Origin of the sequence: Saccharibacillus deserti (assembly GCF_013618475.1) — a bacterium.
In the GTDB taxonomy this organism is placed as follows: domain Bacteria; phylum Bacillota; class Bacilli; order Paenibacillales; family Paenibacillaceae; genus Saccharibacillus; species Saccharibacillus deserti.
In genome coordinates, this window is sequence record NZ_JABJVN010000002.1 from 863796 (window position 1) to 947961 (window position 84166).

Annotated in this window: 70 protein-coding genes; 58 read left to right on the forward strand and 12 right to left on the reverse strand. The window is 54.7% G+C overall.

The genetic code is table 11. The features are described 5' to 3' along the window. The first annotated feature begins 73 nt into the window (after positions 1–73). The 40 genes from pyrH (at position 74) to pduL (ending at position 47535) form a co-directional block, all read left to right on the forward strand. The gene (gene pyrH, locus HOP44_RS09960) at positions 74–802 is read left to right on the forward strand and encodes a UMP kinase (protein ID WP_172194472.1); all 729 of its coding nucleotides are present in this window, start codon (positions 74–76) and stop codon (positions 800–802) included. Between the two features lies 1 nt (position 803). After that, positions 804–1358 carry a ribosome recycling factor gene (gene frr / locus HOP44_RS09965; RefSeq protein WP_172252859.1) on the forward strand — a complete coding sequence of 185 codons (555 nt, stop codon included), beginning with the start codon at positions 804–806 and terminating at the stop codon, positions 1356–1358. 82 nt (positions 1359–1440) lie between these two features. After that, positions 1441–2217, forward strand: coding sequence for an undecaprenyl pyrophosphate synthase (gene uppS, locus HOP44_RS09970; RefSeq protein WP_172252861.1), 777 nt, complete (start codon positions 1441–1443; stop codon positions 2215–2217). Positions 2218–2303: 86 nt separating this feature from the next. After that, on the forward strand, positions 2304–3104 hold the full coding sequence (locus HOP44_RS09975; protein ID WP_172252863.1) for a phosphatidate cytidylyltransferase: 801 nt from the start codon (positions 2304–2306) through the stop codon (positions 3102–3104). A 48-nt stretch (positions 3105–3152) separates the two neighbouring features. Next, positions 3153–4292: a 1-deoxy-D-xylulose-5-phosphate reductoisomerase gene (locus HOP44_RS09980; protein ID WP_172252865.1), complete on the forward strand. Its 1140-nt coding sequence runs from the start codon at positions 3153–3155 to the stop codon at positions 4290–4292. Positions 4293–4399: 107 nt separating this feature from the next. Further along, positions 4400–5686, forward strand: coding sequence for an RIP metalloprotease RseP (rseP, locus tag HOP44_RS09985; protein WP_172252867.1), 1287 nt, complete (start codon positions 4400–4402; stop codon positions 5684–5686). 96 nt (positions 5687–5782) lie between these two features. Beyond that, on the forward strand, positions 5783–7240 hold the full coding sequence (proS, locus tag HOP44_RS09990; protein WP_172252869.1) for a proline--tRNA ligase: 1458 nt from the start codon (positions 5783–5785) through the stop codon (positions 7238–7240). A 159-nt stretch (positions 7241–7399) separates the two neighbouring features. Beyond that, positions 7400–11731 carry a PolC-type DNA polymerase III gene (locus tag HOP44_RS09995; RefSeq protein WP_172252871.1) on the forward strand — a complete coding sequence of 1444 codons (4332 nt, stop codon included), beginning with the start codon at positions 7400–7402 and terminating at the stop codon, positions 11729–11731. A gap of 207 nt (positions 11732–11938) precedes the next feature. Then, positions 11939–12400, forward strand: a complete 462-nt coding sequence (gene rimP / locus HOP44_RS10000) for a ribosome maturation factor RimP (protein ID WP_172194480.1) — start codon at positions 11939–11941, stop codon at positions 12398–12400. 35 nt (positions 12401–12435) lie between these two features. Further along, on the forward strand, positions 12436–13533 hold the full coding sequence (gene nusA, locus HOP44_RS10005; RefSeq protein ID WP_172252873.1) for a transcription termination factor NusA: 1098 nt from the start codon (positions 12436–12438) through the stop codon (positions 13531–13533). Positions 13534–13566: 33 nt separating this feature from the next. Continuing rightward, complete coding sequence (gene rnpM, locus HOP44_RS10010; protein ID WP_172194482.1) at positions 13567–13878, forward strand: RNase P modulator RnpM; 312 nt, start codon at positions 13567–13569, stop codon at positions 13876–13878. Next, the gene (locus HOP44_RS10015; RefSeq protein ID WP_172194483.1) at positions 13871–14194 is read left to right on the forward strand and encodes a L7Ae/L30e/S12e/Gadd45 family ribosomal protein; all 324 of its coding nucleotides are present in this window, start codon (positions 13871–13873) and stop codon (positions 14192–14194) included. The genes rnpM and HOP44_RS10015 overlap by 8 nt, the downstream gene beginning before the upstream one ends. Beyond that, entirely contained in the window at positions 14187–16736 is a 2550-nt protein-coding gene (gene infB / locus HOP44_RS10020) for a translation initiation factor IF-2 (RefSeq protein WP_172252875.1), read from the forward strand. Before HOP44_RS10015 ends, infB begins: the two co-directional genes overlap by 8 nt. Before the next feature lie 17 nt (positions 16737–16753). Further along, entirely contained in the window at positions 16754–17149 is a 396-nt protein-coding gene (gene rbfA / locus HOP44_RS10025; protein ID WP_172252877.1) for a 30S ribosome-binding factor RbfA, read from the forward strand. Further along, a complete protein-coding gene (locus tag HOP44_RS10030; protein WP_172252879.1) occupies positions 17136–18113 on the forward strand; it encodes a DHH family phosphoesterase in 978 nt (325 codons plus the stop codon). The genes rbfA and HOP44_RS10030 overlap by 14 nt, the downstream gene beginning before the upstream one ends. Then, complete coding sequence (gene truB / locus HOP44_RS10035; RefSeq protein WP_172252881.1) at positions 18110–19024, forward strand: tRNA pseudouridine(55) synthase TruB; 915 nt, start codon at positions 18110–18112, stop codon at positions 19022–19024. Before HOP44_RS10030 ends, truB begins: the two co-directional genes overlap by 4 nt. 72 nt (positions 19025–19096) lie before the next feature. Next, positions 19097–20038 (forward strand): bifunctional riboflavin kinase/FAD synthetase, encoded by a 942-nt coding sequence (locus HOP44_RS10040; protein WP_172252883.1) that lies wholly within the window; start codon positions 19097–19099, stop codon positions 20036–20038. Positions 20039–20203: 165 nt separating this feature from the next. Next, complete coding sequence (rpsO, locus tag HOP44_RS10045) at positions 20204–20473, forward strand: 30S ribosomal protein S15 (protein ID WP_141449440.1); 270 nt, start codon at positions 20204–20206, stop codon at positions 20471–20473. Between the two features lie 149 nt (positions 20474–20622). Beyond that, positions 20623–22725 carry a polyribonucleotide nucleotidyltransferase gene (gene pnp / locus HOP44_RS10050; RefSeq protein ID WP_172252885.1) on the forward strand — a complete coding sequence of 701 codons (2103 nt, stop codon included), beginning with the start codon at positions 20623–20625 and terminating at the stop codon, positions 22723–22725. A 210-nt stretch (positions 22726–22935) separates the two neighbouring features. Further along, the gene (locus HOP44_RS10055) at positions 22936–24201 is read left to right on the forward strand and encodes a M16 family metallopeptidase (RefSeq protein WP_172252887.1); all 1266 of its coding nucleotides are present in this window, start codon (positions 22936–22938) and stop codon (positions 24199–24201) included. Beyond that, entirely contained in the window at positions 24173–24625 is a 453-nt protein-coding gene (dut, locus tag HOP44_RS10060; protein ID WP_425501850.1) for a dUTP diphosphatase, read from the forward strand. The genes HOP44_RS10055 and dut overlap by 29 nt, the downstream gene beginning before the upstream one ends. Positions 24626–24802: 177 nt before the next feature. Next, on the forward strand, positions 24803–25846 hold the full coding sequence (locus HOP44_RS10065; RefSeq protein ID WP_172252891.1) for an aspartate-semialdehyde dehydrogenase: 1044 nt from the start codon (positions 24803–24805) through the stop codon (positions 25844–25846). 16 nt (positions 25847–25862) lie between these two features. Then, positions 25863–27083, forward strand: a complete 1221-nt coding sequence (gene dapG / locus HOP44_RS10070; RefSeq protein ID WP_172194493.1) for an aspartate kinase — start codon at positions 25863–25865, stop codon at positions 27081–27083. A 51-nt stretch (positions 27084–27134) separates the two neighbouring features. Further along, the gene (gene dapA / locus HOP44_RS10075; protein WP_172252893.1) at positions 27135–28019 is read left to right on the forward strand and encodes a 4-hydroxy-tetrahydrodipicolinate synthase; all 885 of its coding nucleotides are present in this window, start codon (positions 27135–27137) and stop codon (positions 28017–28019) included. 372 nt (positions 28020–28391) lie between these two features. Beyond that, positions 28392–30107, forward strand: coding sequence for a ribonuclease J (locus HOP44_RS10080; protein WP_425501624.1), 1716 nt, complete (start codon positions 28392–28394; stop codon positions 30105–30107). A 184-nt stretch (positions 30108–30291) separates the two neighbouring features. Then, positions 30292–32982: an FtsK/SpoIIIE family DNA translocase gene (locus HOP44_RS10085; RefSeq protein WP_172252895.1), complete on the forward strand. Its 2691-nt coding sequence runs from the start codon at positions 30292–30294 to the stop codon at positions 32980–32982. A gap of 218 nt (positions 32983–33200) precedes the next feature. After that, positions 33201–34487, forward strand: coding sequence for an EF-P 5-aminopentanol modification-associated protein YfmF (gene yfmF / locus HOP44_RS10090; protein ID WP_172252897.1), 1287 nt, complete (start codon positions 33201–33203; stop codon positions 34485–34487). A gap of 2 nt (positions 34488–34489) precedes the next feature. Further along, positions 34490–35770, forward strand: a complete 1281-nt coding sequence (gene yfmH / locus HOP44_RS10095; protein WP_172252899.1) for an EF-P 5-aminopentanol modification-associated protein YfmH — start codon at positions 34490–34492, stop codon at positions 35768–35770. After that, positions 35770–36546 carry an elongation factor P 5-aminopentanone reductase gene (gene ymfI, locus HOP44_RS10100; protein ID WP_172252901.1) on the forward strand — a complete coding sequence of 259 codons (777 nt, stop codon included), beginning with the start codon at positions 35770–35772 and terminating at the stop codon, positions 36544–36546. The genes yfmH and ymfI overlap by 1 nt, the downstream gene beginning before the upstream one ends. 155 nt (positions 36547–36701) lie before the next feature. Further along, complete coding sequence (locus HOP44_RS10105) at positions 36702–37469, forward strand: YmfK family protein (RefSeq protein ID WP_172194500.1); 768 nt, start codon at positions 36702–36704, stop codon at positions 37467–37469. 62 nt (positions 37470–37531) lie between these two features. Further along, entirely contained in the window at positions 37532–38638 is a 1107-nt protein-coding gene (locus HOP44_RS22635; protein WP_216667515.1) for a helix-turn-helix domain-containing protein, read from the forward strand. 40 nt (positions 38639–38678) lie between these two features. Beyond that, entirely contained in the window at positions 38679–39170 is a 492-nt protein-coding gene (locus HOP44_RS10115) for a YajQ family cyclic di-GMP-binding protein (RefSeq protein WP_172194502.1), read from the forward strand. 168 nt (positions 39171–39338) lie between these two features. Beyond that, positions 39339–39920, forward strand: coding sequence for a CDP-diacylglycerol--glycerol-3-phosphate 3-phosphatidyltransferase (gene pgsA, locus HOP44_RS10120; protein ID WP_172194503.1), 582 nt, complete (start codon positions 39339–39341; stop codon positions 39918–39920). A gap of 46 nt (positions 39921–39966) precedes the next feature. After that, entirely contained in the window at positions 39967–41232 is a 1266-nt protein-coding gene (locus tag HOP44_RS10125; protein WP_172252903.1) for a competence/damage-inducible protein A, read from the forward strand. 317 nt (positions 41233–41549) lie between these two features. After that, positions 41550–42611, forward strand: a complete 1062-nt coding sequence (recA, locus tag HOP44_RS10130) for a recombinase RecA (RefSeq protein ID WP_172252905.1) — start codon at positions 41550–41552, stop codon at positions 42609–42611. Between the two features lie 119 nt (positions 42612–42730). Then, entirely contained in the window at positions 42731–43528 is a 798-nt protein-coding gene (locus HOP44_RS10135) for a regulatory protein RecX (protein ID WP_172252907.1), read from the forward strand. A gap of 313 nt (positions 43529–43841) precedes the next feature. Beyond that, complete coding sequence (rny, locus tag HOP44_RS10140) at positions 43842–45386, forward strand: ribonuclease Y (RefSeq protein WP_172194507.1); 1545 nt, start codon at positions 43842–43844, stop codon at positions 45384–45386. Between the two features lie 121 nt (positions 45387–45507). Further along, entirely contained in the window at positions 45508–46305 is a 798-nt protein-coding gene (locus tag HOP44_RS10145; protein ID WP_172194508.1) for a TIGR00282 family metallophosphoesterase, read from the forward strand. A 176-nt stretch (positions 46306–46481) separates the two neighbouring features. Further along, complete coding sequence (locus HOP44_RS10150; protein WP_141449461.1) at positions 46482–46742, forward strand: stage V sporulation protein S; 261 nt, start codon at positions 46482–46484, stop codon at positions 46740–46742. 220 nt (positions 46743–46962) lie between these two features. Next, a complete protein-coding gene (pduL, locus tag HOP44_RS10155) occupies positions 46963–47535 on the forward strand; it encodes a phosphate propanoyltransferase (protein ID WP_172194509.1) in 573 nt (190 codons plus the stop codon). Between the two features lie 72 nt (positions 47536–47607). Here the strand turns inward: pduL and HOP44_RS10160 are convergent, their stop codons facing one another. After that, positions 47608–48678: a transglutaminase domain-containing protein gene (locus HOP44_RS10160; protein WP_172252909.1), complete on the reverse strand. Its 1071-nt coding sequence runs from the start codon at positions 48676–48678 to the stop codon at positions 47608–47610. 315 nt (positions 48679–48993) lie between these two features. Between HOP44_RS10160 and HOP44_RS10165 the strand changes: the two genes are divergently transcribed. The 10 genes from HOP44_RS10165 to HOP44_RS10210 all read left to right on the forward strand — a co-directional run bounded on the left by HOP44_RS10165 (position 48994) and on the right by HOP44_RS10210 (position 59961). Beyond that, a complete protein-coding gene (locus HOP44_RS10165) occupies positions 48994–49452 on the forward strand; it encodes a YlbF family regulator (protein ID WP_172252911.1) in 459 nt (152 codons plus the stop codon). 92 nt (positions 49453–49544) lie between these two features. Continuing rightward, complete coding sequence (locus HOP44_RS22765) at positions 49545–50603, forward strand: GNAT family N-acetyltransferase (protein WP_246369697.1); 1059 nt, start codon at positions 49545–49547, stop codon at positions 50601–50603. 79 nt (positions 50604–50682) lie between these two features. Then, on the forward strand, positions 50683–51474 hold the full coding sequence (locus HOP44_RS10175; protein WP_172252913.1) for an NUDIX hydrolase: 792 nt from the start codon (positions 50683–50685) through the stop codon (positions 51472–51474). A gap of 27 nt (positions 51475–51501) precedes the next feature. Continuing rightward, the gene (locus HOP44_RS10180) at positions 51502–52041 is read left to right on the forward strand and encodes a cysteine hydrolase family protein (protein ID WP_172252915.1); all 540 of its coding nucleotides are present in this window, start codon (positions 51502–51504) and stop codon (positions 52039–52041) included. Between the two features lie 119 nt (positions 52042–52160). After that, on the forward strand, positions 52161–53627 hold the full coding sequence (locus HOP44_RS10185) for a nicotinate phosphoribosyltransferase (RefSeq protein ID WP_172252917.1): 1467 nt from the start codon (positions 52161–52163) through the stop codon (positions 53625–53627). Positions 53628–53785: 158 nt separating this feature from the next. Further along, a complete protein-coding gene (locus HOP44_RS10190; protein WP_172252919.1) occupies positions 53786–54787 on the forward strand; it encodes a 2-oxoacid:acceptor oxidoreductase family protein in 1002 nt (333 codons plus the stop codon). 30 nt (positions 54788–54817) lie between these two features. After that, positions 54818–57124, forward strand: coding sequence for a thiamine pyrophosphate-dependent enzyme (locus HOP44_RS10195; RefSeq protein WP_172252921.1), 2307 nt, complete (start codon positions 54818–54820; stop codon positions 57122–57124). A gap of 185 nt (positions 57125–57309) precedes the next feature. Further along, positions 57310–58311 (forward strand): acrylyl-CoA reductase family protein, encoded by a 1002-nt coding sequence (locus tag HOP44_RS10200; RefSeq protein ID WP_172252923.1) that lies wholly within the window; start codon positions 57310–57312, stop codon positions 58309–58311. Between the two features lie 210 nt (positions 58312–58521). Then, on the forward strand, positions 58522–59511 hold the full coding sequence (locus HOP44_RS10205) for a CobW family GTP-binding protein (protein WP_172252925.1): 990 nt from the start codon (positions 58522–58524) through the stop codon (positions 59509–59511). A gap of 114 nt (positions 59512–59625) precedes the next feature. Further along, positions 59626–59961 carry a four-helix bundle copper-binding protein gene (locus HOP44_RS10210; protein WP_141450550.1) on the forward strand — a complete coding sequence of 112 codons (336 nt, stop codon included), beginning with the start codon at positions 59626–59628 and terminating at the stop codon, positions 59959–59961. Between the two features lie 145 nt (positions 59962–60106). On the opposite strand, the gene HOP44_RS10215 is transcribed toward HOP44_RS10210, so the two are convergent. From HOP44_RS10215 to HOP44_RS10225, 3 genes are all read right to left on the reverse strand, one after another. Next, the gene (locus HOP44_RS10215; RefSeq protein WP_172252927.1) at positions 60107–60937 is read right to left on the reverse strand and encodes a carbohydrate ABC transporter permease; all 831 of its coding nucleotides are present in this window, start codon (positions 60935–60937) and stop codon (positions 60107–60109) included. After that, the gene (locus HOP44_RS10220) at positions 60937–61884 is read right to left on the reverse strand and encodes a carbohydrate ABC transporter permease (protein WP_172252929.1); all 948 of its coding nucleotides are present in this window, start codon (positions 61882–61884) and stop codon (positions 60937–60939) included. The genes HOP44_RS10215 and HOP44_RS10220 overlap by 1 nt, the downstream gene beginning before the upstream one ends. A gap of 88 nt (positions 61885–61972) precedes the next feature. Next, entirely contained in the window at positions 61973–63304 is a 1332-nt protein-coding gene (locus tag HOP44_RS10225; protein WP_246369698.1) for an ABC transporter substrate-binding protein, read from the reverse strand. Positions 63305–63839: 535 nt separating this feature from the next. On the opposite strand from HOP44_RS10225, the gene argS reads away from it, so the two are divergent. From argS to HOP44_RS10240, 3 genes are all read left to right on the forward strand, one after another. Beyond that, complete coding sequence (gene argS, locus HOP44_RS10230; RefSeq protein ID WP_172252931.1) at positions 63840–65576, forward strand: arginine--tRNA ligase; 1737 nt, start codon at positions 63840–63842, stop codon at positions 65574–65576. A 126-nt stretch (positions 65577–65702) separates the two neighbouring features. Beyond that, entirely contained in the window at positions 65703–66632 is a 930-nt protein-coding gene (locus tag HOP44_RS10235) for a protease complex subunit PrcB family protein (protein ID WP_172252933.1), read from the forward strand. Between the two features lie 170 nt (positions 66633–66802). Continuing rightward, positions 66803–67084: a hypothetical protein gene (locus HOP44_RS10240; protein ID WP_172252935.1), complete on the forward strand. Its 282-nt coding sequence runs from the start codon at positions 66803–66805 to the stop codon at positions 67082–67084. 150 nt (positions 67085–67234) lie between these two features. Here the strand turns inward: HOP44_RS10240 and HOP44_RS10245 are convergent, their stop codons facing one another. The 3 genes from HOP44_RS10245 to HOP44_RS10255 form a co-directional block, all read right to left on the reverse strand. Continuing rightward, entirely contained in the window at positions 67235–69370 is a 2136-nt protein-coding gene (locus HOP44_RS10245; RefSeq protein ID WP_172252937.1) for an ABC transporter ATP-binding protein, read from the reverse strand. Further along, positions 69360–71132: an ABC transporter ATP-binding protein gene (locus tag HOP44_RS10250; RefSeq protein ID WP_172252939.1), complete on the reverse strand. Its 1773-nt coding sequence runs from the start codon at positions 71130–71132 to the stop codon at positions 69360–69362. The genes HOP44_RS10245 and HOP44_RS10250 overlap by 11 nt, the downstream gene beginning before the upstream one ends. Positions 71133–71295: 163 nt before the next feature. Next, entirely contained in the window at positions 71296–71433 is a 138-nt protein-coding gene (locus HOP44_RS10255; protein WP_172252941.1) for a hypothetical protein, read from the reverse strand. Positions 71434–71655: 222 nt separating this feature from the next. Between HOP44_RS10255 and HOP44_RS10260 the strand changes: the two genes are divergently transcribed. Then, entirely contained in the window at positions 71656–71949 is a 294-nt protein-coding gene (locus HOP44_RS10260; RefSeq protein ID WP_172252943.1) for a HesB/YadR/YfhF family protein, read from the forward strand. Between the two features lie 86 nt (positions 71950–72035). On the opposite strand, the gene HOP44_RS10265 is transcribed toward HOP44_RS10260, so the two are convergent. Continuing rightward, positions 72036–72542 (reverse strand): ADP-heptose synthase, encoded by a 507-nt coding sequence (locus HOP44_RS10265; protein ID WP_172252945.1) that lies wholly within the window; start codon positions 72540–72542, stop codon positions 72036–72038. A gap of 94 nt (positions 72543–72636) precedes the next feature. Next, positions 72637–73644 (reverse strand): YpdA family putative bacillithiol disulfide reductase, encoded by a 1008-nt coding sequence (locus tag HOP44_RS10270; protein ID WP_172252947.1) that lies wholly within the window; start codon positions 73642–73644, stop codon positions 72637–72639. A 542-nt stretch (positions 73645–74186) separates the two neighbouring features. Between HOP44_RS10270 and rsgA the strand changes: the two genes are divergently transcribed. Beyond that, entirely contained in the window at positions 74187–75332 is a 1146-nt protein-coding gene (rsgA, locus tag HOP44_RS10275; RefSeq protein WP_246369699.1) for a ribosome small subunit-dependent GTPase A, read from the forward strand. A gap of 28 nt (positions 75333–75360) precedes the next feature. Here the strand turns inward: rsgA and HOP44_RS10280 are convergent, their stop codons facing one another. Then, positions 75361–76617 (reverse strand): carbamoyl phosphate synthase small subunit, encoded by a 1257-nt coding sequence (locus HOP44_RS10280; RefSeq protein WP_172252949.1) that lies wholly within the window; start codon positions 76615–76617, stop codon positions 75361–75363. Between the two features lie 202 nt (positions 76618–76819). After that, positions 76820–77140 carry a hypothetical protein gene (locus tag HOP44_RS10285; RefSeq protein ID WP_172252951.1) on the reverse strand — a complete coding sequence of 107 codons (321 nt, stop codon included), beginning with the start codon at positions 77138–77140 and terminating at the stop codon, positions 76820–76822. Between the two features lie 202 nt (positions 77141–77342). Between HOP44_RS10285 and HOP44_RS10290 the strand changes: the two genes are divergently transcribed. From HOP44_RS10290 to odhB, 3 genes are all read left to right on the forward strand, one after another. Further along, positions 77343–78173 carry a PPK2 family polyphosphate kinase gene (locus HOP44_RS10290; protein ID WP_172252953.1) on the forward strand — a complete coding sequence of 277 codons (831 nt, stop codon included), beginning with the start codon at positions 77343–77345 and terminating at the stop codon, positions 78171–78173. 224 nt (positions 78174–78397) lie between these two features. Then, positions 78398–81277, forward strand: coding sequence for a 2-oxoglutarate dehydrogenase E1 component (locus HOP44_RS10295; protein WP_172252955.1), 2880 nt, complete (start codon positions 78398–78400; stop codon positions 81275–81277). Positions 81278–81281: 4 nt separating this feature from the next. Beyond that, positions 81282–82589: a 2-oxoglutarate dehydrogenase complex dihydrolipoyllysine-residue succinyltransferase gene (gene odhB, locus HOP44_RS10300; protein ID WP_172252956.1), complete on the forward strand. Its 1308-nt coding sequence runs from the start codon at positions 81282–81284 to the stop codon at positions 82587–82589. Positions 82590–82689: 100 nt separating this feature from the next. Here the strand turns inward: odhB and HOP44_RS10305 are convergent, their stop codons facing one another. Beyond that, positions 82690–83799 (reverse strand): AI-2E family transporter, encoded by a 1110-nt coding sequence (locus HOP44_RS10305; protein WP_172252957.1) that lies wholly within the window; start codon positions 83797–83799, stop codon positions 82690–82692. Positions 83800–84166 lie beyond the last annotated feature (367 nt).

Below are 84166 nucleotides of genomic sequence, written 5' to 3' on the forward strand. Positions count from 1 at the left end.
CACTTGGTGTTCCTTCTTTTTTAAGCAGGGTTCCCGCCCGTACGCAGGCAGTGGAAAAAAGCGGAGGGTATAATTGATGCAGCCTGCATTTAAGCGAGTGGTACTCAAAGTCAGCGGCGAGTCGCTTGCGGGACAGAACGGATACGGAATCGACGGATTGACGATTGCGGATATTGCCGAACAAATCAAAGAAGTCGTGGAACTTGGTGTCGAAGTTGCCGTCGTCTGCGGCGGCGGCAACATCTGGCGGGGAATCGCCGGCAGTGCGAGCGGGATTGACCGTTCGACCGCGGATTATATGGGGATGCTTGCCACCGTGATGAACTCGTTGGCGCTTCAAGATGCACTGGAATCGATCAATGTGCCGACTCGCGTGCAGACGTCGATCGCCATGCAGCAGATCGCTGAACCGTACATTCGCCGCAGAGCCATCCGCCACCTGGAAAAAGGCCGCGTCGTGATCTTTGCAGCAGGTACGGGCAACCCGTTCTTCTCGACCGATACGACCGCCGCGCTGCGCGCCGCGGAAATCGAAGCGGAAGTGATTTTGATGGCGAAGAACAAAGTGGACGGCGTCTATTCGGCCGATCCGTTCCTCGACAGCACCGCCGAGAAGTTCGAACAGCTGACCTATATGGAAGTGCTGAACCTTAACCTGGGCGTCATGGACTCTACCGCTTCTTCCTTGTGCATGGACAACAATATTCCGCTGATCGTATTTGCCATTACCGAAAAGGGTAATATCAAAAGAGTCGTTCTCGGTGAAAAAATCGGAACGATCGTCAAAGGGAGTGTAGATTAAAATGCCACAAAACGTGAAGAAAAATGCGGAAGAACGGATGGGCAAAGCGATTCAGGCGCTTCAACGTGACCTGAGTACGCTGCGCGCGGGACGTGCGGTACCCGCTCTGCTCGATCGGATTCAGGTCGAATATTATGGAGCTCCCACTCCGCTGAGCCAGCTGGCGAACATCAATACGCCGGATTCGCGCACTCTGATGATTCAGCCTTGGGACAAATCTTCGCTGGGCGAAATCGAACGCGCTATTCAAAAGTCCGACCTCGGTTTGACTCCGGGCAACGACGGTAACGCGATTCGCCTGAGCATTCCGCCTCTGACCGAAGAGCGCCGCGGCGAACTCGTCAAATTGACGAAAAAGTTCGGCGAAGAAGGCAAAGTGGCTGTCCGCAATATCCGCCGCGATGCCAACGACGATATCAAGAAGATGGAAAAAGGCGAAATCTCCGAAGATGAATCCCGTGGCCATCAAGAAGACATCCAGAAGCTTACGGATAAATATATCGCGGAAGTCGATAAAGTGATCGCTGCAAAAGAAAAAGAAATTATGGAAGTTTAAGACCCCGCGACCCCTCCGTTCCAGGTGGGGTTGTGTCTTTTTCAAGGACATGCGCGGGAGCTGAAGGCATGGGGGAGAAAACATGATAAATCGGTTTCGCTCGTGGATCGGTTCCAAAAAGCGCGAAGAAGTTTCGGGACCGGCCGAACCGTCGGCGGAGAACGTGCCGCAGCATATTGCCATCATCATGGACGGCAACGGCCGATGGGCCAAGAAGCTCGGCATGCCGCGGATCGTGGGCCACCAGAGCGGGATGAAGGCGGTCAAACGCGCCACGATCGCCGCGGATGAACTGGGTGTTCGCTATCTGACGCTGTATGCTTTTTCTACGGAAAATTGGAGCAGACCCAAAGAGGAAGTAGACTTTTTGATGCGGCTGCCGCAGGAATTTTTGGCGCTTGAACTTTCGGAATTGATCGAAAAGAATGTACAGGTACGCATGATGGGCAATATGGAAAATCTGCCCGAACATACACTGAAAGCGATGCGGGAAGCGATCCGGCTCACACAAAGCAACACGGGCCTGGTATTGAATTTCGCCCTCAATTACGGAGCAAGGCGTGAATTGGTTGAAGGAATCCGGGAGATTGCCCGTCAGGTCGAGACCGGTCGGATTCGTCCGGAAGATATCGATCAGGATATGATTTCGGTCCATCTTCAAAGCGTCGATATGCCCGACCCCGATCTGTTGATCCGCACGAGCGGCGAACTGCGCATCAGCAACTTTATGCTGTGGCAGATTGCCTATAGTGAACTCTGGTTCACGAACGCCTATTGGCCGGAATTCGGCAGAGAACATCTTAGAGAAGCAGTGGCCGAATACCAGCGTCGCACGCGCAGGTACGGCGGTTTAAAATAACCGCCTGGCACTTGAAGGCATCGAAAATCAAGTGAGCAGGTACGGCGGTTCGAAATAGCGGCGTCGCCCGGACGGAGGATGAAACGGTGAAACAGCGAATTATAACCGGCGTAGTAGCCGGCGTGTTGTTTTTGGGATTATGCGTGGTGGGGGGGATCTGGTACCCTGCGCTGATCATGCTGATGGCGCTTGTCGGTTATTACGAGTTTGCCAAAATGAGCACAGGGGCCCCGTTTCGCGCGGAAGCCTGGATCGGTTATGCGGGAGTGGCCTATTTAACTTTTCCTTGGCATATATGGAACCTTGAGTTTCCGATTCCTCCGATGCACGCGGCCTGGCTGCTTCTGCTTCTGCTGCTTACGGCGACGGTGCTCACCAAAAACGAAATCAATATCAAGCAGGCATCGCTGCTGTTTTTAGGTGCGGCTTATGTCGGCTTGGGTTTTTATTATATTGCCATCTCAAGGGAAACGCCGGACGGACAAGGATTGTTTTGGACGTTCCTGCTGCTGCTCAGCATTTGGGGAAGCGACGCGGGAGCGTACTTTACCGGGAAAGCTTTCGGCAAAAACAAGCTGTGGCCGGCAATCAGTCCGAACAAAACGATCGAAGGCGCCGTGGGCGGGATTTTGATTGCTGTGCTTATTGCGCTGGGCTTTTCGTTTGCCGCTCCGGAACTGGTCAATCCGCTTCAAGCCATGTTGATCGGATTTGCCGCTTCGGTAGTCGGGCAGATGGGGGATTTGATCCAGTCGGCCTACAAGCGGATCTACGGAATCAAGGATTCCGGCAGCATTCTTCCGGGACATGGCGGGATTCTAGACCGGTGCGACAGTTGGCTGGCCGTGTTTCCTTTTGTACATATCCTGTTTTTGCTTCCTTACTAGTGAGCCGGACAGAGATTGCGCAGCGATACGGAAAGGGGCACACCCATAATGACAAAAAAAATTGCGCTGCTCGGTTCGACCGGTTCGATCGGAACCCAGACCCTGCAGGTGGTTTCGGAGCATCCGGAACGATTTGAAGTCGAAGCTCTGGCGGCAGGCGGGAATATCGAGCTGCTGCTGGAACAGATTCATTTATTTAAGCCGTCCAAAGTATCGGTAGCTACCCGGGAAGCGGCGGAAAAGCTCAAAGGGCAGGTTCCGGGTGGAACATCCGTCTATTTCGGTGAAGAAGGGTTGATCGAGATTGCGGCCGGCACCGATGCGGACACCGTCGTGACGGCAGTGACCGGAAGCATGGGGCTTCCGGCGACGCTTGCCGCGATCGACGAAGGCAAGACGATCGCTTTGGCAAACAAGGAGACGCTTGTGACGGCCGGCCATCTGGTCATGCGCCGCGCCGCGGAAAAAGGCGTATCGATTCTTCCGGTGGACAGCGAACATTCGGCGATCTTTCAGTGCCTGAACGGCGAACCGCGCGATCGGCTTCTCGGGATCACGCTCACCGCTTCGGGAGGCTCGTTCCGGCATTTGAGCCGGGATGACTTGGCCAACGTTACGGTGGAAGATGCGCTCAAGCATCCCAACTGGTCGATGGGGGCCAAGATCACCATTGACTCGGCGACCATGGTCAACAAAGGACTGGAAGTCATCGAGGCCCATTGGTTGTTTGGTTTGTCCTACGATGAGATCGGCGTCCTGCTGCATCCCGAAAGTATTATTCATTCGTTTGTAGAGTTCGAGGATACAAGCATCATCGCTCAACTCGGCAATCCCGATATGCGGGTTCCGATCCAATATGCGCTGACTTATCCCGATCGTATTCCGCTCAAGACCAAACGGTTGTCGCTGGCCGAGATCGGAAAATTGAATTTCCGGGAAATGGATTTCGGGCGCTTCCCTTGTTTAAGGATGGCTTACGAATGTGGTAGAATGGGAGGAACCGCTCCGACCGTATTCAATGCCGCGAACGAAGTGGCGGTCGCACGCTTTTTGCGCGGGGAAATTTCGTTCCTGCAGATTGAAGACACGCTCGAGAAAGTCGTTCAACGGCACGAATCGGATCCGGATCCGGATCTTTCGATCATTCGCGAAGCCGATACATGGGCGCGGCGGATCGCTGCCGAATAATCGGCAATCCGGAGTCTGACAAACCGAATACGGCTTCTCTATTTTGCCGTCCGGAAGTAAAGCCTTAACGGATTCGGGCTACACGAACAGGGAGGATCAGACCAGACATGATGACACTTCAGATCGTTGTGCTTACCGTAATGATGTTTTTCATCGTCGTTACGGTGCACGAATGGGGACATTACTTTTTTGCCAAGCGCGCGGGAATTCTCGTCCGCGAGTTTGCGATCGGCTTCGGTCCCAAGCTGTTTTCTTATAAACGAGACGAAACGGTCTTCACCCTGCGTCTGCTGCCGCTCGGCGGCTATGCGAGGATGGCCGGAGACGATCCGGAACTCGATCCGATCCAGCCGGGGCAGACTATTGCCGTGCGGCTGTCGGACGAAGGACTCGTCAAAAAAATTTATCTTGACCGTCTCGATACCCGGCGGAATGTAGTGATCGGCGAGATCGAGTGGATGGACATCGAAGAGCGGATGCAAATCCGGTTGAATGTCGACGGGGAGACGCAGCATCTCGAAGTGGATCGCAAAGCGGACATCGTGACGCGCGGACAAGAGCTCCAGGTTGCGCCAAAAGATCGCCAATTCCGCAGCAAAAGCGTTGGTAAAAGAGCGCTGGCGATTTTTGCCGGACCGATGATGAACTTCGTTTTGGCCTTCGTCCTGTTCCTGATTTATGTTCAGGTCGCGGGAGTACCGGACGAAAATGCAACAGGTGTCAAAGTTTCGAGCGTGGTCGCGGGTACGCCTGCAGCTGCTGCGGGACTTCAAGAAGGCGATATTGTGCAGTCGATCGACGGACAGCCGGTTGACGGCGACTTGTCCAAAGTCACGACGCTGATCAACGCTTCGGGCGGTCAAGAAGTCCAAATGTCGGTTGAACGCGGCGGAGAAGCCGTACAGATTCCGGTTACCCCGAAAAAGGTGACGGCGGAAGACGGACGCGAAGTGCTTCAGGTCGGTATTGCGCTGGGGCAGCTCAAACGTACGGCTTCCTTTACGGAAACGTTCCAGTTTGCGGGCGAGTCTTTCCAGAAAGGCAGCACGGCCATTCTGGATGCGCTTCGCCGCCTGGTATTTGAACGTTTCGATATCAATCAGCTGGCCGGCCCTGTGGGTACGCTTCAGGCAACCGGACAGATCGCCAGCCAGGGGATCGACCAGATGATTCTGTGGACGGCTCTTGTCAGTATCAACCTTGGTATTTTCAATCTGCTGCCGATTCCGATGCTCGACGGCAGCCGCCTGATCTTCCTTGCGATCGAAGCGATACGCAGAAGACCGATCGATCCGAACAAAGAAGGCATCGTTCACTTCGTCGGCTTCGCGCTTATCTTCCTGCTGATGATCGCAGTGACCTACAACGACATTTTGCGCATTATCAACGGATAATTTTGTGAGACCCCAAATAAGTAAGCAAGGGTTAAGAACCGGCCCTGCCGCCCTGGAGCGGCAGAAGCGGTTCGCTTGATAAACGGAGGGAAACCCATGGCAAGCGACAAACAGGATAAGCAGTTCGTTACCGAAATCACACCGCAGAGCGAAGATTTTTCGCGCTGGTATATCGATGTCATCAAAAAAGCCGAACTGATGGATTATGCGCCGGTTCGCGGCTGTATCGTATTCCGTCCGGACGGTTATGCGATCTGGGAACATATTCAGCAGGAAATGGACCGTCGATTCAAAGAAACGGGCCATCGCAACGCCTACTTCCCTATGCTGATTCCCGAAAGCTTTTTCCAAAAAGAAAAAGAACATATCGAAGGATTCAACCCGGAGCTGCCGTTCGTTACGGAAGCCGGCGGCGATATTCTGGAAGAGCGTCTGGCGGTACGTCCGACTTCGGAAACGATGTTCGGTCATATGTACTCCAAGTGGATCAAGTCGTATCGCGACCTTCCGGTACTGATCAATCAATGGGCCAATGTCATGCGCTGGGAAAAGCGGACGATGCCGTTCCTTCGTACCAGCGAATTCCTGTGGCAGGAAGGCCATACGGCGCACGAAGGCGAGAAGGACGCACGCGAAGAAACGATGCGCATGCTTGAACTGTACCGCGACTTCGCCGAAGATTATTTGGCACTGCCGGTAATCATGGGCCAGAAGACGCCTTCCGAGAAATTCGCGGGCGCCGTGGACACGTTCTCGATCGAAGCGATGATGAAAGACGGCAAAGCGGTTCAAGCCGGAACCTCCCATTATATGGGAACTAACTTTGCCAAAGCTTTCGAGATTCAGTATCTGAACCGGGATAACGAACTTGAATTGGCGCATACCACTTCCTGGGGAACCAGTACCCGGCTGATCGGCTCGCTTATTATGGCGCACGGCGACGACCGCGGGCTTGTTCTTCCTCCAAAAGTGGCGCCGACACAGGTCATTCTGATTCCGATCGGGCCTCCAAAAATGCGCGACATGGTCATCGAGCGTGCGGACGCTTTGTTTGCGGAGCTTAAGGCTGCCGGTATCCGGGTGAGTATGGATGACCGCGCCGATGTGCGTCCGGGCTGGAAGTTTAACGAATACGAGATGCGCGGCGTACCGGTGCGGATCGAGATCGGACCGCGCGATATCGAAAACGGCGTCTGCCTGCTGGCTTCGCGCCTGGGCGGCGACAAACTGACGGTTCAGCTGGACAACGTGGTTGCCGAAGTTCAGCAGCTGCTGGAAGACATTCAAAAAGGAATGTTCCAGCGCGCGCTCGAGTTCCGCAGCGAACATTTCCATTCCGTGGACAACCTGGACGAAATGCGTACGCAGATGGAAGCGAAACGCGGATTCTTCCTCGCCGGCTGGTGCGGAAGCGAAGCCTGCGAAGAAACGGTGCGTGCCGAAACGGGCGCGACAAGCCGCAACATTCCGTTTGATCCCCAAGAACGCAAATCGGCCTGCGTGGCCTGCGGAGAAGCGGCCAAACACACGGTCGTATTCGCCAAAGCCTATTGATCCGAATTTTCGGCGGATCGGGCAAAGACGCATCAGACCGGGCCGGTACGGCCGGACAACCGGATGAAGACGGGCTCGGAATAAAGCTTCCGGCGGCGGGCAAAGTTTGAAGCCCTCCGCGGAAGCTCTTCGTTTTTAAGAAACAAAGGGGGACAGACGATGAGTGAGACGGCGGAGCGCAGACAGCGGCTCGAACTGCTGATGAGGCAGGCCGAGATGCCGGCCAGCGCGGCGGACCCTTATTTTAACGACGGCTATATCGACCGGGTAGAAATCAGCCGCTCGAACCGGGATTGGAAAATCGTAATTGCCAAAGACACTCTGGTACCCGCGCAGATCTATCGGACATTTTGTCTGCAGATTCAAGAGCGGCTCAAACATATCGCCAAGATCCGGTTCTTGTTCCAATACACGGGCGAGGATCGGCAGAGCGAAATTGTGGACGAATATTGGAAGCTGTTCATCGAATGGGCCCAGCGGGAGATTCCTTCGGTTAACGGCTGGATGGCGAGATCCCGTGCCGTGACGCAGGGGACGGTCACGACGGTTTCTTTTTCCGATGCCACATCGCTTGAACTTGGCCGCAAACGGAACATTGACCGCGCACTGACCGATTTTTACGCCAAATATTTCGGACTCCAGCTTCAGGTCAAGTTGACCGTAGGCGAAGAAGAAGGCGCCGCCGCGGCTGCCAAAGCCGAATTCGACGAGATGCGCCGGCGCGACGAACTGGCTGCAATCGAAAAGATGATGGCCGAGATCGATGCCGAAGTCAGTGCCGGAGAAGGCAGCGAAGACGACGAGAATATCAAGCTCCAGGTCGGATACGATATTCGCGACGAAGCGATTCCGCTGCAGAATCTTCAGGACGAAGAGAAGAAAGTGACCATCCAAGGCCTGATCTTTGGATTGGAGAGCAAGGAACTCCGCAACGGCAGCACTTTGTTCACCTACTATCTGACCGACTACAGCGATTCGCTGCAGATGAAGATGTTTGCCAAGAACAAAGAGGACCTCAAAGTAATGAGCCTGCTGGCCAACGGGAAATGGGTCAAAGCGCGCGGACGCGTAGAGCTGGACCGTTTCATGCAGATTCCGGAACTTGTCATGATCCCTTCGGATCTGATGGAAATCAAGACGCCGCCGATCCGAATGGACAAAGCGGACGAAAAACGGGTCGAATTCCATCTGCACACGAAGATGAGTACGATGGATGCCGTTTGTTCGATCGAAGAATATGTCAAGCGCGCGGCAAAATGGGGCCATAAAGCGATTGCGGTCACCGACCACGGCGGCGTGCAGTGTTACCCGGATGCGGCCAAGGCGGCTAAGAAAAACGGGATCAAAATGATCTACGGCGTCGAAGCCAATGTCGTGAACGATGCGGTGGCGGTTGTCTTGAATCCCCGCGAAGAAGAACTGAAGTCGGCAGAGTATGTCGTATTCGATATAGAAACCACCGGCCTGTCGATCACGCAGAACAAGATCATCGAAATTGCGGCGGTCAAAATGAAAGGCGGACAGGAGACGGGACGGTATTCCACTTTTGTCGATCCGCACGAGCGGATTCCTTACCATATCCAGCAGCTGACCAATATTACCGACGATATGGTGCGGGGCGCGCCCGAAATCGACAGCGTAATCCGCGAGTTCGTGGAGTTTGCCGGCGACGGCGTACTCGTTGCGCACAACGCGCGCTTCGATATGGGCTTTATCCAGGCAACGCTCAAAGGCTTCGGTCTGCCGGAGCTTCATAACCCGGTACTCGATACGCTGGAAATGGCACGTCTGCTGCACCCGTCGATGAAAAACCACCGTTTGAATACACTGGCAACCAAATATAAAGTGGCTCTTGAAAGCCATCACCGCGCTATTGACGATACGATTGCGCTCGGCGGCATTTTGAACGGACTGATCGACGAAGCCGTCAAAGAACGCAATTTGAAAAACCTGAGCCGGCTGAACGATTTTGTCGGCAAAGATTTATCCAACTCGCGCCCGTTCCACTGCGGGATCTACGCGTTGAACAATGTAGGCAAAAAAAATCTGTACAAGCTCATTTCCATGTCCCATACCGAGCATTTCAAACGGGTCCCCTGCATACCGAAGTCGAAGCTTGAGAAAATGCGCGAAGGCCTGCTGATCTTGTCGGGCTGCGAAAAAGGCGAGTTTTTCGAAGCGGTACTCAACAAAACGGTCGAAGAAGCGGAAGAGATCGCGCAGTTCTACGATATTTTGGAGATCCAGCCGCTGACCATGTACATGCATTTGGTGGACAAAGGACTTGTCGGAAGTGCCGAAGAACTGAAGATTGCGGTTGAAAAAGTGTGCAAGATCGGCAGCAAGCTGAACAAGCCGGTCGTGGCGACAGGCAATGCGCATTATCTCGATCCCCGGGATAAGCTGTACCGCGATATTACCATTCACGGCATCACGGGCTTCAGCCCGCTCAAAGACCAGAACAAACCCGACGCGCACCTGCGGACAACCGAAGAAATGCTGGAGGAATTCAAGTTCCTGGGCGCGGAGAAAGCGAAAGAAGTCGTGGTCACCAATACGTCCGAGCTGGCCGACCGGTTCGAAGAGCTCAAACTGTTCCCTTCCGAACTGTATACGCCCGTCATCGAAGGGGCCGATCAGGAAATTCGCGATACGTGCTATTCGACGGCCAGGGCCATGTACGGAGACGAACTGCCTGAAGTCATTGTCGCGCGGCTCGAAAAAGAGCTGGGCCCGATCATCAAGTTCGGTTTCTCCGCCAACTATCTAATCTCCGAGCGGCTTGTGAAAAAGTCGAACCAGGACGGTTATCTGGTTGGTTCGCGGGGTTCGGTCGGCTCGTCCGTCGTCGCAATGTTCCTCGGAATTTCCGAGGTCAATCCGCTGCCGCCGCACTACATCTGCCGCAATTCCGAATGCAAGCACAGCGAGTGGTTTTTGGACGGCAGCGTAAGAAGCGGATTCGATATGCCCAACAAGACCTGCCCGGACTGCGGTTCGACCATGCTGGGCGAAGGACACGATATTCCGTTCGAGACGTTCCTGGGCTTCAAAGGCGACAAGGTTCCCGATATCGACTTGAACTTTTCGGGTGAGTACCAGCCGCAGGCGCATAACTTTACCAAAGTCATGTTCGGTCCGGATAACGTATTCCGTGCAGGAACGATCGGTACGGTTGCGGAGAAGACCGCGTTCGGTTTTGCCAAAAAGTATGAAGAAGAGCACCAGAAACGCTGGCGTTCGGCGGAACTGAACCGGCTCGCCGCCGGCTGTACAGGAGTCAAACGAAGTACCGGCCAGCACCCGGGCGGTATCGTCGTTCTGCCGGATTACATGGAGATCGAAGACATTACGCCGGTTCAATTCCCGGCCGACGATGTAAATGCGGAATGGAAAACGACCCATTTCGATTATCACGCTTTTGACGAAAACCTGCTGAAGCTCGATATTCTCGGTCACGATGATCCGACTATGATGCGGATGCTGCAGGATCTCACCGGCGTCGATCCGACGAGCATTCCGATGAACGATCCCAAGGTCATGAGCATGTTCAATTCGACGGAAGCGCTTGGCGTCACGCCCGAGCAGATCCGCACGCCGGTCGCAACGTACGGGGTGCCGGAAATGGGAACGAAGTTCGTACGGCAGATGCTGATCGAAGCCAAGCCGTCGAGCTTCGCGGATTTGCTGCAGATCTCGGGACTGTCTCACGGAACGGGCGTATGGCTCGGCAACGCCGACCAGCTCATCAAGAACGGGACCTGCAACATCAAGACCGTTATCGGCTGCCGGGACGATATCATGCTGTTCCTGATCTACAAAGCGGGCATGGATGCGGGGCTTGCCTTCAAGATCACGGAGAGCGTACGTAAAGGCAAAGGGTTGTCCCAAGAATGGATCGACGAAATGAAGCGCTGCAAAGTGCCGAACTGGTACATCGATTCCTGTCTCAAAATCCAGTATATGTTCCCGAAAGCGCACGCGGCCGCCTATGTTATCTCGGCTGTTCGTACGGCCTATTTCAAGCTGTACCATCCGATCGAATATTACGCGACTTATTTCTCCGTCCGCGCCGCGGACTTCGATATCGAACTGTTCTGCCAGGGATACGAAGCGATCGGCCGCAAAATCGTCGAGATCGAGCAGAAAGGCTTCCAGGCGCTGCCGAAAGAAAAAGCGATGCTGCCGATTCTGGAAATGGCGCTCGAAATGACGGCCCGCGGTTTCACGTTCAAGACGATCGACCTGTACCACTCGGATGCCAACAAGTTTACCGTCGACGGAACGAGCCTCTTGTTCCCGTTCTCGGCGCTTGCGGGTCTCGGCGAAAATGCGGCCAAGAGCGTTGCGGCTGCGCGCGACCACGGCGAATTCCTGTCGATCGAAGACTTCCAGCAAAAATCGAAAGCTTCGAAAACGATCATCGAACTGCTCAACCAATTGGGCTGTTTCCGGGGACTTCCCGAGAGCAACCAGCTGTCGCTGTTCTGAAAAAGAGCGCAGCGGCGGCGTTTGTAAAGCCTCCGTACTTGTCACCATCAAGGGTTTATGGTATAATACGAGTAGGATTTTGGAGTTAGACACAGCGGGAGATAGATCTTTGTGTAGAGAGTGGGGCAACCCACTCTTTACTTTTGGGCTGATATCTTCTGCGCCGCCCTTGCGGACGGAACCTGACAACGCTTGGAGGGTGAATGCTTGAGCACACCGAAGATTAAAACAACCGTAGAAGAAATGATCGAACCGTATTTGATCGAACAAGGATTCGAATTGGTGGATGTGGAGTATGTCAAAGAAGGCGGAAGCTATTTCCTTCGGATCTACGTCGACAAAGAAGGCGGCATCGACATCGACGACTGCGGACTGATCAGCGAGTACATGAGCCAGAAACTGGACGAGAACGACCCGATCGACGAGGCGTACTTCCTGGAAGTATCGTCGCCTGGCGCCGAACGGCCGCTGAAAAAAGCGGAAGACGTGCTGAAATCGGTCGGCAAGGACGTTTTCGTAACGACTTACGAAGCGATCGGCGGATCCAAGGAATTCGAAGGCAAGCTGCTTTCGTTTGAGAACGGAGAACTTGTGATCGCCATCGGGAAGAAGCAGGCGACCGTGCCTTACGACAAGGTCGCCAGTGCCAGACTGGCTATTATTTTCTAAATATAGATAGTCCTGAAAGGGGGAGCGTTGGGGAAATGAGTACGGATTTCATAGAGGCTTTGAACGAGCTTGAGCGCGAGAAGGGAATCAGCAAGGAAATTCTTTTTGAAGCGATCGAAGCGGCGTTGATCTCCAGTTACAAGCGCAATTTCAATACGGCTCAGAATGTGCGTGTGGATATGAATCGCAATACTGGGGTAATCAAAGTATATGCGCGCAAATTGGTTGCAGAGGAAATTCTCGACGACAGAACCGAAATCTCGCTCGAAGGCGCACGGGAAATCAACCCGCACCTGCAGATCGACGATATCGCGGAAATCGAGGTTACGCCTCGCGATTTCGGCCGTATCGCCGCTCAAACGGCGAAACAGGTCGTGACGCAGCGTATACGGGAAGCCGAACGCGGTCTGATCTACAATGCGTTCGTCGACAAGACCGAAGATATCGTGACCGGTACGGTGCAGCGCATGGATGCCCGTAATCTCTACGTCGATCTCGGCAAGATCGAAGCGGCACTGCCGCTGACCGAATTGATGCCGGGAGAGAAGTTCGCGCATAACGAACGGATCAAAGGGTATATTACCAAAGTGGAGAACACCACCAAGGGACCACAAATCATTTTGTCGCGGACTCATCCGGGATTGTTGAAGCGTTTGTTCGAACTCGAAGTGCCCGAGATTTTCGACGGAGTCGTCGAAATCAAGTCGGTCGCCCGCGAAGCGGGATTCCGCTCCAAGATTGCGGTTTACTCACGCAATCCCGAAGTGGATCCGGTCGGCTCGTGCGTGGGTCCCAAGGGTGTCCGCGTACAGACGATCGTAAACGAGCTGCGCGGAGAGAAGATCGATATCGTCAACTATTCCGAGAGCGTGGAAGACTATGTGGCCAATGCCCTTAGTCCGTCCAAGGTTATCGAAGTCGAAGTGTTCGAAGCCGAGAAAATGGCCCGCGTGATCGTGCCGGACTATCAGTTGTCGCTTGCCATCGGAATCAAAGGCCAAAATGCACGCCTTGCGGCGAAGCTGACGGGCTGGAAAATCGATATCAAGAGTGAAACGCAGGCGGAGGAAGAGTTCGGCAGAGCGCGCACGTACGACAGCGAAGTTTCGCAGGACTCCGCGTCCTTCGACTGATAGCCGGATTCGGCGAAAGCGGGGGATTCAAACATGAAAACAAAAAAAGTGCCGCTGCGCAAATGCGTAGCGAGCCAGGAAATGCTGCCCAAAAAAGAACTGATCCGGGTCGTCCGTACACCGGAAGGCCGGATCGAAATCGATTTGACGGGCAAAAAATCCGGTAGAGGCGCTTATCTGCGTGCGGATGCGGACTGCTTCAAGCTTGCTCAGAAGAACAAGTCGCTCGACCGTGCGCTGAAACAGCAGGTTCCGGCCGAAATTTACGAAGAGCTCGCCCGGGATTTTATCCGGGTCGAACAACAATTCCGGGAGTTACAGGAGAAAGAAGCAGACGATGAATAATGAGCTTTCGGGACTGGGGCTGGCCATGCGCGCCGGAAAGATGGTTACCGGAGACGAATTGGTCCTTAGAGCCATCCGGTCGCGCGAAGCCAAGTTGATCGTTTTGGCCGGCGACGCCTCGTCCAACACCCAAAAGAAGTTTCGAGACAAGTGCGGAACGTATGGCGTTCCCCTGCTGATCGGTTTCGACCGAGAACGTCTCGGTGCAAGCATCGGCAAGCCGGAAAGACTCGTGTTTGCACTAACGGACCAGGGGTTCGCCGACATGATCCGCAGGAAACTGGGGACAACGTCGGAGGTGGAGTATATTGAGTAAACCAGAGAACAAAGTTCGGGTCTATGAATACGCCAAGTCGCTCGACATGAGCAGCAAAGAAATTATTACCATTTTGAAAAGACTCGAAATGCCGGTGAACAATCACATGAGTGTGATGGAACCGGAGGCGATCGGCAAAGTGGAACAATTTTTTCAAAAGATCAAGTCGAACGCCTCTAAACCGGCATCTCCAAGCAGTAAGCCGCAATCGAACGGTGATAGTCAAATAAAAAATTCACAAGAAAAGCAGGTAGGTATGAATAATAAACCTCAAACCCCAAACAGTAGTCAGTCGCAAAGTCAAGGCGGTAGCCGTCCTCAAGGCACCCGCAGTTCTTCACCCGTAAGCGGAGGACAAAGTCGTCCTCAGAGCGGCGGAACAAGCCGTCCGGCTTCCGGCGGTCAAGGCCAACGTCCGAGCGGCGGCCCAAGCAGTCAAGGCAGCCGCAGCGGCGGTCAAGGCACATCGCGTCCGGCCGGTACGGGAACAGGTCCTAGCACCGGTTCGCAAAACCGTCCTGCAGGCGCTTCTTCGCAAGGACGCAGCACCACTTCTTCGACCAGCAGCTACAGCGGCAATCGCAGCAGCGGCGGTGGTCAAGGCGGCCAAGGAGGCAACCGCAGCAGCGGCGGCCCGGGCGGACAGCGCAGCGGCGGTCAAGGCGGACGTCCAGGCGGACAGCGCCGTTCCGACGACAGCCGCGGCGGATTCCGCGGCGGTCAAGGCGGACGTGGAGGCAAAGGCGGACGCGGGGGCAATCGCAACCAGCCGCCAAGAGAAAAGATCGACAATACGCCGAAGAAAATCATTGTACGCGGTACAATGACCGTTGGCGAAACAGCCAAACTTCTGCATAAGGACGCTTCGGAAGTCATCAAGAAGCTGATCATGCTCGGAGTCATGGCAACGATCAACCAAGAACTCGATCTGGAAACGATCCAACTGCTCGCAGGCGATTTCGGCGTTGAAGTCGAGATCAAGATTCCGGTCGAAGACGATCGTTTCGAAACGCTTGAAGAAACCGACGAAGAGACGGATCTGCAAGAACGTCCTCCGGTCGTTACGATCATGGGTCACGTCGACCACGGTAAAACGACTCTGCTGGATGCGATCCGTTCGACGAACGTAACAGGCGGCGAAGCCGGCGGTATCACTCAACATATCGGCGCTTATCAAGTCGAAATTAACAGCAAAAAAATCACTTTCCTCGATACACCGGGTCACGAAGCTTTCACAGCGATGCGTGCCCGCGGTGCCCAGGTTACCGATATGACGATTATCGTTGTAGCAGCCGACGACGGCGTTATGCCTCAGACGGTCGAAGCGGTCAACCATGCGAAAGCGGCCAATCTGCCGATTATCGTAGCGGTCAACAAAATCGACAAGCCGGGTTCCGATCCGGACCGTGTCAAGCAGGAACTGACCGAATACGGTCTGGTGCCGGAAGAGTGGGGCGGCGACACGATCTTCGTCAACGTATCCGCGAAACAAAGAATGGGTCTTGAAGGCCTGCTCGAAATGATTCTGCTCGTGGCGGAAGTCAACGATTACAAAGCGAATCCGGACAAACGCGCCCGCGGTACGGTTATCGAGGCCGAGCTGGACAAAGGCCGCGGACCGGTTGCTCGTATCCTCGTTCAGCACGGTACGCTTAAAGTGGGCGACGCTTTCGTAGCGGGCAACTGCTTCGGCCGCGTACGGGCGATGGTGAACGACAAAGGACGCCGTCTGAAGGAAGCCGGCCCTTCGACTCCGGTCGAAATTACGGGCCTGACGGAAGTGCCGCAGGCGGGCGATCCGTTTATGGTCTTCGAAGACGAGCGCAAAGCGCGCAGCATCGCCGACAAGCGTTCGATTACGCAGCGCGAATCGGATATGGGCGCCAACACCCGCGTTACGCTTGACGATCTGTTCAAGCATATCAAGGACGGCGAGATCAAAGACCTTAACGTCATCATCAAAGGCGACGTGCAGGGTTCGGTCGAAGCTCTCAAGGGATCGCTTGCGAAGATCGAAGTCGAAGGCGTTCGCGTCAAGATTATCCACAGCGGCGCCGGTGCCATCAACGAATCGGATATTATCCTTGCGGCGGCTTCCAATGCCATCGTGATCGGTTTCAACGTTCGTCCGGACAACCAGGCAGCGCTGACGGCCGAGCAGGAGAAAGTCGACATTCGTCTGCACCGCGTCATCTACAACGTAATCGAAGAAATCGAACAAGCCATGAAAGGCATGCTCGATCCGATCTTCAAAGAAACGGTCATCGGCCAAGCCGAAGTCCGCAGCACGTTCAAGGTTACCAAAGTCGGCGTAATCGCGGGCTCCATGGTTATCCAGGGCAAAATTGCACGCAATGCGGAAGCTCGTCTGATCCGCGGCGGCATCGTGATCTACGAAGGCAAAATCGACTCCCTGAAGCGTTATAAAGACGATGCCAAAGAAGTGGCCCAAGGCTACGAGTGCGGGATTACGCTCGATTACAACGATATCAAAGAAGGCGACATCATCGAGGCATATGTGATGGAGGCCGTCGAGCGCTAAAAGGTGGGTGAAAACAAATGGCTAAGATCAGAGTAGGCCGTGTTGCGGAAGAAATCAAAAAGGAACTCAGCCAGCTTATCCAAAGCGAATTGAAAGATCCACGGATCGGATTTGTGACCGTCACCGATGTAGAGGTGACGGGCGATCTGTCCGAAGCAAACGTGTATCTGAGCATTCTGGGCGATGAAGAAGCGAAGCAGCAATCTTTGGCGGGAATCGCCAAAGCGACAGGTTTCCTTCGCAGCGAAATCGGAAAAAGAATCCGGCTGCGCCATACGCCAAGCTTGCTGTTCCATCTGGACGAGTCGATTGCCTACGGCAACAAGATCGAGACTCTTCTGGGACAAATCAAGACGAACGAACCGGGAAAAGCCAGTCCGGACAATAAAGGAGACGGCGATGCGGACGTATGAGCAGGAATTGATCGATGCGCGACGATTTATCGAAGAGCACGATGATTTCCTGGTCGTGGCGCACGTACAGCCCGACGGAGATGCAGTCAGTTCCACCCTTGCGGTGGGCTGGCTTCTCTCGCGTTTAGGCAAAACCTTCACGTTGATCAATGAAGGCCCTATTCCCCAACGCATGATGTACATGAACGGAGCGGACCGAATTCTCAATATGAGTGTGACGGAGCGTACCCGGACATACGGCAATGTGATCTGTGTGGACTGTGCGGACTTCAAACGGGTAGGTTTGGTCTCGGATTGGATGGAAGACGGAGCGAATATGCTCAATATCGATCATCATCCGACCAACGACGAATACGGAACCCAGACTCTGATCAAGGCTGATGCGGCTGCGACGGCAGAGATCTTGTACGATCTGCTGGTTTCGTTCGAATTGGAATGGGACCGGGATCTTGCGGAAATGCTTTATACCGGCATTCTTACCGACACGGGCGGGTTTCGCTATTCCAGCACTTCGCCCAAAGTCATGCGGATCGCTTCGCATCTTCTGGAACTCGGAGTCAACGGACCCGATTTGGCGGATTCGCTGTTGGAACAGTTGACCAAACCGCAGTTCGATGTATTGACGCAGGCTCTTGGTACACTGAAGATGTCGAATGACGGAAAAGTGGCCTGGGTGCATGTGACACCGGAACATATGATGCAAACCGGAGCCTCCAATGAAGATCTGGAAGGCATCGTAAACTATCCGCGCAATATTCAGGGCGTTGAAGTGGGCGTTCTGTTCAAAGTGATCCATGCCGATGCGGTCAAAGCCAGTATGCGTTCGGCAGGCAAAGTAGACGTTGCTGCCATCGCCGCCGAGTTTGGCGGAGGCGGCCACGTCCGCGCGGCCGGCTGCCGCCTAGAAGGTTCGCTCGAGGAAGTGACCCAACGGGTAATTGCCAGAATCGGACAATCGCTATGAACGATTTCGACGGTGTACTTCCGGTGCGCAAGCCGGCGGGAATGACTTCCCACGATGTCGTCTCCAAGTGCCGCAGACTGCTTCAGATGAAAAGAATCGGCCATACGGGGACGCTGGATCCTTCGGTGACCGGTGTGCTTCCGCTTTGTCTGGGCCGCGCTACGCGGATGGTGGAGTATTTGCAGGAGATGCCCAAAGAATACCGGGCAGTCCTCAAATTCGGAATTGCGACCGATACCGAGGATCTGACAGGCACGGTGATCGAAGAGATGCCGAAGACCGGCATTACCGAAATGCAGGTCCGAGAAGCGATCAACGATTTTATCGGTCCGATCATGCAGACCCCTCCGATGTACTCGGCGGTCAAAGTCGACGGTAAACGGCTGTACGAGTTGGCCCGGGAAGGCAAGACGGTTGAACGCAAAGCGCGCGAAGTCGTGATTCATGAGCTGGAAGTAACCGGTTTTGCCGCAGGCGACCAGCCCGAAGTTTCACTTCGCGTATTGTGTTCCAAAGGCACCTATATCCGTACGCTTTGCGTCGATCTCGGCGCCAAGCTGGGTGTGCCTTCGACAATGGCCAGATTGGAGCGTACGCAGTCTGCCGGTCTTTCCCTTGACCGCTGCCTGACTTTTGAAGAAATCGCGGAGCGGGTAGAAGCGGGCACGCTTCAGGAAATGCTGATTCGCGCCGATAAAGCGGCTTTGCATATGCCGGAGCATACCGTGGACGAACGTAAGATGATCAATGCGCTTCAAGGACAGAAACTTCCGGCTTGGGCAGTTCTGCCTTCGGCGGAAGGGCTTGATCGTGAATTCCGGCTGTATACGCCGGACGACCGCTTTATCGGGATTTACAGATGGGACGAAGAAGCCGGCAAAGTCGTTCCGGTCAAAGTCTTTCTTCCCTGAGCGCGCAGCGCTCGGGCGAAGAGGAACGATGATCCGGAACGGCGATCGGCGGAAAATGCAGGTGATCGAAAAGTGAAGACGGTAACGCTAACTTATCCTTTAACCGGGGGGGAAGAGTTTATCCCCGTCGGACGGCAGGTTATGGCGATCGGACAGTTTGACGGCCTTCATCTGGGACATGTCAGCGTCATCCGGCGTGCATTGGAATTGGGGCGCAGCCTCGGGCTTCCGGTCGCGGTGCTGACGTTCCACCCCCATCCGAAAGACGTCATGGGCAAAGGCGACTACGAAGGCTACCTGACTCCGCTGCCGGACAAAGAGCGGATTCTGGAGCAGCTGGGTGTCGATTATCTGTATGTGGGCGAGTTTACGCCGGAATTCTCCAAAGTAACTCCGTCCGATTTTGTCAATCGGGTACTCATGCCTCTTGAGGTAGAAACGGCAGTCGTCGGATTCGATTTCCGTTTCGGTTTTCAAGGTGCGGGCACTTCGGAGAAAATCGCTCCGCTCAGCGGCGGAAAGATTTCGGTCGAGACCGTCGCTCCTTTTCTGCTGGAGGGCGAGAAGGTCGGCAGTTCGGGTATTCGCGCCGCGCTCAAAGCAGGCGATGCCAAGAAAGCCGCTCATTGGCTGGGCCGTCCTTACCGGGTTCGAGGTACGGTCGTAGGCGGCGACAAACGCGGTCGAACGATCGGCTTTCCGACAGCCAACGTCGATCCTTCCGGTCACTATGTCGTTCCGGCCAAAGGCGTATATGCCGTGCGTCTGGGCTTGGGAAGCGAAGTGCTGGATGGGGTGATGAACGTGGGAGTCAAACCTACGTTTACGGACGGCCATATCAAACCTACGTTCGAAACGCATCTGTTCGATTTCGACCGCAGTATCTATGGAGAAGAAGTATGGATCGATCTGGTACGTTTTATCCGTTCCGAACGCAAGTTTTCGGGCATTGAAGAACTGGTGTCCCAAATTGCAAAAGACGCGGAGGAAGCACGGAACATTTTAAAAGGTTAATTTATTCCGATAAACCAACGGTTTACTTTTCAATAGAGTTTTGATATACTAAACTACGTTGCTTGCGCACGCGTAAGCTGCTTAACCATGGCTTGGTTTCTGGCTTTCACCGGCCGTTACGAGGCTATCGGGGATACTTTTAATGAAACTAGGAGGTGAATTAGGATGGCATTGACACAAGAACGCAAGAATCAACTGATCGAGGAGCACAGAACTCACGAATCCGATACCGGATCTCCTGAAGTTCAAGTTGCTGTCCTGACGGCCAACATTTTGAGCCTGACGGATCACCTGCGTACGCACAAGAAAGATCACCACTCGCGTCGCGGTCTTCTGAAAATGGTCGGACGGCGTCGTAGACTGCTGGCTTACCTGAAGAATAACGATGTTAGACGTTACAGCGCACTGATCGAAAAGCTCGGCCTGCGTCGCTAAAACTAAAAAGTCTTGCACAAGCAGCCTGGTTGTGAACCGTATGGTCTTTTTTGGAGCCGACGGCAGCAGCCGGGTTGTTTTTGTAATGAAGATTTTTCAATATTCTTATATACTTAGCATAGATTATAGATGTCCTGAGGAGGAATTTGATGGAACAGCAAGTAGAAATGCAGCTTGGGGGACGTACACTTACGCTCAAAACAGGCCGCTTGGCCAAACAAGCCAATGCCGCGGTTATGGTACATTACGGAGAAACGGTCGTACTGTGTACCGTTACCGCTTCCACGCAGCCGAAAGACCTCGACTTTTTCCCGCTGACCGTAAACTACGAAGAAAGAATGTATGCGGTAGGCAAAATTCCCGGAGGATTCATCAAGCGTGAAGGCCGCCCAAGCGAAAAAGCGATTTTGTCTTCCCGCCTGACGGACCGTCCGATTCGCCCGCTGTTCCCTGAAGGTTTCCGCAATGATGTTCAGATTCAAAATATCGTCATGAGCGTGGACCAGGACAACGAACCGCAAATCGCGGCCATGATCGGCACATCCGCAGCATTGAGCATTTCCGACGTGCCGTTTGACGGACCGATCGGCGGCGTAGCCGTTGGACGCGTGGACGGTCAATTTGTCGTGAATCCGACGCTTGCCCAGCAGGAAGTCAGCGATCTTTACCTCGTGGTTGCCGGCACCAAAGACGCCATCATGATGGTTGAAGCCGAAGGAAACGAAGTTCCGGAAGAAATCATGCTGGAAGCGATCATGTTCGGACACGATGCCGTCAAGGACATCGTTGCCGCAATCGAACAGCTCGTCGAAAAAGCCGGCAAACCGAAAATGGCCGTCAAGCTGCATGCCGTAGACGCCGAAGTCAACACGGCCGTTCGCGCCTTTGCAGGCGAGCGACTGAAAGACGCAGTCCGGATTGCAGAGAAGCATGCCCGTCAGGATGCCATCGACGCGGTCAACGACGAGACGGTAGCGCATTTTGTGGAAGAGTACCTCGAAACGCCGGACAAGATGGACGACGTCAAAGAGATTTTGCACGATATCGTCAAAGAAGAAGTGCGCCGTCTGATTACGCATGACAAAGTCCGTCCCGACGGACGCGGCCTGGCCGAAATTCGTCCGATCAGTTCCGATGTGGCTCTGCTGCCGCGCGTTCACGGTTCCGGTCTCTTTACCCGCGGCCAAACGCAGGCACTCAGCATCTGTACGCTTGGCGTACTGGGCGATGCCCAAATGCTTGACGGCGTTGCACCGGAAGAAACCAAACGCTTTATGCACCATTACAACTTCCCTCCGTTCAGCGTAGGCGAAGCTCGTCCGCTGAGAGCGCCGGGCCGCCGCGAAATCGGACACGGAGCACTCGGAGAGCGCGCGCTGATGAAGGTTCTGCCTTCGGAGACCGAATTCCCGTACACGATCCGTCTCGTTTCGGAAGTACTGGAGTCGAACGGTTCCACTTCGCAGGCCAGTATCTGTGCCAGCACGCTGGCCATGATGGATGCGGGCGTACCGCTTAAAGCGCCGGTTGCGGGCGTAGCGATGGGTTTGATCAAAGACGGCGAACATATCTCGATCCTGTCCGATATTCAGGGGATGGAAGATCACCTCGGCGATATGGACTTCAAGGTTGCAGGAACGAAAGACGGCGTAACGGCGATCCAGATGGATATCAAAATCGACGGCATCAGCCGCGAAATTTTGGCCGAAGCTTTGTCGCAGGCCCGTGAAGGCCGTATGCACATCCTTGAACAGATGCTGCAGGCGATCCAGGAACCAAGAACGAAAATGTCGAAATACGCACCGAAGATCACGATCATCAACATCAAGCCGGAGAAGATTCGCGATGTGATCGGGGCGGGCGGCAAGATCATCAACAAGATCATCGAAGAAACCGGCGTCAAGATCGATATCGAGCAGGACGGCCGGGTGTTTATTGCTTCCAACGACGAAGACATGATCACCAAAGCTTCCGAGATCATTCAGGGGATCGTACGCGAAGTGGTCGTCGGCGAAGTTTATGAAGGTACCGTTAGACGGATCGAGAAATTCGGCGCGTTTGTCGAGCTTCTGCCCGGCAAAGACGGACTGGTACACATTTCGCAGCTTGCTGCGGAGCGCGTAGCCAAAGTCGAAGACGTTGTAGCGATCGGAGACAAGCTTCAGGTCAAAGTCACGGAAATCGACGGACAGGGCCGTGTGAATCTGTCGCACAAAATCCTGCTGAGCGAAAGCGCGCCGGCAAAATCGTAAAACGACTTCTCCCATAAAGGCAGGAAAAAGAGACAGAATTCGCTTCTGGCTCTTTTTTTTGCATACGTCTCCGGCGGACACGGCCATATGGGGCGGAAGAGCAAACGTTCGGACTCGGTTGAGTGCAGGACGAAAATTTGCTAGGATAGAATTTGCACGTTTATTTGAACCGGTACCTATCGGCAGAGCGCACGGGAGGGGAATAAAGCTTTGGAAAAATATACATTAAGCAGTGGTCTTCGGGTAGTCGCTGAGCATATTCCGGGTTCGCGCTCCGTTTCTTTCGGCATCTGGGTCAAAAACGGATCGCGCAACGAGACGGAAGCCGATAACGGTATTTCGCATTTTATCGAGCACATGCTGTTCAAAGGCACGGACCGTTATGATGCGAGAGCGATTGCGGAGCAGTTCGACGCGATCGGAGGCAACGTGAACGCATTTACATCGAAAGAATATACGAGCTATTATGCAAAAGTGTTGGATGAACACCTGCCGATCGCGATGGACATCCTGTCCGACATGTTCTTCAATTCGAAATTCGATCCGGAAGAACTGGCACGGGAGAAAAATGTGATTTTTGAAGAAATCTCGATGTATTTGGACGATCCCGACGATCTCGTACACGATTTGATCGTCGAAGCGGCTTACGAAGGCCATCCGTTGGCGATGCCGATTCTCGGAACGCAGGAACATCTGGCTTCCATGTCTTCCGAAGATCTGCAGCGGTTCCTTCGCGAACGTTATACGGTAGACAATACGATTGTGGCTATAGCCGGCAATCTCGGAGAAGATGTGCGCGGCATGCTCGAACAGCATTTCGGTTCGTTCGATCGCCGCGGGACCGAATCTCCGATTACGGTTCCGTCCTTCGGAGGCGGACTTGTCTACCGGAAAAAGAAAACCGAACAAAATCATATCTGCCTCGCTTTTCAAGGATTCGGTTATGACGATCCGAGGCAGTATGCCATGGCGCTGCTGAACAATTCGATCGGCGGAGGCATGAGTTCCAAGCTGTTCCAGGAAATCCGGGAAAAAAGAGGTCTGGCTTATTCCGTGTATTCGTATCACAGCGCGCATATCGACAGCGGCTATTTTACGATTTATGCGGGTACGGCGCCCAAGCAGACCGCCGATGTGCTGAAGCTGACCGGTGAAGTGTTGAACGACGTCCGGGCCAACGGATTGAGCGAGTCCGAAATCCACAAAGGCAAGCAGCAGCTCAAAGGCAGTCTGATCATGGGGCTCGAAGGCAGCGGAAGCCGGATGAACCGACTGGGCAAAAACGAGCTGATGCTCGGGCGCCATGAGACGCTCGACGAGACGATTGCCAAGATCGAAGCCGTAACCGAAGCCGATGTCCGGCTTGCACTCGATCATTTATTTGCCAAACCTTTCGCCGTGTCGATGGTCGGGAATTCGGACCGGGCGATCAACGCATTGAGGAGAGATGAACTTGTCCCATCTGATACAAATTAAACGGTTAGCGGGTCATGAAGACCTGGCCATACCGCGTAAAATGACCGAACTTGCCGCAGGTTACGATCTGCAGGCCGCCGTACTCGAGCCGATGGTGCTTGAACCGATGCAGCGTGCACTTGTGCCGACAGGCCTCGCGATCGCCATGCCCGGCGGGCTGGAAGCGCAGATTCGTCCGCGCAGCGGACTGGCCTTCAAACACGGTATTACGTGTCTGAATACGCCGGGAACGATCGACGCGGATTACCGGGGCGAGATCAAGGTGCTTCTGATCAATCTCGGCCCAGAGCCGTTTACGATCGCGCGCGGGGAACGGATTGCGCAGATGGTATTCCAGGAAGTGCCGGAGACGGAACTTGCCGAAGTCGAAGAACTGTCCGAGACCGTTCGCGGCAGCGGAGGCTTCGGCCACACCGGCAGATAATGCGCTTTTTGCGGAAAGCCGCGGCCTCTTCGCTTCGAAGAAAGCCGCGGGCTTTTTTTGTTTCGGAACGCTGACATCGGATGTATTCGTCTTGCATTTTGCCTGGATACAAACTATGATATTCACAATGCGAACCTTGATGTTTAGCGATTTTGCCCTATAAAAGGAGAGACCCAGATGTCGAATGAAACGTTTAACGTAGCCGTAGTCGGCGCAACCGGCGCGGTCGGCGAACAAATCCTCAGACTGCTTGAAGAACGCAATTTCCCCGTCAAAACCTTGAAACTGCTGTCGTCCGCGAGAAGCGCCGGAAGCAAGCTTTCGTTCAAGGGACAAGACGTTACGGTCGAAGAAGCCAAGCCGGAAAGCTTTGAAGGCGTGCAGATCGCGCTCTTCAGTGCGGGCGGAGACGTCAGCAAGGCGCTCGTGCCTGAAGCGATCAAACGCGGTACGGTATGCATCGACAATACAAGCGCGTTCCGTATGGATCCGACCGCTCCGCTGGTTGTTCCGGAAGTGAACGAGGAGAAGATTTTCGAGCATAACGGCGTAATCGCCAATCCGAACTGCTCGACGATCCAGATGGTTGCCGCACTCAAACCGCTGCAGGATCGCTACGGCCTTAAACGGATCATCGTTTCGACGTATCAGGCGGTGTCGGGCTCGGGTGCCAAAGCGATTGCCGAACTGAATCGTCAGACCCGCGCCATCGTGAACGGCGAACCGGTCAATCCCGATGTGCTGCCTGTCGCTTCGCTGCCGGTGAAGCATCAGATTGCTTTTAATGCGGTGCCTCAGATTGACAAGTTTACGGACAACGGATTCACTTATGAAGAAATGAAAATGATCAATGAAACCAAAAAAATCATGGGCGACGAGTCGCTTCAAGTAACCGCAACCTGTGTGCGTATTCCGGTTGTCTACGGACATTCGGAATCGGTATATGTCGAATTGGGTTCGGAATACGACCTGCGGGAAGTTCGCGAACTGCTGGAAAATGCCCCGGGCATTACCGTGATCGACGATCCGGCCAATCAGGCTTATCCACTGGCTACCGAAGCCGCCGGCAAAAACGATGTATTCGTGGGCCGTCTGCGCCGCGATCTCGATTCGCCGACAGGTCTGAACCTGTGGATCGTCTCCGACAATTTGCTCAAAGGCGCGGCGTGGAACGCCGTGCAAATCGCGGAAATTATTGCGGCTCGTTCGCAGCAGGCATAAACGAAAGGAAGAGACCATGGCTATTCGGGTTCAAAAATTCGGCGGAACGTCGCTGTCTTCGGAAGAAGCAAGAGTGCACGTCGTCCGTCATATTCAGCGCGAGCTGGCTGCCGGTTATCAGTTGGTCGTCGTCGTTTCCGCAATGGGGCGCAGCGGCGATCCCTACGCGACCGACACGCTTCTGGGCTGGGCGGCGGGAACAAGCGGCAAATCGCTTCCCGCCAAAGAGAAAGATTTGCTGATGGGCTGCGGAGAAATCATTTCCGCGGCTACCCTCTGCGGCATTTTGCATCAGGAAGGAATCGACGCAACCGTTCTGACGGGTGCGCAGGCCGGATTTATGACGGACAGTCATTTCGGCAACGCGCGGATTCTGGAGATGCGCCCGGAACGAGTACTGCGCGAGCTTCAGGACCACAGTGTCGTGATCGTCACCGGTTTCCAGGGACAAAACGAATACGGAGACCTCACCACCCTCGGCAGAGGCGGCAGCGATACGTCGGCGACGGCGCTTGGCGCTGCACTGCATGCGGAGATCGTGGATATCTATACGGATGTGAACGGTATTCTGACCGCCGATCCGCGTTTGGTGGAAGACGCCAAACCTCTGGAAGTGGTCAGCTATACGGAAATTTGCAATATGGCGTATCAGGGTGCGAAAGTCATTCATCCGCGCGCCGTGGAAATTGCCATGCAGGCGCAAATTCCGGTTCGAGTGCGTTCGACATTTTCCGAAGAAGAAGGCACTCTCGTTACGCATCCGGAAAACTTTGCGGACGTATCGGCGGGTGTAATCGACCGCTTCGTGACCGGTATTGCCTATGTGAGCAGCGTGACGCAGATTACGGTCGAGCAGCCGGACCCAAGCGGACAGCTGTCTCTGAACGTATTCAAGGCGATGGCGGAGAATGCGATCAGCGTCGACTTTATCAATGTAACGCCGGTCGGTGCCGTTTATACGGTATTCGACTCCGAAGCGGAACGTGCACTGGCTGCCCTGCGGGCTATCGGTTATGAACCGCGCGCTTTGGGAGGCTGCGCCAAAGTATCCGTCATCGGCGGAGGCATTAACGGAGTTCCGGGAATTATGTCGCATATCGTCGAAGCGCTGACGCTGCAGAACGTGCAGATCCTTCAATCGGCCGACTCGAATACGACAATTTGGGTTCTGGTCAAAAAAGACGATATGGTCAAAGCGCTTAAAGCGCTGCATGCCCGCTTCGAGCTGCACCGTTAACCCGGGCCCGGACCGCGCCTATCAAAGAGCACGAAGAAGGAGAGAATGAAAATGGATTTCGGACGATTGATAACCGCCATGGTCACTCCTTTTGACGAGCAGGGAGAAGTGGCTTGGACAGAGGTTCCCGCTCTGATCGATATGCTGATCGAGCGGCAGCGGACACAGTCGATCGTCGTGTTCGGCACGACGGGCGAATCGCCGACATTGAGCGACGAAGAAAAAATAAAGCTGCTGGATCTTGCGGTGCGCCATGCGGCGGGACGCTGCAGAATCATCGCGGGGACAGGCAGCAACGACACGAAACACAGCATCGAACTGACACGGGAAGCGGAGAAAGCCGGAGCCGACGGAGTCCTTCTCGTCGTTCCTTATTACAACCGACCGAACCAGAACGGCTTGTACGCGCATTTTGCGGCTGTTGCCGAGGCGACCAAACTTCCGGTTATGCTGTACAACGTACCGAGCCGGACGGCGTCGAACCTGGAAGCGGAAACCACGCTTCGTTTGGCACAGCTGCCGAACGTGGTGGCTGTCAAGGAATGCGGTCCGACCGAGCAGGTTGCTTATATCGCGGCGAATGCGCCCGAAGGATTCCGCGTCTACTCCGGCGACGATACGGCTTCGCTGTCGGCTCTGTCCGTCGGGGCCTACGGGATCGTCAGCGTAGCCAGCCATGTGGTAGGGGCCCGGATGAGCGAGATGCTTGCGGCGCATGCCGGGGGAGAAGCGGATCAAGCGGCGGTGGTGTACCATTCGCTGCTGCCCGTATTCAAAGGACTTTTCGCCTGTCCGCATCCGGTGCCGAATCCGGTAGCCGTTAAATACGCTCTTCAACTGAGAGGCTTCGGGGTCGGCGGGGTAAGACTTCCGCTGGTCGAAGCGGCGGAAGACGAGAAGCGTTACATCGAACGGTTTATGGCCGAATTCGACTGAATGTGAATAAAACCATACAAAAAAGCGTTGTTTCTTTTGAAGAAACAGCGCTTTTTTGTATGCCCAAAAGGCTTGGGAATCAACGATTGAACGGCTCGGCCCGCAGGGTGTAAAGGGAATGAGAGGGCTTTCGACTTGTATTTTGGGTTTTCATTCATGTATAATGGATGCAAGTGACTGGGTGCGGGTTATAGAAAAACAACACGAACCATATTTGACGGAGGTTCGTGCATCGGCTTGATCGATCGGCATCGGGCGGCTTTTGCGTACAAAAAGCCCTCTCGAAATCGTGAGGTGAAAGTCCTTGTTCGAGCTATGCCAAAAACCGGAAAAATAGCAAACGTCCAACATTTATAAAACAAATATCGCATAATGACTACTATTATTTTAGGAGGTTTATCTATCTTGGTAAAGAAAAACAATACCGCAGAGAAATTGACAATTTTCGCCCTGGGCGGCGTCGGCGAGATCGGCAAAAATATGTATGTCGTTCAGTACGGTGACGATATCGTCGTTATCGACGCCGGGCTGAAGTTCCCGGAAGAAGACATGCTGGGCATCGATCTGGTTATCCCGGATATCAGTTACCTGACGGAAAATCGCGATAAAGTCAGAGCGATTATCGTCACTCACGGTCACGAAGATCACATCGGCGGTCTTCCTTATGTCCTCAAGCATCTGAACGTGCCGCTTTACGCGACAAAACTGACCCTGGGTCTGATCGAGAACAAACTTCGCGAAGCGAACCTGCTTGGCGAAACGAAGCGCATTCTGATCAACGCCGATTCCGAACTGAAGCTGGGCAGCACGCTGACCGCTACGTTCTTCAAAACAAACCACAGTATTCCGGATTCCGTCGGGGTATGCATCGAAACGCCGGAAGGCAATGTCGTTCATACGGGCGACTTTAAATTCGACCACACGCCGGTCAACGATCAGTTCGCCGATCTGCAGCGTATGGCCGAAATCGGACAAAAAGGCGTTCTGGCTCTGCTGTCCGACAGCACCAACGCCGAAAAACCGGGCTTTACGCCTTCCGAGCGCAGCGTAGGCGTCGTTCTGGAAGACATTTTCCGCAAAGCCCGCCAGCGTGTGGTCGTCGCGACCTTTGCTTCCAACGTACACCGGATTCAACAAGTCGTAAATGCCGCAGTGGCGACCGACCGCAAGATTGTCGTAATCGGACGCAGCATGGTGAACGTCGTAGCCATCGCTTCGGAGCTTGGCTATCTGGAAATTCCGGAAGGCATGATCATCGAGCCGGAAGAGATCAACCGTATCGGAGCCGACCGCGTTGCCATTCTGTGCACGGGCAGTCAGGGCGAGCCGATGTCGGCGCTCAGCCGCATGGCGCGTTCTACGCACCGCAAAGTGGACATTTTGCCGGGCGACACGGTAATCATTGCCGCGACGCCGGTTCCGGGTAACGAAAAATACGTAGGCCGTACGATTGATGCCCTGTTCCGCCTTGGCGCCGAAGTGATCTATAGCGGTTCGAACAAAGGCGTTCACGTATCGGGTCACGGTTCGCAGGAAGAATTGAAGCTGATGCTGAACCTGATGCGTCCGAAATTCTTTATCCCGATCCACGGCGAATACCGCATGCTTCGCAAACACGCACAGCTGGGCGAATCGATCGGCGTCGATCCGGACAACATCTTCCTGATCGATATCGGCGATACGGTTGAAATTCACAACGGCGAGGCCCGCAAAGCAGGCAAAGTGCCTTCCGGCAACGTTCTGATCGACGGACTGGGTGTAGGCGACGTAGGCAACATCGTTCTGCGTGACCGCAAACTGCTGTCGCAGGACGGAATTCTGGTTGTTGTGGTTACGCTCAGCAAGCAGGACGGCCGTATCGTTTCGGGACCGGACATCATTTCGCGCGGATTCGTATATGTGCGTGAGTCCGAAGGACTGCTTGACGAAGCCAACCGTGTCGTAACCAGCACGCTGCAGCGTCTGATGAGCGAAAATGTCAACGAATGGGCTTCGCTCAAATCGGGCGTCAAAGACTCGCTGGGACGTTTCCTCTTCGATCAAACCCGCCGCCGTCCGATGATCCTGCCGATCATCATGGAAGTTTAATCAGCCGCGCAGCGGTTTTATAATTCGGGCTTTTCCCGCCCTTCTCCGGACGATCTTGCAAACGGTCCCGACGGAGAAGGGCTTTTTGCTTTTTTAACGGAAGAAGGAAGCGGTTTTTATCTGCCTTTTGGCGAACTTATGTGCTATTATGGGAAGAGTGTTTTAACGGCAGGAGGGATCGGAATTGGCTCCGAAAAAAGGGACAACGGCACGCGGCGGCAGCAAGCCTCGTTCGGGCGGCAGCCGCAAAACGCCGGCCAAAAGCAGCAAAAAAAAGAACGGGTCGCTTGCGAGCGCTCTTAAATATGAAATTTACGGCATTGTGCTGATTACCTTGTCCGTGATCGGACTGTCCGGTCAGGCTTTTATCGGTCAGCTGCTGTCGGCAGGTTTCGGTCTGGTACTGGGCAAAGCTTATGCGGTCATTCCGCTGCTGGGAATCTATACAGGGTTATATCTGATGATTCGGCGGGGACTTCCGTACGGCTGGAGCGCCCGCAAGTCGGGACTGGTCCTGATGTCTCTGGCGGGCGTTCTGATGCTGTCGATTGGGGAGATCCAGGCCCATTCCGAGCTTGAAGGACGGATGGGCGCCCAAGAGATTGTATCGGCCGCTCAAAGCGATCTTCATCGGTCGCTTATCGCTCCCGACGCCAAGATGGAACAAACGACTCCGTTCCTTCGCCCGATCGGCGGAGGCTACTTTGGTGCGCTGATGCTGTCGCTGCTCTTCCTTATGGTCGGAATGGCGGGAGCGAAACTTGCGGCAGCCGTCCTGCTGATCATCGGTCTGATGCTGATTACCCAGATGTCCTATGTGGACCTGATGGGCATGCTGCGACGCAAAGCCGGCGATGCGGCTCGTTCGGCGGGAGCGCGTCTGAAGGAAGAACGCGAAGCGTCCGAAGAGCGGAGGATCGAAGCCGATGCCCGTTCCAAAGAGAAAGCCGAAGCGGCCAAGAGCAGACGCGAAGCGCTGCCGGAACCGGAAGACGGCGGACGGCGCGGCCTGACCGCCGCTCTGCCTGGACGCCGCAAAGCTCCCGAGGAAGCCGAAGCTGCGGAAGTTCCTCGGGATGAATTCAAGGTGACAGGCGTCTACGGCGTGCCAAGCGAACAGCGCGAACGCGAGAGCGTTTCGGTGGAAGAAGAACGGCAGGCACCGATTATCCGGGACTTTTTCGAGCGTATCCGGGCAGAGAAGAAGATCGATTCGACTCCCGGTACCGAGGAGCTTCCGTTATCCGACGATGCCGAAGATTTCATCGCGGCGGAAGAAGAACTGCCGCCGACCGGGACAACGGTTTCCGTGTCGACGGGGCAGTCGGCAGACGCCGGATCCGGAGCGATCGCCGTGCCTCTCCCCGAAGGCGATCCGTCGATCCCCGCCGCGGCCGGCGAACTGCTGGAAACTGCCGCGGGCGAGCGGCTGAAGCCGCCTCCCCAGCCTTACAAACTGCCTCCGCTCGGTCTGCTGGCCATGCCCAAAGAAGACACGACTTCGACAAGTCAAGCGGACTACATGCAGACGGCCCGCAAGCTGGAAGCGACGCTGGAAAGCTTTGGTGTTCGTGCCCGAGTACTTGAAGTCGTAAGAGGGCCGGCGGTTACCCGCTACGAGATCCAGCCGGATGTCGGGGTCAAGGTAAGCCGGGTCGTCGGTCTGACCGACGATATCGCCCTGGCGCTCGCCGCCAAAGATATCCGGATGGAAGCGCCGATCCCGGGCAAGTCCGCAATCGGCATCGAAGTGCCCAACAACGAAGTCTCCATGGTGACGATGCGCGAGGTGATGGATTCGCCGGTATTCGAAGAAGCGGCTTCCAAACTTACCGTCGCTTTCGGCCGGGATATTTCGGGTCAGACCATCGTCGGCAACCTGGCCCGGATGCCCCATCTGCTTGTGGCGGGTGCGACGGGTTCGGGCAAATCGGTCTGTATCAACGGTATTATTGCAAGTATTCTGTACAAAGCGAAGCCGGACGAAGTCAAGTTTCTGATGGTCGATCCCAAGATGGTGGAACTTAACATCTACAACGGGATCCCGCATCTGCTGGCGCCGGTCGTGACCGATCCCCGGCGGGCGTCGCTTGCGCTCAAGAAGATCGTCGTCGAGATGGAGAAGCGGTACGAACTGTTTTCCAAATCGTCCACCCGAAATATCGAAGGCTACAACACGCTGATGAAAGACAATCCTTCGGCGATCCTGCCGTATATCGTCGTCATTGTCGACGAACTGGCCGATCTGATGATGGTTGCGGCCGGCGACGTCGAAGATGCGATTGCGCGTCTCGCGCAGATGGCACGGGCGGCCGGCATCCATCTGATTATTGCCACGCAGCGTCCTTCGGTCGATGTCATTACAGGCGTAATCAAAGCCAATATCCCTTCGCGGATCGCATTCGGCGTCTCGTCGCAGGTCGACTCGCGGACGATTCTCGATATGGGCGGCGCGGAGAAGCTGCTCGGCAGGGGCGATATGCTCTTTATGCCGATGGGCGCGTCCAAACCGATTCGGGTTCAGGGCGCTTTTCTCAGCGACAACGAAGTGGAAGAAATCGTCGCGTACTGCAGCGGTCAGGCCGAAGCGGAATACGATACGGCACTGGTTCCGGAAATCGACGAGAACGCCGCCCAACCGGAAGAGGTCATGGACGAATTGTACGATCAGGCGGTACAAATCGTCGTCGAAGCCAAGCAGGCTTCCGTTTCGCTGCTTCAGCGGCGCATGAGAGTCGGGTATACGCGCGCGGGACGTCTGGTCGACGCCATGGAAGCCCGCGGTGTAGTCGGCCCTTACGAGGGCAGCAAGCCGCGCGAGGTGCTGATCTCGATCGAACAGCTGCAGGCCAGCCGGGCGGCGGCCGGTTCTTGATCGCGTAAATGAAACGCCAATCGATTTCGTCGTTCGCAGCTGCGGCGCTTTGCGCCTCTGCGGATGCCGGGATCTTTTTCGTTTTCCGTCCTTTTTGGCTGGGGACTTCTCCGGGTTGATTCCCCTCTCGGCGTTGGGTTAGAATAATCAAGAATGGTTAGAATTCAAGAATATGAATGGACCGAGCGGAATCCGCCGAAGCCTAAGGAGTGATAACGATGAGTATGACAGGATTTGAACGGGCAGCGGAAGGCCGGATACGTATCCATGTGCTGCCGACCAAGCGGTTTAAGACGTTTGCCGTTTCCCTGTATGCCGGAGCTTCGCTGCAAGAAGAAACGGTAACGCCGATTGCGCTGACGCCTTTCGTGCTGCGCCGGGGCAGTGCCGCCTATCCGGAGACCATTTTGTTTCGCGAACGACTCGAAGAATTGTACGGAGCCGGATTCGGTTTTGATGTATATAAACGCGACGGCAGCCAGATTGTCCAGTTTCGTATGGATACGATCAATGATGCTTTTGTAGGCAAAGAGGAGCAGCTGCTCGGGAACTCGCTGGCTTTCCTCGGCGAAACGCTGACTCGGCCCGCGTTGGAGAGCGGTGTTTTCAAAAGCAAATTCGTCGACGCCGAACGCGATAACGTACGCAAAAAGCTGGACGCGATCATCAACAACAAAGCCCGTTACGCCGGCGCCCGCTGCGTGGAAGAAATGTTTGCCGGAGAATCCTATCGTCTGAATGCGCTCGGCAAAAGAGAAGCGCTCGAACATCTGGACGCTTCTTCGCTGCACGAATCCTATCGCAAATGGCTGTCGGAAGCGGTACTGGACCTGTACGTGGTCGGCGATACGACGCTTGCAGAAGTCCAAGGCCTCGTGCATAAGCATTTCGATATTGCCGGACCGGGACATTCGCCGTACGAATACGCAAGAAGCGCCAAAAGCGAAGGGGTGGGCAACCCGCATATCGTCAAAGAAACAATGGACGTATCGCAGGGCAAACTCAATATCGGATTCAAAACGTCGATCGACTATGCGGATGACCGTTATGCGTCGGCGCTTGTCTATAACGGCGTACTGGGCGGCTATCCGCATTCGAAGCTGTTCCAGAACGTGCGGGAAAAAGCGAGCCTGGCCTATTACGCTTCGTCGCAGTATGAACCGCACAAAGCATTCGGGACTATCCAATCGGGGATCGAGATCGGCAATTACGAACGTGCGTTGGAGATTATCCGGGTGCAGCTCGATGCCATGAAAGCGGGAGAGATTACCGAAATCGAACTTAGTCAGACCCAGGCTATGCTGGGCAACGATCTGCGTGAAATTCGCGACTCCGCGTTCCAGATGATTCATCACGATTTCGGCGGACGGCTGTCCGGACGCGAACGTTCCGTCTCCGAGCTGCTCGAACAGGTCGAGAGCATGACGGCGCAGCAGGTGGCCGAAGCGGCGCAGAATTTCCGGCTCGACACCATTTACTTTTTGACGGGAAAAGAGGGGGAATAACGATGGAGCGCATTGTCTACAAGCATCTGCAGGAAACGCTGTATTACGAAAAGCTGGACAACGGGCTTAGTGTCTATGTGCTGCCCAAGGAAGGATTTCAGAAGACATACGCAACCTTCTCGACCCGCTACGGCTCCGTCGACAACCGTTTCCGCGTGACGGGACAGGATGAACACCGCGTGCCGGACGGCATTGCCCATTTCCTGGAACACAAAGTATTTGAAGAACCGGAAGGCGACGTGTTTTTGAAGTTTTCAACGCAGGGCGCTTCTTCCAACGCGTTTACCAGCTTCGACCAGACGACCTACCTGTTTTCCGCGACGGAAAAAATCGAAGAAAATCTGGAAACGCTCGTTAATTTCGTACAGAATCCTTACTTTACCGACGAGAACGTCGAAAAGGAAAAAGGAATCATCGGACAGGAAATCCAGATGTATCAGGACAATCCCGACTGGCGTGTATACTACGGTCTGATAGAAGCGCTGTACAGCGTCCATCCGGTGCATATCGATATTGCGGGCACAATCGAGTCGATCAGCGAAATCACCAAAGAAACGCTTTATGCCTGCTATCATACGTTTTATCATCCGAGCAATATGCTGCTGTTCGTAGTGGGCGGCGTCGATCCGGAGAAGGTCATCGCGCAGGTAAAAGCCAATCAGGCCGCCAAAAATTACGGTCCGCAGGCGGAGATCGAGCGTTTCTTCGACCCGGAACCGGAGCAGGTGTCGCAGGAGCGCAAAGAACTGAATCTGCCCGTCTCGCTGCCGAAGTGCCTGTTCGGGTTCAAGGAAGCTGCACCGAAAGTGGACGGACCGGAACTGGTCAAGCTCGATCTGACGACAGAACTGATGCTGGACCTGCTGCTCGGCAGCAGTACGCCGCTGTATCAGAAATTGTACGACGAAGCGCTGATTACCGACGGTTTCGGCGGGGACTTCCGGGCAACGCCGGAATATGCGTTTTCGGTGATCGGGGGCGACACGCGCGATCCCGAACTGCTGATGGACCGGATTCGCGAAGAATCGGAACGTTTGTCGCAAAGCGGCTTTGAAGCGAAAGCGTTCGAACGGGCACGGAAAAAGAAAATCGGCGGCTATCTGCGGATGCTCAATTCCCCGGAAAGTATCGCTCACGAGTTTACCCGATACAAGTTCCGCGGCGGCGATCTGTTTGCCGTATTGGAGATTTACGAGAATATGACCTTGGAAGAAGTGAACGCTCGGCTGCGCGAACACGTACGTTGGGATCGGCGCTCCGTATCCGTCGTAAAAGGCGCATGATGACGGACGGGGAAAAAAGAGCCGGCCGGCGCAAGCCGTCCGGCACGGCCGTCCTCGTAACCGGTGCGTCCGGAGGCATTGGCTCGGCGATCGCCGAGCGTTTTGCCGCGGACGGGTGCCGGGTTGCGCTTCATTATTCTTCATCGGCAGAAGCCGTGCGCGCGGCGGCGGATCGCTGTGCATCGCTTGGTGCGGCCGAAGTGCTGACGGCACGCGCGGATGTACGCAGCAGAGAGCAGGTCCTGCGGATGCGCGACGAACTCAAATCGGCGGGTTTTGTCCCCGATGTGCTCGTCAACAATGCCGGGGTATCGCATTACGGTATGCTATGCGATGTGACGGATGAAGAATGGGACCAAGTGATGGATATCAATCTCAAAGGCACTTTTTTGTGTACCCAGGCTTTTATGGGAGAAATGGTTGCGCGGAAATTCGGAAGAATTATCAATATTTCGTCGGTGTGGGGGCTGACCGGCGCTTCATGCGAAGTGGTCTACTCGGCAGCCAAAGGAGGAATCAACGCCTTTACCAAGGCGCTTGCCAAAGAACTCGCCCTGTCGGGCGTTTCGGTAAATGCGGTGGCTCCCGGAGCCGTCCGGACGGCTATGCTGGGCACCTTGTCTTCGGAAGAATTGGCGGCTTTGGCGGAAGACATACCGGTCGGCCGATTGGCCGAACCGCGCGAGATTGCCGAAACGGTCCGGTTCCTGTCGCTTCCGGAATCTTCTTACATGACCGGGCAGATTCTGAGCCCGAACGGCGGATGGGTCACCTAGGTCAGAAGAAGCCGATCTGCGGCTTCGTGAAAGATGAAGAATCTGTTTCTTGCGTTTAAACGGCATTTTTAATATCATTAGACGAAGGTTACAGCCCAAAGATCAGTTTCGCTTCGAGCTTTAAAATTGCGGGGCACGCGGAAGAGAGATGGATCATGGAAACCAAACAATGGTATATGGAATATCGCATACATAAGAATAGGCCGGGTCTTCTCGGAGATATCGCGTCGATTCTGGGGATGCTGGAAGTTAATATCATTACGATCAACGGCGTGGAAGGCCGGACGCGGGGGATGCTGCTCGAAACGACGGACGACGAGAAAATCCAGCTGCTGGGCGCCATGCTCAAAAAAGTCGACAGTGTCACGGTGACCGCTCTGCGTCCGCCGAAGCTGGTCGATATTTTGGCGGTGCGCCACGGCAGATATATCGAGCGTGATTCGGACGACCGGAAGACGTTCCGTTTTACGCGCGACGAACTCGGTCTGCTGGTTGATTTTCTGGGCGAACTTTTCAAGCGCGAAGGCAACCAGGTGATCGGTTTGCGGGGGATGCCGCGTGTGGGCAAGACCGAATCGATTATCGCGGGCAGCGTCTGTGCCATGAAGCACTGGACGTTCGTTTCGTCGACGCTTCTTCGTCAAACGGTGCGCAACCAGATGTCCGAGGAAGAAATGAATCCCAATAACGTTTTTATTATCGACGGAATTGTCAGCACCATCCGGTCGAACGAAAAGCACTACCAGCTGTTGAAAGAAATCATGGCGATGCCGTGCACGAAAGTGATCGAGCATCCGGATATTTTCATGCGCGAATCGGAGTACGATCACTCCCAGTTCGACATGATTATCGAGCTGCGAAGCACGCCGGATGAAGAAATCATTTACGACACGTTCGCTACGAGCTATACCGACGATATTTAAATGCATTGGAGCGAACCGGACTGCCGGAAAGCTTTTGAATACAACGAGGAGGGATGAACGGAATGTCCGATCTGGGACAACAGTTGAAGGACGCCCGTTTGCAAAAAGGGCTGTCGCTTGAAGATGTGCAGGAAATGACCAAAATTCGTAAACGTTATTTGGAGGCGATCGAGCAGGGGGATTTCAAAGTTCTGCCGGGAAGCTTCTATGTACGGGCCTTTATCAAAACTTATGCGGAAGCGGTAGGACTCGATCCGGATGCCCTGCTGCAAAATCATCCCAAAGATGTGCCGGCGGCCGAGCCCGAAAGCGTCATGGAGCCGGTATTGACCAAACGTTCCGCACGCACGGCAGCGGGAGCAGGCGGTGCAAGTGGCGGAGGCGGACGCGGTGAAGGCAGCAAAGGGCTGTCGACGGCGCTGATGTGGACTTTCCCGATCTTGATCTTGATCATTGTCGGAATCGTATACGTCAACAGCACCAAAGAAGATACGAAAGCGGGCGACGACAAATCGCCGGATACGACGGCAACGACGCAGCAGCCGGCGGACAAACCGGCGACAACGCCTGCCGAATCCGGTACGGCGGACGCTACGGGCGGCGGTGCACAGAGCCCGGCTGCAACGGATCCGGCTGCGGAAACAGAACCTCCGGCTTCGGAAACGGTAACGGATACGCCTCCTGCCGATCCGGCAGCGGAACCGGCAACAACGACCGAAACCGGAACAGAAACGGTCGAAGGTACCGAAGGCACCGGCGAAACTGCGCAGCCTGGCGATGCGGCAGCCGGTGAAGAAGGAACAGCCGGCGAGGAAGGCGCCGCCGGCGAAGAAGGAGCGGCCAATACGACCGGATCCACAATCGTGACGCCGGCGGGGCAGCAGGGCAAAACAACGGTATTCACTGCGCAGCCTGCCGCAGGCGGTTCGGTAAAGGTGACGATCAATGCAAGCGGCATGAGCTGGCTTGAAGTGTATCGCGGCAGTACAAGCGGCGAAAAACTTTACTACCAGAATACCAAGGAAGGCGAAGCCCTTACGTTCGATCTGGACGGTCAAGGCATGTATATCAAATCCGGTTATTCGCCGGTGACGGATATCCGCATCGACGGCCAACCGATTACGGACGGCAAAACGACTTCCCGTTTCCAGATTAACCTGGCGAACTAAGGATTCGTTCAAATTACGTTACCCGAAAGGAAGAGGAATCGTGGCTTCTGAAAATTCAATGGATATCGTATCCAAAATGGATATGCAAGAACTCAAAAACGCAATCGATCAGGCGGAACGCGAAATCGCCAGCCGATTCGATTTCAAAGGAACCCAAACCAGTTTCGACCTCGACAAGGACTCGTTGACGATTGTCTCCGACGACGAGTACAAACTGGGCGCGGTCATCGATGTTCTTCAATCCAAAATGATCAAGCGCGGCGTACCGTTCAAAAATCTGGACTTTGGCAAAATCGAGTCCGCGTCGCTGAACACCGTACGTCAAAAGTTGGGGCTTAAATCCGGAATCGAATCCGACAGCTCCAAAAAAATCAATACGCTGATTCGCGATTCCAAGCTCAAAGTGAAAAGTCAGATCCAAGGCGACCAGATCCGGGTCACTTCGAAGAGCCGGGACGACCTGCAGGCCGTTATGAAACTGCTGCGGGAAGCCGATCTTCCGATCGAACTTCAGTTTACCAATTTCAAATAAGCGGCATGTTCCGCGCATACCCTTCGTTCCTTTTTTGGAAGCGAAGGGTATTTTTGTGGGCACAGCCGCAGGCGGCAGACGTTTTGACACCCAAACTTTCGGATATTATACTTGTAAGGTTGAAGAGAAAAACGAGTTACCACTCGATCGGAAGGAATGGATGGATAAATGAATCTTCCCAATCGTATTACAATGAGCCGAATCTTTCTGATTCCGGTGATGATGGTCTTCCTTCTGGCCGACCTGCCTTTTCTGCCGGAGCCGATCGTCTGGCAGGGAGTGGAGCTGGAATGGGGGCAGTTGATCGCCTGCATCGTGTTTGTAATCGCATCGTGTACGGATGGCATCGACGGTTACATTGCGCGCAGCCGAAATCTGGTGACCAACCTCGGCAAATTGTTGGATCCGCTTGCGGATAAGCTGCTCGTCTCCGCGGCGTTTATCTCGCTGGTACAGATGGATAAGCTGGCCGCCTGGATGGCGATTGTCATCATCAGCCGCGAGTTTGCCGTAACCGGGCTCCGCCAGATCGCTTTGCTTGACGGAGCCGTGATGGCCGCAGGAGCCGGCGGCAAGATCAAGACCGTTCTGCAGATCGTAGCCATTACCCTGCTTCTGCTTAACAATCTGCCTTTCGAAATTTGGGGGATTCCTGCCGACACGATCTTTGTCTGGGCAGCCGTCCTGGTAACGGTCTACTCGGGCGTGGATTATTTTGTCCGCAACCGCAAGCTTTTGAAAAGCGCTTAAGCAGGCCGATTCTTTTCCCTATTCTGGATATGGAGTGTGAGGCACAGTGAAAGCCGAAATTATTGCCGTAGGTACCGAACTTCTGCTTGGCCAAATTGTAAATACCAATGCGCAGTATCTGTCTCAGGAATTGGCATCGCTGGGAATCGACGTTTATTTCCAGACGGTCGTCGGAGACAACAAAGAACGTCTCAAGCAGGCGATTCGGCAGGCCGAGCAGCGTGCGGATGTGCTGGTGTTCTCCGGAGGGATCGGGCCCACGCAGGACGATTTGACCAAGGATACCCTGGCCGAAACGTTGGGACTTGAACTTCGTACGGACCGTCCTTCAATGGACAAGATCACCGAATTCTTCGCGGACCGCGGAATCGAGATGACCGACAACAACAAACGGCAGGCGCTTGTCATCGACGGATGTACTCCCCTGCCCAACTCGACAGGGCTAGCGGTAGGCGTGGCTATCAGCCGGGAGGGGCATCATTATATTGTTCTTCCCGGACCTCCGAGCGAACTTAAGCCGATGTTCGAGAACGAAGCCAAACCTTGGCTGCTCCATCAAGTCCTGACCGACGAATTGCCGCTGTACTCGAGAATTCTGAAATTTGCGGGAATCGGCGAATCCGCGCTCGAAGACAAACTGCTCGATCTGATCGATACGCAGACCGATCCTACGATCGCTCCTTATGCGAAAGAAGGAGAGGTGGCGATCCGTTTGTCCACCAAAGCGGAAAATATTCAGGAAGCCAACCATAAGCTGAACTCGTTGGAAGTCCAGATCCAGAGCCGGCTCGTGGAGCATATGTATGCGAGCGAGGATGTGCCGATCGAAGAGACGGTTGTCAAAATGATGGCGGATCTAGGTCTGACCGTGAGCGCCGCCGAGAGCTGCACGGGCGGAATGGTGATGCAGAGCCTGACGACGATTCCCGGCAGCGCAGCAATGCTTAGAGGCGGGATCGTCTGTTATTCCAACGAGATGAAGGAAAAGCTGCTGAACGTCCCCCATGACTATCTGGAGGGCATAGACGCACCGGGTGCGGTAAGCCGGGAAGTTGCCGAAGTACTGGCCGAGCAGGTCCGGATGATTACCGACACGGATTACGGTCTGGCCGTTACCGGGGTAGCCGGACCGGGTTATTCCGAACGCAAGCCGGTAGGGCTCGTCTACGTGGCGATCGCCGAGCGGGAAGGCGAGACGGAAGTGTTCGAACTGCGAATCAAAGGCAACCGCGATACCATTCGCAAACGTTCCACCAAGACGCTGCTCTACCGGCTGTGGCAAAGGCTTGTACAGGCCGAGAAGCAGCAGTGACCGCCTTCTCCCGCCGCAGGAACGGGTCGGAGATCGACGTTTAAGCGCAGGCTTCGGCAGGCGCTTTTCGTTTGACCCTAATTACATTTTTAGGTATAATAGAAGGACGGAAGAACCGTGGCGATACCAGAGACTCGCCGCGGTTTTTTTGTGGAATGGGGGGCTTTTTTACAACAAAAAGCCGCTTGGCCGGGTATCTGGGATGTTCGCAAAAAATACGAATGTATGTTCGAAAAAAGGCTTGGCAAACCCGTCTAAAAGCGTTATGATAGAGGTACGAAAGACGTACAAAACCAATAGATAAGGGTGTGGATATATTGTCAGATCGTCGTGCTGCGCTGGATATGGCGCTTCGCCAAATAGAGAAACAATTCGGAAAAGGTTCCATTATGAAACTCGGGGAATCGACGCATATGAATGTCGAAGTAGTACCGAGCGGTTCGATCGCATTGGACGTGGCACTTGGAACAGGCGGAATGCCGCGCGGCCGTATTATCGAAATTTACGGACCGGAATCTTCCGGTAAAACGACGGTTGCGCTGCACGCGGTAGCCGAAGTTCAAAAAGCAGGCGGTCAAGCGGCGTTTATCGATGCCGAGCATGCCCTCGATCCTAAATATGCCCGTAACCTGGGTGTCAACGTCGATGAGCTGCTGCTGTCCCAGCCGGATACCGGCGAACAAGGTCTGGAAATCGCCGAGGCGCTTGTACGCAGCGGCGCGGTCGATATCATCGTTATCGACTCCGTAGCGGCTCTCGTACCAAAAGCGGAAATCGAAGGCGAAATGGGCGACTCCCACGTGGGTCTGCAGGCTCGTCTGATGTCTCAGGCTCTCCGTAAGCTTTCGGGCGCGATCAGCAAATCGAATACGATCGCGATCTTCATTAACCAGCTGCGCGAGAAAATCGGCGTGATGTTCGGCAACCCGGAAACTACGCCGGGCGGACGCGCACTGAAATTCTATTCGACTGTACGTCTTGATGTGCGCCGGATCGAGTCCATCAAGATGGGCAACGACATCGTGGGTAACCGTACGCGTATCAAAGTCGTGAAGAACAAAGTAGCACCTCCGTTCAAACAAGCCGAAGTGGATATCATGTACGGAGAAGGCATTTCCAAAGAAGGCAGCCTTATCGATATGGGAACCGACATGGACATCGTAGAAAAAAGCGGTGCTTGGTATTCCTATTCGGGCGAACGCCTTGGTCAAGGTCGCGAGAATGCCAAACAATTCTTGAAAGACCACAAAGAAATCGCAATTGCGATCGAAACCAAGATTCGGGAAGCCAGCAATCTGGTAACCATGATTGAAGCTCCATCGGAGAGCGACAAGAAGGCCGAAGAATTGGAAGAGAGCGAACTTCTGGAACTCGAATAAATAAGGCTGCAAAGCCGATCTCATAAGTAGAAGAGTCCCGGCGCGCATGCGGCCGGGGCTTTTCTTTTTACGGGCGATAAAGTCTTATCAAGTTGGATTGACAGAAAAGAGGGAGAACCATGAGTTTTGGCAAAAAGAAGTTTGGCAGTTATCGGAGCAGCAGCCGCGGATCGAAAAGCGAAGCGGAAGGCGAAGAAAAACAGGAAACCTTTCAAGCGGAAACGCTGCATAGCCTGGATGATTTTCCCCAAGACGAAGCTCAGCAGGTGACGCTGGTCGAGCTGCTGCGCCGTCCGCGAAGCAGCTATCGAATCTATTTCGGGCCGCATTACATCACGGTACATGAATCCACCATGGTCCGCTACGGAATGACCAAAGGCAGCTTTTTCAACAAAGAAGAAGTGGACGAAATCGTCAATGCCAATGAACGGCAGATCGCTTATGCGCAGGCTATCAATTACTTGAGCTTCAGATCCCGGACCTCGGGAGAGATCGAACAGAAGCTGCTCGAAAAAGAACTGGATCCGGACGCGATCGCGGATACGGTACAAAGGCTCCAAGAAGAGAATCTGATCGATGATGCGGCCTACGCGCAGGAGTGGGCACAGCAGCGGGTGACCGGCCGAAAAAAAGGAAAGGTATTGGTCAAACAGGAATTGAAGCGCAAAGGGGTCGACGCGGAGCTGATCGACGATGCTTTGGATGCGCTGGGGGAAGATGACGAAATGCGCAGCGCAGAAGAGCTGGCTGCCAAAAAATGGCGGACAACCAAAGGCGATTTGTGGGATCGCAAGCGTAAAACGGCTGCTTTTATCATGCGCAGAGGATTCTCCAGCGACATTGCGCGCAGGGCATTGGACCGCGTATTGAGTAGGGAAGGCGAGGATGCGGAAGCTCTCGGGACGGAATTCGATTGATGCCGCTTGAAGCCGGCCAAGCAAATTTGGCAATAGCTTGACAACAACTTTTGACGAAGACTACAATAAATGAGGAACGTCAGTGGAATGACAAGCCTTTTTCCTTCCAAAAATGCGCTCGACTTCCCTGTGTTCTGCCTAATTGACTCTCCCCCGATGGTTGAAAATCGGGATTGGCAGCGGCTTATTTACGCCGTCTTGCCTTATGGGAACGGCCTGCAGGCCGGGCCTTGAATGGACGAATGAGGGTATGGAAACCAATTGCTTTATCCCGAGGAATACCTTGGAGGAATCAACGAGGAGGTGAGCAGAAATGGACAACATTTTCTGGGTCGCGATTCTCGTTGTAGCCGCATTATTCTTTGGGTTCGTGATCGGATATTTTATTCGCAAATCTCTTGCTGAAGCTAAAATTTCCAGTGCCGAGCAGGCCGCTGAACAAATCGTGGAAAACGCGAAAAAAGATGCGGAAGCACTGAAAAAAGAAACGGTTTTGGAAGCCAAGGACGAAGTCCACCGGATCCGAACCGAAGCTGAAAAAGACATTCGTGAACGTCGGAATGAAAATCAACGACTAGAGAGACGATTGTTGCAGAAAGAAGAGTCGCTGGATAAAAAATTGGAATCGCTTGAACGTAAAGAAGAACAGGTGGCGAACAAAGAGAAACGCACCGAAGAGACCAAGCAGCAAATTGAAAAAACGCTCGCGCAGCAGTTGGCCGAGTTGGAACGGATCTCCAACCTGACGACCGATGACGCAAGAGCCATCATTTTGAGCAGTGTGGAGCAGGAAACCCGCCACGAAGCTGCACAAATGATGAAAGACATCGAGGCGCAAGCCAAAGAAGAAGCGGACCGCAAAGCCCGGGAGATTATCTCTCTCTCGATCCAGCGCTGCGCCGCCGACCACGTAGCCGAGACGACGGTCTCCGTCGTATCTCTGCCTAACGAGGAAATGAAAGGCCGTATTATCGGCCGCGAAGGACGTAATATTCGTGCTTTGGAAACACTGACGGGGATCGATCTGATTATCGACGATACGCCGGAAGCGGTTATTCTGTCGGGATTCGATCCGATTCGCCGCGAAATTGCGCGCACCGCTCTCGAAAAACTCGTTGCCGACGGTCGGATTCACCCGGCCCGGATCGAGGAAATGGTCGAGAAGTCGCGTAAGGAAGTGGACGAGCGTATCCGCGAATACGGGGAGCAGGCTACTTTCGAAGTAGGCGCCCACGGTTTGCATCCGGATCTGATCAAGATCCTGGGTCGTCTGCGTTTCCGTACGAGCTATGGACAGAATGTACTCAAGCACTCGATGGAAGTGGCTTACCTGTCCGGTCTGATGGCAGGAGAGTTGGGGCAGGACGTTACGCTCGCAAGACGGGCCGGACTGCTGCATGACATCGGCAAAGCGCTTGATCACGAAGTCGAAGGTTCACACGTTGAAATCGGCGTTGAACTGGCGAAGAAGTACAAAGAACATCCGGTCGTTATCAATAGTATCGCGTCGCACCATGGCGATACCGAAGCGACTTCGATCATTGCCATGCTGGTCGGCGCAGCGGATGCTTTGTCCGCGGCAAGACCGGGAGCACGGCGCGAGACGCTTGAGACGTATATTCGCAGACTCGAAAAACTGGAAGAGATTTCCGAGTCTTTCGAAGGAGTCGAAAAGTCTTTTGCCATCCAAGCGGGACGCGAAGTGCGTGTCATGGTGCAGCCGGATCGAATCGGCGATGCCGAAAGCTTCAAGCTGGCGCGCGATATCACGAAGAAGATCGAAAACGAGCTCGATTATCCGGGACATATCAAGGTCACGGTCATTCGGGAAACACGTGCGGTCGAATACGCCAAGTAATCCGGGCAAAATTCCGGAGAGTTACGAATACGAGAACAACGGCTGCTTTTCCTTCACGGGACGGAGCAGCCGTTTCTTCTTGCCCGCATGAAGCGTGTATGAAGTAGAGAGGAAGAAATGTATGAAATTGATCTTTATCGGAGACATTGTCGGAAGTCCGGGCCGCCGTGCCGTCAAGGAAATGCTGCCTTACCTGAAATCCAAATACAACCCGCATATCATTATCGCCAATGGAGAAAATGCAGCGTCGGGACGCGGGATTACGCACGCCATCGTCAGACAGCTGTTTGAGTTGGGCGTACATGGGATCACGATGGGCAACCATACATGGGATAACAAAGAAATTTTCGAATTTATCGATGACGAGCCCCGGCTGATTCGTCCCGCGAATTTTCCGCCGGGAACGCCGGGCCGCGGCTACACGGTGATCAAAGCCAATGGCAAAGAACTTGCGATCGTCAATCTTCAAGGTCGCACCTTCCTGCCGGCAATCGACTGCCCGTTTCGGGCTTCGGATGATATCGTGGATGAACTTCGTCAAAAGCATAAATGTATTCTGGTCGATTTTCATGCGGAAGCCACTTCGGAGAAAATCGCGATGGGCTGGCATCTTGACGGAAGAGCCTCGCTCGTCGTCGGCACGCATACCCATGTTCAGAGCAATGACGACCGGATCCTGCCGGGCGGTACGGCTTACTTGACGGATGCCGGCATGGTCGGTCCTCGCGACGGCATACTCGGTATGAAGCAGGACGGTGTACTTTATCGCTTCAAGACGCAGCTGCCTTCGCGCTTCAATGTTGATGAAGAAGGTAAATGGCATTTCCACGGCGTTTACGTCGATATCGACGAAGAAACCGGACAAGCCCGCAAGATTGAGAAAATTCGTCAGATGGAAGATGAGTTCCGGATGGAATAAAGCGGTTTACTTTTAAAACATTCGGAATATTTTGTCGTTACGCCTCGAAAAAGAAGGATTTTACGGAAGTATCGCGAATAGTGATACGGAGTAGCCATTCAAGCCGTCTCCGCTGCTTAGCCATCACTAAGTACCGTACAACTGTTTATCACTTCTTCCAGAGGAGGTACCTGCTCATGGATGTATTAAAGGTTTCTGCCAAGTCCAATCCCAACTCCGTTGCCGGTGCGCTTGCAGGCGTACTGCGCGAGCAAGGAGCCGCCGAACTTCAGGCGATTGGGGCGGGGGCGATCAATCAGGCGGTTAAAGCAGTGGCCATTGCCCGAGGGTTTGTCGCACCGGGAGGAGTCGATCTGATCTGTATTCCGGCGTTTACCGACGTGATCATCGATGGCGAAGAGCGGACGGCGATCAAGTTGATTGTGGAGCCAAGGTAAGTTCAACGCGCCTGCGAAGCTTTAGCGAAAGGGATGTTCGTTCCGTCTGCGGACGGAGGACGTCCCTTTTTTGCGTATTTGGACGATTGCCTGCAGGGGCAGTCCTTTTTCTTTTACGGCGAAAGGTGTATAATAAGAGATGCACGGGTATTTTTATGATGCCCACCGAGGATCGAGGGCTAACCCAAATCAGAGACAAACCAAGAGGAGTGACTCGCAAATGAGTAAAATCGTACCTGTCGGCGTGTCCGCACGTCACATCCATCTCTCGCAAGAACACGTAGAAAAATTGTTCGGACAAGGATATCAGCTGACCGAAATGAAAGCTCTGTCCCAACCGGGCCAATTTGCCTGCAACGAAACGGTTGAAGTGGTCGGCTCCAAAGGCACGTTTCCGAAAGTCCGTATTCTCGGGCCCGCCCGCCCGGCTACCCAGCTGGAAATTTCGCAAACCGACTCGTTCGCGCTTGGCGTGAAGGCTCCTGTTCGCGAATCCGGCAGCATTGACGGAACACCGGGAATTACGATCAAAGGACCGGCTGGCGAAGTGCAGATCGAAGAAGGCGTCATCGTCGCGGCCCGTCATATTCATTTCCATACTTCCGACGCGGAAAAATGGGGAATTCAAGACAAGCAAATGCTGAAAGTCCGCTTTGGCGGCGCTCGCGGCGTTGTATTTGAAAATGTACTCGCGCGCGTATCCGATTCGTTCGCGCTCGATATGCATATCGATACGGACGAAGCCAATGCAGTATTGGCGAAGACCGGCGACACGGCCGAAATCATCGACTAAGAATCTTTCGGTTTCGAATAAAAAAGGACTGCCTTGGGCAGTCCTTTTTTGCGTTTGAAAAGATGTGTGGAATCAGTACGTGAAAGAAAACCGGATAATCGCTGTGCCGTTGCTGGCGACTTTATAAGCAAAATTCACTTCGCTGACCGGAGTGTCGAGGCAGGCTTTCATAATCCGATCCAGTTGGCTTTTGGGTGACAAAGAACCGAAGTCGTGCATAACTTCCAAGTCGGCTGTTTGATTGTCGATCGCCGCGAGTACCTTTTTTTGCAGCGAAGCCGTAGTAGAGGTCATTTCGCCTCCGATCGCATCCAGCAGGTTGCGGTGCTGACTGCTCGTTTCCGCTTTTTTGGCAAGCAGGGAGCGGTAGTCGGAGACGGCGGCCGGAACATTGTTTTTCTTCCAGTTGTGATTGCGATCAAGCGTTTTATCGTTTACCAGATAATAGGTATAGGAAATTTCGTTTTTTTGGTCGGGTGTCGGATCGTCCCAGGTCATATCGAGATTGTACCAGCGTCCGTCGAGTTTAAGCTTGTTCCAAACATGGCTGACTCCGTCGGCATCGCCTTCGACAATACGCGTTTCGATTCCGGCCAATGTCAGCATCCGGTAGCCGAGCAGCGTATAGCCCTGGCAGACGGTCGTACCTTGCGTCAGACCTTCGTAAGCCGAATAGCGTGTCAGCGATTCGTCGTAGGCCAGGCGCGTCACGATATAATCATGAATGACTTTGACTTTCTCGTCCTGGCTCATGTCCGTTTTGATAATCGTCTTCAGCGTCGCTTTGGCTTGGGCAGTTACATAATCGGCCTGCTGTTTGCTCTCCAGATACAAGGCGGAAAAAGTAACCGAAGCTTTGGAACCTTTAATCTTGGCCCGCGTCTGGATCCGATCAAGCGTATAACGCGTATACGGCTCGGATTTGACTGCCGCGCTGTCCAGCAGGCGGTTTACGCGTGCAAATTGGCTCCGGCTCATATCGAGAACGAATGTAGGCTTTTTTTGTTCCAGGGAAGCGGTAATGGAGGCAATGACGGAAGCGTCGGAAGCGGCGGCCGAAGCCGTATGCGGCGCGGCCGGCAGCAGGATCGAAGCACTGATCAAAGCGGCGGTCAGAGAAAGGGGCAAGCGTTTCTTGTTCAACAAAGTTCCTCCTGTATATCGGCCGGATCCGGGTCTATATTCGAATCGGCCTTTGGTTTGCTTTTTAAGTATACCGCAGAAATAAGACAGAGGCTGCAAAAAAGAACAAAGCGAAAAAAGAGGCAGCGGGGAAAACGAATGGAACGAAAGGGTGCGGTATGTTATAATTTTCTATCGTACCCGACAAAAATCACGGATAGGTACGGATTAACGCGACACAACGACCGGGCCGCGGCAGCGAAGGCAAAACGGGCCTAGCCATATAGAGTACATCGGACAACATGCAGTGCAAATTGAGCAGGGAGGCACGAGAAGATGAACGATCCACGGCAAGAAGGGGCGGAATTCCCAGGCCAATATACGGAAGCCGGTGCTCCGGCAGGGCTTTGGAATCGCAGCGATATTCAAGTCAAGACCCGCGAGCTCGCGGGGATGTTGACTTCCAGCGAAGAAGTACGGATTTTCCAACAGGCGGAACGCCAAATCCAGGGACACGAACGGATTCAAACCTTGATCGCGACGATTAAAAAGAAGCAGAAAGAAGTTGTGGCGTTCGAAGCGATGAAAAATGCCAAAATGGCGGCTCTTATCGAAGAAGAACTAAACGAGCTGCAGGAAGAGCTCGACGCAATTCCGATCGTCGGCGACTATCAGGAAGGACAGGTCGAAATCAACGGTCTGCTGCAAATGATTATCTCGGCTATTCATTCCACGGTATCCGAGAAGATCGCTGTGGAAAAAGGAGCCGACAGCCCGCCTTCTTCCTGCGGCTGACCCGTCTAAGGGCCGAACAGACGCGGAAGATTATCTTCCGCGTTTTTTTTGTTTTTGGAAATCAATAACGACGATCGCAGAGGAGCGGCCGTATGGACAGGAATCAAGCAGAAGAGCACGAGAAAATTGCATATGAACCGCAGCCGGACCGATTGGACAAAGAACTGCTGAAACGGGGCGATCCGCTGGAATGGCGTATTGAAACGTATCTGCATGAAGCGCAGTGGTGGACGGCGGGCGAAGAAGATACCGTCACGGCCGCCGTAGGTTTTTTGAGGGTGGGAGCCGAAGAAGCGGAAATCATGAATGCGGCATCCGTACATTGGGATGACGGATCTGACGCCCGTTTTGTACGCCTGCTCCAAAAAGTATGCGGGGAACTGCGCAGGTCCGGTGTCCGTCGTTTGACCGCCTATACGGGGAACTGGGAGACGGAGCTGCTGCAAGCTTATCAGCGTTCCGGATTTCGGATTGCGTCGGTAGAACCGGATTACTACGCCGACTGTTGGCTCCGCGGCGAGCAGCCGGAAGGGATGCCGCGGGTCGACCGGCTGATGCTGGAGGCGTTGGAGGAAAGCTCAGGCTCTCCGTCAGTCGTCCGCGGCATGGAGAGCGGGCTGCAGACCCAAGTTCGGAGAGTCGAACTCAAAGACAGCCGGAAGCTTCTGGCCATGAAAAAGCAGCTCGACCGCGAAACGACTTCGATGCTGTACGAACCGGGCGAACGAAGAATGACCGAAGGCGATCAGCTCGAACAGATTCGCTCGCTGCTGCGCAGCTCGAATTCGCTGATGCTTGTGGCCGAGAACGAAGGGGAGGTCGTCGGATATCTGGAAGCTACGGGCGGCAAAGTCAGGCGCAATCAGCATACGGTTTACGTAGTCATCGGAATTCTGGAGTCGTATACCGGCCAGGGACTGGGCAGGCGGTTGTTCGAAGAACTGTTCGAATGGGCGGTACGCCGTCATATTCTTCGGGCCGAGCTGACCGTTCAGGCTCCGAATCAGCGTGCTTACCGGCTGTATCGTTCGATCGGCTTCAAACTTGAAGGCATCATGCGCGGAGCGTTGATCATCGAAGGGGAACCTGTCGACTTGTATCAGATGGGGCTGGACCTTCGAACAATTCGGCAGAGCGGGGTTGACAAATAAATCGAGTGTGTCATAATGATAATATCATATTCGAAACTTGAGTAAACCGATTTTATCAAATGCTGCGATGGTGATGCTGATGAACGAACAGAACGGATCAAACCAACCGAATGAACAAGTCCATTACGATGCCAAGAAATATCGGACGCCCGACGGTGCGCCGGCGGACATTGTGATGTTCACGCTGACCAAGCGCGAGCGCAAGACGGTGACCAAGACGCTTCCTCTTCGGGAGCTTCGCGTCATGCTGATCCGGCGCCGGGCTTGGCCTTATGCAGGGAAATGGGCGCTTCCGGGAGGATTCTCCCGCGACGACGAATCGTTGTACGAAACGGCGATGCGCGAATTGAAGGAAGAAACCGGCGTAGTCGGACGCCATCTGGAATATCTCAGCGTGTACAGCAATCCCGGGCGCGATCCGAGAGGTTGGATTATCTCGCACGCTTTCTTCGCGCTGGTGGAAGAGGAAGTGCTTGAGAAACGCCAGGCAGCGGACGATGCCGAAGAAGTGGGATTGTTCACGATCGAAGAAGCACTGGACGAACTGGACCTGGGTTTCGATCACCGGGATATTATTGCCGATGCTTATCGGAGAATCCAGGAGAAAATGCTGCATACGACGATCGCACGCAAGTTTTTGCCGCAGGAATTTACGCTTAGCGAATTGTATCAAGTGATCAAAGCGGTAGTTCCGGATTTCGAAGAGCCGAACTTTATCCGCAAAATCACTTCGACCCGCAGCCGCAAAGGCATCCTTGAAGAAGTGCGCGACGAAAGCGGGGCTCCGGTCAGCTCGAACCAATATTCGCAGCGGCCCGCTCAACTGTACCGCTTTTTGGATAATGTGCCAAGACTGTCGATCTATTCCTGATTCGCCCAACGACAAGGAGGAGTTGCGATGAAAGCCCTTATTGTCATCGATTATACAAACGACTTTGTAGACGGCAGCCTTCCGGCAGGGGAGCCCGCAATCGCGATCGAACAGCGAATGGTCGAACTGACCGAAAATTTTGTGTCGGCCGGCGATTATACGGTGATGGCTGTCGACCTGCATGAAGAAAATGACCCTTATCATCCGGAGACGGCTTTGTTCCCGCCGCACAATATCCGCGGCACCGCGGGACGCGAATTGTACGGCGGGTTGAAAGATCTTTATACCGTTTATGAGTCGTCGATCCATTGGATGGATAAAACGAGATACAGTGCATTCGCGGGTACCGACCTGGAGCTTCGACTCCGAACCCGGGGCATTAAGGAAGTTCACTTGATCGGGGTATGCACGGATATTTGTGTACTGCATACGGCGGTCGATGCCTATAACCTGGGGTTTGAGATCATCGTACATGAAGATGCCGTCGCGAGCTTCAATGCGGCGGGACATGTATGGGCTCTGGAGCATTTCAAAAACAGCCTCGGCGCCCAAATCGTAACCGGCTGAACAAGAGCCACAATTTTGATGCAGCGGAAGGATCGACAAAGGTACGGGCACCGCGCCTCAAAGCGAACAAAATTTGGGACGCGGCCTCTGTGCCGACGCGGATTGAAGGAGGAGACGGTATGGAAACGTTTGGAATGGCTTTACATACGGACAAGTATCAGATCAATATGATGTACGCGCATTGGATGAACGGTACGGCCAAGCATAAAGCGGTTTTCGAAGCTTATTTTCGCACGCTGCCGTTCGGCAACGGTTATGCGGTATTTGCCGGGTTGGAGCGGATTGTGGATTACGTATCGAATCTTCGGTTCCATGAAGACGATCTTCGTTATTTGTCGGAACAGGAAGAAAATTACGATCCCCGTTTTCTGGATGAGCTGCGGACGTTCCGTTTCTCCGGAAATATCCATTCCATGCGCGAAGGGGCGCTCGTCTTTCCAAATGAGCCTCTGGTGCGCGTAGAAGGGTCGATTTTCGAAGCCCAACTGGTCGAGACCGCCCTGCTCAATTTTATGAATTTCCAGACGCTGATCGCAACCAAAGCGGCCCGGATCAAACAAGCGGCCGACGGCGACATGCTGCTTGAATTCGGGACACGGCGGGCACAGGAAGCGGATGCCGCAGTCTGGGGCGCACGGGCCGCCTATGTATCGGGCTTCCACGCCACTTCGAACATGATGGCGGGCAAACGCTTCGGTATTCCGACCAAAGGCACACACGCGCATTCCTGGGTGCAGAGTTTCACGAGCGAACAGGAAGCTTTCGATAAATACGCCGAAGTGCTGCCGGACGGTTCGACGCTGCTCGTCGATACGTTCGATACGCTCAGAAGCGGTGTTCCCCATGCGATCCGTACGGCCAAGAAGCTGGAAGAGCGGGGCAAACGGCTGAATTCGATCCGGTTGGACAGCGGTGACCTGGCTTATCTGTCGATCGAAGCCCGTAAGATGCTGGACGAAGCGGGTCTGGATTACGTCAAGATCGTCGCTTCGAACGACCTCGACGAAAATACGATTACCGAGCTGAAAACGCAGGATGCCCGTATCGATGTCTGGGGCGTTGGCACGCAGCTCATTACGGCGCACGATCAGCCTTCGCTTGGCGGCGTGTACAAACTGGTTGAACGCGAAGTCGACGGAACGATGCAGCCGACGATCAAAATTTCCGCCAATCCGGAGAAAGTCACTACACCGGGCAAAAAAGACGTTTATCGGATCATTGACCGGTCAACCGGCAAAGCGGTAGCAGATTATATCTGTTTCACGGACGAAGACGAACCGCGTCAAGGCAAGCAGTTGAAGCTGTTCAATCCGCTGCATACCTATATTCGCCGTCATATCAAAGATTACGATGCCCAAGCGATGCTGGTACCGGTCTTTGAAGAAGGACGCCTTGTGTACAAGCTGCCTTCGCTGGACGAGATTCGCGAGTATCACGTTTCCCAACTGAAGCAGTTTTGGCCGCAGTATCTGCGCAAGTTGAATCCGGAAATTTATCGGGTCAATATCAGCGAAAAGGCCTGGAAGCTCAAACAGGGGCTTATCGATCGCTATATGGAAGAAATGGAATTTTCGGAAGAAAGCTGAATTTTGAGAATAAGTAGGTTAGCAAGCGGGATCTCCTCGGGGAGATCCCGCTTTTTGTTGCCGATTCTCCCTCGTATCCTCAAGTTTGTGATTTTTGTTACAGTGATACACCATGTAAATTGTTAAATTTAAAAATAAAATACGGAGGGGGAAAAAGTGTGACGGTACTGCCTGAAGTCAATCAACTCGGCTTTTTCGAAATCCGTCTGGAATCGATCGGGGGACTCGGAGCCAATCTGGCCGGCAAGATGCTGGCCGAAGCCGGGATCGTCGGAGCGGACGTGGACGGAGTGGGTTTCTCGTCGTACGGTTCGGAGAAAAAAGGATCGCCGGTTAAAGCGCATATCCGTTTCTGCGAGTTCGGTACGCCGATTCGCGATACATCGCCGATCGAACATCCTCATGTGGTCGGTATTTTTCATGAAGCTTTGCTGGCAGCAGGAGCCGCTTCCGGAATTCGGCCGGGCGGCATGATTTTGGTGAATTCGGCGCAATCCGCGCAGCGGATCATCGAAGAATCGGATGTACGCGGCTGCAGGGTCGCGGTACTCGATGCGACGCGGATTGCCATGGAAGAGAAGAATAAGGTGAACATGGCCATGCTGGGCGGTTTGTTCCGTTTGTGCGGATTCCTCGACCCGGCATTCATGAAAGACGTAATCGCCAAATCGCTCGGCAAAAAATATCCGCAGGCGGTGGGGCAGGCGATACGCGTGTTCGAACGCGGTTATGCGGAAATCCGGACAATGGAAAGTGCGGCGCCTGCCGCGGAAGAATCGGCTGCCGCCGCAGCACCGGAAAGTCCGTTCGGCTACCTGAACCAACCGCTGGGCGGTATGGTCGTGACGCCCGGAAGCAGTCTGCTGAAAGATCTCAGTATCTCGCGTTCGGGCATACTGCCGGCGTTTGATCCGGCGACTTGTATCCATTGTGCGCAGTGCGATACGGCTTGTCCCGATCTGTGCTTCGTCTGGGAAGAACAGCCGGATAAACGCGGCCGGATGCAGATGTTCCTGCAGGGGATCGATTATCAATACTGCAAGGGTTGTCTCAAATGCGTCGAAGCCTGTCCGACCGATTCGCTGTCGCGCATGCTCGAAGAAGAAGGATACGCCGCCGCAAACCGGGTGAAACAGCGCTTCGATTTTGTTGAAGCCTGATAGCAGCCGACAGGAAAGGAAGGAAAACGCATGGCAATCGATTATTCCAAAGAAGTTCGGCACGAACGCGTGAAGCAGCGTATGGTGTATGAATCGGGCAACGAAATGGCCGCTTATGCGGCTCACCAGATCGACTATCATATTATGGGGTATTTTCCGATCTCCCCTTCGACCGAAGTGGCGCAGCATTTAGATCTGATGAAAACGGAAGGCAAACACGGAATCCGTCTTGTGCCGTCTGACGGCGAACACAGCTCCGCCGGGATCTGTTACGGCGCATCGACCGGCGGAGGCCGGGTATTCAATGCGACGAGCGCCCAGGGGTATCTGTATATGCTCGAACAGATGCCGGTGCAGTCCGGCACCCGTTTTCCGATGGTGCTTAACCTGGTCTGCCGCTCCGTCTCGGGACCGCTGAATATTCACGGCGACCACTCCGATCTGTACTTCGCTTTGAATACGGGCTGGCCTATCCTCATGTGCCGCGATCCGCAGGCCGTGTACGATATGAACCTGATGGCGCTCAAGCTGGCCGAAGATCCGGAAGTGCGTCTGCCGGTGATGGTCGCCTACGACGGGTATTTCACTTCGCACCAGAAGCGCCGCGTCCAGACGTTCGAAGACCGCGCCGACGTCATGGCGTTCGTCGGCGAGAAGCCTCCGCAAGGCTTCGCCGACGCGCTTGATCGCGAGAATCCGATTACGATCGGTCCCTATATGAACGAACCCGACTATATCAACAACCGCTATCAGATGTCGCAGGCGATGTACCGAGCGGAAGCCGTATTTGAACGGATTTCCGCGGAGTATACGGAACTGACCGGACGCGAGTATCCGGTGCTTGACCAGTATAGGATGGACGACGCCGAAGTCGCCGTATTCGTCATGAATTCCGCTTCGGAAAGTATCAAGGATGTCGTGGACGGGCTGCGCGCAAAAGGAGTCAAAGCCGGTTCGATCGCACCGAACCTGATCCGGCCGTTCCCGCAGCGGCAGATCGCCGAAGCGCTCAAGCATGTTCGGGCCATCACCGTAGGCGACCGCGCGGATTCCTGCGGCGCCCACGGCGGCAATATGCTGAACGAAGTCAAAGCCGCTTTGTTTACGCACGGTAACCGTGATATTCAGGTAGTGGGACGCGTGTACGGACTCGGCGGCAAAGAATTCCGGGCCGAAGACGGCCGCCATTTCTTTGACCTGGCGATCGAAGCGGCGGCCCGAAACGAAGTGGATGTGCCGTTCGATTTCTACGGCCATACGCCGGGCGATCCTTTGCAGTCGCCGAAACGCCTGCTGAAGCCGCTGAATTTCGATGATCTCAAGACCGGCCTGATTACGGTGACGCCCAATCCGGCAACGGGTAAATTGGCCGTCAAGATCCCTCCGCTCCGTTCCCTGACGAAGAAGCCCAAACGTCTGGCGCCCGGACACGGAGCTTGTCCCGGCTGCGGTATTTTTTCGGGACTGGAACTGTTTTTCAAAGGAATCGAAGGCGACATCGTCACTTTGTTCCATACGGGCTGTGCGATGGTTACCACAACCGGTTATCCGCATTCTTCGCATAAAGCCACGTATCTGCATAATCTGTTCCAGAACGGGGCGGCGACGCTGTCGGGCCTTGTCGAAATGTTCTGGGAGCGCAAGCGCCGCGGCGAATTCGAAGCCTTCGGACTGCAGGAAGACTTTACCTTCGTTATGGTTACAGGCGACGGCGGGATGGATATCGGCATGGGCCCCGCGATCGGCGCCGCGCTGCGCGGACACCGCATGATTATCGTCGAATATGATAACGAAGGTTATATGAACACGGGAGCGCAGCTGTCGTATTCCACCCCGCTGGGCCACCGGACCTCGACTTCGGGTGTCGGCCAAGCCCAACAGGGCAAGTCGTTCCATCATAAGGATACGGCGCAGATCATGGCGGCCACGAATATCCCTTATGTATTCACGGGGAGCGAAGCGTATCCGCAGGATCTGGTCAAAAAGGCGGCCAAAGCGTATTGGTATGCCCAGAATGTCGGACTTGTCTACGGCAAGATTCTGATCGCCTGTCCGCTGAACTGGCTGTCACCGGACGGCCAAGGGGCCAATATCGTCGATGCTGCCGTGAGCTCGAACTTTTTCCCTTTGTATGAAGTCGAGCAGGGGATCACGGCCATCACTTACAATCCCGAAGAGAAAAATAAAAAGGTTCCGGTAACGGACTGGTTGAAGCGAATGGGCAAGACGCGCCACCTGCTGAAACCGGAAAACGAAGCCGCGCTGCGAGATTTTGAACGTGAAGTGGAACTGCGCTGGAACCGGCTCAAAGCCAAACATGAACATCCGGATCTATAAGCGTGAGTCCGCTTGATCCTCAGCTCCATCGCGATAGCCGAGCGGCCGGTGACCTACCGGCCGCTTTGCGTCGCTTAAGGAGAAGCTTCCTTGGCGGCTGGAACCGGAAGCGGCATTGGGTTAGGATAAAAGAAGATCGGCCCGGCGATATCCGGCCGTATAGAATTGTATTGGAGGAGAGCAAGATGACAGAAACATTCCGCGCTTTTTGGCTGGAAGAATCGGAAGGCAAAGTGACAGGTACGCTTAAATCATTGACTTCGGAAAATCTGCCGCAGGGCGAAGTGCTCGTGCGTGTGCAGTATTCCGATGTCAACTACAAAGACGGATTGGCCAGTATCAAGGAAGGGCGCGTCGTACGCGAATATCCGTTTATCCCCGGGATCGACCTGGCAGGGGAAGTGATCGCTTCGGAAGACGAGCGTTTTGCGGCAGGCGATCAGGTACTGTGTACCGGTTACGGATTGGGCGTTTCGCACTTTGGCGGCTACAGCGAGCAGGCCAGAGTGCCGGCCGATTGGCTGATCAAGCTGCCGCAAGGTCTGACGCCCCGTGAAGCCATGATTCTCGGAACGGCCGGCTTCACGGCCGGAATGTCGGTCGAAGCGATCCTCGGCGCCGGCATCACGCCGGAAAGCGGACCTGTGTTGGTCACCGGGGCTTCGGGAGGCGTAGGCAGCGTTGCCGTCGCCATTTTGGCCAAACTTGGTTTTGAAGTGACAGCAAGCAGCGGCAAGCCGCATGAGTGGGATATGCTGAAACGGCTGGGTGCTTCGCATACGATCTCGCGCGAAGAAGCGCAGGTGCCGTCCCAAGGCCCGCTTGGCAAAAGTGCATGGGCTGCGATCGTCGATCCTGTCGGCGGAGCCGGTGCAGGCGAGCGTCTCAAATCGATCCGTTACCGGGGTGTTCTGGCCTTGTCCGGTTTGACCGGAGGCGGAGACTTCGGCACAAGCGTCCACCCATTCATTTTGCGCGGCGTTACGCTGGCAGGTATCGATTCCGTCCAGTGTCCGCTTCCGCTGCGGCTGGAAGTCTGGAACAAGCTGGCGGCGGACTGGAAACCGGATGCCGTATTCGAGTATGGTGTGCGCGAGCTGACGCTTGAACAGCTGCCGGATGCGCTGGACCTGATTCTGAAAGGCGAAGCGGTCGGCCGTCAGCTGGTGCGGGTATCGGCCGAATAGAAGCAGTTTGTCGGATTTTTCAAAACCTGCCCAACCGGGACGCGAGTGTATCGCGTTTCGGTTGGGCTTTTCCGATCCTGGCTGCCTGCCGAATGTTCGTTAAAGAAACCGCGGCCTTCTATGGAACCGTTGCGCTTCCCTGCCGGCTGTAGTAGACTCAATCATCGGATGGTTCATTTGTAAACAAGATCGATACAGGAGGTTGTACAGATGCAAAACGAGATACCCGTCTACCTGCTGACCGGCTTTCTCGGCAGCGGCAAGACGACGCTGCTTCAGCGGCTGGTCGCCCATTGGCAGAGTCAGGGACTCAAGCCCGGCGTAATTATCAACGAATTGGGCGACGTCAATCTTGACGGGCTGCTTGTCGAATCGGAGGTGCCGACTTCCGAACTGTTGGGAGGCTGTATCTGCTGTACGGTGCGCGAAGACCTGGCCGGCGAACTTGCCCTGCTGGTCGAGCGCGACCGGCCGGATGTGATTCTGATCGAAGCGACCGGTGCCGCCAATCCGATCGACCTGCTCGACTCCGCGACCGAAACGTCGATGTATGCCGGGATCGCGATCCAAGGATTGATTGCGGTGGCCGATGCCGCCCACCTGTTGGAGATGCGCCGTAACCTGGGCGGGCGCACGTATGCGCTGATGCAGGACCAGATTCGCTGCGCTTCGGCGATTCTTTTGAACAAGATCGACCGGGTAAGCGAGGACGAAGCCCTTGAACTGGAAGCCGCCATTGCGGTATGGAACGCCTATGCGCCGGTCATTCGCACGATCCGGTGCGAGACCGATCTGAACCTGCTGCTCGGCACGGGATTTGCGGAAGCGAGAGCCGAACAAGGTCCGCTGCGGCGTACGCCGTCGGGCGGCCTGAATATGCTGGGTTCAAGCCACGGACATGTAACTTCGTATACGTATCGCTTTTCCGGTCCCGTCGACAGCGAACGGTTTGAAGCTTTGATCGGCGAACTTCCGCGCGAAATTTACCGGGCAAAAGGGCTGCTGACTTTTTCCGATACGGCAAGCCGTTTTTTGTTCCAATACGCTTTCCGGGAGCTCGACTTTATTAAAGTAACGCCTCAGGGAGAATTGGACGATACGGCCGTGTTTATCGGCGAGCATTTTTCGGCATCGGAACTGCGCCTCAAACTTGAAGCGTTGGAAGCGGCAGGCGAATCGGCGGCGGAACCAAGCGAATAAGCGAAGCGGCAGGCAGGCCGAAAGGGTTTCAATTTTGTCATTTTTCGGGTAATGGTAGCTATCAAGGGCCATCGGGCCTCATCCATACACCGGGAGGAAAACAACATGACCAACATGACCGTGACTACATACAAAGAGTGTATCGACGCCTGCATCCGCTGCATGAACGTCTGCAACGTCAGCTATGTTTCGAGCCTGAAAGGGCTCGATATTTTCGAGCTTCGCGAATGTCTGCGCCTCGACCGCGAATGCGCGGATCTGTGCGGGGTCGCGATTCAAGCAATGACGCGCAATAGCCCGTTCGTCGCCGAAATTTGCGAACTGGTCGCCAAAGCCTGCGATGCCTGCGCCGAAGAGTGCATGAAGCATCCGCACGAGCACTGCCAGGAATGCGTCCGCGTCTGCCGCGAATGCGCCAGCATCTGCCGGGGCATTCTGGTGGCCGCTTAAGCCGCGAGTCCCCGTCCGGGTTTGACCGAAGACCGTCTCCTTGCGGAGGCGGTCTTTTTGCCGTATTTCTCGTCATTTTCAGCACAAAAAAACCGACGAAAGAACTTTCTTCCGCCGGAGTTTTTACGTACAAAGTTCAATAGGTTCAGCCTTTGGTGCCGGCCGTCAGATTCATGCCTTCGATAAAATATTTCTGGAACAGGAAGAACAGCACGATGACCGGCAGCAGGACGATGACCGAACCTGCCATCAGGTAATTCCACTGCGTCTGCACGCTGCCCCGGAACGACTGGAGACCGATCTGCAGCGTGTACAGCACCTCGTCGTTGACATAGAGCAGCGGGCCGAGGAAATCGTTCCACGCGCCGTTAAAAGCGAATACCGCGATCGCGGCCAACGCCGGCTTGGACAGCGGAATCACGATTCTCGCCCAGATGTACAGATGGTTCGCCCCGTCGATCTTGGCCGCTTCGCTCAGTTCCCGCGGGATGCTCAAGTAGAACTGCCGCAGCATGAAGATGTAGAAGGCGCTGCCGAGAAACTGCGGGATGATCAGCGGATAATACGTGCCGACCAAATGCAGCTTGGAGAACAGCACGTACTGCGGAATGAGCGTGACGAATCCGGGAATCATCATCGTGGCGAGCAGGACCGAGAACCAGAACTTTTTGCCCCGAAAAGCGATGCGCGCAAACCCGTAAGCGATAAACGAATTAACGAGCACACTGCCGGCTACCGCGAAAGCGGCCAGCATCAGCGTGTTGAACGCGTACAGGGTGAACGGAGCCGCCTGCCACGTATGGATGTAGTTCTCGAAATGGAAGGTGTTCGGGATAAAAGTCGGCGGATACTGCGCGATCTCCTGCGGCGACTTCAGCGACGTGGCGATCATCCACCACAGCGGCAGCAGGAACAGCAGGCTTCCGGCAGACAGCAGCATAAAAATCAGCGTATCGCGCGCCGAGCGCTTTTTCATCAATCTTCGCCTCCTTCGTAGTACACCCAGCGTTTGGACATCCGAAGATTGATCAGCGTCAGAATAAGCACGATCACGAACAGCACCCAGGCCATCGCCATCGCGTAGCCCATATCGAACAGCTGGAACGCCTGATTCCACATGTACAGGTTATAGAACAGCAGCGAGCCCATCGGGCCTCCGCTTCCGCTGTCGGTCATGACGTAACCTTCCTGGAAAATCTGGAATCCGCCGATGAAGCTCGTCACGACATCGAAAAAGATGACCGGCGAGATCATCGGCAGCGTGATATGGAAAAAGCGCCGGAACGCGGATGCGCCGTCGAGCTTGGCCGATTCGTACAGCTGCGACGGAACGCCCTGCAGACTGGCCAGGTACAGCAGCATGCCGCCGCCTACGCTCCACATTTTCATCAAGATGATAGCCGGCTTGGTCCACATCGGATCGCTCAGCCAGGCCGGACCGGGAATGCCGACCCAACCGAGCATCGTGTTGATTAGGCCCGTCGAAGGGTTCAGCAGCTGAATCCATAGAAAATAGACGCCGACGCCCGACAGAACGGCCGGCAGATAATAGATCGTGCGGAAAAAGCGCATGCCGACGATTCGCTCGTTGAGCATCAGCGCCAGCAGAATCGATCCGATCGTTGTCAGCGGCACCATAAAGGCGACGTAATACAGCGTATTGTACAGCGATTTCCAGAACAGCGGATCTTCCGTGAACATACGCATGTAGTTGCCGACTCCGATAAAGTCCATGCGCGACGTCACGTCGTAATTGGTGAAGCTGCCGTACAGCGAGAACAGCATCGGAAACAGGGTAATGCCGAACAGTCCGATCAGCCAAGGCGAGATGAACAGGTAGCCCTGCAGTTCTTCGCGGCGTGCAAGTTTGGATCTTTTCTTTTTTGGGGCAGTGGGTGTCAGCGTTCTCGCGGGCGTTTTCATACAGGCCTCCTTTGCGTAAAAAGGGTAAGGGAGCCGCTGTCCGGTCGAATCCGGAGCGGCTCCCGTCAGGTGCGTGCAAAGCGAAAAGTTACTTGTTTTTGTTCATGAGCGATTGGACGTCTTTTTGTGCCTGCTGCAAAGCCTGCTGCGGCGTCTCCTTGTCCAGGAACACGGCGTCCATATGCGGATTGATGAGGTCTTTGTAGCCCGAAGCGCTCAGCGGGACCTGGAACACTTTGGTATTGACCAGATTTTCGACCGAAGCTTTGTAGACCTCGTTTTTGTTCGCTTCCGGATCTTCGGCCGCTTCGATATTCGAGACATTGTCGAAGTTCTCCATCGCCCAGTATTTCTGCGCGTCGACGTCGGTCAGATATTTGATAAACTCCCAGGCCTCGTCCGGATGTTTGGCGCCTTTCGGGATTTCGACGACGAAGCCGCCGCCGCTGCTCCAATGGCCCGAACCCTCTTCGCGTTCAGGGATAGGCGCCACGCCGATATCGAGATCCTGGCCGAACTCTTCGATCTGCGTGTTATACGTGCCGGTCTGGATATACATGGCCACTTTGCCGGAGATAAAAGGATCGCTGACGCCGCTTCCGAAGTCGGCTTTGATCGCGTCCACCGTTTGGCGGCCCAGGCGGTCCTGCCACGATTTCAGCCATTCCAGCGTAGCGACTTTGCCCGGCGTATCGATCGTCGTCTCGTCGTTTTCTCCGAAGTAGCCATTGCCCGCGTCGCCGTTGATCAGCCAACTGTCGACGCCGAAGTCGCCCCACAGCGGGTAAAAGCCGACGCGTTCGTATGTGTCTCCGGCTTTCTTGTCCAGCTGCTGCGCGTACTCTTCAAGCTCGGCCCAAGTCTGCGGCGGCTGCTCCGGGTCGAGTCCTGCTTCGCGGAACGCTTCCTTGTTATAGTAAAGCAGACGCGTATCGGTGTTGAACGGAAGCGCGTACGCCTCGTCGTTGTACAGCACGTTGTTCCAAAGTTCCGGATAGAACCGGCTCTCGATATCATCCTGCTGCAAATATGCCGTCAAGTTGGTGTTTTGGTTTTTGCTGGCCCGCAGGTTGACGTCGGCATAATCGTTGACGATGACGTCGGCTGGAGTGCCGGCCGCGATCGAAGCCAGGTTCTTGGTCCAGATATCGCCGAAAGGCAGATAAGTGTGTTTCACGACGATGCGGTCCTGCGAGCTGTTGAAGTCTTCGATGATTTTCTCGATGATGGGACGGCGCGTCTCGGAACCCCAGAAAGTCCAGAAATCGATCGTCACTTTTTCCTGGGCCGCTCCGTCGCCGGACGTTCCGGTCGTCGGCGCTCCGGACGAAGATCTCGACTCCGGCGTGCACGCCGTCAGCAGCAGCATGCAGGACAACATCGTGAGCCAAGCGGCATGCCAAATAGGTCTCGCTCTCAAATTAGTAATTCCTCCTCTGATGTAGGTTAAAAAGGTCAAAATACGGAAACTACCAAATATCACGCTTTATAGATTACACCGAAGTTCCATGCTTGAACCGACTAAAGCATCTCCGTCCGAATATTCGTTTTGAGCGATATCGCTTGCTTCTTGCGAGGCAACCTTCTATAATGGCGAAAAGACTTATCGAGGAATGTCCATGAACGGGACAGTATCCGATCGACACAGCGGAAGCAGCGAGCCGGGACGGTGAAAGCCGGCGCCGCACCGATCGGAGAAGCGCACCCGGGAGACGGCGATTCGAACGAACGCCTGCGGCCGAGCGCCGCCGGCTTTCCGCGTAGAATGGCCCGGTTACGGCACCGTTACCGCCGCTCAAGAGGTTCAAGCCCGTTTGTTCGCAAAACGCCGCTTGGGCTATAAGAGTGGTACCGCGGGAGCAAAAGCTCTCGTCTCTTTTATGGAGACGAGAGCTTTTTTGCATGCTTTTTCGGAAGATAACTTGGATAACAATAATTTGCAGGAGGCAAAAGAGATGAGATTATCGAAAATCGGGGCGGAGCTGGATAGGCTGTTGGACTGGGAGCAAGGGACGGCGGAAGCGCTGCTCGAACAGCCGCCCGACATGAAATTGGGAGACGCGGCGTTTCCGTGCTTCGCGCTGTCCAAAACGCTGCGCAAAAATCCGCAGCTGATCGCGGCCGAACTGGCGCAGCGCTTTGCGCTTGCCGGCGTGCAAGCTTCGGCGGCCGGGGCGTACGTGAACTTCGCGCTGGATCGCGGCCTGCACGCGCAGGCGCTGCTGGAACGGGCCGAACTTCATGCCGTTCAAGGGGAAGGGCGGACGATCGTGATCGATCTGTCGTCGCCGAACATCGCCAAGCCGTTCGGCGTCGGCCATCTGCGTTCGACCGTGATCGGGGCAGCGCTGTACCGGATGTACGAAGCGGCGGGCGAGCGCCCGATCAGCGTCAATCACCTGGGTGACTGGGGAACGCAGTTCGGCAAACAGATTACGGCATATAAGCGCTGGGGCAGCGAAGAACGGCTGAACGCGTCGCCCATACGCGAATCGCTGGATCTGTACGTGCGTTTTCACGACGAAGCGGAGCAGGACCATAGCCTCGATATCGAAGCGCGCGACTGGTTCCGCCGGCTGGAAAGCGGGGACGAAGAAGCGCTTCGGCTGTGGACCTATTTCGTCGATGTCAGTCTGACCGAATTCAACCGGATGTACGACCGGCTCGGCGTCTCGTTCGACCAGGTGCTGGGCGAGAGCTTCTACAACGATAAAATGGGCGCGGTCGTCGAGGAGCTGCGCGCAGGCGGGCTGCTCGAAGAAAGCGACGGCGCCCAGGTCGTCCGGCTCGACGAGGAAGGCATGCCGCCGTGCCTCATCTTGAAGTCCGACGGGACGACGATCTATCCGACGCGGGATCTGGCGACGGCGCTGTATCGGCACGACGTGCTCGGCGCGGAAAAGCTGCTGTACGTCGTCGGCGCCGAGCAGTCGCTGCATTTCCGCCAAGTGTTCGCGGTGCTGCGCAAAATGGGCCGGTCTTGGGCGGAAGAGTGCCGGCATATCCCGTTCGGACTCATGAAGTTCGAAGGCAAGAAAATGTCCACGCGCCGCGGCAAAGTCGTGTTCCTCGAAGAAGTGCTGGACGAAGCCGTCGCACGCGCGTCCGAGATCATGGCGACCAAAAATCCGCTGCTGCACGATCGCGAAGCTGTCGCGGAAGCGGTCGGAATCGGAGCGATCGTGTTCGGCGACCTGAAAAACAACCGGATCGGCGAGATCGATTTTTCGCTCGAAGAAGCGGTGCAGTTCGAAGGCGAGACCGGGCCTTACGTGCAGTACACGCATGCGCGGGCGCGCAGCGTGATCCGCAAAGCGCAAGCGGCCGGCCTTGCGTCGAACGGTTCCGGGGAGGCGGAAGCGGGCGTGCCCGGGCATGAAGCGGCATCGGCGCCGTTGGAGCCGTTAAACGAACAGGCGTATGTATGGGACGACGCTTCCTGGGAACTGCTCAAGCGGCTGTGCGATTACGAGGCCGAGCTTCGGCGGGGGCTGCAGCGGCACGAGCCGTCGGCTATCGCGCGCTACGCGCTGGATCTGGCCAAGCTGTTCAACCGGTTCTACCACCACAACAAAGTGCTGACCGAAGTTCCGCAGGAACGGAAGATCCGTCTGGAACTGACGCGGCTGACGGCGCAGCGGCTGCGCTGGACGCTGGAGCTGCTCGGAATCGGTTCGCCGGAAGAAATTTAGGCGCGGCGTGCGCGTAGGGGGGATTTTGACGAATAATGTCCGTGGGCTGCAACCTTTTTCGAATGCGTGCCGTCTGGGAGAGTGAGAATAAGAAAATCAAACCCAAACTAAAAAGAGGTGGCCCTTATGAAAAAAACAGTTAAAGCTTGTGCAGCCCTCGTTATGGCAGGATCGTTCGCTTTCGCCGCATCGGCATCGGCATTCAGTGACGTATCCGATTCCGGAAACGCCAAAATCGTCGAATCGCTGCAGCAAAAAGGTATCATGCAAGGGATCGGTTCCGACCGATTCGCCCCGTCCGTCGACCTGACCAATGCCCAGGCGGTACAGCTGATCGTCAACGCGTTCGGCCTCGAGACCGATCCGGGCGTCGACTATATGCCGGACCCGAAATTCAACAACGACGCCTGGTATGCGCCGGCTTATGAAGCGGCTCTGCACAACCAGATCAAGACGGTCACGAAAAGCGACTCCGCAAACGGCAAAATTACCCGAGAAGCGTTCGCCAGCCTGCTGCTCGAAGGCATCAACACGACGGGCCAATACCCGACGACGAAAATGTTCATCGTGTTCGAAGATGAGAACGAGTTCACGAAAGAGCATATGAATGCGATCCAGACACTCGGCAACATGCGGATTCTGTCTCCGGCTAATGGCGAATTCCGTCCTCAAGATCCGATTACCCGTATGGAAGCGGCTCAAATGGTCTATAATGCAGTCGAGTTTATCCAAAAGGTCAAAGGCGGCAGCGACGCGGGTTCCGAAGAAGGCGGCGTGAATGTCACAACGTCGACGGAAGCGGACGGACGCGTCAAAGCGACGCTGAAAGCTTCCTTGCCGAATCCGGGCTACGGGTTGAAGATCGACGGCGTGAAATACGAAGGCGGCAAAGCGATCATCCAATATACGGTAACGAATCCCGATCCGGATATGATGTATCCGCAGGTAATTACCGATGTGGAAGTTTCTACTTATCTGACCGGCACTTACACCGAAGTAACGACCGAACAGAACGGCGGAACCAAACCCGTAACGGATACCAAATCGTTGAAATAAGCGCTAAATCGCACAGCTGAGCGAAGGGTCTCTGTGCCAAAAGGCTCTTCCCGAATACGGGAAGAGCCTTTTTTGAGGCCTGATGCTCCTGTCGAAATGGTGTATAATAGCCGTTAAGTTCATCCGCCTGGATATAAAAACCCGATTGTTCAAGAGAGGAGAGGGAGCAGATGGCGATCTCCATAACGACCGAAGCGGACGGAAGAGTCAAAGCCACTTTGAAAGTTGCGCTGCCGAATCCGGGATATGAGCTGTATATTCGCGAAGTCACCTACATGAACGGCAGGGCGGTGATCCGATATACGGTCTCTTCCCCGCAGCCCGGCTCCCTGTACCCGCAGGTGATTACCGAAGCCGAAGCATTCACTTACCTGACCGGCGCGTATACCGAAGTAACAGCCGAACAAGTCGGCGGGCCGCATCGCAAACCGGACGCGAAGCTGCTGGAGTAAGGCATCCGCGGGAGCGGGAGCGGGAATCCGGAATCCGGAAGCCGGAAGAAAAGCGGATGCGGAGGAAGTTGCAAAAAAAGAGCGTTCCCTACAAGGGAACGCTCTTTTGCTATTTGCTCCGCGCCGAATCAGGCGCAAAGGTCATACGATTTAATCTCCGCTTGCTCCGCCGAATGCCGGACGGGCATCAAAGCCCGATTCCGGCTTGCCTGTGACCGGCGTAATCGAATCGCCGCCGCCCTGCTGCAGCTGATACATTTGGAAGTAGCGGCCGCCGTGGGCCATCAGTTCGTCGTGACTGCCGCGTTCGACGATCTCGCCGCGGTGCAGCACCAGAATCTGGTCCGCGCTGCGGATCGTCGACAAACGGTGGGCGATGACGAACGTCGTCCGGCCTTTTTTAAGTACATTGAGCGCGGATTGGATCAACGATTCCGTCTCGGTATCGATATTCGCGGTCGCTTCGTCGAGAATCAAGATGGCGGGATCGAACGCCAGCGCACGGGCGAACGAGATCAGCTGACGCTGCCCGGCGGACAGCGTGCTGCCTTTTTCCACGACCGGTTCGTCGAAACCTCCCGGAAGATCGGCCAGAATCTTGTCCGCACCGACTTCGCGAAGCGCTTCGTTGACGCGTTCGCGGCTGATTCGCTCGTCGCCCAGGCTCACATTGGATGCGATCGTGCCGGTGAACAGGTAAGGGTCCTGCAGCACGATGCCCATGTGCTGGCGGATATGCTGCTTCGGCAGATCCAGTACGCTCTGGCCGTCGATCGTAATTGTGCCTTTTTGCGGATCGTAGAAGCGGAACAGCAGATTGATGATCGAACTTTTGCCCGAGCCCGTATGGCCGACCAACGCGACCGTTTGGCCCTGCTTCGCTTCGAACGAGATATTTTTGAGTACATAGTCTTTTTTGTAGGCGAAGGAGACGTCTTTGAAAGCCACATCGCCTTTGTAACGCGTCATGCCGCCGTCGGTGACGTTTTCGCCCGGCTCGTCCAGCAGTTCGAATACCCGTCCCGCCGAGACCATGGCCGAGTCCAGCGCAGCCAGTTGGTTCATCATGCCGGTAATCGGTTGGAACAACCGTCCCAGAATATCGACGAACGCGTACAGCGCGCCGAGTGAAATGATAGATTCGGCGCCGCCGATCGTCGAGGAACCGAAATACCAGATGACGACCGTGAACGCCAGGTTGCGCAGCACATTGACCAGGTTATGGGAAGTGAGCGAGTTCAAGTTGAGCATTTTGTTCTGGTGTTTCATGTAATCGCCGTTCAGTTCTTCGAACTCGTCGCGCGTCTGCTTTTCGCGTCGGAACACGCGGATGATCGACATGCCCTGAATAGACTCATTGATGATCGCGTTCAATTCGCTGAGACGCGAACGAATGATGGTATTGTACTGGGTTGCGATCTTGCGGTACAGATAAATCCACAGGATGATCAGCGGGATGATAAACAGCGAAACCGCAGCCAGACGGGGATCCAGAATAAATAAAGCGATATAAATACCGGTGATATACACAATGCCGGTCGTGAAATTGGACAAGACCGCGATAAACAAATCTTTGACCGCTTCGGTATCGTTGGTAATTCGGGAGACGACTTTTCCGGCCGGCAGATTATCGAAAAAGTGGACCGGAAGCCGCTGGATATGCGCATACAGATCCAGGCGGAGTTTCTGAATGACCCGATTCGCCGACGACTGCAGCCAGTAGGTCTTGCCGAATTCCATCGCGATCGAGATAGCGAGGAACAGCAGGTAGAGCAGAATCAGCCGCATGATGCCGGGGATTTCCGGTTCGTAGAAGTTGAACAGCTCCCCTTTGGACAGCCGCTGCGCCGGATACGAGACCGTGCCTCCTGCCGTTTCGATCGTGAGTGTTCCGTTATCGAAGCTGCGGTCTCCTTCGACAACCGGAACCGTTTCGTCGACGAAGACGAAGCCGCGGCCGACCTGCAGAACGTGGACTTCTTCGCCGCGCGTCTCGCCTGCGGCAAAACGGTCCCCGCGTTTATAATGGTTTTCCTGGTAAGCGACCGTACCTTCGCCGGATTCGCTTGTTTCGTAATACGGATTTTCGATGCCCATCACATGGTCGTCGATCATCGTTTTGGCAATAAAAGGGCTGGCCAGTTCGGCGCCGACGCCGATCGACAGAGCGAAAATTGCCGCAATGAATGTGCCTTTTGCGCCTAGAGCGTATCGGAAGAGCCGGGCGGCCGCCTTTTTTTTCGGCACCGCTGTCGTTTCTTCGGGAAGTCCGGTATTAGTGTTCATGGTCGGTATGCACCTCCTCGGAGGAGAGATTGGATTCCACCTGCTGCCGGTCGTACTGCTCGCGATACCAGCCGCCCTGCGCAATCAGCTGCGCATGGGTGCCCTGCTCGACAATACGTCCTTTTTCCAGCACGACGATATGGTCGGCATGCTCGACGGCGGACAGGCGGTGAGTCGAGATCAGCGTCGTTTTTCCTGCGCGCTTTTCCCGGATATTGTGAATGATGCGCGCTTCGGTGCGTGCATCGACGGCGGATAAGGCATCGTCGAGAATCAGAATCTGCGGTTCGGCGATAAAGGCGCGAGCCAGCGAGACGCGCTGTTTCTGACCGCCGGAGAGCGAGACGCCGCGTTCGCCGACCCGGGTCTCAAGCCCGTCGGACAGCGTTTCCAGATCGCCTTCGAAAGCGGCGGTACGGATCGCTTCCATAATTTCGTTTTCATCCGCATCGTTTTTGCCGTATCGGATATTCTCGCGGACGGTTTTGGAGAACAGGATTTGTTCCTGCGGCACGTAACCGATCCAGCTGTGCAGCCGGTCTTTGCCAAGATCTTGGATCGGGGTGTCGGACAGCCGAATATCGCCGGTACCTGTCGGATATTCGTGCAGAAGCTGCTTGAGCAGCGTCGACTTGCCGCTGCCGGTCCGGCCCACAACGCCCAAAGTTTGTCCGGCGAGCAGCTTCAGACTGACTTCTTCCAGATTATCGACTGTCGAAGTCGGATAACGGAAAGTCACATTCCGGAATTCGATCGATTCGGGACGCTTGATATCGACCGGATGTTCGGGTTCTTCGATGTCCGCTTTGGTAAACAGGACTTCGTTGACCCGATCAAGCGAAGCGCCGCCGCGCTGCATGATGTTGATCAGTTCGCCGATCGCGAACATCGGCCAGATCATCATGCCGAGATACATATTGAACGTAACCAGGTCGCCGAGCGTCAATTCGCTGCGGAACACCAGATAGATCCCGTAGGCCAGTCCGATCAAATAGCTCAGCCCGACGCACAGCCGAATATACGGTTCGAACACCGCGTCGACTTTGGCTACGGCCAGGTTCTTTTTGTACACGTCGTTTGTGATATCCGAAAAGCGCTTCTCGTCATGGCGTTCCTGAACATAGGCGCGAATCACGCGGATACCCGCAACCGATTCAAGCACCTGGTCGTTCATATCGCCGAAAGAATCCTGGGCCAGCGTGTAGCGCTGGTGAATGATTTTGCCGTAGATGCTCATGCCGATCGCGATGAACGGAAGAGGGATCAGAGCGGCCAAAGTGAGTTTCCAGCTGACGATAAAGCCCATGGCCAGCAGCACGGTAAGCAGGAACAACGTGGAGTCGGTCAGCGTAAGCATCCCGAATCCTGCGGTCATGGCGACGGCGCGCAGATCGTTTGTGGCGCGGGCCATCAGATCGCCGGTCCGGTTGCGCTCGAAGAACGGAGGCGTCATCCGGAGCAGATGGGCCATGAAGCGGCTTCTGAGCAGGCGCTCGACCAGATTGGAGCCTCCGAAGAGCTGACGCATCCATATGTACGTAATGCCGTACATGACGACGAGCAGGCCGAGAATACCGCCGACGTACATGAACAGCCGTTCGCTGGTGATCAATCCGCCGGCGATGTCGTCGACAGCGATACCGATCAGCCTCGGAGGAAGCAGTTCGATCACGCCGACGAGCACAAGGAAGAATACCCCGATCAAGTAGCGTCTTTTTTCCTGCCGGAAGAACCAGCCTAGATTGCGAAGGACGGAAAACATTCCATCACTTCCTTTCTTCTCAAAGATGGATTTACCAATCATTTTTGCGAAAACCGCAAAAAAAGCATACCGCGGCGCGCGATATGCTTAAAAAAACGATTCATATGGCGAACGATGGGATAAAGCCAATCGTTCGCATTTTTTCGTCTGTCGGGTGCGAATCTCAGGCCTTCACAGGCAGGAGAGCGCAGGCCGAGAGACGGCGGACGGAAGCTTCATCGATATGAAGTTCGGAAAGGGCAGACTTCGGGCGATAGGCGTCTTTGAACGTGAGGCCAAAACTTTCCTTGAACGTTAACATCGAATTCACTCCTTCCTGGGTTTGATGATCGCAAATGATCTCGTATGCTCCCGATTTTAGCACCGTCTCTCAGAAAAAGTCAACGAAAAACTGAAAAGGAGCGCTTGGAAACAAAAGGAGAATCGCTGTGAGGTTTGTCGCGAAGCGCGTTGTGGGGTATGATAAAGCTATAAACGAAGCGCGATATACCGCTTCGACCTTGTGCGAAGGAGGGAACGCGAGATGAGTCTTAATATCACGCAGCAGGCCGCGGATTGGTACAAAAAAGAGCTGGGACTTCAATCTGGCGATTATGTCCGGTTTTATGCCAGATACAGCAACACGAGCGATATTCATCCGGGCTTTTCGCTTGGAATTGCAACGGAAGAGCCGAGCAATCCGGGATTGACGCAGGATTCGGAAGGCATTACGTTCTACATGGAAGAGAAGGACCTGTGGTATCTCGACGGTTATCGGCTCAACGTCACGTATCTGGCGGAGCAGGACGATATTTTGTACGCTTACGAGCGGGAATAATAACCAAGCGCCATGCACCAACCAAAAAGACGAACGAGCCGGGAAGTCCGGTCCGTTCGTCTTTTTGGTTGGTGTCCGGCAGATCTTTAGAGTTGTGCCGTGCCTTCCAGTGCAAATTCGAAATCGTCGATATCGAAGACCTGAACCGGGACGGCGGCCGAAATGATCCGCTGGATCATTTCGAGCTGGTCGGTCAGGACGGGAGCTTCTTCTTTGAGGGCCGATAGCAGCACCTCGGTTTCGATCGGATCGAATACTTCGCCGTAATGGGCGTTGTCCACCGCATTGATAATGCTCAGCTTGATCTGGTCGCCAAGCAGGATAGGCGCACTTTTCGCCCAGGGTACCGATAAGGCTTTCTGGATCTTCTTTTTGTTCAGCGGTTCTTCGAAATAAGCGACCAATTCCTTGACTTTTTCTTTGACATGTTTGTCGTCGCCGGGCTCGTTCATGAGCGGCTCGGAACCTTCTTCGAATTCGTAAAGTTCCAGTATGGTTGTATACGGAACGATATATTCGACCGGACGGTTCACCGAGAGCAGCTGCCCGTAAATGGCGACCATGACGGCTTCAATGACGAAACGTTGAGACATAAGCAGCGGTCCTCCTAGCGGCCGGGTGACGATCTTGCAATCGTGCCGACGCAATCCTCGTATGTGGGAAGTATAGCACAACAAGGCAATGAAATCAGCTTTTTGCAGACTTTTCCCCTGCACGGACCCGGCTGGCGATATGCTCGGCAATAAATCGACCGTGCATGCGGCCGCTCTCGATAAACACCTCGTTGGCGTTTCTTCCGGAGGCGATGACACCTGCCACATAGAGCCCGGGTACACCGGTTTCCATCGTTTCGGGATCGTACACCGGTTTGTCGAGATCGTCCGACATCTGCGCGCCGGCTTCGGTCAGAAGTTTGCGGTCCGGACGGAAGCCGGTCATGGCCAGCACGAAGTCGTTTTTGATCCGGGACTCGCTCTCCGGTCCTTTTACGACGACGTAGTCTTCGCCGATCTCGCTCAGGCTTGAACCGAGGTGGAGGGTAATCTTCCCTTTGGCAATCATGCCTTCGAACAGCGGGCGGACCCACGGTTTGATATGCTGGGAGATTTCCGTTCTGCGGTAGACCATATCGATTTTGGCTCCGACGCGAATCAATTCGAGCGCGGCATCGACCGCCGAATTGCTTCCGCCTACGATCGCCACGTTCATGCCGGCGTACGGATGGGCTTCGCGGAAGTAATGCGTTACTTTGTCTTTTTCTTCGCCGGGAATGCCCAATTCGTTCGGATGATCGAAATATCCCGTCGAGACGACCACGCTGCCGGCTTCGTATTCGCGTCTGTTGCCCGCACGGTCGCAGGTTTCGACGCGGAACGTACCGTCCGGCTGGGGACGTACGGACAACGCTTCTTCATACGAGGAGATCCGCAGGTCGTAATGACCTGCCACTTTGCGGTAATAAGCCAACGCTTCGTGTCGAAACGGCTTTTCATTGGGCGAAGTGAACGGCACTTCGCCGATCTCGAGCAGTTCTGCCGTGCTGAAAAACTGCATGTTGGTCGGGTACAGATAGATCGAATGTACCACGTTATGTTTTTCAATGATCCGGACGGACAGTCCGCGGCGTCCGCATTCGATCGCGGCGGATAATCCGCATGGTCCGGCGCCTATAATCAGAACATCTTCTTTTTCCATAGTCTGCGTTCTTCCTCCTTGACATGTTCGTGCTTCCTGTAAATACGGCCTGCGAAAAAGGCATAAACCTTTCTTCTTCATTATCGCGCAAAGCTTCTTTTTCGTCCAACGCGGGGCACGATACGGAAGATGCTGCTTAAAAAAAGCTTGACATTCTTTTCGAAGCTCCGATAAACTGTGGGCAAATGATGGTGAGAGGAGAGATAACATGGCATACCCTTCATATTCGATTGTTTATACCTGTTGCAATCTCTCTCTACACCCGTCGATCTGAACGCTTGGTACGCATTTTCGATTTCTTTATCCAAAAGAAATCAGGCATGCTGCGGCGTATCGCGACGCGGTGCTGCCTCCATATTGCCCAAGTCGTGCCGCAAGGACCGTTTGATTGAACAAACGGAGCCTGTGCACCGCTTGGGAACGGGCAGCCGGGGAGAGAACTCTCCCCGGCTTTTTTGCGCTCTTTTTCGGAGAAAAGAGCGATGGGAGAGGGTCGGTAAAGGCTGAATCACCGATAGACATCCCATTTTACGGAGGCATTTATGAATAAAACGACCCAAGAAAACCGAAACGCCCAAAAGGATCCTGTACAGACCCCGCAATTCCCCGCTTCTTACGGCTGGGATGAACACTGGGAAGTAGTTTGGCGCGAAGCGGGCTACGAAGAATCCGGCCTGCTTCCGGTACGAATGACGGCCGATTTCGGCCAAATGTTCAAAGTCGCGACTGCCGAAGGCGAGTATAGAGCCGAAACCAGCGGTCGTCTGCGCCACTTGACAGACAGCGAAGCCGAACTCCCGGCAGTCGGCGATTGGCTGGCGGCGGAGATCCTGCCCGGCGAACAAAGAGCCCGCATACACGGAGTTCTTCCGAGGCGAAGCCGGATTTCTCGCAAAGCGGCCGGTGCGCCGGTAAAAGAGCAGATTATTGCCACCAATATCGATACACTGTTTGTGGTCACCTCGCTCAATTTCGACCTGAATGTCCGGCGTTTGGAACGCTATTTGATCATGGCTTGGAACTCCGGAACGCAGCCGGTTATTTTGTTGAACAAATCGGATCTGTGCGACGATGATTTTCGCGAGCGGGCTTTACTGGAAGTAGGGCGTGCCGCTCCCGGAGTGCCTATTCATGCCGTGAGTGCACAGACCGGCGCCGGCTTGGAAGAAGTGGCCGCCTATTTTGCCGGAGGGCGAAGCTGTGCCTTGACCGGAACATCGGGCTGCGGCAAGTCTACGCTGACCAACCGCCTTGCGGGAGGAGAAGGGCAGCGAACGAGCGGAATCCGGGAAGACGACAGCCGGGGGCGGCATACGACAACCCACCGCCAGATGGTGGCCATGCCCGGCGGAGGGATCCTGATCGATACGCCGGGCATGCGCGAACTTCAATTGTGGGAAGGGGAAGAGGACGGGTTTTCGGGTACTTTTTCCGATATCGAAGTTCTGGCTGCCGGCTGCCGATTCCGGGATTGTACCCATACCGGCGAAGAAGGATGTGCGGTTAAGGAGGCTTTGGACGAAGGGGAGCTGGATGCGGGCCGGATGGCCGGTTACCGCAAAACGCAGCGAGAGCTTGCTTTCCTGGAACGCAAAGAAAAAAGCCGCTCTTCGTCCGGCCGCGCTGCCGCAAGCGGCAAACGCGATCGGAAAGAGCGGCGAAGCAAAGATTGGCTGCAGGAAGACTGATTTCGGCGAATTCACAAATCGGAATCGTTCAGTAAGCGGACGGAGCGAGCCGTTTCTCAACCGGAGAAGCGGCTTGTTCCGTTTCTTTGCGTTGGGGATGCCGATTGGCTGCCGCTCCGGCCGCCGTGCGCAAGCGTTCCGGCGTATGGAGACTGCCGTTTTCAAACCCTGCGGCTTTCGCTTTGGCGATCGACGAAACATAAGAAGCGCGTTTGGCTTTGAACGTATCGACCATATCGAGAAACTGGTCGAACAGCAGATTGCTGTCGGTCGGTCCAGGCGCGGCTTCGGGATGGAACTGTACGGAAAACGCCGGAGCGCTGCCATGTTTGAGCCCTTCGACGCTGCCGTCGTTATTGTTGATATGGGTGACGATCAGGTCCGTTTGGGCAAGGCTGTCTTCGAGCACCGAGTAGCTGTGATTCTGCGAAGTAATCAGGCATCGGTTGGTCGACAAATCTTTGACCGGATGGTTCGCTCCGCGGTGACCGAATTTCAGCTTGACCGTATCCGCGCCCGAAGCGAGAGCAAACAGCTGGTGTCCCAGACAAATGCCGAACAGGGGCGTTTGTCCGATCAGCCCGCGTACGGTCTCGACCGCTTCCGGTACGTCTTTGGGATCGCCTGGGCCGTTGGACAGCAGCACGCCGTCGGGATTGAAGCGGCCGATATCGGCTGCGCTTGCCGTATGCGGGACCACGACCACATCGCATCCGCGCTGTCCGAGTTCTCTTATAATACCGGCTTTGCTTCCGTAATCGATAACGACAATCCGCTGCTTCGTGCCCGGAATCCGGTAAGAGCGCGGCGTCGAGACCCGGCTTACCTGATCGTGGGGAGAAGAAGTGGCCCGAAGCTGTTCGAGCAGTTCTTCGACGCTCGCGTTTCCGGTAGTAATCAGCCCGCGAAGCGTGCCGTGATTGCGCAGACAACGTGTCAGCATACGGGTATCGATATCCGAAACGCCGGGAATGTCGTATTCTTTGAGCATCGTACCCAGATCGTATTCGGCACGCCAGTTGCTTGGAGCCGTCTCGTAGCGGCGAACCACGAAACCGTGGATCCAGGGGCGTGTCGCTTCGAAATCTTCGTGGTTAATACCGTAGTTGCCGATCAACGGCTGGGTCATCGTCACGATCTGCCCGCAGTAGGAAGGATCCGACAGGACCTCCTGATAACCCGTGATTCCCGTATTGAATACGACTTCGCCTGCCGTTTGTCTGTCGCTGCCGAACGAAGTTCCCGTAAACAAAGTTCCGTCTTCCAATATCAGTCTGGCTTTCATTCCGTTTCCCTCCCTGAGCTGCCTTGCTTATCTGAGGAGTTTTGAACTCCGTCACTTTTGAATTTAATTAAATATACAACAATAAGAATAAATATGCAAACCATTCCACAAAAAAAGCGGGAGCTTTCCCGCCTTTTCTCTGCTTCTTTATTTCCGCTTCTTTATTTCCGCTTCTTCATTATTGTCCTTTATCGGCTGAGACTCAGCGTGCAAATCCGTTAACAGCGGAAGAATTCTCCCAATGCGAAGATACGCCGGCGGCCATCGCAGGGGAATGTTCGGATTCTCCGATCTCGATATACCGGTCCTGCGCACAATCGTACTCCACCAGGAAACGATGGGGGTTCGCGCATGCCGTACAAATGGCATTTCCTTCGAGCAGCAGTTTGTCCGGCTCTTTTGCGATCAATTTCATCCAGGCGACCGGACCGCTGATATATTTTGCTCCGTTCGGATCAAAAGCGCCCGTGCATTGGAAGGTGCGAAAACAGTGTCCGCAGACGCATTCCTTTTTCAAAAACATAAGGCCCATCCTCCTTCGGGATTATTTTTTGGTACCGGATGCTTTTACACTTGACAAACTATTACCACGGGCTTTTTTCTTGAAACCTTTTTGGAGAAAATGATTCTTTTCGGCAGCACCTTTTGTAAACCCGGCGGCAAAAGGAGGCAAAACGGGTATTGATAGAAGATGGACAGCGTGAAGCGCAAAGGAGTGAAGAAGGATGAAGATCAAAACACCGTTATGCACGGGAGACAAAGTACGGCTGGATCGGCTGCCGACCGCCTATTCGCTTAGTGAGCGTCCCGGGGACAAAGAAATCGATGCGAAGAAAAAAAAGCTGGGCCGAAAGCTTGAGCAGCTGCAGGAGCGTCTGTTTGCTTCACGCAGCCAGGCGGTCTTGTTCGTTTTCCAGGGAATGGACTGCAGCGGCAAAGACGGCACGATCAACCGCGTTTTTTCCCAAGTGAATCCGCAGGGGGTCCTGATCCACAGCTTCAAAGCGCCGACGGACGAAGAACGGTCCCACGACTATCTATGGAGAGCGCACCGCTTCGTGCCGGGCATGGGGTATATGGGTGCCTTCAACCGTTCCTATTATGAAGACGTTTTGATCAGCCGGGTGCACGGAATGATCGAAGACGGAGAAGCCGGCAGACGTTTTTCCCAGATTAACGACTTCGAGAAAATGCTGACGGACAACCGGGTGACGGTGGTCAAGATTTTCCTGCATATTTCCAAAAGGTTTCAGTTGGACAAGCTGATCGCCCGAATCGAAAATCCGCACAAAAACTGGAAGTTCGATCCGAGTGATCTGGAGGAACGCAAACATTGGGACCGATATCAATCCTGCTATGAAGATGTATTGACCCAATGCGCGAGCAAGAAGCGGCCTTGGCATGTGGTGGCGGCGGACGATCGGGCTCTCCGGGACCTTGCGGTGCTGCAGATTGCGGTCGATACCCTGGAGAATCTGGACCTGGATTTTCCCCCGCCGGTACCCGAACTTCAGAAGCTTCTTCCGGATTTGTATCAAGAGCGCGAGAAAGAGTGACCGGAGAGTTTTATAGATGACCGGCAGGTCGAGACGACCGGGAAAAGGGAACGCTTACACGCGGCACTGGGGTCGGCGAAAAAATTAGCAAGGAACTTGCCGAACAAATTGAACTTGCTAGCAAAAAGCGGTACAATCGAGAAGTAAATGCTTTGTTCACTAATTTGTAAAAAAGTGCTCCACAAGAATGGGCTTTTGCAAACACAAGACGGAGGGTGGCAGCGATGACGAAACGATTTTCGAACACGCAGGGGCCATGGGAAAAGTATTACGGTCCGAACCTCGGATACGTACAGGAGCAATACGAACGTTATCAGGAGAATCCGGGATCGGTGGAACCTTCCTATCGGGAGCTGTTCGAACGCTTTGGCGCACCGCCGCAGCATCCTGCTTCGGGGACAGGGGTTTCAGCGGAAACAAACGGAACGGCAAACGATGCTCAAGCATTAAAGAAAGCGGTTGCAGCGAGCAAGCTGGCATGGAATATCCGCACCTACGGACATTTGGCTGCGGATATCGATCCGATCGGACTTGATGAAAAACCGAAAGTTTCGTTTCTCGACCCTTGTGAAGTGGGATTGAACGAGCAGGATCTGGCTTCCCTGCCTGCTTCGTTAATCTGGGAAGACGCGCCGCAGGACGTTTCGAACGGACTGGACGCTATTCGCAGACTGCGGGAGGTTTATACGGGAACAACGGCTTACGAATTCTCGCACGTCCATGACGAAAAAGAACGCGACTGGCTGAACCGGCAGGCCGAAGAGCGTCAGCTCTCCGCCAAGGAATTGACCCAGGAAGAACGCAAAGCTCTCCTGGAACGTCTTGTGCAGGTCGAACAGTTTGAAGAATTCCTGCACCGGACATTCGTCGGCCAAAAGCGTTTCTCTATTGAAGGAATCGATATGCTCGTTCCGGTGATGGACGAACTGGTGCGCGGATTCTCCAAAGCGGGAGCGGAACATGTACTGATGGGCATGGCCCACCGCGGACGTCTGAACGTGCTGGCGCATGTACTCGGCAAGCCTTACGGACGCATTTTCTCGGAATTCCATCATGCGCCGAACAAGGATTTGATGCCGTCGGAAGGTTCGATGGGGATCAACTTCGGCTGGACAGGCGATGTCAAATATCACTTGGGTGAAAAACGCGCGGTCGGCGAACAGGGCAAGACGCGTCTGACGCTCGCCAATAACCCGAGTCACCTGGAATATGTCGATCCGGTTGTCGAAGGATTTGCGCGTGCCGCCCAGGAAGACCGGAGCGTGCCGGGCTATCCGAAACAGAACACGAACGCGGCGGCTTCGATTCTCGTGCACGGCGATGCGGCTTTCCCGGGCGAAGGCGTAGTGGCGGAGACGCTCAACTTCAACCAGCTTCCCGGGTACCAAAATGGCGGAACGGTGCATATTATCGCCAACAACCGGCTCGGCTTTACGACCGAGAGCGGCGATTCCCGTTCTACTCATTATGCGAGCGACTTGGCGAAAGGCTATGAAATTCCGATCGTGCACGTCAATGCGGACGATCCGGATGCCTGCATCGCGGCTGCGCGTTTGGCCTGCGAATACCGGATGACTTTCAAGAAGGATTTTGTCATCGATTTGGTCGGTTACCGCCGCTACGGTCACAATGAAACGGACGATCCGGAGACGACCCAGCCTCTGGTTTACAAAAAGGTTAGGGAACATGATACGGCTGCGGCCGTTTTTGCAAAAAAATTGCATGAAAGCGGTGTGATTGGGGAAGGCGGTTTGGCGGAACTGCGCAGCAAGATCAATGCCGTCTTCAAGCAGGAGTACGAAGAGATGAAGAACGGCAAGCAGGGCGAAAGCCATCCGTTCCCGTTTGCTTCGAGCATCGACGAAAAGCCGCTCGAATCCCTGCAGACTTCCGTCGAATTGGAGAAACTGCGGTCGATCAACGAAAACCTGCTGAAGCGTCCGGACACCTTCAACGTGTATCCGAAGCTGGAGCGCATTCTTCAACGCCGTTTGAATGCATTGGACGAAGGCGAGAAAGTCGATTGGGGACAAGCGGAGACGCTTGCGTTCGCGACTATCCTGTCCGACGGCACGCCGATCCGGATCAGCGGCCAAGACGTGGAAAGAGCGACGTTCGCGCACCGGAATTTGGTGCTGCACGATGCCCAGACCGGCGAAACGTTCTGCCCTCTCCACGTGCTGCCGGAAGCCAAGGCTTCGTTCGCTATTCATAACAGCCCGTTGTCCGAAGCTTCGGTTATCGGTTTCGAGTATGGCTACAATGTATATTCGCCGCAGACCCTGGTTATTTGGGAAGCCCAGTACGGCGACTTTGCGAACGCGGGACAAGTCCTGATCGATCAGTTCGTGCTGCCGGGACGTTCCAAGTGGGCGCAAAAGTCGAGTCTTGTCATGCTGCTTCCGCACGGCTACGAAGGTCAAGGTCCGGAACACTCCAGTGCAAGGCTGGAACGCTACCTGCAGCTCGCCGGCGAAAACAACTGCACCATTGCCAGCGTGACGAGCGCAGCGCAGTACTTCCATCTGCTGCGCCGCCAGGCAGCCATGACCAACCGTGAAGATGCAAAGCCTTTGGTAGTCATGTCGCCGAAAAGCCTGATCCGCAACCCGCGGGTGGCTTCGCCGGCTTCCGACTTTACGGACGGCAGCTTCAAAGCGACAGTCGAACAGCGCGGGCTGGGCGATTCGCCGGACCGTGTAACGCGTGTCCTGCTGACCGGCGGCAAAATCGCGGTAGAGCTGGAAGACGCGATCGAAAAAGATGCGGATGCCGATTGGAGCTGGCTGCACATCGTCAGAGTCGAGCAGCTGTATCCGTTTCCTGCACGCGAAGTGTCCGCCTTCCTGGAGCTTTTCCCGAATCTCGAAGAGATCTATTGGGTACAGGAAGAACCTCATAACATGGGCGCCTGGCGCTATATCGAACCGAATATCCGGGCCGTTGCTCCAAAAGGCATCGAAGTGACGTATACCGGCAGACCGGAACGTTCCAGTCCGGCAAGCGGCTACCAGCATATCCATACTTTCGAACAGCAGAAGATCATCCAAACGGCCCTGGGCCAAAATTCATCCAAAAAAAATCAAATGAGTTTGGGGAGGTAGCGCTGTGAGCGATATCAAAGTACCGGAAATGGGAGAATCCGTCACCGAAGGCACGATTCTGCGCTGGACCGTGGCTGAAGGAGACGCCGTGCAGCAGGGAGACGTGCTGCTCGAACTTGAAACGGACAAGGTGAATTTGGAAGTGAGTGCGGAATCCAGCGGTTTGCTGGAATCCCTGCTCCGTCAAGAAGGCGACACCGTACAAGTCGGCGAAGTCATCGGCCGGATTCGTACAGGCGATGCGGCCTCGTCGACGACGGGGACCGCTTCTGCCCCGATCGGCGAAGAAAAAGCTGCGCCGGCTCCTGAAGCTGCACCTTCGCTGCCGTCCAGCCCCAAAGCCGCCGAAGCGGTCAGCCCGCCTCCGGCAGAGAGCGGCGACACCTCGGCCAAAGCTTCGCCGGCTGCGCGCAAGCTTGCGCGCGAACGCGGTGTCGAGCTCGGCAGCGTGCCGAGCGCCGACCCGATCGGTCGGCTCTACTCCGGCGACGTGAAATCGTTCGCCGACGGCGGTCCGGCCGCCCAGACCCAACCGGCGCCGCAGCAGCCGTCTGCGAAGCCTTCGGCTTCGCCAAAAGCGGCACAGCCGGCGCCTTCGGGCGACCCGCTGAAGCCGGTCGAACGCCAGCGCATGTCCCGCCGCCGCCAGACGATCGCTACCCGACTCGTCGAAGCGCAGCACAACGCCGCGATGCTCACGACGTTCAATGAAGTGGACATGACGGCGATCTTGGATGTACGCAAACGCCGCAAAGACAAGTTCAAAGAAAAGTTCGACGTGAACCTCGGATTTATGTCGTTCTTTACCAAAGCGGTTGTCGGTGCACTCAAAGCCTTCCCAGCTGTCAATGCGGAAATCGACGGCGACGAAGTGGTCTACAAGAAATTCTACGATATCGGGATTGCCGTATCCGCCAAAGAAGGACTTGTGGTACCTGTCGTACGCGACGCGGACCGACTCGGATTTGCTGAAATCGAGAAATCGATCGCAGGCCTGGCTACCAAAGCGCGCGACAACCAACTGGCCTTGTCCGATCTTCAGGGCGGCACATTCACCATCACGAACGGCGGCGTCTTCGGATCCCTGCTGTCGACTCCGATTCTGAATGCCCCGCAGGTCGGTATCCTGGGGATGCACAAGATCCAGCTTCGTCCGGTGGCAATCGATGCGGAACGTATGGAAAATCGGCCAATGATGTATGTGGCGCTTTCCTACGACCATCGGATTATCGATGGATCGGAAGCGGTTCGTTTCCTTGTCAAAGTTAAGGAACTGCTTGAAGATCCGGAGTCGCTCCTGATCGAAAGCTGATAGAACCCGTATACAATTTCATATTTTGCACATGACAAAAGACCCTGCGAACTTTGCGTTCGCAAGGTCTTTTTTTATATCTCTTATAGGCTTCAGGGTACTAGGTAAGGTCGACCTGTTTCACTTTGCTGCTGCGATAATACCGGTATAGATGAACAACAACGATCTTTACGACCATATAGAGCGGAATAATGATCAGTATGGCGACGAAGCCTCCGATTGCACCGCTGCTGAGCAGCAGGAAGACCGTGGTCAACGGATGGATATCGAGTGCGGAACCGTAAATGATAGGAGACAGGAGATTGTTTCGCAGCATTTGACCCGCTGCGATCACGACGACAATCCAAATCACCGAGCTGGGGGCATCAATAAAACCGACAATCAATGCAGGTAGAGCTCCCAGATACACGCCGATATAAGGAATCATGTCTGTCAGAATAATCAACAGAATGAGCAGCAGCGGATAAGGAACACCCACGATCAGGAAACCGATCAGATCGAATACCCCTACACACGTCGCCAAAAATACCCTTCCGACGATAAAGCTGCTTAGCGCCGTATCGATATCCCGCGCCGCATGGCGAAAATTGGGACGATATTTTACAGGAACGATTTTGAGCAAAAAGGCATAGCCTTTTCGATCGTCTTTCAACATAAAATATAAAATCATGGGAACCGTAGAAACGACAAGGAAAATCCAGGCGGCAACAGACAACGCATTGCTGAGAGAAGTGGTGACAGAATTGATGAAATTCTCAAGGTAGCCTGACAGCTGCTGCGGAATATCGATGCCTACATCGATATCATTGATTCTTGTTCCCCAAATTTCCTGTTCCTGCAGCTGGAACAGCAGCAGTTGAAGTTGATCCGAGAAATTCTGGGCGAGTTGGGGAAGGTTATCGCTGAAGTTCAAGAATTGCGATCTCAGGATCGGCCATACCCAGATAGCGAAACTGACAAAGACTCCAACCGCTGCCGCATACAGAAGAAGAATCGACCACGGACGTTTAATTTTCCATTGGTCGAGCTTGCGTATGGTCGGTCGGAACAAATAGTAAAGAAACAGCGACAAAACCACCGGGAAAAAGACCAAACTACACGCCGCTTTGAGCGGAGCGAGAATACCCGGTATTTTGGTGAGAAGAAACAGGACAATCAGCACGGCAATAATATGTAAGGCAATACGAAGAAAACGGTCGGACTTGAACATGAAAACCTCCCTTTGGAAAAATGAAAGATTGATAAAAAGAAAGCGTTTCATTTTCGTCTGATATGGATTATATTAATAGAGAGCGATCGATAGAAAGCCGTTTCTTGTCGATTGATCTCATTATAACGCAAGATGGGGATTTATACTTCCGGTGCCGAAGCAAATAGGGTTTGAAAAGAAATCAAAAAAGTTCTTGCATCATTGCTTGTTTAGTGATAAGATATAAATCTAGTCGCCAAACGAAAGCTTGCTTGGTTGTCAAAACCAAGATAGGCGGCAGGAACGAAAATAACGAGTTTGTTCCTTGAAAACTGAACAGTAAGTGAGTCGCGACGATGAAGATCGTCGTGAGAACGGATCTTCAAAT

Coding starts and splice junctions, on each gene's coding strand:
- frr (WP_172252859.1), top strand. CDS start 804: ATGCCACAAAACGTGAAGAAAAATGCGGAAGAACGGATGGGCAAAGCG.
- uppS (WP_172252861.1), top strand. CDS start 1,441: ATGATAAATCGGTTTCGCTCGTGGATCGGTTCCAAAAAGCGCGAAGAA.
- HOP44_RS09980 (WP_172252865.1), top strand. CDS start 3,153: ATGACAAAAAAAATTGCGCTGCTCGGTTCGACCGGTTCGATCGGAACC.
- rseP (WP_172252867.1), top strand. CDS start 4,400: ATGATGACACTTCAGATCGTTGTGCTTACCGTAATGATGTTTTTCATC.
- proS (WP_172252869.1), top strand. CDS start 5,783: ATGGCAAGCGACAAACAGGATAAGCAGTTCGTTACCGAAATCACACCG.
- HOP44_RS09995 (WP_172252871.1), top strand. CDS start 7,400: ATGAGTGAGACGGCGGAGCGCAGACAGCGGCTCGAACTGCTGATGAGG.
- nusA (WP_172252873.1), top strand. CDS start 12,436: ATGAGTACGGATTTCATAGAGGCTTTGAACGAGCTTGAGCGCGAGAAG.
- rnpM (WP_172194482.1), top strand. CDS start 13,567: ATGAAAACAAAAAAAGTGCCGCTGCGCAAATGCGTAGCGAGCCAGGAA.
- HOP44_RS10015 (WP_172194483.1), top strand. CDS start 13,871: ATGAATAATGAGCTTTCGGGACTGGGGCTGGCCATGCGCGCCGGAAAG.
- rbfA (WP_172252877.1), top strand. CDS start 16,754: ATGGCTAAGATCAGAGTAGGCCGTGTTGCGGAAGAAATCAAAAAGGAA.
- HOP44_RS10030 (WP_172252879.1), top strand. CDS start 17,136: ATGCGGACGTATGAGCAGGAATTGATCGATGCGCGACGATTTATCGAA.
- truB (WP_172252881.1), top strand. CDS start 18,110: ATGAACGATTTCGACGGTGTACTTCCGGTGCGCAAGCCGGCGGGAATG.
- rpsO (WP_141449440.1), top strand. CDS start 20,204: ATGGCATTGACACAAGAACGCAAGAATCAACTGATCGAGGAGCACAGA.
- pnp (WP_172252885.1), top strand. CDS start 20,623: ATGGAACAGCAAGTAGAAATGCAGCTTGGGGGACGTACACTTACGCTC.
- dut (WP_425501850.1), top strand. CDS start 24,173: ATGAACTTGTCCCATCTGATACAAATTAAACGGTTAGCGGGTCATGAA.
- HOP44_RS10065 (WP_172252891.1), top strand. CDS start 24,803: ATGTCGAATGAAACGTTTAACGTAGCCGTAGTCGGCGCAACCGGCGCG.
- dapG (WP_172194493.1), top strand. CDS start 25,863: ATGGCTATTCGGGTTCAAAAATTCGGCGGAACGTCGCTGTCTTCGGAA.
- dapA (WP_172252893.1), top strand. CDS start 27,135: ATGGATTTCGGACGATTGATAACCGCCATGGTCACTCCTTTTGACGAG.
- HOP44_RS10080 (WP_425501624.1), top strand. CDS start 28,392: ATGACTACTATTATTTTAGGAGGTTTATCTATCTTGGTAAAGAAAAAC.
- yfmF (WP_172252897.1), top strand. CDS start 33,201: ATGAGTATGACAGGATTTGAACGGGCAGCGGAAGGCCGGATACGTATC.
- yfmH (WP_172252899.1), top strand. CDS start 34,490: ATGGAGCGCATTGTCTACAAGCATCTGCAGGAAACGCTGTATTACGAA.
- ymfI (WP_172252901.1), top strand. CDS start 35,770: ATGACGGACGGGGAAAAAAGAGCCGGCCGGCGCAAGCCGTCCGGCACG.
- HOP44_RS10105 (WP_172194500.1), top strand. CDS start 36,702: ATGGAAACCAAACAATGGTATATGGAATATCGCATACATAAGAATAGG.
- HOP44_RS22635 (WP_216667515.1), top strand. CDS start 37,532: ATGTCCGATCTGGGACAACAGTTGAAGGACGCCCGTTTGCAAAAAGGG.
- pgsA (WP_172194503.1), top strand. CDS start 39,339: ATGAATCTTCCCAATCGTATTACAATGAGCCGAATCTTTCTGATTCCG.
- HOP44_RS10135 (WP_172252907.1), top strand. CDS start 42,731: ATGAGTTTTGGCAAAAAGAAGTTTGGCAGTTATCGGAGCAGCAGCCGC.
- rny (WP_172194507.1), top strand. CDS start 43,842: ATGGACAACATTTTCTGGGTCGCGATTCTCGTTGTAGCCGCATTATTC.
- HOP44_RS10145 (WP_172194508.1), top strand. CDS start 45,508: ATGAAATTGATCTTTATCGGAGACATTGTCGGAAGTCCGGGCCGCCGT.
- HOP44_RS10150 (WP_141449461.1), top strand. CDS start 46,482: ATGGATGTATTAAAGGTTTCTGCCAAGTCCAATCCCAACTCCGTTGCC.
- pduL (WP_172194509.1), top strand. CDS start 46,963: ATGAGTAAAATCGTACCTGTCGGCGTGTCCGCACGTCACATCCATCTC.
- HOP44_RS10165 (WP_172252911.1), top strand. CDS start 48,994: ATGAACGATCCACGGCAAGAAGGGGCGGAATTCCCAGGCCAATATACG.
- HOP44_RS22765 (WP_246369697.1), top strand. CDS start 49,545: ATGGACAGGAATCAAGCAGAAGAGCACGAGAAAATTGCATATGAACCG.
- HOP44_RS10175 (WP_172252913.1), top strand. CDS start 50,683: ATGAACGAACAGAACGGATCAAACCAACCGAATGAACAAGTCCATTAC.
- HOP44_RS10180 (WP_172252915.1), top strand. CDS start 51,502: ATGAAAGCCCTTATTGTCATCGATTATACAAACGACTTTGTAGACGGC.
- HOP44_RS10185 (WP_172252917.1), top strand. CDS start 52,161: ATGGAAACGTTTGGAATGGCTTTACATACGGACAAGTATCAGATCAAT.
- HOP44_RS10195 (WP_172252921.1), top strand. CDS start 54,818: ATGGCAATCGATTATTCCAAAGAAGTTCGGCACGAACGCGTGAAGCAG.
- HOP44_RS10200 (WP_172252923.1), top strand. CDS start 57,310: ATGACAGAAACATTCCGCGCTTTTTGGCTGGAAGAATCGGAAGGCAAA.
- HOP44_RS10205 (WP_172252925.1), top strand. CDS start 58,522: ATGCAAAACGAGATACCCGTCTACCTGCTGACCGGCTTTCTCGGCAGC.
- HOP44_RS10210 (WP_141450550.1), top strand. CDS start 59,626: ATGACCGTGACTACATACAAAGAGTGTATCGACGCCTGCATCCGCTGC.
- HOP44_RS10215 (WP_172252927.1), bottom strand. CDS start 60,937: ATGAAAAAGCGCTCGGCGCGCGATACGCTGATTTTTATGCTGCTGTCT.
- HOP44_RS10220 (WP_172252929.1), bottom strand. CDS start 61,884: ATGAAAACGCCCGCGAGAACGCTGACACCCACTGCCCCAAAAAAGAAA.
- argS (WP_172252931.1), top strand. CDS start 63,840: ATGAGATTATCGAAAATCGGGGCGGAGCTGGATAGGCTGTTGGACTGG.
- HOP44_RS10235 (WP_172252933.1), top strand. CDS start 65,703: ATGAAAAAAACAGTTAAAGCTTGTGCAGCCCTCGTTATGGCAGGATCG.
- HOP44_RS10240 (WP_172252935.1), top strand. CDS start 66,803: ATGGCGATCTCCATAACGACCGAAGCGGACGGAAGAGTCAAAGCCACT.
- HOP44_RS10245 (WP_172252937.1), bottom strand. CDS start 69,370: ATGAACACTAATACCGGACTTCCCGAAGAAACGACAGCGGTGCCGAAA.
- HOP44_RS10250 (WP_172252939.1), bottom strand. CDS start 71,132: ATGTTTTCCGTCCTTCGCAATCTAGGCTGGTTCTTCCGGCAGGAAAAA.
- HOP44_RS10255 (WP_172252941.1), bottom strand. CDS start 71,433: ATGTTAACGTTCAAGGAAAGTTTTGGCCTCACGTTCAAAGACGCCTAT.
- HOP44_RS10260 (WP_172252943.1), top strand. CDS start 71,656: ATGAGTCTTAATATCACGCAGCAGGCCGCGGATTGGTACAAAAAAGAG.
- HOP44_RS10265 (WP_172252945.1), bottom strand. CDS start 72,542: ATGTCTCAACGTTTCGTCATTGAAGCCGTCATGGTCGCCATTTACGGG.
- HOP44_RS10270 (WP_172252947.1), bottom strand. CDS start 73,644: ATGGAAAAAGAAGATGTTCTGATTATAGGCGCCGGACCATGCGGATTA.
- rsgA (WP_246369699.1), top strand. CDS start 74,187: ATGAATAAAACGACCCAAGAAAACCGAAACGCCCAAAAGGATCCTGTA.
- HOP44_RS10280 (WP_172252949.1), bottom strand. CDS start 76,617: ATGAAAGCCAGACTGATATTGGAAGACGGAACTTTGTTTACGGGAACT.
- HOP44_RS10285 (WP_172252951.1), bottom strand. CDS start 77,140: ATGTTTTTGAAAAAGGAATGCGTCTGCGGACACTGTTTTCGCACCTTC.
- HOP44_RS10290 (WP_172252953.1), top strand. CDS start 77,343: ATGAAGATCAAAACACCGTTATGCACGGGAGACAAAGTACGGCTGGAT.
- HOP44_RS10295 (WP_172252955.1), top strand. CDS start 78,398: ATGACGAAACGATTTTCGAACACGCAGGGGCCATGGGAAAAGTATTAC.
- HOP44_RS10305 (WP_172252957.1), bottom strand. CDS start 83,799: ATGTTCAAGTCCGACCGTTTTCTTCGTATTGCCTTACATATTATTGCC.